Source organism: Dyella sp. 333MFSha, assembly GCF_900102405.1.
GTDB classification, from domain to species: domain Bacteria; phylum Pseudomonadota; class Gammaproteobacteria; order Xanthomonadales; family Rhodanobacteraceae; genus Luteibacter; species Luteibacter mycovicinus.
The window spans coordinates 754,527-869,869 of record NZ_FNBR01000001.1; the positions used below are offsets into that span (position 1 = coordinate 754,527).

The window sequence follows — 115,343 nt, forward strand, 5'->3', positions numbered from 1 at the left end:
CCTCAGTCCCCCAAAGAGCCGGCGGGTGCCACCCTCGCGTCCGGTAGCCGCAGGCGAGGGCGCCGACTGGAAGAGGCCCGTGAGGGGGCCGGTCAGGGATGACCGGCCGTTTTCGGGGAGGCAGGGACAGCCGACTCGAAAACCCCCAGTCGGAGCCCGACCCGGCCGAAGGCCATTGATACACGGCCGCGGTAGCGGCCTTTCATTGAGGGGTCGCCGCAGGCGTGGACGCGAGGGTGGCACCCGCCGGCTCTTCAACGCGACATCACACGCCGCGGCAAGCCAACCGCGATGGCGAAGCCGAGCCCGTCAAATAAAGCCCCCCACCTCAGCTAAACCCCTGCTGACCTCTCACAATCCGCTCCAGCTTGTCCGGGTTCCTCTGCACATGAATACTCTGGATCATCCGTCCGTCGGTGACGTAAGTCTGCGCCGATTCGAGCTTCCCTTCGATGTAACGCAGCAACGCCCACTCGCCGTTAATGCGCGTAAGCCTCACCGTCACCCGATCGCCATAACGAAGGTGGGCGGCATAAAACACCTGCGCGATCCGCTGCGCGCCCACCATGGGCTTCGGGAAACTGTTGACCTTGCCGCCGCCATCGCCGGTGAGATCCGCATCCGGCGCAAGCATCGAACGAATGGCGGGGAAGTTGCCCGCCGTGAGCGCACCGGCGAAGCGGCGCATCAGGTCGAGGTGGTCGTCGCGGGGCACCCCGGCGCGCGGGCGTGCGTCACGCAACTGATCCTTCGCCCGGTGCACGAGTTGCCGACAGCTGGCCTCGCTCTTTCCGATCGCGCGCGCGATCTCCGGGTAATCTTCGTCGAAGACCTCGCGCAGCAGGAACGCGGCGCGCGCGTCGGGAGACAAGCGTTCGAGCACCAGCAGAAAGGCGACTGAGACGTCGCTGTCCAGCTCGTGGAGATCCTCCGGCGAGGTGCCCTCGTCCGTAAGAATCGGCTCGGGAAGCCATATGCCGACGTATTCCTCGCGGCGCACCCGTGCGGCGCGCAGGCGGTCGATGGCGCGGCGGGTCGTTGCCGCCACCAGCCACGCTTCGCTGTTACCGATCGCGGCCTGGTCGGCGGCATTCCAGCTCAGCCAGATATCCTGCACGAGGTCTTCGGCCTCGGCCACGGAGCCCAGCATGCGATAGGCGATGCCATGGAGGCGAGGGCGCAGTGTCGAGAACGTAGTCGTGGCCTGGTTCATACCCATAAGACGGCGCACCCCGGGCGTTTGTGACATCGCCCGGAGTGTCGCACGCCGAGTCGCGCCGGATGCGTCAGGCGGCTACGGCCGCCGCATCGGACAGGCCGGCCTTGTCGAGTCCCCAGGCCTTGTCCATCGTGCCCGGCACGGTGCGGAAGGCCACGTTGAGGCGGTTCCACGCGTTGATCGCCGCGATCACGAAGGTCAGGTCGGAAACTTCCTTCTCGGAAAGCTGGCCGAGCACACGCTCGTAGAGGTCGTCCGGCACGCCCTGCGCGGGAATCCGGGTCAGCGCTTCGGTCCAGGCCAGGCTGGCCCGTTCGCGAGGCGTGAAGAGGTTGGACTCGCGCCAGATGGCGACGTGGTGCAGGCGCAGGTCGTGCTCGCCGTGAATGACGGCCTGCTTCACGTGCATGTCCACGCAGAAGGCGCAGCCGTTGATCTGCGAAGCGCGGATATGGACGAGGAGGCGGAGGGATTCTTCGATCGAGCCCTTGCCCTCGGCCATGCTGAGTTCGGTCAGCTTTCTGGTCAGTTCCGGGGACTGCTGCTGGTAATCGAGACGCTGGGTCATGGCGAAATCCTTGAAGTGAGTGATGGAGGCCGAACGGATCGGCTTCACATGTCAGACGAGATCGCCATGCGTTTTGTGACGGCCCTAAGACCAACGTAGGGTGGCGGCAACCCGAAACCCGCTTAAGATGCGACCCGGGGCAGTACCACTTCAACGGCAGGGGACACATATGGCAACCGGTGGCTTGCTTGCGCGTGAGCGCACGATCGCGGGACCGAGGTTCAATCGCTGGCTGGTTCCGCCCGCGGCGCTCGCCATCCATCTGTGCATCGGCATGGCCTACGGCTTCTCCGTCTTCTGGCTGCCGATGACCACGCTGGTGCCGGGTGCCGACGCGGGCGCGTGCGCGACCCAGGGCTTCCTCGATCAGCTGACCACCACGACCTGTAACTGGACGGTGCCCTCGGTCAACCACATCTTCGAAACGTTCATCGCCATGCTGGGCCTCGCCGCCGCGATCTGGGGCGGCTGGCTGGAGCACGCCGGGCCACGTAAGGCGGGTTTCATCGCCGCGTGCTGCTGGGGTGGCGGTCTGGTCATCGGCGGCATCGGCGTATCGATGCACCAGCTGTGGCTGGTCTATCTCGGTTGCGGGTTTCTGGGCGGCGTAGGGCAGGGGCTGGGGTACATCACCCCCGTGTCCACCTTGATCAAATGGTTTCCGGATCGTCGTGGTCTGGCCACCGGTTTCGCCATCATGGGCTACGGCGGCGGCGCGATGATCGGTGCGCCGATCGCCGTCAAGCTGATGAGCGTGTTCAAGGATGGCGACATCGCCGGCGTCTCGAAGACGCTGATCTGCATGGGCGTCATCTACTTCGTAGCCATGACCCTGGGTGCGTTCGGATTTCGCGTCACACCGAGTGGCTGGAAGCCTGAGGGCTACCAGCCGGTCGCCTCGAAGGCCACCCTGATCTCGCATGGCCACGTCCATCTCAGCCGCGCGTGGAAGACGCCGCAGTTCTGGCTGATCTGGGGCGTGCTGTGCATGAACGTGACGGCGGGTATCGGCGTGCTCTCCATGGCCAGCCCCATGCTGCAGGACGTGTTCGGCGGTCGGCTGCTCGGGGTCGACCCCGGCACCGAACTGAGTACGGCGCAGAAGGCGGCGATCGCCGCCGCGGCCGCCGGTCTCGTCGGTCTGATCAGCCTCTTCAACTCCGTCGGTCGCCTGGCCTGGGCCTCGGCGTCGGATTTTCTCGGCCGCAAGAACACCTACTGCGTGTTCTTCATTCTCGGCATCATCCTTTACTGCACGCTACCGGCGCTGGGACACATGGGGCTGGCCGCGCTGTTCGTCATTACCGTCTGTCTGATCCTCTCGATGTACGGCGGCGGCTTCGCCACCGTGCCCGCCTATCTGGCGGATATCTTCGGTACGCAGATGGTCGGCGCCATCCACGGACGTCTGCTCACCGCCTGGTCGGTCGCCGGGGTCATCGGTCCCGTGCTGATCGCCGGGGTCCGTGAGGCGCAGCTGAGCGCGGGCGTGGCGAAGAACCTGGTCTATGACCGCACGCTCTACATCCTGGCCGGGCTGCTTCTGATCGGCCTCATCTGCAATCTTCTCGTTCGCCCGGTGGATCCGAAGCTGCACATGACCGAGGACGAACTGCGGCACGAGCGGGCGTTGCAGCACGAAGCGCAGATCACCGACGCCAGCGTCGCGTCCGCGGCGCGCGGTTCGTTCGGCATCCTGGGTGTACTCGCGTGGCTGGCGGTCGGGATCCCGTTCCTGATCGGCGTGTGGATCGCAATGCAGAAGGCGGCGGCCCTGCTATAACGGCCGTCTGGACGCATACCGGGGGGAGCGCGCCATGACAGGAACGGAAGAGCCGCGCGGCAGTCTTGTCTGCGTCGGTGTGGGCATGACGCTTGGCTCGCACCTCACGCCGCTGGCACGCAGTGAGATCGATCGCGCCGATGTCGTCTTCGCGGGCGTGTCCGATCCTCTCGTGGAGATGTGGCTGCGCGAGATGCATGCGGACGTGCGCAGCCTGCAGCCGTATTACGCCGAGGGGCGATCCCGTCGCGACACCTATGCCGACATGGTCGAGGTCATCCTCGCCGAGGTACGACAAGGCAGGCGTGTGTGCGGGGTGTTCTACGGTCACCCGGGCGTCTTCGCCCTGGCCCCGCACCGGTCGATCGAGCGCGCACGTGGCGAGGGCTTCGACGCACGCATGGAGCCAGGAATTTCCGCGGAGGACTGTCTGTATGCCGATCTGGGTATCGATCCCGGTACGTACGGCTGCCAGCACTTCGAAGCGACGCAGTTCCTGTTGTACCGGCGGATGATCGATCCATCGGCCTGGTTGTTCCTGTGGCAGGTGGGACATGTCGGCGACCTGTCGCTTGCCCGGCGCGACACCGGGCCCGGCTATCGCCGGGTGCTGGTCGACGTGCTGTCGGAACACTTTTCCGCGGACCATGAGGTGATTTTGTACAAGGCGCCGACGCTGCCGATCGAATCTCCCTCGATCCGGCGCCTGCCGCTTTCGCGCCTGGCCGAAAGTGCTATCAGCACCTCGGAGACCCTGGCGATTCCCCCGGGACGTGCGCTCGATCCCGCACCCGGGATGCGGGCGCGTCTGCAGGCGCTCGCCGCGGACGAGGCTGCCGTTCCCGTGCCAGCGCCGCCTGCGTCACACCCCGCGTGACCCGGCCACGCGGCCTACTACAACCCGTGCTGTCATAGGGATATCATCCGGTCCAGGCGCCTCGAGGGGAGGATCGCCGGACATCGGCCAGGGGTAAGGCCTCTGCGCCCAAGGGAATCGCACATGGGCAGTGTTGTCGGCTGGTTGGCGCGCGTCGGGGGAGACGCGTCGTTGAGGCACGCGACGGCGGAAACGCTGGCGCTCGCCATGAATGAAGAAGATCTCGGTGACGACGTTCGTGAACCCCTGGGTGCGCGTGACGCCGATGCGCTGCGCGCGGTGATGGGGCAAGGCATCTACTTTTCGAGCCTGATGCCCATCCAGCCGGATCACGAGGAAGAAGAAGGCGAAGACGAAGACGGCGATGAAGACGAGGGTGATGGTAAGCCGCGTCCTTCGAAGATCCCGCTGGGCGGACCCGGGGCCTGATTCAATGAGATGGAACACCCGTCGCTGGGTCGCCGTGCTGCTGGCCGTTTTTATGGCCAGTGGCACGTTGCGTGCCGCCGACGATGCGCAGGACGCGACCACGGCCCAACTTTCCGGGATCAGCGACAAGCTCAACGAGGCCGATGCGGTCAAGATCCGGGATTTCGGCCGGTATTCCCGGTTGCTCGACGAGGTCGAGCCCTTCGAGTCGAAGCTCGATGACGAGCAGCGCGCCATGTTTCACTTCCTGCGCGGATGGCGCGCCACGTGGGTGGGCGACTACGAAAACGCCAAGGTGGAACTGGAGAAGGTCGCCGATCAGTCGGTGAATTCCGTGCTCCGCCTTCGCGCGTTGTCGACCCTCGTCAATCTGCTGGGTGTCGGTCACCGTTATGAGGACGCCTTCAAACGGCTCAACGAACTCCAGGAACTGATGCCGTCGGTCCGTGACCGGAAGGCACGCTTCCAGGCGATGGGTGAGGCTTCGCAGTTGCTTAGCTCGGCAGGGCAGTTCGAGCAGGCCGAAGCGTACGCCAAGGACATGATGGCCGAGCCGCCGCCCGGCGAAACGGTATGCAAAGGTGCGCAGCACCTGCTGCGCGCGCGGCGTGAAGCCAACCGGCTCGACACTATCGACCCGATGTTCCTCGATGCGATCGAGCAGTGCGAGGCCAGGGGCGACGATGTCTTTGCCGACAGCATGCGCGCGGACATCGCGGCGTTTTATCTTTCCCATGGTCAGCCCGAAGAGGCGGTGAAGCTTCTCACCGAGCACCGGGACAATCTGCGCACCCTCAATTATTCGCAGCTGCTCGGCGAGTTCGACTCGCATCTTGCGCAGGCGTACCTCGCGCTGGGTGACTTGTCGAACGCACGGCGCTTCGGGCTTTCAGCCGTGGCCGGGGCGATCCGTGACGAGTTCACCGATCCTCGTCGAACGGGATACCTGGTGCTTTATCAGGTCGAGCAACGCCTGGGACACGCGCAGCAGGCGTTGACGTTTCATGAGCAGTACATGGCGGCGGACAAGGCGTACCTGGATGACATCAGCGCGCGCAGCCTCGCGTTCCAGATCGTCGATCAGCAGTTGCTGGCGCGCAAGACGGAAGTCGACGCGCTCAACAAGCAGAACGAAATCCTGCGCCTCAGTGGGGTGCTCGACCGCAAGGAAGTCGAGACCGGACGCTTGTACATCTTAATCCTCGGTCTAGCCCTGTTGGCGATCGTCTGGCTGGTGCTCTGGCTGCGCCGCTCGCAGCTGCGCTTCATGAAGCTGGCGCGCCGCGACGGCCTTACGGGGATCTGTAATCGTGAGCACTTCGTCGAACAGGCGGAGCGGGTGCTCGCGTACGGTGCGCGATCCGATCGTGGCCTGTGCCTGATCCTCTTCGACCTGGATCACTTCAAGAACGTCAATGACACTTACGGCCACGCGGTGGGCGACGAAGTGCTTAAGCGAGCGGTGGACGTGTGCCGCCGCTCGCTGCATGCCTGCGATGTGTTCGGGCGTCTGGGTGGCGAGGAGTTCGCCGTGTTGTTGCCCGACTGCAGTCCGGCACAGGCACGTGCGCGCGCGGAACAACTGCGGCTGTCGATCGCGGCTACCGCCGCTACGCCTTCACGGCCGGAACTCTTGGTGACCGCCAGTTTCGGTGTGGGGTCGACGCTGCAATGCGGGTATGAGTTGCACCGGTTGCTGGTTGTGGCGGACGCGGCGCTTTACCGGGGCAAACGGGCGGGACGCAATTGCGTGTTCATGGGAGATACCGGGGATATTCCGGATTCGCCGTATCTGACGGAGGCGCGGGGGTAGGAGGCGTGCGACGATGCCGGTTCAAACCTGGCAAACGTCCATAAAAAAAGGCCGCTTTCGCGGCCTTTTTTCAACCCGTCTGCAGCTGATCAGCGCTGACGAGCCTTGAAACGGGGGTTGCTCTTGCAGATCACGAACACTTTGCCGCGACGGCGTACGACTTTGCAGTCACGGTGACGCGACTTCGCGGACTTCAAAGAGGAAAGCACCTTCACGGCCAGCTCCTGAAACTTTAAGGACAAGGAAAAACGGAATTGTAGCCATCCGGCCTGCTTAACGCAAGCGCTCGGAAAGATTCGGGTTTCAGCCGAGGCCGAGCTTACTGCGGGCCTGGCGGACGGTGCGCAGGAAACTGTCGAGCACCGGGGACGTATTGTCCACGCGTGAGGCCACCGCCAGCAAGAGGTGGGCCTCCGGGTCGTCGACGGGAACGAAGGCGATACCGTCCAGGTGGACCGCGCGCAGCGACGCCGGGACCAGTGCAAGCCCCAGACCGGCAGCGACCAGAGGCAGCAGGGAAGGGATCTGCTGCGCTTCCTGGCGAACGTTCGGTCGGAAGCGCGCCTTGTTGGCCAACAGGTTCAGGCGGTCGATGAGGGTGGCCGCGTGCGCACGTGGCGGCGCGACCCAGCGCTCGGACGCCAGTTCCTCCATGCGCACCGACTTCCGTCGGGCGAAACGATGGTCGAGGGGCAGGGCGATGACCAACGGCTCGTGGTCGATCACTTCCACATTCAGCTGGCGCGCGTTCGCCACGCCTTCGGGATGGGCGCGCAGCAGGCCGACGTCGATCTGGCCGCTGAGGATCGCGTCGTACTGGGCACCGGTGAGCATCTCGCCGAGGTGCAGGCTGACGCCGGGCGCTTCATGTGAGAACCGCAGCAAGGTTTCCGGAAGCGCGGGATGAAACGATACGGAGACCGCGTAGGCCAGCCGGAGCTGACCGGTGAACCCCGCCGCCGCCTCGCTGACCACGGTGCGCGCGCTCTCGGCGCGAGCGAGGATGGCCTTGGCCTCGACGAGAAAGAGACGACCCGGTTCGGTCAGCGCCACGCGGCGACGGTTGCGATCGAGCAGGCGCACGCCCAGATCCGCCTCGAGGGCCTGGATCTGCTGGGACAGCGGGGGCTGCGAGATATGCAGTCGCTGCGCCGCCTGGGTGAAGCTCAGGGTTTCCGCCACTTCAACGAAGTAGCGCAGTTGCCGCAGATCGAACATAGTCGAATTTCATATAAGTGATCGCTGAAAGATATATTGGCGAGAATTTCCTAGGAAATCTATGCTTCGTCTCGGCCTACCACCAACCCCTCCCCCTGGGTCGGTAGGTCCCTCGCCCCGTAGCGACGCTAATCACCGATATCTGGCCTACCTCCCCCCCCGAGGCCCATATCGAGGCGTTTGCTCCGGGGCGACTTTCTTTGTGCGGCCGGAACGTGGCAATCGCGCGCAGGGCGCGCTCCTGCATGGGGCTGAATCGCGCGCAGGGCGCGCTCCTACTTGTAGGAGCGCGCCCTGCGCGCGAAGCTCTTTTTATCCCACCCGCGACACGAAATCGCACTCCGTCGTCGCCCGGATCTTCGCCTCGTCCACACCCGGAGCCAGTTCGATCAACGCGAGCCCGTCCGGGGTGACGTCGAACACGGCCAGGTCGGTGATGATCCGGTCGACCACGCCCTTGCCGGTCAGCGGCAGCGAGCACTCGGTGAGGATCTTCGGGGTGCCGTCCTTCGCGGTGTGCTCCATCACGACGACGACGCGCTTGACGCCGGCGACCAGGTCCATCGCGCCGCCCATGCCCTTGACCATCTTGCCGGGCACCATCCAGTTGGCGATATCGCCCTCGGCAGTGACCTGCATCGCGCCGAGGATGGAGATGTCGACGTGGCCGCCGCGAATCATCGCGAAGGAGTCGGCGCTGGAGAAGTACGACGCGCCCGGCCGGGCGGTGACGGTCTGCTTGCCGGCGTTGATCAGGTCGGCGTCGACTTCGTCTTCGGTCGGAAACGGACCGATGCCGAGCAGGCCGTTTTCCGATTGCAGCCAGACGTCCACGCCATCCGGCAGGTGGTTGGCGACCAGTGTCGGCAAGCCGATACCAAGGTTGACGTAGTCGCCGTCAGAGAGTTCCAGGGCGGCGCGCTGCGCCATCTGTTCGCGGGTCCAGGCCATGGTGTTCTCCTCAGGCGCGCACGGTGCGCTGTTCGATGCGCTTGGACGGCGCGGGGTTGTGCACGATGCGATCGACGTAGATGCCCGGCGTGTGGATCTGGTCCGGGTCGAGTTCGCCGACCTCGACCATGATCTCGACCTCGGCGATGCAGACCTTGCCGGCCGTGGCGGCCATCGGATTGAAGTTGCGCGCGGTCTTGCGATAGACGAGGTTGCCCGACGGGTCCGCTTTCCACGCCTTGACCAGGGCGACGTCGGCGACGATCGAGCGCTCCATCACGTACATGTTGCCGTCGAACTCGCGGGTCTCCTTGCCCTCGGCCACCTGGGTGCCGTAGCCGGTGCGGGTGAAGAACGCGGGGATGCCGGCGCCGCCGGCGCGAAGCTTCTCGGCCAGCGTACCCTGCGGGGTGAAGTCGACTTCCAGCTCGCCGGCCAGATACTGACGCTCGAATTCCTTGTTCTCGCCCACGTAGGACGAGACCATCTTGCGGATCTGCCGGGTCTCCAGCAGCAAGCCCAGACCCACGCCGTCGATGCCGGCGTTGTTGGAAACGGCGGTCAGCCCTTTGACGCCGGAATCGCGCAGCGCCTCGATCAGCAGTTCGGGAATACCGCAGAGGCCGAAGCCACCCACGGCGATGATCTGTCCATCGGCCACGAGGCCGGCCAGCGCCTCGGCGGCGGTGGCGACGCGTTTGTCGCGGGAAGGCGACTTCACCTGGTTCATGCGTGTCGAGTCCATCCGGTCGGGCCCGCCGCCGGTTCGCCGCCCATCATAGCCGAGGGTCGTCACGTTCCGTGGTACGCGAGGGGGCCAATCTCCCAAGGGTGCCGGGGCGGACGCCACCATCGGATCGTGCAAGAACCCGCGAGGATCGGGCGCTTTGATGGCTTACGGTGCGCCCCCAGTTTTCCTGTGAACCCGAGCCTGGAGTATTCCGACGTGAGCAAACAGAAGATCGGCGTGATCGGTATGGCCGTCATGGGCCGCAACCTCGCCTGGAACATTGAGAGCCGCGGCCACGCGGTGTCCATCTTCAATCGATCCAAAGAAAAGACGGACGACGTCATGGCCGAGAGCAAGGGTAAGCAGCTCGTGCCGACGTACAGTCTCGAAGAATTCGTCGATTCGCTCGAGAAGCCTCGACGCATCCTGCTGATGGTGCAGGCTGGCAAGGGCACCGATGCGGTGATCGAGCAGCTGCGACCCTTGCTGGACAAGGGCGACATTCTCATCGACGGCGGCAACACCTTCTACAAGGACACGGTGCGCCGCGGCGAAGAGCTGGCAAAGGACGGTCTGCACTTCATCGGCACCGGCGTCTCCGGCGGTGAGGAGGGCGCACTGAAAGGCCCGTCGATCATGCCGGGCGGCCCGCGTGAGGCCTATGACCTGGTGTCCCTGATTCTCACCGAGATCGCCGCCAAGGCGCCGGACGGCGAACCCTGCGTGATCTACATCGGCCCGGGCGGTGCCGGGCACTACGTCAAGATGGTGCACAACGGCATCGAATACGGCGACATGCAGCTGATCGCCGAGAGCTACGCGGTACTCAAGCATGTGCTCGGCTTGTCCAACGACGAACTGGCCGATGTCTACCGGGAATGGAACGAGGGCGAGCTCGACAGCTTCCTGATCGAGATCACCTCGAAGATCTTCACCCGGAAAGACGACAAGACCGACAAGCGGCTGGTCGACGTGATTCTGGACCGCGCCGCGCAGAAGGGCACCGGCAAGTGGACCAGTCAGAGTGCGCTGGATCTCGGCGTGCCGCTGACGCTGATCACCGAGTCGGTATTCGCACGCGTGCTTTCCTCGATGAAGGAGGAGCGTGTCGCGGCGAGCAAGCAGCTGGCGGGCCCGGAGGCGGAAAAATTCAGTGGGGATCGCAAGGCGTTTATCGAATCCGTGCGCCGTGCACTGTACCTGAGCAAGATTATTTCGTATGCGCAGGGCTTCGCCCAGCTGCGCGCCGCGTCGGACGAGAACGAATGGAACCTCGACTACGGCGCCATCGCGAAGATTTTCCGCGCCGGTTGCATCATCCGTGCGCGCTTCCTGCAGAAGATCACCGACGCGTACAAGACCGACAAGGCACTGAAGAACCTCCTGCTCGATCCGTACTTCAAGGACATCGCGCAGCAGTATCAGGTCGCACTGCGCGAGGTCGTCGGCGAAGCGGTGCGTGTCGGCGTGCCGGTCCCGGGCTTCTCGGCCGCGGTGGCCTACTACGACAGTTACAGGGCCGAAACGCTTCCGGCGAACCTCATTCAGGCTCAGCGTGACTTCTTCGGTGCTCACACCTTCGAGCGTGTGGACGAGAAAGGGAGTTTTCACGCGGAGTGGGCCGAAGGCTGAACGACGCGTTCAAGGCGGAAGCCCCCGCGCCATGGGGGTTTCCGCGCCCCGAGCGAGGCTTTTGAGCGGACCGGCGTCACGGGTCTGTAGGGGAACGCTGGCGCTTTGTAGGATGCTCCCTTTAGAGTTGGCGGAATAAGTGCAGCACCAGGGGTCGGTGCTGCGCGCCGCGTCCAACGAGGGAGTACGTTGTTCCATGCTGAGAAAGCCCCTGATCGGCGCCACGGCGCTGGCGGTCGCACTTGCCGGATGCCAGTCGCTGCCGCAGCCGCGTGACGATGGATCGTTGCAGCGCGAGGCGCTGGCCGGCACCGAATTGCCCGCGCCGCGGCCCCGCATCGCTCCGTCGACCAATCCGGCCACGCCAGCGGTCGCCCAGCCGCAGATCAGCACAGGCACGGGCGAATTCGTCAAGCCGGTGGGTCTGGCCAGGCCGAAGCCGGTCGCCGAAGGTGCCGGCACGGTGACCTTCAATTTCGAGAACCAGCCGGTCGAGTCCGTGGTGAAAGCCATCCTGGGCGATCTGCTGCACGAGAACTACTCGATTACGCCGGGCGTGCAGGGCAATGTGTCCTTCTCGACCTCGCAGCCGGTCACGGCCGAGCAGGCCCTGCCGATCCTCGAAACGCTGCTGTCGTGGACCAACAACGCGCTGGTTCACAGCAACGGCCGTTACGTCGTGATGCCGGCCAAAGATGCCGTCGCGGGCAACCTCGTTCCCAGCCTTGGCGCGAGTGCGCCGGCCGGTGGTCTGCAGGCGCGCCTGTTTCCGCTGCACTTCATATCGGCGACCGAGATGCAGAAGCTCATCAAGCCGTTCGCGCGAGCCGATGCCACCTTGCTCGCCGATCCGACGCGCAACGTCATCGTCATGGCCGGTACGCCGACGGAACTGGATAACTACCAGCGCACCGTGTCGACCTTCGATGTCGACTGGCTGCGCGGCATGTCGGTGGGCGTCTTCAGTCTCCAGCGCGCGGAGGTCAAGGACCTCACGCCTATGCTGGACAAGCTGTTCGGCGACAAGGGCAATACGCCCATGGCCGGTCTGCTGCGTTTCATCCCCATCGAGCGGACCAATTCGCTGGTGGTGATCAGCCCGCAGCCGGCGTATCTCGACGAAGTACGCAGCTGGATCGATCGCATCGATCGCGGTGGTGGCAACGAGCCGCAGCTCTACGTCTATGACGTACGCAACGTGCAGGCGTCCGATCTGGCCGATTACCTTTCCGACATCTACGGCGGTGGTTCCGGCGGCGGCGGGTCCAGCGATCGCGGCGGCAAGGTGGGCCCGGGACTTTCGTCGGGCACGCTAGGGGGCGACAGCGATTCCGGTAACCGTAATGGTTCGGGTCTCGGCAGTACGACGGGTACCTTCGGCAACACCTCGTCGTCCGGTTCGGGTCTCAACAATGGCTCGAGCGCGCTGGGTGGCAACTCGTACGGCTCGGGCAGCGGTTCCAGCTTTGGTGGCGGCGGTTCGATGGGATCCAGCGGCAACGGCCTTGGCGATGACGAATCGTCGCGCCGCCAGCGCAACGGACCGATCACCACGGACGACGGCGTGCGGATCACCTCGGTGGATTCGAACAACCAGCTGATGGTGCGCGCGCGTCCGTCGCAGTGGACCGAGATCGAGCAGGCGATCAAGCGCCTCGACGCCGTGCCGCTGCAGGTGCAGATCGAAACCCGCATTCTCGAAGTGGCGCTGACCGGCAACTATCAGTTCGGTGTGCAGTGGTATCTCGAGGGTCTTGTCGGAGGCACCAACGGATCCGTCGGCCAGCCTGGCAACAAGCAGCAGTGGGCGCTCGGTAACGGCGGCAACACGTATGGCGGCGAGAGCTTCTTCTACTCCTTCGTCAACAACAATCTTTCCGTGGCTTTGAAAGCTATGGAAACGAGCGGAAACACGAAGACTTTGTCGGCGCCGTCGCTGGTGGTGCTGAACAACCAGAAGGCGCACATCCAGGTCGGCGACCAGATCCCCATCACGCAGACCTACGTCAACACCACGGCGAACACCGATAACACGATCGGCCAGGTGGAGTACAAGGACACCGGCGTGATCCTGAATGTGCGGCCGCGTGTGAATCCCGGTGGCCTCGTCTATCTCAACATCAATCAGGTCGTGAGCTCGCCGGGTCAGAAGGACGCCGCGACCGGCAATTTCCCGATTCAGCAGCGTGAAGTGGCCACGCAGGTCGCGGTGCAGAGCGGGCAGACCGTGTTGCTGGGCGGTCTGATCAAGCAGGACGAAGGTCTGACCGACACCGGTATTCCGGGGCTGAACCGCATCCCGGTGTTTGGCCGGCTGTTTGGTTCGACCACCCGCAGCCGTAACCGCACGGAGCTGATCGTCCTCATTACGCCACGCGTGATCACCAACGGCGACGAGGCCAAGCAGGTGACGGACGAGTACCAGCGGAAGTTCGAGTCACTGCAGCCCTATCGCGGGAAGGCGGCTACGACGACGGAGCCGGCGGGCGTGACACGGACGGGGAACGGGGAGCCGACGGTGACGGTGCCGTTGCATCCCTGAGGAGCGTGCCGGACCCGGGGGGGGCGAATCCGCTTTCCGCTGTCATCCGATGCTGCGAGACTTCAGGCATGCGTACCTATCTGCTTGTCTCGATCGTCGCCACCGTGCTTATCGCTGGCTGCTCCACGCTGCCCCAGCCCCGCGACGACGGCGCGCTGCAACGCGAAGCTCTGGCAGGCACCGAGCTCCCGGTGCCGGGTCCACGCATCCTTGCCTCGACCAACCCGACGACACCGGCGATCTCGCAGCCCCAGATCACCACCGGCACCGGCGAATTCGTCAAATCGTCAGGACTTGCGAGACCGAAGCCGGTCGACGAGGGCGTCGGCACGGTCACCTTCAATTTCGAGAATCAGCCGGTCGAGTCCGTGGTGAAAGCCATCCTCGGGGACCTGCTGCACGAGAACTATTCGATCACCCCGGGCGTGCAGGGCAACGTGTCCTTCTCGACCTCCCAGCCGGTTACCGCCGAACAGGCGCTGCCGATCCTCGAGACGCTGCTGTCGTGGACCGGTAACGCGCTGGTGCACAGTAACGGCCGTTACGTCGTGATGCCGGCGAAGGATGCCGTCGCCGGGAATCTCGTGCCGAGCATCGGCGCCAACGCACCGCCCGGCGGATTGCAGGCGCGTCTGTTCCCGCTGCACTTCATCTCCGCGACGGAGATGCAGAAGCTGATCAAACCGTTCGCACGGCCCGATGCCACGCTGCTGGCCGATCCCACCCGCAACGTCATCGTGATGGCGGGCACGCCCACCGAGCTCGACAACTATCAGCGCACCGTGGCGACGTTCGACGTCGACTGGCTGCGTGGCATGTCGGTGGGCGTGTTCAGTCTGCAGCGTGCGCAGGTGAAGGAGCTGCAGCCGCAGCTCGATGCGATCTTCGGCGAGAAAGGCAACACGCCCATGGCGGGCCTGCTTCGCTTCATCCCTATCGAGCGCACCAACTCGCTGGTGGTGATCAGTCCGCAGCCCGCATACCTCGACGAAGTGCGCAGCTGGATCGATCGCATCGATCATGGCGGCGGCAACGAACCGCAGCTCTACGTGTACGACGTGCGCAACGTGCAGGCCGCCGACATGGCGGACTATCTTTCGGACATCTACGGCGGCGGCTCGAAGGGCGGCGGCTCCGGCGACCGCGGTGGCAGGGTCGGGCCGGGCCTTTCCCCGGGCACGCTCGGCGGCGGCGACAGCGATCTGGGCAATCGCGGTGGCTCGGCTCTCGGCAGCACGACGGGTTCGTTCGGTAACGGCGGCTCATCGTCGACGGGCACGAGCGGTATCGGCCCGGGTACATCGGGTACGAACGGCCCTGGCGGTAGCAGTGGCAGCGGGATGTCCGTGAGCGGCCTCGGCGACTCCGGCTCGTCATCGCCGGACGGCGGGGCGGGAAAGAGCCATTCCGCGACCACCACCGACGACGGCGTGCGCATCACCTCGGTCGACGCCAACAACCAGATCATGGTGCGCTGCCGTCCCGCGCAATGGGCCGAGATCGAGCAGGCGATCAAGCGTCTCGACGCCGTGCCGCTGCAGGTGCAGATCGAAACCCGCATTCTCGAGGTCGAACTCAAGGGCGAGTTCCAGTTCGGCGTGCAGTGGTATCTGGAGGGTCTGGTCGGTACCACCAACGGGTCGCCCACGCAGCCTGGCAACAAGCAGCAGTGGGCACTGGGCAACGGCGGAACGTCATACAACTCGACCAATGACAGCTTCTTCTACTCATTCGTCAACAACAACGTTTCCGTCGCGCTGCATGCGATGGAGCAGAACGGCAATACCAAGGTTCTGTCCGCGCCGTCGCTGGTGGTGCTGAACAACCAGAAGGCGCACATCGAGGTCGGCGACCAGATTCCGATCACGCAGACCTACGTCAACACCACGGCCAATACGGATAACACGATCGGCCAGGTCGAGTACAAGGACACCGGCGTGATCCTCAATGTGCGACCGCGCGTCAATCCCGGTGGCCTGGTCTACCTCAACGTGAACCAGGTCGTGAGTTCGCCAGGCGTGGTCGACACCACGACGGGCAACTTCCCCATCCAGCAACGCGAGGTCGCCACCCAGGTCGCCGTGCAGAGCGGCCAGACGGTCTTGCTCGGTGGCCTCATCAAGCAGAACGATGCGACCACCGATACCGGCATCCCCGGACTCAACCGAATACCCGTTTTCGGCCGATTGTTCGGCTCAACGACCCGCAGCCGCGCCCGTACCGAGCTGATCGTGCTGATCACGCCGCGCGTCATCACCAACGGTGACGAGGCCAAACAGGTCACGGACGAGTACCAGCGCAAGTTCGAATCGCTGCGGCCGCTGACGAAGCGCCCCTGAAGGCGTCCTGAGGTTCCCGACACACCGGCATCACGGACGGCGTCTCATTTTTCGTCCACGTGCTCATCGGGAGGGGAATCGGTGCAATACGATCTGGCGGGCTGGTCGACCGTGCTTGAATTGATGCCCACGGCGATGTTCGTGCGCGATGCCGAACATCGCTGGGTACTGGTCAACCGCATGGGTTGCACCTATTTCGGTCTGAGCGTCGATGATGTCATCGGCCGGACCGACGATGAACTGTTTCCGCCGGAGCAGGCGGCGCGCATGGCCGCGGGGGACGAGTCGGTACTGCGCAGCCACGAGGTGGTCGAGTCGGAAGAATCGGTGACCGACCCGCACGGGAGAGTGCGCACGCTGATCACCCGCAAGACCTGCATCGATCTGGACGGTGAGCCGCATGTCCTCGCCTCGGTGACCGACATCAGCGATCTGCGTGAATCCGAAGCCTATGTGCGCTGGCTGGCCTGCCACGACGCGCTGACCGGTTTGTCCAATCGCACGGCGCTGTTCAGCCGCATCGAATCCGCCATCGCGAAAGCGGCTTCGGGTGGCGCGCGTTCGGTGTTGTTCTACCTCGACCTCGACGGGTTCAAGAAGGTCAACGACACCTGGGGCCACCTCGCCGGCGACGAGCTGCTGATCCAGTTCGGCAAGCGTCTGCGTGAGGTGGTCGATGCGGCGGATACGGTCGCACGCATCGGCGGCGATGAGTTTGCCGTGCTCGTGGAGGAGCGGGACGACTTCGATGCGGAGACGATGGCCGCAAGTTTCGTCAAACTGGCGGCCAGGCCCTTTGGCGTGCTGTCGACCACGGCGTTCGTCGGTACCTCGGTGGGTGTCATCACCGCCGACGCGAGCGCCGTCGCCGGCGGCGAACTGGCGCGCAAGGCGGACAGTGCGCTGTACGAAGCGAAGAAGCGGCGCAACCGGTATGTGCTTTACAACGACGAGCTCGATGCGGCACTGGCCCATCGCCGCGACGTGGAGCGGTTGCTCGACGACGCGCTGGTCACGGGCGAAGGCCTCAGCTGCCACTACCAGCCGATCGTGCGTGCGATCGACGGCAAGATCATCGGTCTGGAAGCACTGGCGCGCTGGCGGCATCCGCGTCTGGGTGTGATACCGCCGGTGCAGTTCATTCCCGTAGCCGAGGAAACCGGGTTGATCGACCGGCTGGGCGAGTGGGTGCTGCGCACGGCGTGCGCGCGCGTAGTGGGGGTGGACGACCTCTTCGTCGCGGTAAACGTCAGCGCCGTGCAGTTGCGCGACGACGGTTTTGCCGACATGGTGCTGGGTGTGCTGAAGAGGACCGGTCTGCCACCGAGCCGTCTCGAGCTGGAAATCACGGAGACGGCCATCGTCAATGCGGATGGCATGGCAGTGCGCCTTCTCAAGCAATTGCGCCACGTCGGCGTGCGTGTCTCGCTTGACGACTTCGGCACCGGCTATTCCAGCCTGACGCTGCTGAAGGACCTCGACGTCGACAAGGTCAAGATCGACCGTTCGTTCGTGCAGATGGCGCCGACCGCGGAAGACTCGGCCGCCATCGTGCGTGCGGTGTCCAACCTCGGCGCGGCGCTCGGGTTATCCGTGGTTGCCGAGGGCGTGGAAACCGAACAGCAGCGGGCCTTCCTCTGCGAGGCGGGGTGCGACGAGCTGCAGGGTTATCTGTTTTCCCCGGGCGTGCCCGAAGATCGCATCGAACGCGTGGCTCAGTTGCTGCCTTCGACCGGCACCGCCGTATCGGCGGGATAGGCGTCGGCCGGCATCGGCCACGTGCGCCGCAGGTCGGGCATGCCGGGCATGCTCGTCGGCTGCGGCAGCGGCAGCGGCATGCGCGTACCCATGGCGCCGCCCGTCGCGTCGCCGACGATGGCGATGACGCAGCCGCCGCTTTCCTGCGATGTCCCGAAGGACAGCCGTCCCCAGGGCATCTGCAGCACGGTGTACCGGTTGGGAAGCATGGATGGCGCCGTCGGCAGGTTCGTTTCCGATGCCGTGGCATGGAAACTTCCGGCCACCTCGGCATGGGCGAAGCAGGGACGCTGCTCGAGCTGAATCGACGTGAAGCGGACCATCGGCACGTCGCCGCCCTCGTTGAAACCACGTGCCTCGAAGGCGCTGACGCGGTAACCGTCGCGGGTCACGAAGGGCTGGCTGCGGACGATCTGCGGCGGCGCATCGGCGGTGGCGTGCAGGCCGCCGGGCAATTTGCGCGACAGGGCGTCGACGGCGTTCGGCAGGGTGCCCATGGTCGCGTTGACGATCTCGACGAGTGTCTTGTCACTTCGCGGCACGGCCACGGGCTCGGCACCCGCGGCGGTGGCCAGGGTGACGCTGAGCAGGCTGGCCAGGGTGCGGATCGGACGCATGACATCCAGGGCGGGGTGGTCGGGGGCGCTAGTTTGCACGAGTCGGCAAGTTATTGTGGCGACCGATGGCGGAACACCGATGGGCGCCTTGTTTCGCACCGGTCCGGCCGGATATTTCAGAGATCCCCAAACGCATGACCCCTCACCGCCGATGACAGACCTCCGCTTCGACAACGCCTTCGTCCGTGAGTTGCCGGCCGACCCCTCGTCGCTGAACGCTCCCCGGCAGGTGGAGGGCGCCGCCTATTCATGGGTGGCGCCCACACCGGTGGCGGCCCCGCGCGTGGTCGCCGTGTCGGACGAGGTGGCCGCGATGCTGGGTATCGATCCGGACGCCGCGGACGTCGCCGGGGTGTTCGGCGGCAACGCGCTACTCCCGGGCATGCAGGGCTATGCGATGGCCTATGGCGGCCATCAGTTCGGTCACTGGGCGGGCCAGCTGGGCGATGGACGCGCGATCGGGCTGGGCGAGGTCCTGACGGCCCACGACGGCCGCCAGGAGCTGCAGCTGAAGGGCGCGGGTCGTACACCGTATTCGCGTGGCGCGGATGGTCGTGCCGTGCTTCGCTCGTCCATCCGTGAGTTCCTCTGCAGCGAGGCCATGCACCACCTGGGCGTGCCGACCACCCGGGCGCTGTCGCTGGTGGTGACCGGTGACGAGGTGCTCCGGGACGTCATGTACGACGGCCATCCCGCGCTCGAGCCGGGCGCCATCGTCTGCCGGGTGGCTCCATCCTTCCTGCGTTTTGGCTCGTACGAGCTGCCGACCTCGCGCAACGACGTGGCGCTCCTGCGCCAGCTGGTCGACTTCACCATCCGCACCCATTTCCCCGCGTTCGCCGGGCTGCCCGACGCAGGGCGCTACGGCGCCTTCTTCGGCGAGGTCTGCGAGCGCACGGCGAAGCTCATGGCTCACTGGATGCGCGTGGGCTTCGTCCATGGCGTGATGAACACCGACAACCTGTCGATTCTGGGCCTGACGATCGACTACGGTCCTTACGGCTGGGTGGACAACTTCGACCCCGACTGGACACCGAACACCACCGACCGTGCCAACCGCCGCTACCGCTTCGGCCACCAGCCGCGGGTCGCGTACTGGAACCTGCAGCGTCTGGCCCAGGCCCTGGCGCCCCTGTTCGATGGGACCGAGGCCCTTCAGGGCGGGCTGGACCGCTACGTGGAGGTCTTCGAGGCCACCGACGCCGCGTTCTCGGCCGCCAAGCTCGGCCTCATCGGTACCCACGAGGGTGACGACGCGCTGGTCGCCGACCTGCGTGGCCTGCTGACCGCGGGCGAAATGGACATGACGATCTTCTTCCGCGACCTGGCGGCGCTCGACCTCGACGAGCCCGCCGTCGGCACGGTCGGTGCCGCGTTCTATACCGAGGCGGGCCGCGCGGCGGTCAGCGACGCGCTGGCAACCTGGCTGACGCGCTATGCGGCGCGGGTGAAGAACGACGAAGGCGCGCCGGGTGAGCGCCTGGCGTTGATGCACGCAAGCAATCCGCGCTACGTGCTGCGCAATTATCTCGCCCAGCAGGCCATCGACCGGGCGGAGCAGGGCGACTACGCCGGTGTCCACGAATTGCTCGACACACTGCGTCGCCCCTACGACGAACAGCCCGGTCGCGACCACCTCGCCGGCCGCCGTCCGGACTGGGCACGCGACCGCGTGGGCTGCTCGATGCTCTCGTGCAGCAGCTGAGCGGGGCCCGCTCGCGCTAGAATCGGCGGCCATCCCGTCGCACCGAGGTCCATGGCGTTGTCCGCCGGAACCGCACCCGAAGCCGCACTCGACGCCCTGTTCGTCCCGTTCATCACGGGTGAACTGGCGTGGCCGGCCGATGGGCGCGTCCTGTTCCTGCGTGCGCGCGACGGCTTCGTCCTCCGCGAGCGGCGCCGTCCCGGCTGGGTGATGCAGCAATCGTTCAAGCCTGCGGCCGATGCGCTGGCGCGCTCCGGCTTCGAGGTCGTCTCCGACCCGCCGGAGGGCGCGTTCCGCGTCGTGATGATCCTGCCGACCCGTCAGCGCGAAGAGAGCCGGGCCCTGTTCGCTCAGGCCATGTGTCGCGTAGGACGCGACGGCATCGTCGTGGCCAGTGTGCCGAACAGCGAAGGCGCCAGAACGGCCGAGGCCGATCTCGCCGCGTTGGCCGGTGGTGTCGGTCAGCTGTCGAAGCACAAATGCCGGGTGTTCTGGACGCAGGCGGGTGCCGGGCCCGACGTCGCGTTGATGGAGCAATGGCTCGCCTTCGATGCGCCACAGACGATCGAAGACGGTCGCTTCATGAGCCGCCGCGGGCTTTTCGCCTGGGATCGGATCGACACGGCGTCCGCGCTGCTCGCCGAGGTGCTGCCGGATGACCTGCACGGTCGCCTTGCCGACCTTGGCGCGGGCTTCGGCTATCTCGCCTGCGCGGCGATCGCGCGTTGCCCGGGCATCGTCGCCGCCGATCTTTACGAAGCGGAAGGCCGGGCCATCGCGCCCGCCACGGCCAATCTGGCCGACGCTGTCGCCCACGCGAATCGCCGCATAGCGACGTCGGTGCGGTGGGCCGATGTGACCCAAGGCATCGATACCGGGTACGACACCATTCTTTCCAACCCGCCGTTCCATCAGGGACGCGCGGACCAGCCGGAACTCGGCCGCGCCTTCATCGCCACCGCCGCCAGCGCGCTGGCGCCGACCGGCCGGTTCTGGATGGTCGCCAATCGCCACCTCGCTTACGAGGCGGCACTCGACGCGGCATTCGCCCGCGTCCGCACGGTCGTCGAACGCGACGGCTTCAAGGTCATCGAAGCACAGGAGCCCCGTCGATGAAGCTCGTCCGCCTGTTGGCGAATCTAGGCTATGGCAGCCGCAAGCAAGTCGCATCCATGTTCCGCGAAGGTCTGGTCACCGATCCCGCGGGTGAGGTGCTCTACGCCGACGACAAGGTTGAACACGTCGACGTGCGCTTCGACGGCGAACCGCTGGACCCGCCGCAGGGCCTGCTGTTGATGCTCAACAAACCCAGCGGCTACACCTGCTCGCGCAAGGACGTCGGCCGCCTGGTCTACGACCTGCTGCCACCCCGCTTCGCGTTGCGCAATCCGGTACTGTCGACGGTCGGCCGCCTCGATCGGGAGACGTCGGGCCTGCTGCTGTTCACCGATGACGGTCCGCTGCTGCACCGGATCATTTCCCCGAAGGCCTCGCTGGCCAAGGTGTACGAAGCGACGCTGGCCGAGGATCTGCGTGGCGACGAGGGTGATACGTTCGCCGCCGGCACGTTGATGCTGGACGGCGAAACCGAACCGCTGCTTCCGGCGACGCTGGAGGTGCTGGGGCCGCGTCATGTGCGTCTGACGCTGACGGAAGGCCGTTATCACCAGGTGCGGCGGATGTTCGCGGCGGTGGGCAATCACGTGGTGACGCTCGAGCGTACGACGCTGGGTGGGTTGTCGTTGGACGGGCTGCCTTCCGGTGAGTGGCGTGCGCTGGATGAGGCGGATAAGGCACGGATGTTTGGCAGGTAGGGACAGCTGCTTCGCGGCGTCCGCAGCGGGAAGCCGGTCGCCTGTGGGTTATGGACGTGCCGTCTACGCCGGGTGCAGTATCCCGGGGTTACCTCGATTCCACAGGAGTGCATGATGAGAAAGATCGCAATCGTGGCCGCTGGCCTGTTCGTCTGTGCCGCCGCTCAGGCTGCCGAGAAGAGTGTGGTGGTACCGCTGACCGCCGTGACCGCCGATGGCGCGGGCGCGTCCGTCGGCAAGGTGACCGTGACCGAAAGCGCCGGCGGTCTCGTGTTCACGCCGGACCTCAAGGGCCTGCCGCCGGGTACGCATGGATTCCATCTGCACGAGAAGGCCAGCTGCGACCCGGGCGAGAAGGACGGCAAGAAGGGCGCCGCGCTCGCTGCCGGTGGTCACTTCGACCCGGCAAAGACCGGCAAGCACGAAGGTCCGGATGCCATGGGCCATGAGGGCGACCTGCCGCGCATCGAGATTGCCGCCGATGGTACCGACACCACGCCGGTAACCGCGCCGCACCTCAAGACGCTGGCGACGCTGAAGGGCCATGCGCTGATGATCCACGCCGGTGGCGACAACTACGCCGACCAGCCGGAACCGCTGGGCGGCGGTGGTGCGCGCATCGCGTGCGGCGTCATCAAGTAAGGGCGACGTGACCCAGGGCTCGCTGTTCGCTGCCGGACCGCTCGTGATCGTCGACGATGAGCACGGGCGGTTCGCGTACGAGCCGGGCCTTATCGCGTCCCCGATGGCGGCGCGATGGTTCGACACGCTGATGTCGACGATCCCATGGCAGGCGCAGCGGCGTGAGATGTACGGGCGCGAAGTGGACGTACCGCGGCTGGTGCAGCATTACGTGCTGGACGATCCGTCCTTGCCGTCGCCCCTGGCCGAGGCTGCTCGCGAAGCGATCGCCGTCACCGGGGTGCGGTTCACCTCCGTGGGCCTCAACCTTTATCGCGACGGTCGCGACAGCGTGGCGCCGCATAACGACCATATCGACGAGATCGCGGAAGGCGAGCCGATCGCGCTGCTGTCGTTAGGTGCGACGCGGCGGATGACGTTGCGTGAGCGCGAAGGGGCGAAGCGCAGCTTCGACCTGGATCTGGAGGCGGGCAGTCTGCTGACGATGAGCCATGCCACGCAGTTCCATTACGACCACGGGATACCGAAGTCGCGCGGCGAGGTCGGGCCGAGGATCAGCCTGGCCTTCCGGGTGCGCCCACGCGGCGGGTCCGCGGGGCGGCGTTATCCGGGAAAGCGCGCCTAGCTGGCGGGTCGTAACGTCGTCAGAAGAGGTCGATGCTGCCGAGGGCGACCGGCGCGGCGAGCTCGCCACGCTGGGTCAGGTCTTCGTACCCATGGACGCTGTTACGACCGTTTTCCTTGGCGAAATACAGCGCCTTGTCCGCGCGATCGAGCACGATCTCGGGATAGTCGTTCTCGGTGATCCGCGCGTAGCCGATGCTGACGGTGACGTGGCCGACCTGCGGAAACGTGTGATCGGCGATGAACTGCCGGAAGCGATCGAGCGCGTGTTGCGCCACGTATTCGTTTTCCGCGGCGATCAGCATGACGAACTCTTCCCCGCCGAAGCGGAAGAGCACGTCGCTCTGGCGGAAGCTGGCGCGCATCTGCTGGGCCAGCATCAGGATGACCTCGTCGCCGTAGACGTGACCGTAGGTGTCGTTGATCCGCTTGAAGTGGTCGATGTCGAGGATGGCGAGGTAGATCTTGCTGTCGTCGTCGCGCACGCCGCCCCGGCGTTCGTCGTCACCGCCCACGGCGGCACGCGCACGCTGGCGGCTGAGCTTGAGCAGGCGGCGCAGGCGCTGTTCGAAGCTGCGGCGGTTGTACAGGCCGGTGAGCTTGTCGCGTTCGCTCTCGTTGAGCAGGGCGATGTAGTTGCCGTAGATGCGCGCGAAGCCTTCGACCATCACACGGACGGCGTCAAGCGAATCGTCGGCCTCGAGCATCAGGGCGCCGATCGCGGACCCGTCGCGCTGAATGGGAATGACAAGGCGGCAGTCGCCGTTGTCGGTGACGTCGCTGACCGCTTCCAGGGTTTCCATCGCGCAGACGATGGTGTCGACCGGGTCGCCCTCGCGCGGTGGTTCGAGCGCGTTGACGACGAAGCCGCCTTCGCGCTTGCGGCCGCAGACCACCATCGATTCGATGGGCTGTTGGAGACTCTCGCCACGCTTGCACAGGGTGACGCTGTTGACCGGCATGAGCTCGGCCAGCGAAAGGACCAGGCTGTGGTCCAGGGCGTCGATATCGCGGTGGTGGGTGAACTCGGCCACCGACGCCAGCAGTCGCGTCTCGGGAAGGCCGCCCGTCATGGCATGCCACGGCGTCTTCATGGACGACCCCACGACGCGGCGTGGCGAACGCGATAGTGACTACTGACTGGCACCGAACACTTCCTCCCCCGAGTGGAGCGCGCCGGATGGCAGCCCCGTGTCGTTTCGACCGGCTTCTACCGGGCGACCCTCAAGGGTGCTAACGGCAGTGCAGCCGCGAACTTTAGGGAAAAGACGGCCCAATGTAAAAAAATGCGACGCGCGTCAGGTTTACGGGTCTTCACGTGCGTGAACGACTGCGCTAGAGACGCCGCTCAGTCACCTTCCAGCCAGCCCCGCCATTTGAAGAACAGCACGGGCAACAGAATGCTCAGCAGAATGGCGCCGATCGCCATCGGATAGCCGAAGGTCCAGTCCAGCTCGGGCATACGCTTGAAGTTCATGCCCCAGACGCCGGCCAGGATCACCGGGGGAATGGTCGCCACGGAGGTCACGGTCAGCACCTTCATCACGTGGTTCTGGTCCGTGCTGATGAAGCCCAGGCTTGCATCCAGCAGGAACTGGAGCTTGTTGGTCAGCTGATCGTCGAACTCGTCCAGGGTGCGGAGGTCGTGATCGACCACGCGCAGACGGACCTCGACCTGATCGGACATCCACTCGGGCTGCTTGGCCCGCACGAACGAGACGATGCGCTGCACGCCCAGCATGGACGAGCGGTTGCGTGCCTGCTCGCCCTCGAGGCGGCCGACCTCGAGCATGCAGTCGCGCAGGGCGGGCGTGCCCAGACGCTCGGTGGTGAACACACGATCGGACAGCTGTTTCAGATCGGCGGACACGTCCTCCATGCGCCTGGCCGCGAGGTTGACGATCGCCTCGATCAGCGTCGCCAGCACGTCGGCGCTGGAATCCCAGTGCTGCTCATCGCAGCTCTGCGCCGCCAGGTCGAAGGCGGGCGAGGTCTGGAAGCGAAGCGTCATCAGGACATGCCCGGTGACCACGATGCCGACGGGGGAAGGGCGATGGCCGGTACCGTTGGGGGCGTCGGGATCGACATCCGCGAAATACGGGATCGACAGGTACATCGCGTCGTCGTCCGTGCGGATGCGGCTGGACAGGGCGAGGTTGTCCACGTCAGCCCGTTCCGGAATGCGCAGCCCGGAGATGTCGGCCGCGCATTTTTTCTCGTCTTCGCTGGGATCGAACATATCGACCCAGATGGGCGCTTTCGGCCTGCCCATGTCGGCCGTCCAGCGGATGGGCTGGCGCTGGCCGTGTTCGTGAATGATCAGCACGCTGGGTTCGATCCTGTCGGCCAGGGAAGCCGCCGGCCGGGGCCGGCGGCCGGAGCAGTTTACGCTTCCAGGGTGGCGTCCATGCTGATCGCGGCATTCAGCACCTTGGATACCGGGCAGCCTTCCTTCGCCTGCCTGGCGATGGCTTCAAAGCCGGCCTGGTCCGTACCGGGGATCTTCGCCTTCACGGTGAGATGCACCTTGGTGATGGAGAAACCTTCGCCGTCCTTGTCGAGGGTGACGTCGGCCTTCGTCTCGATCTTGTCGGGGGTGAGGCCGGCGTTGCCCAGCATGAGCGACAGCGCCATCGAGAAGCAGCCAGCGTGCGCGGCGCCGATCAGTTCCTCGGGGTTGGTGCCCGGGCCGTCTTCGAAGCGCGACTTGAAGCCGTAGGGGGCTTCCTTCAGTACGCCGGTCTGGGTGGAGATCGTGCCCTGGCCATCCTTGATGCCGCCTTTCCAGACCGCTGAGCCTGACTTCTGCATGGAGATTCTCCTTCGGTGGGGGGATGATCGCCTGACCTTAACGGCCCGCCCATCCAGAGAATGCGAAGGTGCGGCTGTCCTTCTGATGGAGATGACCGATGAGCGACAACGCGAAACCGCTGGAAATGACGCATGACACCGAAAACCAGGTGTTCACGACCGTGGTGGACGGTCACACCTGCGAGGTGGAGTACCGCCTCGCCGGTAACGTGATGACGATCACGCACACCGGTGTGCCATCGCCCGTGGGCGGGCGGGGTATTGCCTCCCTCCTGACGAAGTTCGCCGTACAGGTTGCCGAGGCCAGGGGCTGGAAGGTGCAGCCCGCTTGCTCCTACGCGGCGACCTGGTTCAAGCGCAATCCGGAGTTTTCTCACTTGCTGGCCTGACGGAGTCCGAGTCGGCCATGGGGTGCTCGCGAGAGTAATGACTGTCGTGATAGTTTTCACACCTCAATCACACATCAGGTCACCCCATGCGTACGAAGTGGATCGCCGCGGCCGTCGCGCTCGCCTTCACCCAGGCCAGCCTCGCCGACACCCCGACGAAATCCGCGGATGATCCGCGTATCGCGGCCATCCTGTCGTCGCTGGCCAAGGTCCGCACGATCGAGTCCGTCGCGCTTTCGCCCGATGGCAGGCAGCTGGCCTGGGCAGTGAAGACCGATGGCAAACCGGTGATCGAGGTCGCCGACGCGCAGGGCCAGCATGCCCACCGCATCACCGCGAGCAAGGGGTGCAGCGAGACCTCGGTCGCCTGGGCCGCCGACTCCCGCCACCTCGCCTTCCTGTCCGATTGCGCGGGCAGCGCCCCGGGCGTGGAGGAGGGCAAGCAGAACGACATCTACACCGTCGACACCGGTACCCGCGCCGCGCCCGTGCGGCTGACCCACCTCACCGGCTACGTCAGCGGCCTCGAATGGCGCGCTGATGGCAAGCAGCTCGGCTTCCTCTACGTCCCGAACGCGACCCGCCGCGCGAGCGCCACCGCGGCGGCCAAGCCGCAGCTGGGCGAGGTCGGCGTCGAGGGCATCGAAGTGCAGCAGGTGGCCAGCGTCGACGCGGCGGGCGGCGACGTCCACGTCCTCACGCCCGCTGGCCTGCACGTCTACGAGTTCAGCTTCTCGGCCGACGGCGCGCGCATCGCCTATGTCGCCGCCGAGCCGCCGGGGGACAACAACTGGTGGGTGGCCAAACTCTACGTCCAGCCGTCGACCGAAGGCGGCAAGGGTGACGTCGTCGTCGACACCGCGACGCTCAGCGGTCCGCTCAAGGGGCTGCAGGTGGCCGTGCCGCGCTTCTCGCCGGACGGCTCGCGCATCGCCTTCATCGGCGGCCTCATGAGCGATCAGGGCTCGACCGGTGGCGACATCTGGACCGTTCCCGCCGCCGGTGGCGCGGCACCCGTGGACGTCACCCCGGACATCCACACCACGCCGGCCTGGTTCACCTGGACGGCGAACGACGCCCTTCTGGTGGGCGAGCACACGGGCGGGTCCAGCCGCGTATCCCGTTACGCGCTGCCGGCTGAGGGCGTCGCCACGGCGACTCGTCTGTTCGATCTGCCGATGACGATCGGAGACGGTCGCCTCTCGATGTCCTTGTCGCTGGATGCGAAGGCCAGCAAGGCCGCGTTCGTGGGCAGTTCGTTCGACAAGGCCTACGAGGTACACGTCGCCACGCTCGCCGCCTCGCACGCGCCGGTGGCGGTGACCTCATTCAACGCCGCGCTCAAGCCGTCGTGGGGCAAGGCCGAATCGATCTCGTGGACCTTCGAAGGCCACGAGGTACAGGGCTGGCTGCTGTATCCGGCGCACTACAACCCGAAAAAGCACTACGGGATGATCGTCTCGGTACACGGCGGTCCTGCCGCGGCGGTCACGCCGCGCTGGCCCGGTGTCGGCTACGGCGGTGCGCCGCTTTCCGCGCTGGGCTATTTCGTGTTCATGCCCAACCCACGTGGCAGCTACGGGCAGGGCGCGGCCTTCGTCCAGGCCAACCGCAAGGACTTTGGCTACGGTGACATGCGCGACATTCTCGCGGGCGTCGATACGATCGAGAAGAATCACCCGGTCGACGACAAGCGCCTCGGCCTCACGGGCTGGAGCTACGGCGGCTTCATGACGATGTTCGGAGTGACCCAGACCAACCGTTTCCGCGCGGCGGTCGCGGGCGCGGGAATCTCCAACTGGCAGAGCTATTACGGCCAGAACCTCATCGATCAGTGGATGACGCCGTACTTCGGTGCGTCGGTGTATGACGATCCGGCTGTCTATGCGAAGAGTTCGGCCATCAATTTCATAAAACAGGTGAAGACGCCGACGCTGATCGTGGTCGGCGAGCGTGACGCCGAGACGCCCGCCCCGCAGTCGTTCGAGTTCTGGCATGCGCTGCGCGCCCAGAACGTGCCGACTTCGCTGGTGGTCTACCCGGGCGAGGGTCACGGCTTTGCGCGCGATGAGAACCGCCGTGACGTGCTGGCCCGCGCCCTGGCCTGGTTCGATCGCTATCTGCCGGCCAGTGGGAACTGAGCCGGCTTCCGGACAAGTACGCAGGTAGTGCACATTTTCGGAAAGGCAGGTCGTCAGGCGGATTGCGTTTTTTCGCCGGTCTATCATCATCCGATCGGTGATGGCGTTCTTTTTCTCACGCAGGGCTAAAGTCGGGGGCGGTGGTGGCCGTTAGACCTAGGGAGATGTCGTTTCGCGCCTGGTGTGTTTCCAGGCTCCCGGGCGCGGTCGTTCCGTTTTTAAAGCAAGACGTGCCCCGGATGCCGGGCCGGAGCGTGGTGTGTTGAACCATCGTAGCGTCGAGAGTGGCCTGCACCTGGCCGCATCGAAGTGTGCCCGCTGGACCCTGCCGGGGTCGGGCGACGGCACGCGTTGTGCCAATTTCGGCACCGTTGGCGCTGGACCGGGCTGGGTGGTCAGTCTGATCGTCGTCGTCGCGGTGGCCACTGCCGCCATCGTCTGGCTGGTGGGGCAGCGCCGCCAGTTGCGCAGCCGCCTGCGCGATCCACGCGAGCAGGCGCGCCGGGTGCTGGCCTTCCACGCGTATCACGACACGCTGACCGGGCTGCCGAACCGCGCCTTCCTGCTGCAGACGCTGGAGCAGGCCCTGGCCGACTCCTCCGACGATTCGCTCGCGGTCATGTTCATCGACCTGGACGGCTTCAAGTCAATCAACGACACGCTGGGCCACGAGGCGGGCGATGCCTTCCTTCAGGCGGTCGCCACCAGCCTGCGCAGCAGTGTGCGTGAGCGCGACACGGTGGCGCGCTTCGGTGGCGACGAATTCGTCGTGGTGGTGCAGGCCTATGGCGGGATGGAAAACCTCGTTCGCGTCTGCCGCAAGGTGCTGGATCTCGTATCGCAACCGGTCAGCGTGGCTGGCCAGTTCGTTGCGGTAAGCCCCAGTATCGGCGTCGCGGTATCGCCCAAGGACGGTACGGTGGCCGACATGCTGATCCGCAACGCCGACGCGGCGATGTACGCGGTGAAGGAAACCGGCAAGGCCGACTTCCGTTTTTACGAGGAGGGCATGCTCGAGCAGGCCCGCGAGCGTGTCGCGCTCACCGTCGAACTGCGCGAAGCCCTGCAGCAGGGCAATCTGGGCGTCGAATACCAGCCCAAGCGCCACCTGCGCGACGGCACGCTCGCCGGCGTCGAAGCGCTGGCCCGGTGGAACCATCCCACGCGCGGCCAGGTGCCTCCGGCCGTCTTCGTCGCGGTGGCCGAGCGCTCCGGTCTGATCCACGCGCTGGGCGAATACGTGCTGCGCGCGGTGCTCACCCAGGTCAAGGCCTGGGATGCCGCCGGCATCGCGGTCGACTACGTGGCGATCAACCTTTCCATGCACGAGCTGACCCGCCCGGCCTTCGTCGAGACGCTGCACCGCGTGGTGCGCTCGTATGGCGTGGACCCGATGCGTATCCGTTTCGAACTCACCGAATCCACGGCGATGCGCCAGCCGGAAGAGACCATGCGTCAGCTGGTCAAGCTGCGCTCGCACGGGTTCGACCTGCTGATCGACGATTTCGGCGCGGGTTACTGGAACCTCGGTCACCTTCGGGAACTCCCGGTGGGCACGATCAAGATCGACCAGTCGTTCGTGCGTGGCAGTTCGCTCAATCTGGCGGATCGCGAAATCACCGAAGCGATCGTCGGCCTCGCCAAGAAGCTCAACATGCAGACGATCGCCGAAGGCGTCGAAACCGAAGCGCAGGCCGACTGGTTGCGCGATCTCGGCTGCGACATCGGCCAGGGCTATTTCTTCGCCCGGCCGATGACCGCGGATGCCTTCAGTCGTTACCTCGACCCGACGATGGCCTATGCTGGCTGACCGCGCACCGCGGCCCGTTCGCTCACCGCGCCTCCGAGCACATCTGATTGCCCTCGCGGCCCTGCTGTGCTTTGTCGTCGCTTCGGTGGTCTCCGCGCAGGTCGGCCCGACGGGAAACACGTCGACGGTGGGCGTGGACCCGTGGGCGGTCTACGAGACCTCGTGGTTCGACACGCTGGGCGTGGCGGATGGCTTGCCCCATTCGACCACCACCGCCATCGTGCAGGACAAGCGCGGGCTGATATGGATCGGCACGTTCGGCGGCCTGGTCCGCTACGACGGCTACCGCACGCAGGTATTCGGGCAGGAGCCCGATTCCTACGCGGGCGCCGTGCTGCCCGACGCCTACGTGCGCGCCCTGATGCCGCTGGACGACGGCGGGCTGCTGATCGGCACCAACACGGGCGGCCTCGTCCGTTTCGATCCGAAGACGATGCGCTTCCACGTCTATCCGGTGGGTCCCGGCGGGACATCGCACGCGAAGATTTTCTCGATCGCCGCGTCCCGCGAGCCCAACGTGTACTGGATCGCGACGGAAGGCGGCATCGATCGCATCGACGTGACCAGCGGCCACATCGAGCGCGTCTCGGGGCTGCCGGGCGACGAAAAGGAGATGCTGCCGCGCACCTTCGTGGTGGCGGAGGATGCGGTCGGCAATCTGTGGGCCGGGGCGGATAACGGCCTGTTCGTGCGTCGTCGCGGCGGTCATTTCGAGCGCGTCGTCTCGTCGGACCCGGCGATCGACGAGATCCTGCACGATCAGGTCTGGGCCTTGCTGCCCGACAGCAAGCGGCAGCTATGGGTAGGCACCGGGCAGTCCGGGGCGATCTACATCGACACCGCCGGGAAAGGTCATGCGGTGCCGGGCCTGTCGGGCAAGAACAGCCTCGCCCACCGGCGCACCGTGCGCGCGTTCCACGAGACGCCGCAGGGTGTGCTCTGGGCCGCGACGGATGGGGCGGGGGTCGTTACCTTCGACATGAACACCGGTCGCCTGCGTCCGCTCAGCCATGACGCGGCGATGCCGTCGTCGCTGCCGGGCGACATCACCCGCGACATTTATCAGGACACCGCGGGCAACATCTGGGTCGCGACCGAACTCGGCGCGGCGCGCTACGACCCGAACGGTCGCAAGGTGTTTTCCGTGCTGCCGTCTCCGCTGGAGACCCACACGCTGTCCAACGCCAACGTGCACTCGGTGTTCGTCGATCCGCGCGGAAGGGTCTGGCTCGGCCTCGGCATGGGCCGCATCGATCTGCTCGACCTGGGCAAGGGCAGCATGCGTCACCTGCAACTCGGTGGCGAGCAGGCCGAGCGCGACGTGCAGGCCTTCGTCGTGGCGCCAGACGGGTCGATCTGGGCGGGCGCGCAGGGCATTTCGCGGATCGATCCTGAGACCTTCGAGCTGAAGAGCTCGGTGATCCCGAGTCTCGACGGCAAGCTGATCCTGTCGATGCAGCGCGATGGCGACGATATCCTCATCGGCTGCTATGACGGCCTGTTCCGCTACGACACGGCGACCGGCGCGCTGGTGCAGATGCGCCACGACGCGTCCGATCCGAAGAGTCTGGTCGGCGACCAGGTGCGTTACATCACGCGCATGCCCGGGGCGTGGTGGTTCTCCACCATCAGCGGCATCAGCATCGCGTATGACGGCAAGCCCGGCTTCGTGAATCTGCATCACGACCCGGCCGACCCGACCAGCCTGCCGCACGACTACACAGGCTCGCTGGCGTTCGATTCGCACCACCGCCTGTGGATCGGGACGTTCGGCGGTATCGCCTACCTCGACGACTTCAAGCCGGAAGGACCGTTCCGCTTCGGCGTGATCGGTGCGCGCGAGGGTCTGATCAACACCAAGATCAACGCGTTGCTGGTCGACCACGACGATCGCATCTGGGCCTCGATGGCCAACGGCGTGGCGATGGTCGATGCGAACAGCCGCCGCGTCTCCGACCTGGGTATCCGTGACGGCCTGCGCATTCCGAGCTACATCCATCGCTCCGCCGCCGAGGCGCCGGGCGGCGAACTGATGTTCGGCGGTCTGGGCGGCCTGACCGTGGTCCGTCCGTACTGGGTTGCCCCCCACGTGCCGCCGCCGCGTCTCGCCATCACGCATGTGTCGACCAACGACAAACCGCTGCCGCTCGCCGACCTGCCTGACGATGGCGGTCGCATCACGCTCGATGGCGATGGTCGCCGGCTACGTGTGGACTTCGCGCTGCTGGACTTCCGGGCGCCGTCGGAAACCCATTACGCCTACCGCATGGACGACGCGGATGGTGGCTGGAACGAGGTGGCCCGTGGCCTCCCGCCCAGTGCGATTTATACCAACCTCGCCAGCGGCACCTATACCCTGCGACTGCGCGCGACGATGCGCGGTCTGGATGCACGTACCGTGGAGTCGTCGGTTCGCGTGACCGTGGTGCCGCGCTGGTATGAAAGTCCCTGGACGCTGCTCGCCGGCGTCGCGCTCGGCGTCGTCGCGTTCTTCGGGCTCGTCTATCTGCGCACGCTGTACCTGCGCCGTCGTGCGGAGCTGCTGCAGGTTCAGGTCGACGCGCGCACACGGGACCTGAAGGCGGCCAACGAGCGACTGGATCACCTCGCCGGCACCGATGAACTGACCGGCTCGCTCAACCGTCGCCGCTTCCTCGAGCAGGCCGAGCGCGTACGCCAGGGGGCGTCCACCGACGGCATTCCGTTCAGCGTGGTCCTGCTGGATATCGACGACTTCAAGTCGGTCAACGATACGTTCGGCCATCTGGCCGGCGACACCGTGATCCGCGAGACCATGCGCGTGATCTCGTCGATGTGCCGCGCGGACGATCTCGCGGGCCGCTTCGGCGGTGAGGAGTTCATCCTCTGCCTGCCGGGCGCGCTGGCCGAGCATGCGCTGGATATCACCGAGCGCGTGCGTCATGCGCTCGGCGCGATGACGATCGTGCACGGGGACTACCGGATCCGCATCACGGTGAGTGCGGGCGTCGCCATGTGGCGGTCGCCCGAGTCGCTCAATTCGCTGCTGGGACGCGCGGACGAGGCGCTGTACGAGGCCAAGAACGACGGCCGCAACCGCAGCCGCATCGCGGGGCTGTAGAAGCGCGCAAGGCCTCTGTAGAAGCGCGCCCCGCGCGCGACACCCGTCACCTCAATCGCGGAAATTCTCGAACTGCAGCGGAATTTCCACGTCCGCCTTGCGCAGCAGCGCCATCGCCGTCTGCAGGTCGTCACGCTTCTTGCCAGTGACGCGGATCTTCTCGCCGTTGATCTGCGCCTCGACCTTCAGCTTTGCTTCCTTGATCTTCGCGATGATCTTCTTCGCGACCGGCTGCTCGATCCCCTGCTTGATGGTGACCTTCTGCCGGCCCTCGGCCAGGTTGGTCTCGACCTTGCCGACGTCCATCGAGCGCACGTCGATCTGCCGTGCGGAGAGGCGGGCGCGCAGGATGTCCATGATCTGGCCGACCTGGAATTCGTTGTCGGCACGCAGGGTCAGGACGTTCTCTTCCTGCTCGATCTTCGCCGAGGTGCCTTTCAGGTCGAAGCGCGTGGTGACCTCGCGGTTGGCCTGGTCGATGGCGTTGACGAGCTCGTGTTTGTCGACTTCCGAGACGATGTCGAAGGAGGGCATGGTGGGGTCCTTGTCTAAGGTGGCGATGACCAAGTTTACGCGACGGCGGTACCATGTGCGTTTGCACCACGGAAACCACGCATGGAATACGACGTACTCGTCATCGGGGCAGGCGCGGCGGGCCTGATGACGGCCATCGTCGCGGGCGGCCGTGGGCGGCGCGTGCTGGTGGTCGACCATGCGAACCGGGCAGGCAAGAAGATCCTGATGTCCGGCGGCGGCCGCTGCAATTTTACGAATACCGCCACCACGCCGGCCAACTTTCTCTCGGCCAACCCGCATTTCTGCAAGTCCGCGCTGGCGCGTTACACGCCCTGGGATTTCATCGCCATGGTCGACCGCCACAGGATCGCCTGGCACGAGAAGTCGCCGGGCCAGCTGTTCTGTGACGAATCGTCCAAGCTGATCGTGCGCATGCTGCTGGACGAATGCGCCGCGGCGGGCGTGCGTGTCGAGACGAACTGCGGCGTATCGCGGCTGCGTGCGACCGGCGGTGGCTTCGCCTGCGAGACCCCGCTGGGCCATGTGCGCGCCGCGTCGCTGGTGATCGCCACGGGCGGGCTGTCGATTCCCAGCCTCGGGGCCACCGGCTTCGGCTACGAGGTGGCGAAGCAGTTCGGTCATGCCGTGCTGCCGCTGCGCGCCGGTCTCGTGCCGCTGACGCTCAGCGGCAAGCACCAGGAACGCTTCGACGGGCTGGCTGGCGTGGCGCTTCCCGTCGAAGCGACGGTTGGCGATACCTCGTTCCGTGACGCCTTGCTCATCACCCATCGCGGCGTCAGTGGCCCGGCGATCCTGCAGATCTCCTCGTACTGGCAGCCCGGTGCCGACCTGCGGGTCAACCTGCTGCCGGACACGGATGCCGCCGAGGCCTTGCGCCAGGGCCAGGCCGAGCGTCCTGCCGCCGAGCTCAAGACGGTACTCTCGTCGCTGCTGCCGCGCCGTCTGGCCGAGCGCCTTTGCGAGATCTGGCTGCCCAATAAGCCGATGCGTCAATACCGCGCCGCCGAGCTCAACGATATCGGCGCACAATTGGCCGACTGGCCCATCGTCGCCAGCGGCACCGAGGGTTACCGGACCGCCGAAGTCACCCTTGGCGGTGTCGATACCGATGAGGTGTCTTCTTCCACCATGATGTCGAAAAGACATCCGGGCCTGTATTTCGTCGGGGAGGTTCTCGACGTGACCGGCCATCTCGGCGGCTACAACTTTCAATGGGCCTGGGCCTGCGGACATGCCGCCGGCCTGGCCGTCTGACAGGAGCACGACATGCGTATCGGTTTTCTCGGCCTCGGCGCCATGGGCGCGGCCATGGCCTCCAACCTCATCAAGGGCGGCCACGACGTCACCGTCTGGAACCGTTCGGCCGATGCCGCGAAGCCGTTGGCGGAGCAGGGCGCCAGGGTCGCCACCACCCCGGCCGAAGCCGCCGCGGGCGCCGAGGTCATTCACGGCATGCTGGCCAACGACGCTGCCGTGCGCCAGGTGCTGATCGACGGCGGCGTGCTCGACGCCCTGCCCAGGGGGGCGGTCCACGTGAATCACGCGACGATCTCCGTCGCGCTGGCGCGTGAGCTGGTCGAAGCGCACGAGACGCGCGGCCTGGGCTTCGTCGCCGCGCCCGTGTTCGGGCGTCCCGAGGTGGCTGCCGCCGGCGCGCTCAACATCGTCGTCGCCGGCAAGCCGGATGCCGTCGCCACGGTGCAACCGCTGCTGGATCTGCTTGCCGGCAAGATCTGGCCGATGGGCGACGACCCGATCCGCTCGGTCATCGTCAAGATCGGCGGCAACTTCATGATCGGTGCTGCTATCGAGAGCATGGCCGAGGCCACGGCGCTTACCCGTGCTCACGGCGTCTCGGCCGCCGACTTCCTGGACGTCATGTCGAATTCGCTGTTCGCCGCGCCGGTGTTCAAGAATTACGGTGGCCAGATCGCGAAGAACACCTATGAGCCGGCGGGTTTCAAGCTCAGTCTGGGCTTCAAGGACGTGGGTCTGGCCCGTTCGGCGGCCGACGCCGAGCGCGTGCCGATGCCGCTGGCCAGCCTCTTGCACGATACGCTGCTGGAATCGCTGGCACAGGGCGACGGCGACATCGACTGGGCAGGCATGGCCCGCGTGGCGGCGGCCCGCGCCCACCTCAAGGACTGAACCGTCAGAGCCGATTTACGCAAGTCTTCACAATCTCCAGCCCGGCGGGTCCGCAACAATGGGGTCCGCACGCTGTTGTGCTGTCTTGGGAACGAAGTCATGTCGGCAACCTGGAAGACGGTTTACGAGGGAGAACACGAAGGCCGCTCGGTCACGATCAAGGAATCCAACGACCACACCTTCAAGGTACTGACGAAGCAGAACTTCCACGACGAAGGCATCGCCTACCAGGAGGGCGACCGCTACGTTCACGTCTCGCCGGCCAGCGTCGGCGAGCAGGTCGAGAGCGAGGTGAACTCGCGCGACTCGCTCGAAGAGGCATTGAAGGAACTGCATTTCTCGTCGGAATCGGTCAAGGCGATCCTTGGCAAAATGCACTGACGGATCGGTAGCCGTTTCTGCCATGATGGGGGTTCGTTACCCCATACAGGCGTGTCCCGTCCATGGCAGAAACGATGTCCCCGACGATCGAGCGCACGGTTCCACGCGTGCTGATGTGCGCTCCGACATTCTTCGAGGTCAGCTACGTCATCAATCCGTGGATGACCGACCACGTGCATGACACCACCAGCGAGCGCTCGCGCCGCCAGTGGGACGCGCTGCGCGACACCGTGTCGCGCCATGCCGACGTGGCTCTCCAGCCGCCGGTGGAAGGGCTCCCGGATATGTGCTTCGCGGCCAACGCGGGCCTCGTGTTCGGCAATGCTTTTGTACCGAGCCGCTTCCGCTACGCCGAACGGCAGGGCGAGGAAGCGCATGCCCGGGCGTGGTTCTCACGTCATGGATTCGACATCGTCGATATCGCTCAAGACGTCTTCTTCGAAGGGGCGGGTGATGCGTTGTTCGACCGCGGCGTGTCGCGTCGTTTGTGGATGGGGCATGGCCATCGGTCCGATCCCGCGGCGGCATGCGAACTGGCGACGCGTCTGGATATCGAAGTCATTCCGCTGAAGCTTGCGGATCCGCGTTTCTATCACCTCGACACGTGTTTCTGTCCGCTGGTCGACGGCTACACGTTGTATTTTCCCGGCGCGTTCGACGCGGCCTCGCTGGCGTCGATCGAGAAGCACATCGCGCCGCATCTGCGAATTCCGGTGAGCGAGCACGATGCGCTGGATTTCGCCTGCAATGCGGTGAACCTCGGCAAGGTCGTGATCCTCAATCGTGCGGGACCGGATTTGCGGTCGCGGCTGGAGGGCGCCGGGTTCATGCTTATCGAGGTGGCGCTTGACGAGTTCATGAAGTCGGGTGGTGCGGCGAAGTGCCTGACGTTGCGGCTGGATGAGGTGACTGGGGTTTAAGGGCTCGGCGTTGGGGCAGGGAGCCGTCGGCTGCCGTTCCTGTCGCTAAGTCCTCCTACGGCCTTCGCCTTCGTGCGGAAGCGCTCCAGGAACGGCAGCCGACGACTCCCCTCCGGCGCTGCCGCAGGTTGTTTGGCGAGCTGAGCCGAGCCGAGCGTAAGTTGCACGCCGGGCATCCCCGCAACGCCACCGTATGCTGGCATGTCGGTGCTCTGCGCTGGACGCGCTCCGACCGGCGGCGTCACGGGCTGGAGGGTGCCGTTGGGTGTCGTTCCCGGAGCGCTTCCGCACGAAGGCGAAGGCCGTAGGAGGACTTAGCGACGGGAATGGCACCCAACGGCACCCTTGCCACAACACAAAGCTCCTCAGCTCTTTTTACGCCGAGCCAACCATTTATCGAGCTCATTCGCGAAGTTCTGCCGATCGCGTGGATGCATCGCAGCGGGCCCGCCGGTGTCGACGCCCGATCCGCGGAGCTCTTCCATGAAGTTACGCATCGAGAGGCGCGCCGCGATCGTGTCCTTCGTGTACATCTCGCCGCGCGGATGCAGCGCCAGTGCGCCTTTCTCGATCGCGAAAGCCGCCAGCGGAATGTCCTGCGTCACCACGAGGTCGCCCGGATGCACGCGGCGGACGATCTCGTCGTCGGCGACGTCGAAGCCGCCCGGGACCTGGATCGACTTGATGAACCGGGAGGCTGGCGTGCGGATCCACTGGTTGGCGACCAGGGTGACCTCGACCTGCTCGCGCTCGGCGGCACGGAACAGGATGTCCTTGACGACGTTGGGGCAGGCGTCGGCGTCGACCCAGATGTTCACGGTCAGACGTCCGTCCAGTCCACGTGGCCGTCGATGATGGTGTTGGTGCGGCCACCGACCCACACGGCCTCGCCGTCGATGCGGATGATGATGCGTGCGTCGTGGCCGACTTCGCGACCCTGGCTGACGATGTAGCCCTTTGCCAGCTGACCGGTCCGGTCGCGTTCGGCGACGTAGGCGGCGATCAGGCCGTTGGCGGCGCCCGATGCGGGGTCTTCGACGATGCCGACGCCGGCGGGAAACGCGCGCACGGCCAGGCCCTCGGCCGAGCGTGCGAACACGCACAGGCCGAGCGTATCGGTGGCCAGGGCGAGGCCGCGGATGGCTGCGTGGTCGGGGCGCCAGCTTCGCAGCGCGGCTTCGTCGGCGAATTCAGCGACCCACCAGCGACGGCCACCTTCGACACAGGCCGGAGGCAGTGCGCCGAGCTGCACGCCGTAGAGAACGGCGGACAGGGTCTCGCCGCCGTGCGACGCGTCACCGACGATGCGTGCCTTCGGCGACTGCACGAAGAGTTCACGGGAGGGACCTTCGCCTTCGACGCGGATCGGCAGGACGCCGGCGCCGCATTCCTGCCAGATGACGCCGGCTGCATCGGGTTTCACCAGGCCGGCATCGAGCGCGGCATGCGCGCTGCCGATCGTCGGGTGGCCGGCGAAGGGGATCTCCTTGGTCGGCGTGAAGATGCGCGCACGATAATCCGCACCGGCGGCGCGCGCGGGCATCAGAAACGTGGTTTCGACCAGGTTGGTCCAGTGGGCGAAGCGCTGCATGCGCGCGTCCGACCAGCCGTCGGCTTCGACGACGACACCGAGCGGATTGCCGCCGCCGTGACGGGCGGCGAAGACGTCGAGCTGCTTGTAACGGGTCGAAGGCATCGGTGGGACCGGATCGATGGGGGAGGGCGCCATGATAGCCGCATCATTCGACATCGGGCCCCGCAAGCGCGAAGATGCGCGCTGGTTCGACCCCTGAAGGACACTGTTCCAGGCATGATTACGCTGATCATCATCCTCGTGACCTGCGTGGTCTCGATCGTCGCATTCCGCAACCAGCGCCTGCTGGACGACCTCATCCTCTGGCCGCCGGCCCTGTCGCGAAGCCGTGAGTACTACCGGCTGGTGACCTATGGCCTGGTCCACGCGGACATGGGCCACCTGTTCTTCAACATGTTCTCGCTGTACTTCGTCGGCCGCAGCATGGAGCAGCTGTTCACGCAGGAGATGGGGCCGCTGGGCTTCGTCACCTTCTACATCGGTGCGCTGGTCTTCTCGATCCTGCCGTCATACATGGCCAACCGTCGCAACGCGGGCTATCGCAGCCTGGGGGCGTCGGGTGCGGTGTCCGCCATCCTCTTCGCGTTCATCCTGGTCCAGCCCTGGGCACGCATCATCGTGTTCATCGTGCCGATGCCGGCGATCCTCTATGCCGTTCTTTTCGTGGTCTATTCGATCTACATGGACAAGCGCGGCGGTGACAACGTCAACCACAGCGCGCACCTGTGGGGCGCGGCTTATGGCGTCATCTTTACGATCGCACTGGAGCCGCGCGTGCTGCCGTATTTCCTGCAGACGCTGATGAATCCGCGGTTCTGATCGCCCCGAACCTGAATTCTTTCCGACGGATTTGTGTGACTTCGGGCGACGGCTGATACATCATGCGGTTGTCCGCGACGAAGACCTATCACTTTTGAGTCGTCCGGCATGCACGCGGGTTTCCCCCGGTGGGGTGGTTCGCGTCGGCTACTACCGCAGGAGGAATGAACGCATGGCTACGACCCGCAAGTCCGCCGCGAAGAAGTCCGCGGCAAAGAAGACGGCTACGAAGAAGACCGCCGTCCGGAAGGCTGGTGTCTCCGCCGCCGCGAAGAAGACGGCCCGTACGAGTGCCGCACGTCCGGCAGCGAAGAAGACGGTCGCTAAGAAGACCGCCGCCAAGAAGACCGCCGCTAAGAAGACTGTGGTGAAAAAGGCGGTGGCGAAGAAGGGCACGGTCGGGAAAACCGCCGTCAAGAAGTCGCTGGCGAAGAAGGCTGCTGTGAAGAAGGCGGCCGTAAAGAAATCGCCGGCGAAGAAAGCGCCGACCCGCAAGGTCGCTGCGAAGAAAGCCGTCAGCAAAACCGCTGCGCGTAAGGTCGCAGGCAAGAAAGCCGCGGTGAAGAAGGTCGCCAGCCGGCCGTCGACGCGCAAGTCGGCGGCGAAGAAGGCGCCCGCCCGCAAGGTCGCTGCCGCGAAGAAGGTCGCGACGAAGTCGCCGTCCCGTCATGCCGCCGCCAGCAAGAGTCCGGCGAAGAAGGCGGCGGTAAAGAAGGCCGCGAGCAAGTCGGTCGTACGGAAGGCACCGGCGAAGAAAGCGTCGGTCCCGGCGACGTCGGCTACGGCGGCACCCGCGTCCAGGAAGTCCGCGCCGCGTTCGTCCGCTGCGCACCCCGTCGAGCACAAGCCCGTCCAGCGGGCACCGGAAACCAGGGCGGCACGCCAGCCGTCCCCGTCCGTGGCGAAGCCGAAGGCGACACCGGCGCCAACGCCAACGCCTAAGCCCACATCGGGCGCCAGCTCGACGCCCGTCGCGAAGGCCGCACCCAGGCCGCGTCCGAAACCCGTTCCGGCACCCGCTCCCGCGCCTTCACCCGCCGCTGAGCCTTCGGCCGACGAACCGGTTCAGCACATCAGCCAGGAAGAAGCGGTCGCGCATATCCAGGCGTTGCTCGATGCCAAGCGCGAACGCGATCGTCAGCCACCGACATGGCCCACGGGCGACAACGGCAACGGTACGCCGGCCGTGCAGCCAGGCAATGAGCCCAACCCCGCTCCGAAGTCGCCATCGGCGGAAGCGACTCACGCCAACGCGGCGCACGAGCGCGGCGATCAACAGAAAGACAAAGGCTGACATGCAGCCTGAATGAAAGGGAAGGGCCGCCACGTGCGGCCCTTCTCGTTTTAGCGGCCATTCAATCGCGCGAGCGCAGTGTCCAAAGCGCCATCTGCCGAGGTTCCCCATGCGTACCGCGCGCGTCTTGCTGTTGACCCTGGCCGTCTGCCTTCCGCTCACCGGGTGCTACTACGACCCGGGCTACGGCTATGTCCGTAATGGCTCCGGCGGCGATGCCTACTACGGTGAAGAGACCACGACGACGGTCGTCGATCCCGGCTACGGCTACTACGACAATGGCTATGGCTACGGTCCGGGTTGCTGCTATTCGGGCGTCACGGTTGGGGCGGTGTGGTACGACTATGGCGGTCGTCGGTATTACCGCGGTCGCGATGGGTATTACTTCGACCGCGACGGGCATCGCGGCCCGCCTCCGGGTCGCGGCGACCGGCGACCGCCTCCCGGCGGCTGGCACGGTGGCGACGACGATCACCGGCCGCCCGGAGGCTGGCAAGGCGGCAATCGTCCCGGCGGCTGGCAAGGTGGCCGTCCCGGTGGCGATCGCCCCGGCGGCTGGCAAGGTGGCCGTCCCGGTGGCGACCGGCCCGGCGGTTGGCAGGGCCAGCGTCCGCCGCAGAACGGGGATGCCGGAGGCGGTAACCGTCCGCCGCCGCCCGGCGGCTGGCACGGCGGTGACCGTCCTGCCGGCGGCAACCCCAATGCGCGCCCTCCCGGGCAGCGCATGCGGGACGACAACGGCCCGCGTAACGATCGCCGCGGCAATCGCGATCGGTAAGCGCTGACGCCGCAACGCGGACCACGCTGAGGTCGTCGCCACATACGCTGGCGACTCTCCGAGTCGATGACCAACGGTGTTTCGCGTCCCTGCTGTCTCCCTCATTACCGTGGCGGTCGCCGCGCTGCTCGGTTGCACGTGGGTGCAAGCGGCGCGGCCGCTTCCTCCGTGGCCGGTATGTGCGCTCATGGCGTTCGTATCGCTCTGCGCGGCACTGCGTGCGCGGCGACGCCCGGCCTTGTGCCATGTCGCCCTGGTGTCGGCCTTCGCGGCATGGGCGGCGCTGCACGGCGTGCGAGCGTTCGAGGCACGGCTGCCGCGTGAGCGCGAAGGCGACGATGTCACACTCGTCGGACATGTCATCGAGCTACCCCGCCGCATCGACGCCGACACCAGCCTCGTTTTCGTTCCTGACGATGCGACCGGCAACGACGCGGCCTTGCGGGGCAAACTCCGCCTCACGTGGTACCGGGCCGAGGCACCGCCGCGCGCCTGCGAGCGATGGCGACTCACCGTACGTCTGCGTCGTCCGCGCGGTTCGCTCAATCCCGGGGGCAACGATGCGGAGCGCGGCGCGCTGCAACGGGGTGTGGTGGCGACGGGCTACGTGCGCCCCTCGGCAGACAACGAACGACTGGCGACAGGCACGTGCGTCGACGGCTGGCGATCCGCGATCGCGGATGCGCTGGACCGGCAGCTCGGCCCGCAGGGTTCCCGTGTCGTCAAGGCACTCACCGTCGGCGACACGCGAGGTCTCGACGCGTCGGACTGGGACGTCGCGCGCGCTACGGGCGTCTCCCACCTCATCGCCATTTCCGGCTTCCATGTGGGGGTCGCCGCCGGCGGTGGTCTGCTGCTGGTCCGCCTGCTTTATGCGCTGTTGCCGTGGCTGGCGCTGCGCGTGCCACGGCCCATCGCACAGTCGGTCGCAGGCCTCGCCGTTGCGGGCGTCTACGGCCTGCTGGCGGGGATGGGGCTGCCGACCACGCGCACACTGTTGATGATCGCGGTGGTGGGTGTCGCGGCATGTCTTCGTCAGCGGACCCATGGCCTGACGATGCTTGCCCTCGCGTTGCTGGCGGTGCTGATCGTGGCGCCGCTGTCCGTCCTGTCGGCGGGCTTCTGGATGTCGTTCGCGGGCGTCGGCTTCCTGATGGTCTGTGTCGCGCCGCGCGCACAAGGCTGGTGGGGCTGGGTCGGCGAGCTGTTGCGTGCGCAAGCCGCGATGAGTCTCATCCTGCTGCCGATGTCGCTGTGGTGGTTCGGCAGCGCCTCGCTGGCCGGCTTCATCGCCAACCTGGTGGCCGCGCCGCTCGTGAGTTTCGTCGTCGTGCCGATGTGCCTTGTCGGCTGCGCGCTGCTGGCGTGGCCGGTGCTGGCAGGCCCCTTGCTCGACGGTGCGGCATGGTTGGTGGAAGCGCTGTGGCAAGGGCTGGCGTTGATGGCGCAGTTGCCTGCCGCGCGTCTGGGCGTCGCCGAAGCGGGGCTGTCGACAGTCCTGCTGGCGACGTTCGGCGCGGCGTGGCTGTTCATTCCCCGGGGTGTCCCGTTGCGCGGTTATGGTGCCTTGCTCTGCCTTCCGTTGCTGCTGCCTCCGCGAGACGAACCGGCGCACGGCGCGTTTCGCGCATGGGTGCTGGATGTGGGGCAGGGCCTGGCCGTGCTGGTGCGCACACGCTCGCATACGCTGGTCTACGACGCGGGCCCGGCATGGGCGGGAGGGCGGGACGCCGGTAGCGGCGTGGTGCTTCCCGCCGTTACGGCACTGGGTCTGTCGCCGGTGAACCGACTGGTCATCAGCCATGGCGATCGCGACCATGCCGGCGGCGCGGCATCCATCGCCGCGCGCTATCCGTCCGCGGAGCGCCTGTCCGGCGAGCGTCGCCGGCTGTCGTTCGAGGCGGAGCCCTGTACCCCCGATCGATCCTGGTCGTGGGACGGTGTGGACTTCCGCTTCCTCGTCGTGCCGCGCGAGCGCAGCGGCAAGACGCCGGGTAACGACCGTTCCTGCGTCCTGTCCATCGAAGGGGAAGGGGGCCGGTTGTTACTCACCGGGGACATCAGCGATCGTGCCGAGCGACGCATGGATCCGGCGTCGCTCGCCGTGGACGTCCCGACCGTCACCACGGTGGCTCATCACGGCAGCCGTCATGGCTCGAGCGACGCGTGGCTGGCCGCGGTGGCTCCGGTCCTCGGCGTGGCTTCGGCCGGCTATCGCAACCGCTTCCACCATCCGCATCCCGCGGTCGTGCAGCGTTACCGGGCGGCCGGTGGCGACGTGGTCGTGACCGCGGATACCGGTGCCGTTCGCGTCGATTTTCCGGTCCGGAACGGTCCCCGGCGGGTCCGCGAGTGGCGCCGCCCGAAGGATCGCTACTGGCGCGAGTGACCGGCGTTGTGTTGCAGCGCGGTTTGACATTCCAAATTTAGAACGATTTAAATGGGGATTCCGCACTCAAGGGGATAGACGCGTGATGCGATCGAAGCAGGGTTGGGGCAGGACGGCATTCGTCCTGGCGATGGCGGCTATGGTGGTACCCGTAGGGGCCCTCGCGGCCAATCAGCGCTTCGACAGCTCATTCGAGCCGGGTGATCCCGCGCTGGCGAACAAGGTGCCGGGCGGTCTCGACGTCAGCCTGGTCGGCGGCCCGCCCGCCGAAGCCGTCCTTACGGCCAAAGCCAATGTCGGTTTCACCGGTACGCACTCGCTGCGCTACGCCGGCAACTCCACGGGCGCGCCCAACACGGCGAAGCTGTTCGACACCGATATCCGCGTCGGCGAGGGCACCACGCTGTCCTGGCTGGTCTTCCCGCGATCGAATAAGGACGACCTCGCCAATCCGGCCAACTACGTCGCCGTGGATCTCGTCTTCGACGATGGCTCCCGCCTGTCGACCACGGGAGCGCGCGACCAGCACCGTATCGCCGCCACGGCGAAGGCGCAGGGCGAAGGCCGCGTGCTCTATCCCGACCAGTGGAACTACGTCAGCGTGGATCTGGGCGCGGTCGCCAAAGGCCGTCGTGTCCGCTCCATTGAGCTGGTCGCCGACGCACCGCCGGGCGAAGCCTTCGAAGGCTTCATCGACGACGTGCGCATCGGCACGGCAACGCCCGTGTCCAGCACGCATCCCACCGACTACGTGGACACGCGCCGTGGTTCCAATGCCAACGCCAACTTCTCGCGCGGCAACAACTTCCCTGCCGTGGCGACGCCGCACGGCTTCAACTTCTGGACGCCGGTGACCAACGCCGGTTCCAACTGGCTCTACCAGTACCAGGAGCGTAACGGCGACGACAATCGCCCCCGCATCGAGGCATTCGCGCTGTCGCATGAGCCTAGCCCGTGGATGGGTGAGCGGCAGACCTTTCAGGTCATGCCCGCACAGGCGGAGTCGGGCGCACCTGCGCTGAAGCGCGAAGCGCGTGCGCTGGCGTTCGGCCACGATGCCGAGGTGGCGCATCCGGACTATTACCGCGTGCGTTTCGACAACGGCGTGACCACCGAAATCACGCCGACCGACCATGCGGCGATGTTCCGCTTCACCTTTACGGGCAGGCGTTCGCAGCTCATTTTCGACAACCTCAACGACAAGGCCGAAGTCACACTGGATCCGGGTCATCGCGCGATTCAGGGCTGGTCCGACGTCAGGAGCGGCCTGTCGACCGGTGCCACGCGTCTGTTCTTCTATGCCGAGTTCGACCGCGATGTGTCGGAGAGCGGCCGTCTGACCGGCGAGAAGCGCGACGCCGCCTCGGCATGGTTCGGCTTCGACACCGCCAAGAAGGGCAATCGCACGGTCAACATGCGCATCGCCACGTCGCTGATCTCGGTCGATCAGGCCAGAGCCAATCTCGGTCAGGAAATCGCGACCGCCGATACCTTCGACAGCGTGCGCGAACGCGCCCGCAAGGCCTGGGACGACCGCCTCGACATGATCAAGGTCGAAGGGGCATCGCCCGACGAGCGCACGATCCTCTATTCGAACCTGTACCGTCTGTTCCTGTACCCGAACCAGGCCTACGAAAACACGGGTACGAAGGACAGGCCGGTGTGGCGCTACGCCAGCCCGTTCTCCGCGCCGGCCGGCCCGAACACGCCGACGCAGACCGGCGCACGCGTGGTCGAGGGCCAACCCTACGTCAATAACGGCTTCTGGGATACGTATCGCACGGCGTGGCCGGCTTATGTCCTGTTTACGCCGACCGAAGCGGGCAAGATGATCGACGGTTTCGTGCAGCAGTACCGCGACGCCGGCTGGATCGCGCGCTGGTCCTCGCCCGGTTATGCCGATCTGATGGTGGGTACCAGTTCGGACGTGGCCTTCGCCGATGCATGGCTCAAGGGCGTGCGTAACTTCGATGTGTCGGCGTTCTATCAGTCGGCGATCCGCAACGCCTCGACGGTCAGTGACGTGAAGGGCACGGGCCGCAAGGGCATCGAGCGTTCGCTGTTCAACGGCTACACCGACGACAAGGTGCACGAAGGCCTGTCGTGGTCGATGGACGGCTATATCAGCGACTTCGCGATCGGCAACCTCGCCGCCGCGCTGTCGAAGGAGCCGGCCGCGGCCGGTGACTACAAGGCCTACGCGGACGATGCCGCCTGGTACCGCTCGCGTGCGGTCGGCTACGCCAACCTGTTCGATCCGGCCGTCGGCTTCTTCGTCGCCCGCGACCCGGCTGGCAAGTGGCGCTGGACCGACAAGGACTTCAGCCCGATCCGCTGGGGCGGCGACTACACCGAGACCAACGCCTGGAACATGGCGTTCCACGCACCGCAGGATGGTGCCGGCCTGGCCGCGCTGTACGGCGGTCGCGAAGCGCTGGCCGCCAAACTCGACCAGTTCTTCAGCGCGCCGGGCAAGTTCGACGTGGGCGACTACGGCGACGTGATCCACGAAATGCTCGAGGCGCGCGATGTCCGCATGGGCCAGTACGGCCATTCCAATCAGCCGTCGCACCACATCATCTGGATGTACGACGAGGCCGGCCAGCCGTGGAAGACGCAGGACAAGCTGCGTGACGCCGTGTCGCGCCTGTATGTCGGCAGCGAGATCGGCCAGGGCTACCCGGGTGATGAGGACAACGGCGAGATGTCGGCGTGGTGGCTGTTCGGCGCCGCCGGTTTCTACCCGCTGCGCATGGGCACGCCCGAATACGTCATCGGCGCGCCGCACTTCCCGCACATGACCATCCGCCTCGAAAACGGCGCGAGCATCGACATCCGTGCGCCGGGCGTCAGCGACACCAATCGCTATGTGCAGTCGCTCAAGGTGAACGGGCAGGTGTGGGACAAGGTCACCTTGCCGCATGAGCTGCTGGCCAAGGGCGCCACGCTGGACTTCGAGATGGGTCCGGCGCCGTCGAGGTGGGGTACGGGTGAGGACGCGTTGCCTGCGTCGATCACGGCGGAGGGCGCGAAGCCCGCGCCGCTGGTTGACCTGACCGCCGACGGCGGCAAGGCGTTCGGTTCGGTTAAAGCCGACGAGCTGGCCAGGCTGTTCGACAACACCTCGGACACCACGGCTCACCTCGATGCCACGGGCGCGGCGCTCGGCTGGCACTTCGCCAAGCCGGTGACCGTGGAGATGCTGACCCTGACGTCCAGCGCGAAGCCGGCCGATCCGTCGGGCTGGGTGCTGGAGGGTTCCAGCGACGGCAAGCACTACACGCCGGTCGATGAGCGCAAGGGTGAGACCTGGCCGTGGCGTCGGCAGACGCGCGCCTTCGCCGTGGCGACACCGAAGGCGTATGCCTGGTATCGCCTGCGTCTGGTGGCGGCTGACCCGGCGGCGGGTGTGGATATCAGCGAAGTGGAGTTCCTCGGCCACCGCTGAGAGCTTCACTCTGGCGGGGCCTGTGGACATTGCCTGCCCTGGTAGGAGCCAGCCCTGCTGGCGATTCATGCTTGCCTCGGTTCTTCGTGGAGACTGAGGCAAGATCCTTTCGCCAGCAGGGCTGGCTCCTACCAGAGCCGGCCTCTGGAGCTGGCCGTTCGCCGTAGTGTTAAGAGCGCCTCAGTCCCTTTCCCGGGCCCTGCTATGATGCGCACCTGACTCAAAAGTACCTCCGGGGTTCACGTGCTCGAGATCCTTCTCGCTGGCGGCTGGGCATTGCTGCCGATCCTGATCTGCTCGCTGGTCGCCATGGCGATCGTGTTCGAACGCTTCTGGGCCCTGCGTCGGGCGGCCGTGCTGCCGCCGGGGCTGGGTGAAGAGGTGCGGCAGTGGGCCCGCTCGGCACAGCTGGACGCGGCGCACCTTGCCGCGTTGGAGAAGGGGTCGCCGCTGGGCGAGCTGTTCGCTGGCGCGCTGGCCGTGCGCGACCGTCCGCGTGAGCTCATCAAGGAGCGCATCGAGGACAGCGGCCGTCACGTGGTCCACCGCATGGAGCGCTACCTCAATACGCTCGGCACCATCGCCCTGATCGGTCCGCTGCTCGGCCTGCTGGGCACGGTCATCGGCCTGATCCGCATGTTCATGGGCGTGATGGCCGGCGGTATCGGCGACCCGACCAGGATGGCCGGCGGTATCGGCGAAGCCCTGATCTGCACGGCCTTCGGCCTGATCGTCTCGATCCCGGCCTACGTACTGCACCGTTATTTCCGCTCCAGGGTAAGCGGCTACGTCGTCCAGATGGAAAAAGAGGCGACAGCGCTGCTCGACGACCTGTCGGTCCCGCGTCCCGCCGCGCCGCGTCGTCGCACCGCCGCGGAAGCTGCCGCGCCGCAGGCTGGCTGATCCATGCGCATCGGTTCCCGCCGTGAGGACGACTTCGAGATAAACGTGATCTCGCTGATCGACGTCCTGCTCACCCTGCTGATGTTCTTTGTGCTCAGCACCACCTTCGTCCAGCATTCGCGCCTCAAGGTCAACCTGCCCAAGGCGGACAGCGAGGCGCGCGAAGGCACCGACAACGCGCTCAACGTTGTCATCGACCGCGACGGCCATTATTCCGTCGGCAGCGACGAAGTCATGGGCGAGGGCATCGAGCCGCTCAAGACCGCCATCCAGCGCGTCGCGGGCGACGATCGCAATCGCCTCGTGGTGATCCGTGCCGATGCGATGACCCCCCACCAGAACGTCGTGCGCGCCATGGATGCGCTGGGCCAGGTCGGATTTACGCGCCTGTCCATCGCCACGACCCCGTCCGAGGCGGCTTCGGCCCAGTGAGTACTCCACGCGTTTCGGTCTGGGATGTCCGCACCTGGCAGACGTACAAGCGTCTGCTCAGCTACACGAGACGGTTCCGCACCGCCGGCATCATCGCCATCATCGGCATGATCATCGACCCGGCCTGCCTCTCGTTGTTCACCAACCTGCTGCAGCCGCTGATCGACAACCTGTTCATCGCACGCGATCCGCACACGATCTTCTGGATGCCCATCTGGATCATCTGCATCTTCGCGGTGCGTGGCGTGGCCTCGTACTGCACCGACTACGGCATCGCCTTCGTCGGTCGCAACGTGGTCCAGGCGATCCGCATCGAGGTGTTTGCCGCATATCTGCGCCTGCCGTCGACGTTCTTCGCCAGGGAGCCGTCGGGTCAGCAGATCTCCCGCATCACCTACACGAGCGAGCAGGTCGCGGCGGCATCGTCGGATTCGCTCAAGGTCGCGGTGACCGAAGGCCTCACGGTCGTCGGCCTGCTTGCGGTCATGCTCTACCAGAGCGCGTATCTCGCGATGGCGTTGCTCGTACTGGTGCCTTGCGTGGTGGTCATCGTCACGGTGATCAGCCGCCGCTACCGCAAGATCAGCAAGCGCATCCAGGGCAATATGGGCACCGTGACCAGCGCCGTCGAAGAAGCGGTCGCGGCCAATCGCGAAGTGCGCATCTACGGTGGCCAGGCGCGCGAGGGCGACCGCTTCGGCGCGATCGCCGACCGCCAGCGCCGGCTCAATCTCAAGGTGTCCGCCACCAGCGCAGCCTCCAGCGCGACCATCCAGACCGTCGGCGCCATGGCGCTGGCGACACTGGTGTTCCTGGGCACGCGCCCCGGCGTCATCGAGACGATCACCCCGGGCGTGTTCACCGCCGTGCTGACCGCGATGGGCGGCATGCTGCCGTCGCTGAAGCGACTGGCCGGCATCCAGTCGAACCTGCAGAAGGGCGTGAGCGCGGCGGAAGACCTGTTCGCGATCATCGACGAGCCGCCGGAAGTCGACCAAGGCACCGAGAACCTGGTCCGTACCAGGGGTGACATCCGTTTCGAAGGCGTCAAGCTGGTCTACGAGCGCAACGACCATATCGCGCTGCGCGGCGTCGACCTGGTCTGCGCCCCCGGCACGGTCACCGCCCTGGTCGGTCGTTCCGGTAGCGGCAAGTCCAGCCTCGTCAGTCTGCTGCCGCGTTTCTACGAGCCGACCGAAGGCAACATCCTGATCGACGGCCGCGACTATGCGCAGTACACGCTGGCCTCGTTGCGCCGACAGATCGCCTGGGTCGGCCAGCACGTGGTGCTGTTCGACGACACCGTCGCCGCCAACATCGCCTACGGCGAGATGGCCGGTGCCGCCGAGGCGGACATCATCGCCGCCGCGAAGGCCGCCAACGCGATGGAGTTCATCGAGCGCCTGCCCGAAGGCCTCAATACGCAGATCGGCCAGGGCGGCAACTCGCTCTCCGGTGGTCAGCGCCAGCGCATCGCGATCGCCCGTGCCATCCTGAAGAACGCGCCGATCCTCGTCCTCGACGAAGCGACCAGCGCGCTCGACACCGAATCCGAGCGCCTGATTCAGGACGCGCTGACCCGCCTCATGCGCGACCGCACCACGCTGGTGATCGCGCACCGCCTGTCCACCATCGAACACGCCGATCAGATCGCCGTGATGGAGCAGGGCAGGATCATCGAACTCGGCACGCACCGCGAGCTGCTCGACAAGCAGGGCCAGTACGCCGCCCTGCATCGCATGCAGTTCCACGAGCAGGTCTCCGAGGGCTGACCGTGGCCCTCGGAACGTCGTTACAGAGGCGTTGGTACGGGGGCGGGAAGCCGCCCTTGTGGACGCTGCCTCTTGAAGCGTTGTACCGCGCCGTTGTCGCTCGTCGCGCGGAACGTTTTCGACGTGACGCATCAAGCGTTGTGAAGCTGTCCGTGCCGGTTGTCGTGGTGGGCAATATCACCATCGGCGGTACCGGAAAAACACCGCTTATCGTCGCGCTGGCCAGAGCGATGGCCGAGCGCGGGTTCAAGCCCGGCATCGTGAGCCGCGGGTACGGTGGGTCCGAGCGTGGCCCGTACCTGCTCACCGGCAGCGACGATTCCTCGAAGGTCGGCGACGAGCCCACCCTGATCCGCCAGAGCGGCTTTCCTGTCGCCATCGGTCGCGAGCGTCCCGAAGCCGCGCAACTCCTGATCGATGCGGGTTGCGATCTGATCCTCGCCGACGATGGCCTGCAGCATCACCGCCTCGGTCGCGACGTGGAAATCTGCGTCATCGACGGCGAGCGTCGCCTCGGCAACGGCCGCCTGCTGCCCGCCGGGCCATTGCGCGAACCGGCCAGTCGCCTCGCACAAGTCGACTTCATCGTCGTCAACGGCCACACCGGTCAGCCGAACGAAATCGTCATGACGCTGGAAGGCGGCATCGCGATCAACATGGCCGACCCCTCGCGCACGGCACCGCTCGCCGACTTCGCCGGCCGCCCCGCACATGCCGTCGCAGGCATCGGCAATCCGGCGCGCTTCTTCGCCAGCCTGACCGCGCAGGGCATCGCCGTGGACGGTCACCCATTCGCCGACCATCATGCATTCACCCGCGACGACTTGACGTTCGCCGACGGTTGCCCCGTCCTGATGACTGACAAGGATGCGGTGAAATGTCGTTCGTTCGCGCGCGAGAACTGGTGGCGCGTCCCGGTGAGTGCGTCGTTGCCGCCGTCGTTTTATGACGACGTCGCGGCGTGCGTCGCACGTAAGCGATCATAGATAAGGTTTTCTGATTGGAGTTCGCATGAAGCATGGAACAGCTTGGGTCGTCGGCGTATGCGGGCTTCTTTTTTCGCTCCAGTCAGTCGCGGGCGCCGCTTCCTCCATCGCCATCCGTCCGGGATATACGGCCTGTCTTGACGCTACCGAGGGTCCTGACCTCGATTGGATCGGCTGCTCGCGTAATGAATTCGGATTCCAGGATGTGCGCTTGAATGCGGCTTACCGGACACTCCTGAGCAAACTCCCGGTCGAACAGCGATCTGAGCTGAGGGCAAGTGAGCGGGCATGGATTTCTGCGCGCGATGGCGTTTGTGCCAATAGCAAAGAGGACGGGCAAGGCAAGCCGTTGACGGCGAATGATTGCGCCGTCGTATTCACTGCGCGCCGTGCATCCGCTCTTGAGGTCGCCCTGACGCCTGGAAACATAGATCGGCTTATCGCCACTGACGATCCGTCCTGGCGTGGCGAATATGGCGCATTCGCGCCGCCAGGCGGGTCCGTATACGCGTATCAACCGGGATTTTTATCAGACTCTTCGACGCCGGGCGCGATTTTAGTGACGACCGCAAGTTCAGATTCGAAGTTCGACCGCTCGGTTGAGTTGTTCGTTCCCGACGGCGAGGGGCGGTTGAAAAAAGCCGTGAGTAATTCACGGCTTGTTCCTTGCGCAGGATGTGGTGGGCTGCACGGTGATGACCCGCTAGCCTACGTATGGCTGGCGCAAGGTCGACTCCTGGTCGTGACGAGTGGGGGCGGCCGTGAGCGATGGTCGAATACCTATGCATTCAAGTACTCAGATCCGGCGAAGACCTGGATCTTGTCCAGCGCGCTATTTGGCGAGAAAGACACGGTGACAGGTCAGGAGAAGCGCCGCCTTCTCACGTCCAGGGACTTTGGCGTTGTGAGGTTCGAGGACGCGGATCCAGCGCAACTTTCAGAGTTCAGCAAGCTTTGATGAGTTCATCGTCGGAAGCGAGCCAATAAGGCGCAAGCACCTTCAACCGCTACAGATGCCCAGGGGGCTCGGCTAGCGGCCCAGTGATGGAGCGAACCGCCGCTCGACCCCACATCGCCTTACCGTCCGAAAGAGTCGGCGGGTGCCACTCTCGCGTCCGGTAGCCGCAGGCGAGGGCTCCGACTGGAAGAGGCCGCGAGAGCGGGGCCGGTCAGGGATGACCGGCCGTTTTCGGGGAGGCAGGGACAGCCGACTCGAAAACCCCCAGTCGGAGCCCGACCCGGCCGAAGGCCATTGATACACGGCCGCGGTAGCGGCCTTTCCTTGAGGGGTCGCCGCAGGCGTGGGCGCGAGGGTGGCACCCGCCGGCTCTTGCTCGTGCCGCACGAACGCGGAGAACCAAACGCGATGGCGAAGCCGAGCCCTCAGCTTAAAGCACACAAAAAAGGCCGGTCAAAAGACCGGCCTTCGAACAGCGAAGAAGTCGGAGCGCCTGTTACTGCACCCGCGACACGTTCCCGTTCTCGTCCACCACCACGATGTCGCCCTGGCGAATGGCGCTCGCATCCTTCACCTGGACATTGGTGTATCCACCACCGCCCATCTTCAGACGCAGCGTGTAGCTCTCGCTGCCGCCACCCTTGCCGATTGCGTTACCGGCGAAGCCGCCGCCCACCGCGCCGCCGACGGTAGCCAGCTTGCGGCCGTTGCCCCTGCCGACCTGGTTGCCGAGGACGCCGCCGGCGATGGCGCCGATGACCGCACCCGCGGTGCCGTGGTCGCGGCCCTGGACGACGTTGTGTTCGATGCTCTGGACGACGCCGCACTGGTCGCAGCGGACGTAGATGCCGTCGCTGCGGGTCAGCGTGGCGGCCGAGGCCGGCGCGACTGCCGCCGTGGCGAGCAGGGCGGCCAGGGGAAGGCCGAGGACGGTCTTGACGTTCATGGAAAACTCCTCATTCGAACGGCGGGGACGGTGCCGTAGTGGGACCAGTCTAAGCATCGCTGCTGAATGAATGGCGAGCACGATTCACACTTCACACAAAGACTGGATACTAGGGGCATGACTACCGCCATCCTGTGGTTCCGCCGCGATCTTCGTCTTGCAGATAACCCCGCTCTCGTCGAGGCGATGAAGGCGCACGACCACGTCGTGCCGCTGTACATCCACGCCCCGGAGGAGGAGGGCGAGTGGGCACCCGGCGCCGCCGGGCGCTGGTGGCTGCACCATTCACTGGCGGCCCTGGATACCTCGCTTGGGGCACATCGCGGGTCGCTGCAGATTCTGCAGGGGTCGAGCCTCGATTCGCTGCGCGCAGCCATCGAGGCCACCGGCGCCACAGCCGTGTACTTCAACCGGCTCTACGAGCCGAAGGTCATCCGTCGCGACAAGGCCGTGCGCAAGGCGCTGGAGGAGGACGGTATCGACGTCGCCTCGTTCAACGCGTCGCTGTGGTGCGAGCCCTGGGACGTCGCCACGAAACAGGATGAGCCTTACCGAGTCTTCACGCCGTTCTGGCGCAACCTCCGCACGCGGATCGACGACGTCGGGCCGGTCGACGCGCCGTCGCCCATGCACCTGGCGAGCCTGCCGACGTCGGTGGCACTGAACGAGCTGGCGCTGTTGCCGACACTCGACTGGGCCAGAGGCTTCGACGAATGGACGCCGGGCGAGCGGGGCGCCCACGAGATGCTCGAACTCTTCGCCGATGACGCGGTGGGTCAATACGTGGAAGGTCGCGACCTGCCTGCAAGGCACGGCACATCCAGGATGTCGCCGCACCTGCACTGGGGGGAGATATCGCCCCTCCAGATCGCCGCCGGACTGCGTGCCCACGCGGCCAGGACGAAGAAAAAGCCGGATATCGAGCCCTATCTGCGGCAGCTTGGCTGGCGCGAGTTCGCGCACCATCTGCTGTTCCACTTCCCGAAAACCCCGAAAGAGAACTTCAACCCGAAGTTCAACGGATTCCGCTGGGCGAAGCGCGATGCGCATGCGTTGCGCCGCTGGAAACAGGGCAAGACCGGCATCCCCATCGTCGATGCGGGCATGCGGGAGCTCTGGGCCACCGGCTGGATGCACAACCGCGTGCGCATGCTGGTCGCCAGCCTGCTGACGAAGAACATGCGTCAGCACTGGGTGCTGGGCTCGAAGTGGTTCTGGGACACGCTGGTCGACGCGGACCTGGCCAACAACTCGCTGGGCTGGCAGTGGGTGGCGGGCAGCGGCGCCGATGCCGCGCCGTACTTCCGCATCTTCAATCCGGTGACCCAGTCGGAAAAATTCGACAAGGACGGGGCGTACATCCGGCGCTGGGTGCCTGAGCTTCGCGATGCGCCCGGACGTCTGGTGCATGCGCCGTGGGAAGACGAAGCGTTCCTGAAGGCGTCGGGCTACCCGCGCCCGCTGGTCGATCTGAAGGCCACGCGCGACGACGCGCTTACCGCTTACCAGGCGTCGAAGAGCGATCGGGTGCCGTCCGCGGATCGTGCAGACGGCTGAAGATCCAGCTGGCACTGAGGGTGATCAGGCCGAGCACGATGACCGACCAGCGGAACGCCCAGACATAGCCCTGGGCGTTATGCGAACCGAGGAAGCCGGCCATCAGCAAGGATGCCAGTGCGATGCCGAAGCTCATCGACAGGTACTGCGCGGTCGAGGCCATCGAAGACGCCTGCGAGGCGTACTGCACGTCCAGGTCCACGTAGGCCAGCGTGTTCATCGAGGTGTACTGCAAGGACATCACCGCGCCGTAGACGTAGACGAAGATCACGGTGACCCAGGCCGGCGTGTCGGCCGAAAGCAGCGCGAAGGAGCAAAGTACGGCCGAGACGGCGATGGTGTTGCCGAGCAGCAGGCGGCGATAGCCGAACTGAGTGAGCAGACGGTTGATGAAAGGCTTGACCGAGATCGAGCCGATCGCCTGCGGCACCATCATCATGCCGGCCACAAGGGGCGACCAGCCGCAGCCGATCTGCAGGAACAGCACCAGCAGCAGATACATGCCGGAAACGCCCAGCCGCGTGAACAGGTTGCCGGCCAGCGAAACCCACACGCTGCGCACCTTCAGCAGCGAGAGGTCGCTCACCGGGAACTCGGTACGACGGCTATGCCGGACGTAAAGCATGCCCGTCGCGATCGCGGCAACCGCATAACCGAGCACGAGGGGCCAGTGGCCGTCGCCACCGGCGGTCTCGGCGGCCATCAGCAGCAGCGCCGATGCGCCGGCAAACAGGATAAAGCCCAGCGTATCGAAACGGTGCGCGGTATCCAGCCGGTAGTCCGGCATCTCGCGGCGATTCAGCAGCAGACCGACGATGCCGACCGGGACATTGATAAGGAAGATCAGCCGCCAGTTGGTGAACTCGACCAGCGCGCCGCCGACGAGCGGGCCGACCACCGATCCCAGCAGGCCGAAGGTGGCCACCGTCGTCATCGAACTGACGAACTCCCGGCGATCGATACTGCGCACCAGTACGTAGCGACCCACCGGCATCAGCGCCGCGCCGCCCAGGCCCTGGACGATACGCGAGGCGACCAGCTGCGGCAGGCTCTGGGCCACACCGCACAGTAATGAGCCCAGCGCGAAGACCAGGATCGCGCCGCCGAACACGCGGCGTGTGCCGAAGCGATCGCACAGCCAGGGGCTCATCGGGATGAAGATCGCCAGCGTCAGTACGTAGCTGGTGAGGGCGGTGCGCATGCTCAGCGGCGTCACCTCCAGCGCGTGGGAGATGGCGGGCACCGCGGTGTTGACGATCGTCGAATCCAGCGCCTGCATGAAGAATGCGGCCGACACCAGCCAGATCAGGCCGCGATAACGCGCCTTGCTGGACGGCTCTGCCGGAGCGAGGGCCGGTCGATCGGTAGGTAAGGCGTGGACGTCGGTCGAAATGGGGGTGTCAATGACGTCGGTCGAGGGCATGATCCGGGCGATTATAGCGGATCGAAACCTTGCTTTTGACGCGCCTTCGGCCGACAGTTCAGGGTCGCGTCTGCTTCGCTCATGCCATCACGGACCCTGCACATGCCTCAAGCCACCGCCCCCGAAGCTGAAGTCGCGCGCGCCGCCGAGCTGCGCCGCCGCATCGAGGATGCGAACTACCGCTACCACGTCCTCGACGATCCCGATATTGCCGACGCCGAGTACGACCGTCTCATGCGCGAGCTGGAGGCGCTCGAAGCCGAATACACCGATCTGGCCGCACTCGACTCGCCGACGCGTCGCGTGGGTGCGCGAGCCCATGGCGGTTTTGCCGAAGTCATACATGCCTTGCCGATGCTGTCGCTGGGCAACGCCTTCGAACAGGAGGGCGACACCGACCGCGAGAAGTACCGCGAGGTCGCCGACTTCGAGCGCCGTATCGAACAGACCCTGGGCCGCAAGCAACCCGTGTTTTCCGTCGAGCCCAAGCTCGATGGCCTCGCCATCAGTCTTCGTTATGAGGACGGCGTCTTCGTACAGGGCGCCACACGCGGCGACGGTGCGGTCGGTGAGGACGTCACCGCCAACCTGCGCACGGTGAAGGCGATTCCGCTGCGCCTGCGCGGTTCGGACTGGCCGCGCGTGCTGGAAGTGCGTGGCGAGGTGATCATGCCGCGCGCCGGCTTCGAGAAGTTCAACAAGCGTGCCCGCGAAGCCGGTGAGAAACCGCTCGCCAATCCGCGCAATGGCGCCGCGGGTTCGCTGCGTCAGCTGGATCCCGCCATCACAGCGAAGCGTCCGCTGGCGTTCTTCGCCTATGCGATCGGTCTGGTCGAGGACGGCGAGCTGCCGGATACGCATTCCGCGACGCTGGCGAAGCTGCGCGAATGGGGGTTTCCCGTATCGCCGGAAGTATCGACAGCGAAAGGCTTCGAGGGTCTCATCACCTATTTCCGCAAGATCGGCGAGAAGCGCGACAGTCTGCCGTACGACATCGACGGCGTCGTCTACAAGCTCGACGATTACGAAGGCCAGCAGGAAATGGGCTTCGTCTCGCGCGCACCGCGCTGGGCGATCGCTCACAAGTATCCGGCGCAGGAGCAGATGACCACCGTCGAGGCGATCGAGATCCAGATCGGTCGCACGGGTGCGGCAACGCCCGTGGCGCGTCTCACGCCGGTGCAGGTCGGTGGCGTCACCGTGACCAATGCGACGTTGCATAACGCCGACCAGGTCGCCCGCCTCGACGTCCGCATCGGCGATACGGTGATCGTGCGCCGCGCCGGTGACGTCATTCCCGAAGTCGCGCGCGTGGTGGAAGAGCGTCGGCCGACGGGCACAGTTGCCTGGCGGATGCCCGCGACATGTCCCGTGTGCGGATCCGAACTGCTCCGCGAAGAGGGCGCGGCGGCGTATCGCTGCTCCGGTGGCCTGATCTGCGCCGCGCAACGCAAGGAGGCGCTGATTCACTTCGCCTCGCGTCGCGCGATGGACATCGACGGCCTGGGCGATCGCTTCGTCGACGCGCTGGTCGAGTTCGACATGGTGCACACGCCAGCCGATCTGTATGCGATGACCGTCGACCGCTTCGTGCAGATGAAGACGCTGGCCGATGAGCGCGACGGTTCGACACCGGAGACGGTGAAGCAGGGCAAGGTCGCGACCCGGTGGGCCGAGAATCTCGTAGCCGCCATCGAGGCCAGCAAGCAGTCGACGCTGCCGCGCTTCCTGTTCGGTCTCGGCATCATGCATATCGGCGAGAGCACCGCGAAAACACTGGCATCGTGGCTCGGTTCGCTGGAGTTCGTGCGACATACGCCGGCACCGGTGCTGCGGGTGCTGCCCGATATCGGCGACGAAGTGGCGACGTCGATCGCCGCCTTCTTCGAGCAGGAAGGTAACCAGAAGGTCGTCGACGCGCTGCTCGATGCGGGAATCGTTTTCGCGGACGAGGGCGTGCCGTCGCCGAAGCTGCGTGAGCGGCTGGGGCTGGATGTGCTGCTCGATGCGGCGAAGGTGCCCAAGCTGGGTCCGAAGAGCACAGCGACGCTGGCGAAGAACTACGCGAATCTCGATGCGCTGATCAAGGCGGGCGAGCATCAGTGGATCGTCGCCGGGGTGCCGCAGGCGGCCGCGTCGAATCTCAGTGCTTACCTCGCCGACAGCGATCGCGCGGCGGCTCTGCGCGCCAGTGCGGAGGCGATGGCCCGGCTGGCGGAGGCCTTGCCTGCGAAGGCGGCTGCGGCCTTGCCGCTGGAAGGGCTGACCTATGTGATCACCGGCACGATGGAAGCGCTGAAGCGCGATGACGCGACGGAGCGGCTGGAAGGTCTCGGCGCCAAGGTGGCGGGGTCGGTGTCGAAGAAGACGACGGCGGTGTTCGCCGGTGAGGCGGCCGGGTCGAAGCTGGACAAGGCGAAGGAGCTGGGCGTGCCGGTTTATACGGAGGCGGATCTGGTGGCTTTGCTGGCCGAGCATGGGGCGGCGCCGTGACAGCGGACCATCGCCGAAAGGGCTGGCTCCCGCGGGGGCGCGAGGCCTTGAGACTGCGGGCGGAGACGCTGGGGCGGATTCGCGCGTTCTTCCTCGAGCGCGGCGTGATGGAGGTGGAGACGCCCATGCTTTCCGCCGCCGGAAACACGGATCCCAATATCCAGAGCTTTACGGCCAGCTTCACCGGCCATGTGGATGCCGGTGCGCGTGAGCGCTGGATGCGTACGTCGCCGGAGTTTCCGCTGAAGCGCCTGCTCGCAGCGGGCGCGGGTGACATCTATGAGCTGGGGCGCGTGTTTCGCAACGGCGAGGCGGGCGGCAGGCACAACCCCGAGTTCACCATGCTCGAGTGGTATCGCGTGGGCTGGGATGACGTGAAGCTGGCGCGCGAGGTGATCGACCTGCTGGAGCTGCTGCTGGTCCGGGCGGGCAAGACGTTCGGCGTATACGAGACGACGTATCGCGGCTTGTTTCACGACGCACTGGGCATCGATCCGCTGGTCGATCCGGTCGAGAAACTTCAGGCCGCCATGAGCGGCACGGAGATCGACGGCGAAGGCCTCGAACGCGACGACTGGCTCGACCTCGTGCTGACGCATCGCATCCAGCCGTTTTTTCCGCGCGATCGCATCACGGTGGTGTATGACTTCCCGGCGAGCCAGTGTGCACTGGCGAAGATCCGTCACGACGACCCGCCGGTGGCCGAACGTTTCGAAGCCTATGTCGGGCCGTACGAAGTCGCCAACGGGTACCACGAACTGAACGATCCCGACGAGCAGAGGGCACGCTTCGAGCGTGACAACGCGAAGCGGCGGGAGCGGGGCGACCGCGAAGTGCCGATCGACGAGCGCTTGCTGAGTGTGCTCGCGGATATGCCGGATTGCGCGGGCGTCGCGCTGGGTGTCGAGCGCCTGCTGATGGTGCTGGCCGGTACGGATGCGATTGCCGACGTGCTGGCATTCCCGTTTTCGGAGGCGTGACGATGGGGATGCTCGAGGCCATTCACCACGTCGCGATCATCTGCTCCGACTATGCGAAGTCGAAGGCGTTTTATACCGAGACGCTGGGATTTCGCGTGGTGCACGAGGCGTACCGGGAAGCGCGTGACTCGTGGAAGCTAGACCTGGAAGTGAGCCCAGGCGTGCAGATCGAGCTGTTTTCGTTTCCGTCGCCGCCGAAGCGGCCGTCACGGCCGGAGGCGCAGGGGCTGCGGCACCTGGCGTTTTCGGTAGGCGATATCGATGCAGTCGTGGCGACGTTGGCGGAGCGTGGTGTGGATTGCGAGCCGATTCGTGTGGACGAGTTTACGGGGAAGCGGTTTACCTTCTTTGCCGACCCGGATCATTTGCCGATTGAGTTGTATGAGAACTGAGGCGGGTTGAATCGCCCGCAAGGCGGGCTCCTACAGGTACGGCGGCACCCGGTGCCGATACCCTCTGTAGTAGCGCGCCCCGCGCGCGATGCCCGTCCGCGCGCGATCCCCTCAAAACTCCAGCTCCTGCGCCGCACACAGATAATCCACCATCGGTGCCAGCCGCTTAAAGCTGTCCACCACAAACGGCAGCAGCTCCGATGAGCACGCCATCTCCTCATCGAAATTCTGCCCGGCGGCGAAATTCTTCCGCTTCAGATCCTCGATCAGCTCATGGTTCGGATCGAACCCGCGCGGCGGCCGCGTCAGGCTTTCACCCCAGAACTCGAAGCGCTCGCGAAACGCCTTCCCGTGCGTCGCCCGCTTCCATGAATCCGGGTTGTCCGCGAGGAAGTCGCGCAGCTTCTTCAGGACCGGCGGTTCGGGATGCCACATGCCGCCACCGGCGAAGCACTCGCCCGGCTGGATATGCAGATAAAAGCCGGGCGCCTGGATCTCATGCCGGCGCTCATGAAAGAAGCGCGATCCCTGCCAGCCCTTGTACGGCTGCTTGTCATTGGCGAAGCGCGTATCGCGATGAATGCGATACAGCGAGCCGCCGACCTTGCGCGTATCGGCGCGGTAATGCGGGCTGATCTTCTTCAGCGGCGCGTCGAGGTCGCCGATCAGCTGCAGGAACGGCTCGCGTACGTGACGCTCGTAATCCGCCTTGTGATCCTGGAACCACTCGCGGTTGTTGTTGCGCATGAGCGACTTGAAGAAACGAAAGGTCGCGGGTGTGAAATAAGTCTGGGCCATGGGTGTCAGAGCAGTTCGTGGCCCCACGCTTCCAGCTCGTCGAGCAGGGGCAGCGGGGAGCCGGGCAGGGCGCGGAGGGCGGTGAGTTCGAGCTGGTATTCGTCGAGCGTGAGCGAGGTCAGCGGGCCCCTCCGGGTGAGGCGCGCGACGCGGAACGCCTCCCAGCGCTCGTGCTCCTGTACCGAGAGGGTCTCGGGCCAGTTGCGCGCGCGATAACGGAACAGCAGTTCCGCGTAGCGCGGGTCGCGGAATGTGAAGCCACGCGAGCCCAGCTGGTCGGGCGGCGTGGCACGCACTTCGGCGAGTAGCCGCTTGTCCGCGTCGGGCAGGAAGCCGCCGTACAGCGCGAGTTCCGGATCCTCGGCCGGCGGAAACTGGCCGGCCTGGCCGTAGATGCGCCGCACCTTTTCGGCGAGGCCTTCCGCCTGGCGCAGAAGGGCGAGATGGCGTTCGACCGCGTCCATGTCCAGACCCAGGCGGGCGTGGTCGGCACCCTTCAGCACGGACAGCGGCGCAAGCGCCGGCGCGTTGTTCGCCTTGATCGTGCGCAACGCGATGCGTTCCACCCCTTCGGGCAGGTCGGCGCGCGACGTGAACACGCGGTCGGCGACGTCGCCGTCGTCCAGCGCGAGCAGGTCGGCGGGATCGGCCGTGAGGTCGTAGACGATGATTTCTCCGGCGCGCGACGGATGCGCCGCCAGCGGCGCGATCACGGTCAGGCACTGGCGGCTGGCGGGATAGCGCGACGACACGTGCACCACCGGCGTCATCGCCGCCACGTCCAGCAGTTCGAAGACACGCTGTTTGCGGCGCAGCGCGAAGTACCAGTCCCACAGCTTCGGCTGGTGCCGGCGGATCAGGCGGGCGAGCGCGATCAGGGCTTCGACGTCGGACAGCGCGTCGTGCGCGCGGTCCTGCTTGAGCCCATTGGCGGTGGCCAGGTGCTCGAGCCGGAAGCTGGGCAGGCCGTCCTCACGGGTCGGCCAGACGATGCCGTCGGGGCGCAGCGCCTGACACAGGCGCACGAGGTCGATCAGGTCCCAGCGGGAATTGCCGTTCTCCCATTCGCGACCGTACGGCTCGTAGAAATTGCGGTACAGGAGGTGCCGGGTGAACTCGTCATCGAAGCGCAGCGAGTTGTAGCCCACGGTGCAGGTACCCGGCACGGACAGCTGCTCGTGGATCGCGGCGGCGAAGTCCGCTTCGCGCAGGCCTTCACGTGCGGTCAGCTGCGGGGCGATGCCGGTGATCAGGCAGGCCGCGGGCTGGGGCGGCATGTCGCGCGGCGGCTGGCAGTAGATCATCAGCGGCTCGCCGACGATCTCCAGGTCGGCGTCGGTGCGGATGCCGGCGAACTGGCTGGGACGGTCCCGCCGCGGGTCGGAGCCAAAGGTTTCGTAGTCGTGCCAGAAGAAGGTCGGTTCGGCCATCGGCACATCATCTCATGGGTCGACCTGCTTTCCACGCGCACTGCCGTTAGACTGGGCGACACCGTTAGGAGCCCCCATGACCGCAGCGCACGACGACAACCTCATCTGGATCGACCTGGAAATGACCGGTCTGGACACGGACAACGACTCCATCCTGGAGATCGCCACGATCGTGACCGACAAGGATCTGAACGTGCTGGCTGAGGGGCCGGTCTTCGCGATCTCGCATGCCGACGCGCGCCTGCAGCAGATGGACGCCTGGAATCGTAACCAGCACATGCGCTCGGGCCTCTGGGGTCGGGCCGTCGAGTCCGACACCGCACCGGGTGAAGCCGAAACGGCCACCATCGAATTCCTCAGGCAGTGGGTGCCCGCCGGCAAGTCGCCGATGTGCGGCAATTCCATCTGCCAGGACCGCCGCTTCCTGCATCGCGAGATGCCGAAGCTGGAGCGCTTCTTCCATTACCGCAACCTCGACGTATCCACGCTGAAAGAGCTGTCGCGTCGCTGGTCGCCGGACATCGCGCGCGGCTTCAACAAGGACTCCGCTCACACCGCGCTGTCCGACATCCGCGATTCGATCGAAGAGCTTCGCTATTACCGTCGCTTCATGGGCCCGATGGGCGGCCCGCAGCAGGGCTGAGCCATGAATCCCTTCGCCACCTCGCTGGACTGCAACGGGCGCGCACTGGTCCTCGACCGGCCGCGTGTCGTCGGCATCGTCAACGTCACGCCGGATTCGTTTTCGGACGGCGGCCGGTACGACACGCTCGACGCCGCCTACGAGCACGCCCTGCGCCTGGTCGAAGAAGGCGCCGACATGCTCGACATCGGCGGTGAGTCCACCCGCCCCGGTGCGGACGACGTCGGCGCCGCGGAAGAAATCCGTCGCGTGGTCCCGTTGATCGAGCGGCTGGCCGCGGCGACCACCGTGCCGCTCTCGATCGACACCTCCAAGGCGGAGGTGATGCGTGCCGCCGTCGGCGCAGGCGCCGGCATGATCAACGATGTCTTCGCGCTGCGTCGTGAGGGGGCGCTCGATACCGCCGCCGATCTGCGGGTGCCGGTCTGTCTGATGCACATGCAGGGCGAGCCCCGGGGCATGCAGGACGCGCCGGATTACGACGACGTGGTCGGCGAGGTCCATCGCTTCCTGACCGACCGGCTGTTCTCGTGTGAACTGGCCGGCATCGATCGCAGGCGGGTGCTGGTCGACCCGGGCTTCGGATTCGGCAAGAACCTCGAGCACAACCTGGCCCTGCTGCGCGCCACGGGGCGCTTCGCGGAACTCGGCGCCGGGGCGTACGTCGGTCTGTCGCGCAAGTCGATGATCGGCGCCATCACCGGTCGTGACGATCCGCGCGCCCGGGTGTCCGGCTCGGTCGCCGCCGCCCTGATCGCCGTGCAGCGTGGCGCCATCCTGGTCCGGGTGCACGACGTGGCCGCCACGGTGGACGCCCTGGCCGTGCAGCACGCCGTCCAGGCCGGCGACACCGCCGCCCGGGTCGACAAACCCACGATGCCGCGCTGGCCGGACGACGACTGAGCCGGGGTCGCGCGCGGGCGCCGGGGTCGCGCGCAGGGCGCGCTCCTACAGGCGGCTTTTGTAGGAGCGCGCCCTGCGCGCGAAAAGCCAACAAGGCGACGACGCGGCACCCCCCATCCGGAGGTATCCTTCCAACCCCGGAAAGGAATTAGCCATGAGCGAACGCAAATACTTCGGTACGGACGGCATCCGTGGCCACGTCGGCTCGTACCCGATCAGCGCCGACTTCATCCTGCGACTGGGCCGTGCCGCCGGTGCCGTGCTGGCGCGCCGCCGCGCCGCCGACCGCCGCGGGGCCTGTGCCGGTCCCGATCGCCGCGACCCCAACCGCAAGGTGCTGGTGGTCATCGGCAAGGACACCCGCGTGTCCGGCTACATGTTCGAAGCCGCGCTGGAAGCCGGTCTGGTCGCCTCCGGTGCCGACGTCCGCCTGCTCGGCCCGATGCCCACACCGGGCGTGGCTTACCTGACGCGTTCCCTGCGCGCCGACGCCGGTATCGTCATCAGCGCCTCGCACAATCCGCACCAGGACAACGGCATCAAGTTCTTTTCCGGGCAGGGCGAAAAACTGGACGATTCGCTCGAGGCCGAGATCGAGGCCGAGCTCGAGGCGGACTTCGCCACCGTGGCGTCCGAAGCGTTGGGCAAGGCCCGCCGCGTCGACGACGCGGTGACCAAGTACGCCGAGTTCTGCAAGTCCACCGTGGCCGACGAGTTCTCGCTGCGCGGCATGCGTCTGGTGCTGGACTGCGCCCACGGCGCCACCTACCAGGTCGCGCCCAAGGTGTTCACCGAGCTGGGGGCCGAGGTCTCGACCATCGGTGCCGAGCCGGACGGCCTCAACATCAACCGCGGCGTCGGTTCCACGGCCCCCGAGGCGCTGGCCAGGGCCGTGGTCGAGCGCGGGGCCGACCTGGGCATCGCCTTCGACGGTGACGGCGACCGCGTCCGCATCGTCGATGCCGACGGCTCGGTCACCGATGGCGACGACATGCTCTACGTCATCGCGCGCCACTGGAAGCGCAAGGCATCCCTGCCGGGTCCCGTCGTCGGCACGCTGATGAGCAACTATGGCCTGCAGCGTGCGCTGAAGGCGATGGACATCCCCTTCGTGCGCGCCAACGTGGGCGATCGCTACGTCCTGCAGCAGCTCAAGGAACACGGCGGCATCCTCGGCGGCGAGACGTCCGGGCACGTGCTGTGCCTCGACCGCTTCACCACGGGCGATGGCATCGTCGCCGCGCTGGCCCTGCTCGAATGCCTGGCCGAGACGGGCGAGACCTTCGGCGAGGCCCGTGCCGGTCTGGTCAAGCTGCCGCAGACGATGCTCAACGTGCGCGTGCAGGGCGCCAAGGCGGCGCTGGGCAGCGACACGGTGAAGCAGGCGCTTGCCGAGGTGGAAGCCGTACTGGAAGGACGCGGGCGCGTCGTACTGCGGGCTTCGGGTACCGAACCGCTGGTCCGCGTCACCATCGAGGCCGCCGACGCGGCCGAAGTGGAACGTCTGGCGGGGCAGCTGGCCGAGGCCGTAAAATCGGCGGCCCAGGCAACCGCCTGAACGAAATCCGGAAGCAGCATGAAGAAGGTTCCCACCCTCGATATCCGTCGTTACGAGACCGACCGCGACGCCTTCGTCGCCGAGCTCGGCGCGGCCTATCGCGAATTCGGTTTCTGCGGCATCAGCGGTCACGGCATCCCGAAGGAAGCCATCGACGGCGCGTACGACGCCTTCGTGCGCTTCTTCGCGCTGCCCGATGAGACCAAGCGGCAGTACCACATCCCCGGCGGTGGCGGTGCGCGCGGCTACACGCCGTTCAAGGTCGAGACCGCCAAGGACAGCAAGTTCGCCGATCTCAAGGAGTTCTGGCACATCGGTCGCGAGATCCCGCGCGACTCGAAGTTCGCCGACGTGATGCCGGCCAACGTGTGGCCGTCCGAGGTGCCGGACTTCAAGGAAAAGGGCTACGGCATCTACGACGCGCTGGACCAGCTCGGCGCGCGCGTGCTCCGCGCCCTGGCCCTGCACATCGACCTGCCGGAGCGTTTCTTCGACGACAAGATCGACTCGGGCAATTCCATCCTGCGTCCGATCCATTACCCGCCGATCGTGCAGGACGACGTGCCCAACGTGCGCGCCGGTGCGCACGAGGACATCAACTTCATCACGCTGCTGGTGGGCGCGAGCGCGGAGGGCCTCGAGGTCCTCACGCGTGAAGGTGAGTGGCTGCCGATCACCACCGAGGGCGACGCCATCGTCGTCAACATCGGCGACATGCTGCAGCGCCTCACCAACCACGTGTACCCGTCGACGACGCACCGCGTGACCAACCCGCAGAACGCCAACGCCCGCAAGCCGCGCTATTCGGTGCCGTTCTTCCTGCATCCGAACCCGGATGTCGTGCTGGACGTGCTGCCGTCCTGCATCACGCCCGAGAACCCGAAGCGCTACCCGGAGCCGATCACGGCGCACGAGTATCTTCAGGAACGTCTGCGCGAGATCAAGCTGATCTGACTCCGCCTTAGCGGCTTTTTCACCGGGAGGGTCCCACGATGGACCCTCCCGGTTTTCGTTCCGGAGTACCTCGTGAAGACATCCAGCCAGCAAACGCCGGCCAAGCCGTCGTCTACCCGAAAAAAGGCCGCCTCACCAAAGGGCAGCGTGCGCACCTCCGGTAAGCGCGTGCGCCGCCAGCGCACGATGCGCGCACGCGGCCGGGCATAAACAGCGCCATCCCCCACTCAAAGCTCCTGTAGGAGCGCGCCCCGCGCGCGACATCCCTTGCAGGAGCCCGCCCCGCAGCGATGCCCCTTGTAGGAGCGCGCCCCGCGCGCGACCCTACGGCACCACCAGATCCGACGTCTCCGCCTTATCACCCCTATGCAGATAAGGATGAGCAAACACGGCGCCCAGAATGATCGCCACCCCCACATAAAACGCCCAGCCCAGTTCCTTCTGCTCTCCCAGCAGCGGAATGGCCAGGACGATCGCATACACCGGCTCCAGATTCGTCACCATCTGCGTCGCGAAGGCGGTGAGATGCCGTAACGCCGTCAGCGCCAGGACGAAGGGCAGCAGCGTGCACCCATAGGCCAGCAAAACGATCAGTGCCCCGTCGTGCAGATCGGGCACAGGGAATGTCGTGCCCGGCATGAACGGTGCAAGCACGGTAAGGAACAGGGTGCCCGTGCCCAGCTCGATACAGGTCACGGTGAGCGAATCGGCCTTATCGATGAGCCGCTTGTTGAACGCGCTGAAGAGCGCCACGAACAACGCGGACAGCACGCCAACAGCGAGGCCGATCCGCATCTCACCCGGCACGCCGCCGGCGACCAGCGCCACGCCGGGCACGACGGCGGCACCGATCAGCAATTCGCGTGGATCGAAACGTCGTCCGGCCACCCAAGGCTCGACCATGGCCAGAAATGCGGGGCATAGCGCGATACACGTCGCGGCGACCGAGGCGTTGGCCAGTTTGATCGCGCCGTAAAACGTCAGCCAGTGCAGCGCGACGATGACGCCGATCCCCGCATAGGACAGCAGCAGCTTTGGCGGAAGCGCGCGTATCGCTCGCCATACCCGGGGCAGGCAGAGCAGGGTTCCCGAGACCAGCAACATTCGCCACCAGACCAGGGGCAGGGCGGCCAGGGTGATCAGCTTGCCGAGGATGGCGGTAAAGCCCCAGAGCAGGACGCAGAAGTGGATATGGAGATGGGCTTTACGGGAAGGCGACATGCGCGAAGCTTGCCGGGGCCGTGGCGCATCCACAAGCGCCACAGCGCACCCGTAGGAGCGCGCCTTCCGGGCAATGCTCTTGGTCAATGCCCGTCAGGGCAAAAAGCATCGCGCTCAGGGCGCGCTCCTACGGTAGGTTACCGGCCCTTGGTCTTCCCAGCCGGCGGGGCCTTAGGCGGGTTGTTCCGGATGTCGTCGAGCAACGGCTTGCACTGCGTCGCATCCGCTTTGCCGCTCTCCGGCACCGCCAGGGCACCGAGGGCAGCGACAGGAGCGGCAAACACCGCCAGCGCCGCCGCGCCGCCCGCACGCAGGATCAGCGGCCCGGCGTGTACGCCGACCGAGGGGTTCTTCATCGTCCCGTGCACATACAGCGGCGAGCGCAGCGAGAAGAGACGGAAACCCTTCGTATGCGGAACGATGTCGAGATTGAGCTTTTCGTCCCGGAAGTTGATATTGCCGTTGACGTTGATCAGGGCCTTCTCGGTATCGAGCGCGAAGAGTCGCGACTCCATGTCGCCGTTGGTCGCCACCAGATCGGCGGCCATGCAGTTGATCTTGACCACTTCATCGCCGAAGAGCTTGTTCACCGCGTAGCTGCCGACATTCAGGCCGGCGAGTTCCAGCAGCGAGCTGCTGATCGCGCCGTCGTTGATAAGCAGCTTCACCTCGCCGTTTGAGCTGCCCAACAGGGCGGCGGGCGAGTTGCCGGTGGCGGTGAGGGACGCATCGCCATTGAGCTCACCGAAGCTGGTCTGCATCGGCGCGAAGGTCGGGAACAGCTCCTTCAGCTTCAGATGGCGGGCGCCCAGATTGAAGCCACCCCTCAAGGGCGTCTTCGATCCGTCCAGCTTGATGTTGCTGCCGACCGTGCCGCCGGCCACGCCGAACTTCAGCGGGTCGAGGATCAGCACAGCGTCCTTCATGATGAGGTGGGTGTAGAGGTTGTCGATCGGCAGGCGCTCACCGTGGACGATCTTCACGCCGGTGAACTCGACATCCGCGTCCATGGCGTTCCAGCGATCGGTCTTGAACGGCTCGACGGGCAGCACCTTGTCGTCAGGTTGCTTCACCGCGTCGCCGCGCTCGGCCTTTTCTTCGTTCGAGCCACCGCCGATGAGCGGGGCCAGATCGCTGAAGAGCAGCTGGTTGGACTTCAGCGCGCCGGTCAGCTTCGGACGCGGCCCGCCCGTGTTGAACGTCAGGCTCCCGCCCAGGTCGCTGCCGCCCACCTTGCCGGTGAAGTGGTCATAGGTGAAGACGCTGGCGCCCTTTTTCAGATTGGCCTTGAGGTGGCCCTCGGTGGCGAACGGCGGCGTATCCGGCAGGGTAACGCCGGTGAGGTCATACAGATGCGACATGCTTGTGCCGGAAAACCACAGGCGAACGTCCAGCGCACCCATGTTGATCGGGTCGGTAAGGGTACCGACGAAGGCGACATGCGTGTCGCCGAAGCGCGCATCGGCCGCGACCGGGAAAGGGCGGTTCGAGTCGCGGAGCGCAAGCACGCCACCGGTCTTCGCCTTGGCCGTCACCGTCGACTTCTTGTACGTGCCCTTGGCTTCCCATGCGAACTGATAGACCTGCTTCTTCTTGGTCTCGTCGTTGCGATCCTTCTCGTCCGCGTCGCTCTTCGACATCGCTTTGGCGCTGGCACCCGTGGTCTTCTTCGCCTGGGCGCGCGAGTCGGTCTCCTGCTGCGCCATGATCTCGTCGAACGGAATGCCCTTGCTCAGCGGCGTCACGTCGATGCCCATGGCGATCTGGGTCTGTGCATCGTTGAAATCGATGTGACCCTTGTCGAACGCGATCGCGTTGAGTTCGAGCTGCCACTCGGACGGGCCCGTGCTTTCCGGCAGCTTGAAGGTCCACGTGTTGTCACCGTTCTTCACCCGCTGAAGATCGATCTTCGGCTGGCCAAGACGGATCTCCGGCACGACGATGCGGTGCGAGATCAGCGGGAAGGGCGAGAGGCGGAACTGGAGGGAGTCGAGCGTAGCGAATTGCTTCGTCTTCGCCCAGTCGGGATTGGCGACGGTGATGTCACGCGCCTCGAAGTGCGGCCACGGGATCAGGCTGACCAGCCCGCTCTCCCCAGGCTCGCGCGACCAGTGCGCGGAAAGGTCGCCATTGATCGCGAAAGGACGCCCGATGGCCTCCGAGACCTTTTCGTTGATCGTCGGCTTCAACCGGTTCCAGTCGAAGAAAGCGATAAACAGAATGATCGCAGCGATCAGCAGGACGAAGATCCCGATGACCCAGGCCAGTATTTTCCTTCCACGTCGCATCGTCACTTCTCCACTCCCATAACGGAGACAGAGGTAACGTGATCGCCGCCAACGTTATGTGTTCACGGAAGGCGGCGATTAAGCGTCGTGCAGGGGAGGTGATTGCGGGAGTATCGGAGGCCCCGCGACATCAGTCGGCCTGCCAGTACCCCGTCGCCTTCACCCAGTCCTTGTCGATCCCGCGCGTTTCGACGAGCAGCGAACGCAGGGATCGCGCACGCTTCGACTCCGTGGCCACCCACCAGAACGTGTCGCCACCCGGGATCGGCAGCGCCGCCAGCGTATCGTCCAGCGACGGCACCGAGCGATCGCGTACGAACCAGTGCACATCCCGCGCGAGTATCTGCTTCTCTTCGTTCGAGGCGATCTCGACGAGCACGGTCACGGGTGTCGAGGCAGGCAGCTCCTCGAGCCAGCGGCCGATGGCAGGCAGCGCGGTTTCGTCGCCGACCAGTACGTAATGATCGAAGTCGTGGGGCACGATCATCGATCCCCGCGGCCCGCCGACACCGAGGGTGTCACCGACCTTCACCCGCTCCGCCCAGGTCGAGGCCGGGCCTTCCCCGTGCAGAACGAAGTCGATGTCGAGCTCGTTATGCGCGGCGTTGTAGCGGCGCGGCGTGTAATCCCGGGCGGGCGACGGGGTGACGCCCTCGGCGAACACCGGGCCTTCCGGGGTCATCGTCGGCGTGTTGATCGCGCCGTCGTCGACGGGGAAGAACAGCTTGACGTGGTCGTCGGGCGAGGCGGTGACGAAGCCTTCGAGGTCCGGCCCGGTGACCGTCACCCGCACCATGTGCGGGGTCAGGTTCTGCACGCGGGACACGCTGAGCTTGCGCATCTTCAGTTCGTGGCGGACGCGGGTGATGGCGTGGCGCCCGGTGATATCGCTCATGCGTTGCGCTCCGCGATGGCCCTGGCGGTGGCTTCGAGCAGCTTTGCGACGCGATGCAGCTCGGCCTCGTCCCATGCCTTGTGGTGGTTGATCAGCTGGTGCTTCAGCGTATGCATCGCCTCGCGTACCTCGTTGGGAACGCTCATGCGGCGCATGTGGCGCGACATGACCTGCAGGCGCTCGGTCAGGGCTTCCAGCGTGTCGCGGTTTTCCTGAAGAAAGGTGCTGCCGGCCTCGGTGATCGCGTAGAGCTTCTTGCCGCCGGTCTCGGCCTCGACCCGGGCGTAGCCCAGCTCTTCGAGCATGGTCAGGGTGGGATAGATGGCGCCCGGGCTCGGGCTGTACTGGCCATCGAACATCTCCTCGATGGTGCGAATGAGCTCGTAGCCATGGCGCGGCTGCTCTTCGATCAGGGCGAGCAGAAGGAGGCGCAGGTCGCCGGTGCCGAACATGCGGCCTCCGAAACGACCGCCGCCGCGGCCGCCGCGCATGCCGTCGCCGCGGTCGTCGAAGCCGAAGGCGCCGCCGCCGAAGCGGCCGCCCGGACCGCCGCGGCCCATGGCCATGGCTGCCATCTTGTCGTGGAAGCGGTGTTTTGCATGGTGGAAAAAGTGCATGGGGGTGCTCCAGATATATCGTACGTAGTGGTCGTACGATATATCTTAAGAAACACTCTTGGCAACACCCGCGCTGGCGCCGCTCCTAGCCGAAGGTGAACGTGAACGCGTGGAACCCGCCCTTCGGAATCTTGATCGTCAGCACGTGGTCCTTGTATCCGTCGCCATCGAACAGGGTGTACAGCTGGCTCTTCTGGACGGTCACCGGCGCCATCGGCTTGCCGTCCACCGCGATCTCCAGTGTCACGGCATCGTTCGCGCTCGCCACCATATGCACCTTCTTCGCCTTGAAATGCAGGCGAATCTCACCGTTGGCGCCCACCAGCGTGGCGTTCTGGCGACCGATCTCCCACTTGCCGATCAGTGCGAACTGGTTGAGCTCCAGCCTCGACGGCGCCGTGAAATCGCGGGTACCGGCGCTGTCGCCGCCCGGGCTGGCATTGTTCTTCGCACGGTCGCTGCCGAAATACATTTCCGGCGAGCCCAGCTGGGTGAAGTCCGGCGCGTCCTTGTCGGCTTCGGCGGTGGCCTCGAGACGGGGCAGGCCGAGCAGGGTACGGATCGCGTTTTCCATCTCGGCGTAATTGCCCTCGCCGAAATGATGGGCGATGACGTTGCCGCGCTGGTCGACCAGATACTCGGCCGGCCAGTACTGGTTATCCCAGGCGTCCCAGGTCTCCAGATCGTTGTCCTGGGCCACCGGGTACTTGATGTTGTACTTCGCGATGGCGTCGCGGACATTACCGTCCTGCTTCTCGAAGGCGAACTCCGGCGAGTGAACGCCGACGATCACCAGACCCTTGTCCTTGTACTGGTCGTACCAGCGGGTGACGTGGGGCAGGGTGCGCAGGCAGTTGATGCAGGAATATGCCCAGAAGTCGATCAGCACGACCTTGCCGCGCAGGCTCTTCATGGTCAGGGGCCTGGAATTCTGCCAGTTAGCGATGCCGGCGAATTCCGGGGCGGTCTGGGCGGCCATGGCGGGCGTGGCCGCCGCGAAGGCAGTCAGCGCGACGAGCAGGGCGAAAAAGGTGTGACGTAGCTGACGCATGAAAACTCCGTGGTTCCTGGGTACCGGAAGAAGACCGGTCGATCGCCCGGCACCTTACACCGGCCGGGTGCGCTAAAATCGCTGCTTTGCCAGCCCCCGCGAGCCAGCCGAAGCGCCATGACCTCGATCAAGCAGGACGACCTCATCACCAGCGTCGCCGACGCTCTCCAGTACATCTCGTACTATCACCCGGTCGACTACATCAAAAACCTCTCCGCCGCATACGAGCGTGAAGAGTCGCCGGCCGCCAGGGACGCCATCGCCCAGATCCTCATCAACTCGCGCATGTGCGCCGAGGGCCACCGCCCGATCTGCCAGGACACCGGCATCGTTACGGTGTTTCTCAAGGTCGGCATGAACGTGCGCTGGGACGATGCGACGATGGGCGTCGAGGACATGGTCAACGAGGGTGTGCGCCGCGCGTACAACCATCCGGACAACAAGCTGCGCGCCTCGGTCCTGGCCGACCCGGCGGGCAAGCGCATGAACACCCGCGACAACACGCCGGCCGTGGTGAACGTGTCGATCGTGCCGGGCGACAAGGTCGACGTGATCGTCGCCGCCAAGGGCGGCGGTTCGGAAGCCAAGTCCAAGTTCGCGATGCTCAACCCGTCCGATTCCATCGTCGACTGGGTGCTGAAGACCGTGCCGACGATGGGCGCCGGCTGGTGCCCGCCGGGCATGCTCGGCATCGGTATCGGCGGCACCGCCGAGAAAGCGATGCTGCTGGCGAAGGAAGCGCTGATGGAGCCGATCGACATCGTCGACCTCATCGCGCGCGGTCCGTCCAACCGTGCCGAAGAACTGCGCCTCGAGCTGTACGAGAAGGTCAACGCACTGGGGATCGGCGCGCAGGGCCTCGGTGGCCTGACCACCGTGCTCGACATCAAGGTCAAGGACTACCCGACCCACGCCGCCAATCTGCCGGTCGCGCTGATTCCCAACTGCGCCGCCACGCGTCATGCGCACTTCGTGCTCGACGGCTCCGGCCCGGTGGCGCTCGATCCGCCGTCGCTGGAAGACTGGCCGAAGCTCACCTACGACTCGTCCAAGGGCCGTCGCGTCGACCTCGACACGATCACCCGTGAGGACGTGCTCGACTGGAAGCCTGGCGAAACGATCCTGCTCAACGGCAAGCTGCTCACCGGTCGCGACGCCGCGCACAAGCGCATGATCGACATGTTGAACCGCGGCGAGACGCTGCCGGTCGACTTCACCAACCGCTTCATCTACTACGTCGGCCCGGTCGATCCGGTGCGTGACGAAGTGGTGGGCCCGGCCGGTCCGACCACCGCGACGCGCATGGACAAGTTCACCCGTCAGATGCTCGAGACCACCGGTCTGCTCGGCATGGTCGGCAAGAGCGAGCGCGGTCCGGCCGCTATCGAGGCCATTCGCGACAACAAGGCCGTTTACCTGATGGCCGTGGGTGGTTCGGCGTATCTCGTGTCCAAGGCGATCAAGGCGTCGCGGGTGCTGGCGTTCGAAGACCTCGGGATGGAAGCGATCTACGAGTTCGAGGTCAAGGACATGCCGGTGACGGTAGCGGTCGACAGCGCCGGCACGTCGGTGCATGAGACCGGCCCGAAGGAATGGAAGTCGAAAATCGGCAAGATTCCCGTAGTCGTCATGTAGGAGTCAGGTGCCATGTGTGGCGGGCGATTTGCTCATCTTCTTCCGTCACCATCACCCGTGACGGGACATCGCCGATCCATTGCAGCCCCGCGAGAATCGCATCGCGGGTGACGGCATCGTTCTCGCCGATACCGCCGGTGAACACGAGCAGATCGATGCCGCCGAGCGACGCGACCATCGCCGCGATCTGCTTCCGCGCCACATGTACGAACACATCCTGCGCGAGCTTCGACGCCTCGTTATCCATCGCATGCAACTTCCGCATGTCGCTGGTACCGCCGGAAAGCCCCTTCAGGCCGGCCTCCCGATCGACCAGTTTTTCAAGCCGCTCCGCATCGTAGCCACGCTCGCGCATCAGGTAGAGCAACACGCCCGGGTCCAGATCGCCCGGTCGCGTCCCCATCACGATGCCGCCGGTGGGCGTGAGCCCCATGGTCGTATCGACCGACCGCCCGTCGCGTACCGCGCACAGGCTCGCGCCATTGCCCAGATGGGCGATGACGACCCGCGACGGAATGCCATCGCCCAGCTGTCGGACGATCGACTCGTACGAGAGCCCGTGAAAGCCATACCGCTCGATACCACCCTCACGCAGATCCGCCGGCAAGGGCAGGGTCTTCGCGACCAGCGGCATCGATGCGTGAAAGGCCGTGTCGAAACACGCCACCTGCGGCAGGTCCGGAAAGCGTTCCCTGCACCGTTTCACCATCGCCACCGCGGGCGGCACGTGCAGTGGCGCGAACGCGCGCGCCTCGTCGAGGTGCGTCATCATCGCCTCGTCGATACGCGCATGCTTCCGCACACGGGGTCCGCCGTGCACGATGCGGTGACCGATCGCATCGGGGGAGGGCAGGGACTGTTTCGACATCGCATCGACGATGCCCGCCAGCGGATCGGCATCGGCGGGGCCGTCCGTCTGCCCGGTAAGCAGCGCCTCGCACCGGTCGCCATCGACGCGGTACAGGCCGTACTTCAGCGACGACGACCCCGTGTTGAGCGCCAGGACATGGCCGGCGCCACTCACGAGGGATCTTTCCCGTGCGAGGCCGTCTCTTCCGCCTTCCATTGCCAGTCGCGCACCTCCGGCAGGTCCTGCCCGTGCTCACTGACGTACAGCTTGTGTCGCTGGATGTCCGACCAGTAACGCTGCGTCGCCTTCTCACGCTCGCCGGCCAGACGCGGAATGCGGTTGATCGCATCGAGGGCCAGCTGGAAGCGATCCATGTTGTTCAGCACCATCATGTCGAGCGCGGTGGTGGTCGTGCCTTCTTCCTTGTAGCCGCGCACATGGATGTTGTCGTGGTTGTGCCGGCGATACGTCAGCTTGTGGATGATGCCGGGATAGCCATGGAAGGCGAAGATCACCGGCTTATCTTTGGTGAACAGGTCGTCGAACACATCGTCGTCCATGCCGTGCGGATGTTCTTCCGGCTGTTCCAGCGACATCAGGTCGACCACGTTGACCACGCGGATGCGGATGTCCGGCACGTACTCGCGCAGCAGCATGACGGCGGCGAGAATCTCCACGGTCGGCGCGTCACCCGCGCAGGCCATGACCACGTCGGGGTCCTCCCCGCCACGGCCGGCCCATTCCCAGATGCCCGCCCCGGCGGCACAGTGACGGATCGCACTCTCCATATCCAGCCACTGCCAGTCCGGCTGCTTGCCCGCGATGATCACATTGACGTAGTGGCGGCTGCGCAGGCAGTGATCGGCGACGGAGAGCAGGCAGTTGGCATCGGGTGGAAGATAGATGCGCACGATCTCGGACTTCTTGTTCGCCACGTGATCGATAAAGCCGGGATCCTGATGCGAGAACCCGTTATGGTCCTGGTGCCAGACGTGCGAGCTCAGCAGGTAGTTGAGCGACGCGATCGGCGGACGCCACGACATCTTCCGGGTGACCTTCAGCCACTTCGCATGCTGGTTGAACATCGAATCGATGATGTGGATGAAGGCCTCGTAGCACGAAAAGAAACCATGGCGGCCGGTGAGCAGGTAGCCTTCGAGCCAGCCCTGGCACTGGTGCTCGCTCAGTACCTCCATGACGCGGCCGGCGGGGGAGAGGTTCTCGTCCACCTCTTCGTATTCCGCCAGCCAGGTCTTGCCGCTGGCTTCGTAGACGGCTTCGAGCCGGTTCGACGCGGTCTCGTCGGGCCCGAACAGGCGGAAGGTCTGCATGTTCTGCCGCATTACGTCGCGCAGGAACCTGCCGAGCACGCGCGTGGCTTCGGCCTTGTGGTCACCCGGTGTCTTCACGTCTTCCGCGAAACTGCGGAAGTGCGGCATATGCAGCTGCTTCAGCAACTGGCCGCCATTGGCATGGGGATTCATGCCCATGCGGCGCTGGCCCGTGGGTGCCAGCGAAGCGAATTCGTCCCGGAAACGGCCGTGTTCGTCGAAGAGTTCGTGCGCGTCGTAGCTCTTCATCCAGTCTTCGAGGATCTTCAGATGCTCATCGGTCTCGAACTTCGCGATGGGCACCTGATGAGCGCGCCACGTGCCTTCCACCGGCTTCCCATCCACCACCTTCGGGCCGGTCCAGCCCTTGGGGCTGCGCAGCACGATCATCGGCCAGCGCGGGCGCACGGCATCGGCGGCATCATCGCTGCGGGCGGCCTCCTGGATGCGTCGGATCTCGTCGAGGCAGGTGTCGAGCGCCGCCGCGAAGTCCTGATGCATCGGCTCGAACTCGTGGCCTTCGACGAAATGCGGCTCGTAGCCGTAGCCGCGCATCAGGTCGCGCAGTTCCTCCGGTTCGATGCGCGCGAGCACGGTGGGATTGGCGATCTTGAAGCCGTTGAGGTGCAGGATCGGCAGGACCGCGCCGTCGCGTGCGGGGTTGAGGAACTTGTTCGAATGCCACCCCGTGGCCAGTGCGCCGGTCTCGGCTTCACCATCGCCGACCACGCAGGCGACGATAAGGTCCGGGTTGTCGAACGCCGCGCCGAACGCGTGTGACAGCGAGTAGCCGAGTTCACCGCCTTCATGGATCGAACCCGGCGTTTCGGGCGCGACGTGGCTCGGAATGCCATACGGCCACGAGAACTGGCGGAACAGTTCGCGCATGCCCGCTTCGCTGCGGTCGATGTGCGGATAGATCTCGGTGTACGACCCTTCCAGATACGTATGCGCGACCAGGCCGGGACCGCCATGGCCGGGACCGATGACGTAGATCATGTTGAGATCGCGTTCGACGATCGCGCGATTGAGATGCGTATAGATGAAGTTGAGGCCGGTAGTCGTGCCCCAGTGTCCAAGCAGCCGGTGCTTGATATGTTCCTTGCGCAGCGGCTCCTGCAGCATCGGATTGTCGCGGAGGTAGATCTGTCCCACGGTGAGGTAGTTGGCGGCACGCCAATAGGCATGCATGCGACGGAGCAGGTCGGGCGCGAGCGTCATGAGTGCTTCCAGGCGACGGGGTCGCCAAACAGGCTAAGCGCGCGAGGATTGTCCCGGCGTGAACGAAACGGCCCTGACTTCGTTTAATCGTGCGGCGGAACGCCGCGACGCGATGACGAACCGGTCAGATGACGGATCGGTTACTCGTGCGAGCCCAGTTCGCGCGTGCTCTGTTCGAGCACCTTCATGCCGTCTTCGTGCCTGCGCGCGTTGCGTGCGTCCTCGGACTGCTGGCGCAGGCGTTCGCGCTCCGCGATTTCGCGCGCGGCGGACGGCGGATCGAGCGCACCATGCGTGCTGACGATGCCGGACGCACCACTGAGCGGAGGCGTGCCGGTCGCCGGCGCGACGGCGGACGCCGCCGGGTCGACAGGCGGGGCGGGTGCGGCCACCGGCGCGATGGCCGGCGTCTGCGCCGACACTGGCGCCGTGGAAGGGGAGGGTGTGGCGTCGTCCGACGGTGCCGTGGCGGCCGCCTCTTCCCGGCGCGACATGCTGTGCCAGACGAATAACCCGAGCAGCGCCAGAAGCGCGATCACGAGCAAGGCCGGGCCGAGACGCGAGGCGTCACCGGACGAACGGCGACGGGGCGCCGCGCCGCGTGTTTTCTCGTGCTTCGCGCCTTTGCCGCCCCGGGCGGATGGGGCCGAGGCCGCACCCGGAAGCGACATGTCGAGATAATCGGGCAGCTTCAGCATCACGCGCAGGACGTCACCGTCGACCAGCTGCAGGCGTGGCTGGCGGCGCATCAGTGCCCTGGCCTCGCTGCTGTAGCGCCCACGGGTGACGAAGACGCCCTTGCTCGCGGCCTCGTTGAGCATGTTGCCAAGCAGCTCGTTCACATCCTGCAGCTGCACTTCCTCGGTGTCCCAGTGCTTGCACTGGACGATGACGGTTTCGCTTCCGCGGCGCAGCCGGAGATCGACGCCAGCCGTCAATGTCTTGAGTGACGTGGCAGGCGTATGGTGTTCAACGAGGTAACCCTGGCTACGATAATGCTCGGCCAGCAGATGCTCGAAATCCTGCCAGGCGAGGCGCGCGAGGGCGTCACCGGCTTGGGCTGGCGTCTGTCGTGCCGCAAACATCGTTCGGAAAAAACCCTGCCAAGGTTCAAACCGGCATTGTACCCGGACGGGACGCCGGATTTCCGCAACGGCGGATTTCCGCCATGGCATGGCGCCCGCCGTGCTCTCCACCCTGCGTTGTCCGGGTTGCCGACGGTGGTTTCGCCCGGTAAATTGGGAGGTTGTATCGGGGGAATTCGGGGTTTGTCTGTGATCAAGCACGTATTGGCCGCCGCCGCGGCCCTGGCGGTGTCCGGTTGTGGCGGCAAGTCGATGATCGAGAGCGACATGAGTCGCCTGGTGTCCGCCAGCCCGGCGTCGCCGTGGCTCACCGTCGAGAACCGCGGGGAAAGCGTCGTCGTCGTGTCCGGGCTCGAGGGCAAGCCCAAGGTTCAGGTCAGCCCGGACATCGCCACGGCCGTCGAGGCCCGCTTGCGTACGACCTTGCAGCCAAAGTACATCACCGACCTGATCATCAACTGCCGTGGGCTGGAGACGGCCACGTCGGTCGCCGCCGAGGCTGAGCCGCCGGCCGCCAGTCTCACCCTCGCGGTGAACTGCCGGATCGTCAATCGCGGCGTCGTGACCGCCAAGGCCTATCGCATTCAGCAGTCGCTGCCGGTGCAGCCGGACGCGCCGCGCCTGGATACGCTGGTGCCGCGCCTGATCGACGGTGCATCGACCCAGCTGGCGGATCAGCTCTGGGCGGACGTGAAAGCGACGACCCGTTAAGCCTCGACCGTATTGGCCGCCCGCACGGCGTCCTGACACTCCACCAGCTGAGCCTGGGTGAAGCTCTGGCCGGGCACGGCCAGCAGCACGGCATCGGCCTCGGCGCCGCCCTGGTCGATGAGGACGTCGATCATCGCCACGCGACTGGCCGCGATCAGGGCGCGGCCCAGCGGCGTGCGCGCGCCCGCGTCGGCGGGATCGGCGCGCTCGGACAGGGCCTGCACCACGCGGGATGGGAAGTCCCAGTGCCGCGCCGCATGCAGCGACAGGCGCTCCATCTGCTGGGCCAGCGCGGCGATGAACGAGCGGCTGTACTGCGGTACCGCGTCGCCGTATTTCTCGAGCTCGGCCAGGATGGCCTGGGAGCCCGTATGGCTGACCAGTCCGGCCAGAAAGGCCTCGAACGGGTCGCAGGCCGGACGGCCGAGATGGGAACAGGCGCGGGCGCAGCGCTCGGCGTGCTCCCACAGGCGTTCGCCGGCATGGTGGATGCCGTTTTCGCCCGTGCGCAGGATCGGCCGCATCACCAGTTGCATGACCACCCGGCGCAGGCCGTTCTGGCCGAGCAGCGTGATCGCCTGCTGCAGGCCCGTCACGGGTTTGGTCGAACGGAAGAAAGCGCTGTTGGCCACGCGGATGATTTCGCCGACCAGTACGCTGTCGCGGGAGACCTGTTCGGCCAGCATGCGGCTGTCGGTGTCGTCGCTGCGCAGTGAGCGCATCAGCTGCGGCACGACCGAGGGCAACCGGGGCAGCAGGCCGACGTCGAAACGTTCGCCGCCGAAGACGTCCTTCAGGCGGCGCAGCAGGCTCTGCTCGGCCGGCGTCATGGCGGGTTCGAACGATGGCGCCGCCGAGAGGATCAGCCGGTAAAAACGGTCTTCCACCTCGTCGGCCGGCAGCGCGCCGGCGGGCACCTCGACGATCGCCTCCACCCCTTCGTCGGCAACCGGCACGGGCGCAGACACAAGCGGCCATGCGTTGCTGGCCGCCGCCGGGGGAGTCGCGCCGCGAGCGCCGAACCACTTCCTGAAAAACCGGCCGATCACGGGGAAGCCTCGAGGCTGGGGAGGGAGGAAGACACAGTATATGGCGGCCGTGAGGCGAACGAGTTGAGGGATACAATCTTACGATGGAACCGCTTCCGCCCAGCCGACTCGTCCTGCCCGCCGGCGCGTGGCCTTCCGTGCTGGATTTCCTGTGCGACCGCTTCCCGGCGATCGGCCGTCCGGTCTGGATCGACCGCATGGAGCGCGGCATGGTGGAGATCGACGGCGTGGCGATCGACCGGCTCGCGCCCTACCGGCCGGGAACCAGGCTGGCCTACCGCCGCGAGGTGCTGGCGGAGCCGACCATTCCTTTCGAGGAAACCATCGTCCATGCCGACGACGACCTCGTCGTGGCCGACAAGCCCCACTTCCTGCCCACGATGCCGGCCGGTCGTTTCGTCGAGGAGACCCTTTCCGTACGCCTGATGCGCCGGCTGGATAACCCGGCGCTGGTCGCGCTGCATCGGCTGGACCGGGGCACCGCCGGGCTGGTCGTGTTCTCGGCCCGGCCGGAGAGCCGGGACGCCTATACACGCCTGTTCCGCGAACGCCGGATCGACAAGGTCTATGAGGCGCTGGCCGCCCCTCTGCCGGACCTCGTTTTTCCGCACGTCCGGGAAAGCCGGATCGAGCGCGGTGAACCTTTCTTCCGCGTCCGCGAAGCCGACGGCGAGCCCAATGCGCGCACCCGCGTCGAGGTGCTGGAGCGGGGCGAACACTGCTGGCGTTATCGGCTGCAGCCGGTGACCGGACGCAAGCACCAGTTACGTCTGCACATGGCCGCGCTGGGTGCGCCGATTCTCGGCGATCACGTCTATCCCGAGCTGCGCGATGAGCCCGCGGACTTCAGCGAGCCGCTGCGGCTGCTTGCCCGCGAACTGCGCTTCGTCGACCCCGTCACCGGACAGGACCGCTCGTTTCTAAGCAAGCGTTCACTCGACCTTTGAGGCGTGCGGGCGCAAACTGTGCGCTTCCTCGCCGCTCCTTTCCGGATGACTTCCGCTCCTGGCTTCCGCACCGTTGCCCTGATCATCGCAAGCGCGATGTTCATGGAACAGTTGGACGGCACCATCCTGGCCACCGCGCTGCCGGCCATGGCGGAGTCCTTCGACGTTTCCCCGCTGCACATGAGTGTGGCGCTGACCTCGTACATGCTCAGCCTCGCCGTGTTCATCCCGGCCAGTGGCGCCATCGCCGATCGTTACGGTTCGCGCAACGTCTTCCGCGCCGCCATCGCGTTGTTCACGGTGGGATCCATTCTCTGCGGTCTGTCCGGCAACCTGCCGCTGCTGGTGCTGTCGCGCCTGCTGCAGGGTATCGGTGGCGCCATGATGGTGCCGGTGGGACGCCTGGTGCTGCTCCGCTCGGTGCCCAAGTCCGAGCTGGTCAGCGCGATGTCGTGGCTGCTGGTCCCTGCACTGATCGGGCCCGTGGTCGGGCCGCCGCTGGGTGGCTTCATCGTCACCTGGGTGTCCTGGCGCTGGATTTTCTACATCAACGTGCCGATCGGTCTGGCAGGCATGTGGCTGGCGACGAAATTCATTCCCGACATCCGCATTCCGGACAAGGTGCGCTTCGACAAGCTCGGTTTCGTGCTGTCGGGTGTCTCGCTGTCGTGCCTGGTGTTCGGGCTGGAAATGGCCAGCCGGGGCGCGACGTCGATGGCCGGTTCCACGGGGCTGATGGTGGGCGGCCTGATTGTCGGTGCGATCTACGTATGGCATTCGAAGCGGACGACCAACCCGATCCTCGACCTGTCGCTGATGCGTTTCACCACCTTCCGCCTGTCCGTTATCGCAGGCTCGCTGACGCGTATCACGGCCGGTTCGGTGCCGTTCCTGCTGCCGCTGATGATGCAGCTGGGCTTCGGTCTTTCGGCGGCGCACAGCGGCGTGATCACCTTCGTGTCCGCACTGGGCGCGATGTTGATGAAGGCGACCGCGGCGCCGGTGCTGCGCTGGTGGGGTTTCCGCGCGACGCTCGTCTGGAACGGCGTCCTGTCGATGGTCTGCGTGGCCTTGTGCGCCGCGTTCCGGCCCGAGTGGCCGCTGTGGATCATCTATGTGGTGCTGCTATTCAGCGGGTTCTTCCAGTCGCTGCAGTTCAGTGCGTACAACACGGTGGCGTACGCGGATGTGCCCAGCGAGCGTTTTTCCAGCGCGACCAGTTTTTACACGACGTTCCAGCAGCTGATGCTGTCGCTGGGCATCTGCGTGGCGGCCGCGGCCTTGCACGTGTCGGTGACCTGGCACGGCCGTGAGCATGCGCAGCTGCCAGACTTCAGTGCGGCGTTCCTGGTGGTGACCTTCGTCTCGCTGCTGGCCGCGCCCGTGTGTCTGCTGCTGCCGAAGAATGCCGGCGCGGAGATGAGCGGACACCGCCGCCGCTAACGCCGCCGCTCAAATGTAGGAGCGCGCCCTGCGCGCGACCCGCGCCCCGCGACCCCGTCAAGGCAGCGCAATCCCCTCACTGATCCAGCTCCCCACTTTCCCCGGCATCGCCGCGAGCCGCCTCGCCTGCGCGATGAACGGCCGCCTTGGAATCTCCACCGCTCCCATGCTCAGCAGATGATCGTTGGTCACCTGCGCATCGAGAAACGGAAACCCCCAGCCATGCAGCAGTCCGCATAGGCCCGCCAGCGCCACCTTCGATCCACCCGTGCGCGCACTGAACATCGACTCGCCGCAAAACAGGCGCCCCACGGCCACACCGTAAATGCCGCCGACCAGCGACCCGCGATCCCACACTTCGACGCTGTGCGCATGCCCGCGCCGGTGCAGTTCTTCGTAAGCGGCGATCATGTCCGGTCCGATCCACGTGCCCGGCTGGCCGTTACGCGGTGCCGCGCACGCACGCATCACCCGCGCGAACGAGGTGTCCGCGGTGATCCGCCAGTTCGACTTGTTGAGCTGCTTGCGCAGACTGCGGCTGATGTGGACTTCGTCCGTGCGGAACACGCAGCGCGGATCGGGTGACCACCACAGGATCGGCTCGTCTTCGTTGAACCAGGGAAAGACGCCCTGTGAATATGCCGCCAGCAAGCGATCGGCGGACAGATCGCCACCCCACGCCAGCAAGCCGTTGGGCTCGGCCAGCGCCGACTCGGGGTCGGGGAACAGGCCAGTGCGCTGGGGATGCAGTTGCGGTAGCTGGATCATCGGTCAGCGTAAGGCGAGTGAGTCATCAGTTCGTCTTTGTAGGCTTCACGGTGAGCCGCTTCGTGGACCAGGGCATCGGCCACGGCCTGGCGGAAACCTTCATGCGCAATGTAATGCCGCGAGTGGGTCAGCGTCGGCAGGAAGCCACGAGCCAGTTTGTGTTCGCCCTGCGCGCCGGGTTCGAAACGCGCCAGACCCTCGCGGATCGCGTAGTCGATACCGCGGTAGTAGCAGAGCTCGAAATGCAGGCCGGACAACTCCACGCTGGCGCCCCAGTAACGTCCATACAACGCGTCGGCGCTGCGGAGGAAGAGCGCCATCGCTACGATGTCACGGTCGTCGCGTGCAAGCGCGACCTGCACATTCGAACCGAGCGTACGTCCCAGGTATTGGAAGAACCGCGCCGTGAGTGCGGCATGGTTGCCCTTCATGTCGAAGGTGAGCTCGTAGAGGCCATGGATCTGCCTCCACTCGGCATCGGACAGCGTGTCGCCGCCGCGCATTTCCAGGGTCAGGCCGGAGGCCGCCGCATGCGCGCGCTCCTGTCGTATGTTCTTGCGCTTCTTGCGCGCCAGCGCATCGAGGAAGCCGTCGAAATCGGCATAACCGCGGTTATGCCAGTGAAACTGATAGTCCGCCCGGATCAGCCAGCGGTCGTCGAAGGCGTGAAGATCGGCCTCCGCGAGGAAGTTGGCGTGGATGGATGAAAGGCCCAGGCGATCGGCTTCGTCCACCAGCGCGGCGGTCAGTCGATTGCGATGAATGTCGGCCCCGGGGCCCTCACGCACCAGCAGGCGCGGGCCGGGCACGGGAGAGTAGGGCGAGGCGACCAGCAGCTTGGGGTAATAGTCCCCGCCGGCACGTTCCCAGGCCGAGGCCCAGCTCCAGTCGAAGACGAACTCGCCGTGCGAGTTGCCTTTGAGATACGTCGGTGCGGCGGCGACCAGCCGGCCACCGTCGAAAATGGCCAGATGGTGCGGCTTCCAGCCGTAATCCTCACGCAGGCAGCCCTTCGCCTCCATGCCGCTGAGAAACGCGTGCGACACGAACGGGTTGCCGTCGGGCACGAGCGCATCCCAGTCGGCGGCAGCGATCTCGCCAAGTCCGTCGAGGAAGCGGATCTCGCTCATGCGACGCGGTGCCCCGCGCGTTGGGAGGCGCGGGGCGGTGCCATCACGTCAGCAGGTGCTGCTGGTCGAGCCAGCGCTCGGCATCCAGCGCGGCCATGCAGCCGAAGCCGGCCGAGGTGATCGCCTGGCGGTAGACGTGGTCGGCCACGTCGCCCGCCGCGAACACGCCCGGGACCGAGGTCGCCGTGGCCATGCCGTGGGTGCCCGACTGGATCTGGATGTAGCCGTCCTTCATGTCGAGCTGACCTTCGAAGATGCCGGTGGCCGGAGTGTGGCCGATGGCGACGAAGAAGCCCTGGACGTCGAGGTCGCGCTTGGCGCCGGTGTTGACGTCCTTGACGCGGACGCCGTTGACGCCGGAGTCGTCACCCAGCACTTCGTCGATCTGGTGGTTCCAGAGCAGCTCGATCTTGCCGGCCGCGACCTTCTCGAAGACCTTGTCCTGCATGATCTTTTCCGCGCGGAACTTGTCGCGGCGGTGGACGAGGTACACCTTGCGGGCGATGTTGGCGAGGTACAGGGCTTCTTCGACCGCGGTGTTGCCCCCGCCGACCACCACCACGTCCTGCTCGCGGAAGAAGAACCCGTCGCAGGTGGCGCAGGCGGAGACGCCGCGGCCCTTGAACTTCTCTTCCGAGGCGATGCCCAGGTATTTGGCGGTGGCGCCGGTGGTGATGATCAGCGCGTCGGCGGTGTACTCGCCGCTGTCACCCTTCAGGCGGAACGGGCGGTTGCCCAGGTCCACGCTGTGGATGTGGTCGAAGACCATCTCGGTCTCGAAGCGCTCGGCGTGCTCGGCCATGCGGCGCATCAGCTCCGGTCCCTGCACGCCCTTCTCGTCACCGGGCCAGTTGTCGACCTCGGTGGTGGTCATCAGCTGGCCGCCCTGCTGCAGGCCGGTGATCATCGTCGGCTTGAGGTTGGCGCGCGCCGCGTAGACCGCGGCCGTGTAGCCGGCGGGACCGGAGCCGAGGATCAGCAGGCGGCTGTGCTTGGGGGTGCTCATGTATAATCCTTGAGGTTTGCTGCGACGTGTTTCGAGGTTGCGCAAGATCGTTGTCGACCCGGAAGAATGGGGAAGACGAGGGTGCGATTCAAGACATTCGCTTCATGATGGTGCCTCCCATGTCCCCGCATGGTGGCTTTTGTTCGTCCGACTTCTCTCGGTTCATTCAGGATCCTCCTCAAGATGCGCATCGGTATCCCCTCCGAAACCAAGACCCTCGAAGGCCGCGTGGCCCTCATTCCGGCCGCCGCGGCCGATCTGGTCCGCCGTGGCCATGAGGTCTTCATCCAGTCCGGCGCCGGCACCAAGTCCGGTTATACGGACGCCGACTACGCCGTGCTGGGCGTCACCGTGGTGCCCGACGCCGCCGCCCTTTATGAAAAGGGCGAGCTGATCGTCAAGGTCAAGGAGCCGATCGAAGGCGATCTGAAGCTGCTCAAGAAGCACCACCTGCTGTTCTGCTACCTGCACCTGGCCGCCGAGCCGGCGCTGACCAAGAGCCTGCTGGATATCGGCCTGACCGGTATTGCGTTCGAGTCCGTCGACGAAAACGGCGTGCTGCCGCTGCTGCTGCCGATGTCCGTCATCGCCGGCCGCATCGCCACCCAGATCGGCACCACGCTCCTGCACCAGCCCAACGGCGGCAAGGGCAAGCTGCTGGGCGGCATGGCCTCCACGCCGCGCGGCAAGGTCGTCGTGCTGGGTGCGGGCGCCGCAGGTGGCAACGCCGCCGCGCTCGCCGCCTCGGCCGGTGCCAACGTCGTCGTCTTCGACAAGCGCCAGGACCGTCTGGCCGAGATGATGGCCATGGGTCCCAACGTCACCGCGCTCTACGCCTATGAGTCCTCGGTGGCCGAAGAAGTCCGCAACGCCGACATCGTCGTCGGCGCCGTGCTGATCCCCAGCGCCAAGGCGCCGCGCGTGGTCACGGAAGAGATGGTCAAGACGATGGAGAAGGGCTCGGTGCTCGTCGACATCTCGATCGACCAGGGCGGCTGCTTCGAGACCTCGCGTCCGACCACCTGGAAGGAGCCGACCTACGACGTCCACGGCGTGACGCATTTCTGCGTGACCAACATGCCGGGCGCCGTGCCGCAGACCTCGTCCACCGCCATTTCGGCCGCCATCCTGCCGTACGTGCAGCGCCTGGCCGCCGGCGACGCGTGGCGCGATCACGCCCCGCTGGCCGCCGGTATCAATATCGAGGGCGGCAAGCTCGTCCACCCGGCGCTTCAGGGCGTGGCATGATGCCGAAAACCCGATCCGAGGTCGTTTGCTAAGTGGCGCGCAGCGCGAAAGTCGTCAAGAAACAGGCCAGGACGCAGATCAAGGCCCAACGCGAAGGCTTGAGTGACGAACTCAAGCGTCGCCTGCGCGAAGCGGGAGCCCTTCTGGTGCTCCCGCTCGCCCTGTACCTGCTCGTCTGCCTGATCAGCTACAACGATCAGGACCCGAGCTGGGGGCACATGGGGGTCGCCGAGCACGCCACCAATTTCGGTGGTGCGGTCGGCGCCAACATCGCCAATCTGCTCCGTTACATCTTCGGCCTGGTCTCGTACTTCTTTCCGCTGCTGCTGCTGGCCCTCGGCGTGCAGGTGATCCGCCAGCGGGGCGAGCGCAACGTCGCCCCGTGGGAGCCGTCCCTGCGCCTGATCGGGTTCGTGTTCTTCTTCATCACCGGCCCCGCGCTGGTGTATCTGAACGTCGATTCGCCCGTGTTGCCGGAAGGTCCGGGCGGCATCGTCGGCAAGTGGGTCGGGCGCGGCGTGCATGCCGCGTTCGGCGACAAGGGCGCGCCGCTGTTGCTGCTGGCCCTGTTCCTCATCGCCGTCACCCTCGCCACCGGCCTGTCGTGGTTCCGCCTCATGGATCTGACGGGGCAGGGCGTGGTGCGACTGGGCGGCTGGTTCGGCGGCAAGATGCGCCGCGCGCCGGACGTCATGGCGGCCCGCACCGCACGCGCCGAGCGCGAAGTGGTGAAGAAGGCCGAGGCCGTCAAGCAGGCCAGACGCGAGCCCGTACGTATCGAGACGCCCACCCCCATGGTGGTCAAGAGCGAGCGTGCGTCCCGCGAGAACCAGATTCCGCTGTTCACCGGCGCGTCCATCGAGGGTGAGATCCCGCCGCTGTCGCTGCTGGACGAAGCGCCGCCGCAGGGGCCCGGCTACTCCGAGGAAACCCTCGAGGTGCTGTCGCGCCAGGTGGAGCTGAAGCTCAAGGACTTCCGTGTCGAGGCGCGTGTGGTCGGCGTCTATCCCGGCCCGGTCATCACCCGCTTCGAGCTCGAACCCGCCGCGGGCGTGCGCGGCAGCCAGGTCTCCAGCCTGGACAAGGACATCGCGCGCGGGCTGTCCGTGGTCAGCGTGCGCGTGGTCGACGTCATTCCGGGCAAGAACGTCATCGGCCTGGAAATCCCGAACACCAAGAAGCAGATCGTCTACCTCTCGGAAATCCTTCGTTCCGAGCGCTACGACCAGGTGAAGTCGCCGCTGGCGCTCGCCCTCGGCAAGGACATCGGCGGCAAGGCCGTGGTCACCGACCTCGCCAAGATGCCCCACCTGCTCGTCGCCGGTACCACCGGTTCCGGTAAGTCCGTGGCGGTCAACGCCATGGTGCTCAGCTTGCTGTACAAGTCGAGCGCCAAGGACGTGCGGATGATCATGATCGATCCGAAGATGCTGGAGCTCTCGGTCTACGAGGGCATCCCGCATCTGCTGGCGCCGGTCGTCACCGACATGAAGGAAGCCGCCAACGCGCTGCGCTGGTGCGTCGCCGAGATGGAGCGCCGTTACAAGCTCATGGCCGCGGTGGGCGTGCGCAACCTCGGTGGCTTCAACAAGAAGGTGAAGGACGCGGAGAACAGCGGGCAGCCGCTGCTCGACCCGCTGTTCCGCGCCAACCCCGACATGCCGTCCATGACGGCCGATCCGCTCGAGCCGCTGCCGCACATCGTCATCATCATCGACGAGTTCGCCGACATGATGATGATCGTCGGCAAGAAGGTCGAAGAGCTGATCGCGCGTCTGGCGCAGAAGGCGCGTGCGGCGGGTGTGCATCTGATCCTCGCCACGCAGCGTCCGTCGGTCGACGTCATCACGGGTCTGATCAAGGCGAACATCCCGACGCGTATCGCGTTCCAGGTGTCGTCCAAGATCGACTCGCGCACCATCCTCGACCAGTCCGGCGCGGAAGCGCTGCTCGGTCACGGTGACATGCTCTACCTCCCGCCGGGTACGGCCACGCCGGAGCGCGTGCACGGTGCCTTCGTGGACGACCACGAGGTGCACAACGTCGTCGAGTGGCTGCGTGCGCAGGGTGCGCCCAACTACATCGAAGGCGTGCTGGAAGAAGTCCAGTCCACCGCCGATGGCAAGATCATCAACGACGCCGGTCTTCCGCAGGATGCCGACGGTGACGGCGACAGCGACAACGCTCTCTACGACCGCGCCGTGCGCGTGGTGACGGAGACGCGTCGCGCGTCCATCTCCGGCGTGCAGCGTCATCTGCGTATCGGCTACAACCGCGCCGCCCGCCTCGTCGAACAGATGGAGCAGGAAGGCATCGTCAGCGCCCCGCAGCACAACGGTAACCGTGAAGTGCTGGCGCCGCCGCCCCCCAAGGATTAATCGCCCCATGAACACCATGAAGCCGGGCGCGCTACGTCAGCGCCCCTGGAGCCTGCTCGTCACCGGCGACCTCGTGCCCACGGCCGAGGTGCTCGACGAAGTCACGAGCGTGTTCGAACTCAATCCGTCCATCCCTGGTCTGGAGCTGCGCGCCGACGACGGCCGCGCGTGCTTCGTCACTCGCGAGTACCCGAGCGGACACACCGCCGAGGTCGACGACGCGCTGGAAGTGATCTTCGCCGAACAGACCGAGATCGCCGAGATCGTCGTGCTGGGTCAGGAAGCGCGCCCCGCACACACGGCCACCCGCGATGCGCCTTTCTGGCACCGCGACGGTAAGGCCATCGCCGACATCAGCGAGAAGATGGAGGCCGGCGAGATCTCGCCGGGAGAAGCCATCGACATGCTTAAGTCGCTGTTCGAAACCGATCGCTGACAATCGCGCCGAACCCTACGGAAGACATCCCATGAAACGCCTCCTGCTCGCCGCGACGCTGTCCCTCCTCAGCCTGCCGACTTTCGCCGCCACCGGCGCGGCCCGCGAGCGCCTGGATGCCTTCTCGAAGGGCCTGCACTCGCTGACCGGCCGTTTCAGCCAGACCCTGGCCAACGCCAACGGCGACCAGGGCAAGGTCAGCTCCGGCACGCTGGCGCTGCAGGCGCCGCGCCAGTTCCGCTGGGAGACCACGGCGCCGTACAAGCAGACGATCGTCGCCGACGGCAGCCGCGTATGGCTCTACGACCCCGACCTGGAGCAGGTGACGGTGCGCAAGCAGAGCAGCGAGGAAGCCCAGAGCCCGCTCACGGTGCTGACCGACCTGTCGCAGATGGACAAGGACTTCAAGGTCACCGAGCAGGGCGAGCACGACGGCCTGGTCTGGCTACGCCTGCAGTCCACGTCGAAGGACCCTCAGTTCGACTTTGCCGACCTGGGGTTCGACGCCAGCGGCCTCGCGCGCATGGCCTTCAAGGATCAGCTCGGCAACACGACGCAGATTTCGTTCGCCGGATGGCAGAAGAATCCCGCCGTCCCGGCCAGCACGTTCGAGTTCGTCCCCCCGCAGGGCACCGATGTGATCGGAGACGCCCCGGTGCTCCAGACCCAGCCGGTGAAATAACGCGCATCACCCCCTCCGGGACGCGACCCGCGCTGTAGGAGCGCGCCCTGCGCGCGAAAAGCCAACAGCGCGAGGAAGCAGGAAGGGTGCGGCTTCACCGCTCCGTGGGCTTTTCGCGCGCGGGGCGCGCTCCTACACGCGCGGGGCGCGCTCCTACATGCGCGGGGCGCGCTCCTACACGCGCGGGGCGCGCTCCTACACGCGCGGGGCGCGCTCCTACACGTCTGGCATTCATGCCAGACTCCGCCCGTCACACAGGATGTTACGGAGAGACCAACGGTATGTACGTCATCTGGGCCATTGTCTGCGCGGTGATCGGCGCCCTTGTCGATCAGGGGTGGACCGGCGCCGTCGCGGGGGCTGTCATCGGCTGGTTACTGGGGCGGCAGTCGCAATTTCGCGATGAGCTGGATGCACTGCGGACACGGCTGGATGCGGTGAGTGCGGCCGCGGCGGAGTCAACGTCCGCGACGCCAGTGCCTGCGACGCCGAAGCCACTGACGCCGGCGGACTGGCCTGACGCCCATCCGGTGCGGGTGCCGCGACCTCCGGTGCCTGTCGCGGGACCGGAGGGGCAGCCGGGGGTGTTTTCTTCACGGCCGCCGCCGGTGCCTTTGTCGGTGCCTGGGGCGATTTCGCAGGCCCCGATAGCTAACAGGGTTGGCGCCACGCAGGAGCCGGGGACATCGGGTGAACCGGCAGTGCCCCGCGAGCCCTCCGTGCCCGTCGAGCCAGCCGGGCCTTCACTGGTCGATCGGTGGATCGAGGCGGGTAAGCGCTGGTTTACCGAGGGTAACGTGCCGGTGAAGGTCGGCATGCTGGTGTTGATCGCCGGCGTGGGCGCGTTCCTGAAATACGCCTCGGATAACGGCTTGCTCCGGGTACCGGTATCGGTACGGCTGAGCATCGTGGCGCTGGTGGCGATCGCTGGCGTAGCGTTCGGCTGGGTTCAGCGCGAGAAGCGGCGTTCGTTCGGGCTGGCCTTGCAGGGTGGCGGCCTGGGCGTGCTGGTGATGATCGTGTTCGCCGCGTACCGACTTTATGGTCTGCTCGATGCGGGTCCAACCTTCGCACTGCTGCTGATCTTCGTCGCGGGTATGGGTGTGCTGGCGGTGCTGCAGGATGCGCTGGCGCTGGCGGTGCTCGGCCTGATCGCCGGTTTCGCCGCGCCGATCATGGCGTCGTCGGGGCAGGGCAATCACGTCGCGCTTTTCAGCTATTACGCGGTGCTCAACCTGGGCATTCTCGGCATCGCATGGAAAAAGGCGTGGCGCGTGCTCAACGTGCTCGGCTTCGTCGCCACCTTCGGGGTCGGCACGGCCTGGGGGGTGCTGAAGTACAGCCCGTCTCTGTTCGAAAGCACCGAGCCGTTCCTCATCTTCCACTTCCTGCTCTTTCTCGTGGTGCCGTGGCTGCACGTGCTGCGCTCGCCGAAGGGTCGCCGCGTCATCCTCGACGGCTGCCTGATGTTCGGCAATCCGATCGCCAGCCTGCTCTTGCAGGGCGCGTTGCTCGACTGGGAACCGATGCCGCTGGCCATCTCCGCGCTGATCGCCGCGGGCCTTTATATCGCCGTCGCGTTCGCCATCCGCAAGCGCGAGGATATGGACCTGCTGCGTGAAACCTGGGCTGTGCTGGCCGTGGCCTTCGCGACGATCGCGGTGCCGTTGGCGCTGAGTGCCGCTGTGACCGCCAGTGTCTTCGCGCTCGAAGGCGCGGGCCTGATCTGGCTCGGCTTCCGGCAGGGACGTCGGCTGCCGCGCTGGTCGGGTGTGTTCCTGCAACTTGTCGCTGGCGTGGCCTGGTGCCTGGCTCTCGCGTTCCGCACACGCTACGGGGACACCGCCTTCCTCAATCCCGAGTTCATCGGCAGCTTGCTGCTCGTCGTCGGCGCGGCTGTGGGCGTATGGCAGTTCGATCGGCATGGCACGTCCCGGGGCGTTTCCAGTCTCGCGCGCGTCGGTCTCCTGCTCTGGGCGGGCCTATGGTGGTTCGTGGGTTTCGGCAATGAAATCGGGCGATTCGTGCGCGATACCGGTGACACAGGCATCCCGACGAACGTGGATGCCGCGTGGCTCGCGCTGGTCGGCGTGACCGGCTGGTTGCTCGCGGAAGCCTGCCCGCGGGCACGCAAGCTGGATCTCGGCGCGGTGCTGGCGTTCTCGGTGCCGCTTTCCTTCCTGTTCTCGCTGCTGATCGTGCTGCAAGGCGCCAACGAGCGAGTGCAATGGCTCGCCGGCTGGCCCCTGGGTGCGGTCATCGTCATGGCGGTGACCGGCTGGCTCGCGATGCGCGGCGAAGGTACGCACCGTGTCGCCGCCGTGGCGACCAGCACCGTCTGGTGGCTTCGCTGGCTGGCCCTGTTCACCTTGTCCATCGGGCTTGCGCTGGATCATGTGGCGGGCGTGGGGCAGGGCTGGCAGATCGTCGCCTGTTCGGTGCCGACCCTGTTAATCGTGGCAATCACGATGTGGTGGCCTCGTCTGCTTGCGTCGCCACTGGCGATTTACCTGCGCGAAATCCGCGTCAGTGTCGGGGGCGCGATGGTGCTGGCGATGGCCGTCGTCGGTCTGATCGCACTCACCGCCGCGGGCAGCCCGCAGCCGTTGCCCTTCGTTCCCGTCCTCAATCCGCTGGATCTTCTGCTCATCGCGGTGCTTCTGTTTACCGCACGTGCGATTTCCGACGAGGCCGTTCCGCCGGCGATCAGGCGCACGCGGCCCGCTGCGCTCGCGGTCGCCTTCTTCATCGTCGCGACCAGCATGACGCTGCGCGCCGTGCATCACCTTGGCGGCGTGCCGTGGGATTCGTCGATGCCTTCGTCCAGTCTTGCCGAACTCTCGCTCACCGTGGTCTGGAGCGTGATCGGCGTCGTCGCCTGGGTGCTCGGTTCGCGTCGCGGCCAGCGCCTGCTGTGGATGGCCGGTGCGGGCACGATGGCGGTGGTGCTGCTGAAGCTGCTGCTGGTGGATCGCGGACATCTGGGCAACCTGTTCGGCATCGCGTCCTTCATCGCCTATGGCCTGCTGTGCACGGTTATCGGCTATCTCGCTCCCGCGCCGCCCAAAGAGGGCGCGGTCATCGCTCCGGAGTCACCGCATGCGTCGTGATGTGGGTTGTCTACTTGTTCTTGGTCTGTTCGCCACGGGCGCCCGTGCCGAGGCGCCCGAGGCATTCGCCTATGCGTGGCCGATCGTCGCGCCGCAGGGTGGCAAGGCCTACCTCGTCGAACTGCCTCAGGACGCGTACGCCTGGGCATCGCGCGATGCCGGGCTCGCCAATGTCGTCGTGGTCGATGCGGAGGGGCGGCAGGTCGCCGCCGGCCCGTATACCGCCGCTGCGCCGACCTCGCATCCCGTGACGCTCGATGCGCCGTTGCGCGCGGTGCCCGCCGCCGTGGATGGCGTGCCTGGTGCGCGCATCCAGCGCAGCACCAACGGCGATATCGTAATCGAGCCGGGTCCGGTGGCGCCGACCGCCACGCCGCGCGTCTGGCTGTTCGACGCGCGCTCGGCGATCGCGCCGGAGCGCCTGGAGTTTGCGGCGATCGACCACGACGTCAACCTCGGCGTCGACGTCGATACCAGTAACGACTTGCAGGACTGGAACACGCGCGTGCGCGGCGCGTCGATCGTGACGCTCGGCAAGGGCGATGGCGCGGTGGATGCGCGCGTGATCAAGCTGTCCGGTTCGCCGGCGCGTTACTACCGCGTGCGTGTGATGAGTGGCGAAGCACCGTGGGCGGTCGACGGCACGTCGTCCGTCACCTTGTCGGGAAGTGTCGAAGACGCGGCGGCGAAGGACGAAGCGAAGCTGCTCTGGCTGGATGTTCCCGTCGGCGACACGAAGAGCAGCGGGCAGGGCGTCGATTACGACTATCGCTTGCCGGCCGCGTTGCCGGTGAACTCCGTGCGCGTCACGCTGGGGAAGAGCGACAGCGTGGCCCGTCTTGATGCATCGGCGGTCGAGGGCACGATGAGCAGCGAGGCGCTGGGCACGCTCGTCGTCACCCCGGATGGTACGGAAGGTCGTCGGCCGCTCGAGGTGAATGCACGTCGTCGCGATCTGCTGCGTCTGCATTCGGCGACGCCGCTGCGCGAAGCGCCGCATCTGTCGGTGGGCTGGCGGCCGGATCGCTTCGTCTTCCTGCCCGAAGGCAAGGGGCCGTATCGGTTGCTGGTGGGCAGTGCGCGCGAGCGGCGTCCGGCGTGGCCCGTGGGCGATGCGGTGACGGCCTTGCGTAAGAGCGAAGGCGCGGCGTGGCGCCCTGACGAAACGACACTGGGTCCCGGACAGGAGCTGGGCGGACGCGAGGCGCTGAGTTCGCCGGCCGCGCCATTCGACTGGACCCGGCCTTTGCTCTGGGTGGTGTTGTTGCTGGGGGCGGGTTTAATTGTAGGGATGGCGGGCAGTTTGCTGCGGAAGCCGAAGGCGGGTGGCGAGGACGAGGGCAAGGGCAAGGACGAGCGTTGAGGGCGGCTCCGAGGCCTTGAGCGCATCTGCACGCCCGACGCGCGATAATGGGATTTCACCCCCTCCCGCGAGTCCCATGTCTTTTCAGTCCCCCGGCCTTTTTGCCGAACCCGAAGCGCTGAAGCCCCTGGCCGAGCGTATGCGTCCGCGTGCCCTCGACGAGATAGTGGGGCAGCAGCGGGTGGCGGGCGAGGGTAAGCCGCTGCGCCGTGCGCTGGAGGCAGGCAAGGTCCATTCGATGATCCTGTGGGGGCCGCCGGGGTGTGGCAAGACCACGCTGGCCCTTCTGGTCGCCCGGTACGCCGACGCCGACTTCCGCGCCATTTCCGCTGTCATGAGCGGCCTGCCGGACGTGCGAAAGGCGCTCGCGGAGGCGGAAGGCAACTTCGCGCAGGGGCGCCGCACCGTCCTGTTCGTCGACGAGGTGCATCGCTTCAACAAAGCCCAGCAGGACGCCTTCCTGCCGCATATCGAGCGGGGCGTGATCATCTTCGTCGGCGCGACCACCGAGAACCCGTCGTTCGAGCTCAACTCCGCGTTGCTCTCACGGTGCCGTGTGCACGTGCTGGACGCGGTGAGCCCGGACGATATCGTGGCCGCATTGCATCGCGCGCTGGCCGACAAGGAACGCGGTCTGGGCGATCTCGAACTCGATGTCGACGAAGCGTCGCTGAAACTCATCGCCAGTGCCGCCGATGGCGATGTACGTCGTGCGCTTACCTTGCTGGAAATCGCCGCCGAGCTCGCCGAAAACGGCCGGATCGACGATGCGACGCTGGAGCAGGTGCTGGCGGATCGCACGCGTCGTTTCGACAAGAGCGGCGAGCAGTTCTACGACCAGATCTCGGCCCTGCATAAATCCGTGCGCTCGTCCGATCCGGATGCCGCCGTTTACTGGCTGACGCGCATGCTCGACGGGGGCTGCGATCCGCTGTATCTGGCCCGGCGCATGACGCGGATGGCGGTGGAAGATGTGGGTCTGGCCGAGCCGCGCGCGTGGCGCATGGCGCTGGATGCGTGGGATACCTACGAGCGCCTCGGCAGTCCTGAGGGCGAGCTGGGCCTGGCACAGCTGGCGATCTGGCTGGCCATTTCGCCGAAGAGCAACGCAGCTTACATGGCGTACAACAAGGCCAGGGCCACCGTGAAGCAGATGGGCACGCTCGACGTGCCGATGCATCTGCGCAACGCGCCGACCAAGCTGATGAAGGGGCTGGGTTACGGCACCGGTTATCAGTACGACCATGACGTCGAAGGCGGTATCGCGCTTGATCAGCAGTGCCTGCCCGATGAACTAGTGGGGACGACCTTTTATGAGCCGGTCGATCGCGGACTGGAAACGAAACTGCGCGAAAAGCTGGAGGCGTTACGCGCCGCGCGTGCTGACGCCCGGACGCGGAAGTAGTTCTGCCGCTGTCACGGGAGTCCTGGCGACGCTACGGACGGTATTTGCTGCATTGCGGTACGATACGGTGCATCCCCGCTGAGACTTTCCCCGATGATCGATCTGATTGCCATCGACATGGATGGCACGCTGTTGAACGCCGCGCACGAAATCACGCCGCGGGTAAAGCAGGCCATCACGGCGGCCCGGGCCCGGGGTATCCGCATCGTGCTGGCTACCGGCCGGCCTTTCTCGGGTGTCGAGGAATACCTCGCGGAGCTCGGCATGAACGGGGAGGGCGACTACTGCGTCACCTTCAACGGTGCGGTCGTGCAGAACGCCGCGGGCACGAAAATCATCGCCGAGACTACCCTGGGCTATGACGATTTCATCTATTGCGAAGAAGTCTCGCGCGACCTGGGCGTGCACTTTCACGCACTGTACGAGCGCAGCATGATGACGCCGAACGCGGACATCAGCTCGCATACCGTGCGCGACGCGTACATCTCACGCACGCCGTTGCTTTACCGATCCATCGAACAGCTGGACCCGGCGTGGCGCTTCCGGAAGTTTATGATGGTGGATGACGGTCCCGTGCTCGATCGCGCCATCGCCAATATGCCGCCGGAACTGACGGAGCGTTACACGGTGGTCAAGAGCGCCTACGACTTCCTCGAGATCCTGCATCCGGACGCGGGCAAGGGCAGGGCGCTGGCCACGCTGGCCGCGCACCTGGGTGTCCCCAGCGATCGCATCATGGCGATCGGCGATCAGGAAAACGATCTGGTCATGCTGGAGTTCGCGGGCGTCGGCGTGGCGATGGGCAACGCGATCGACACCGTGAAGGCCGTGGCGAACCACGTCACGACCAGTAACAACGAGGACGGCGTGGCCGTCGCCATCGAGCGATACGTGCTCGACAGGCACTGAAGAACCCCTGCCGAAAGCCACTACCATCGTGCGTTGACGAGTCGTACGCTCGGACCAACAGCCCGGGTGGAGACGGCTCATGCGTATCGCGATGGCAACGCTGATCGGTGGTCTCGTGATGTTTCTCTGGGGTGCGTTCGCGCACATGGTGTTACCGCTGGGCGAGATGTCCATGCGGGCGCCACTGGACGAAGACAGGGTGATTGCTTCCCTGAAGCAAGGCCTGCCGGCCGAGGCTGGTATCTATGTGCTGCCGCACTTCGACAGGGGTGCCGCGGACGATGAAAAGGCCCGCGCCGCGTTCTCCGCGAAGGCGGTGGCCAGCCCGTTCGCTTTCATCGTTTACGAGCCGCATGGGCGCGACTCCATGCAGATGGGCGGCAACCTGTTTCATCAATGGCTGACGAACACGCTCGGGGCATGGATTCTCGCCCTGGTGATGCTCCGCGCCGGGGTGGGCGTGACGCGCGGATTGGTGCTTGGCCTGGCGATGGGCGTCTTCAGCTGGTTGTCGATCAGCGTGCCCTACTGGAACTGGTACCGGTTTCCCGATGCGTTCACGGTGGGTTCGCTGCTGGAGACCGCGTTCGGGTGGTTGCTGGCGGGTGCCTCTATCGGATGGTGGTTGAGGCGGGGGGTATCGCCAGCACGCCCGGATCCCACCGGCCCGTTGTAGGAGCGCGCCCCGCGCGCGACCCAAGTCGCACGAAGAACAGCTGACCAAGGCACCCGCTACCGCCAGCAAGTCCGACTCCTACCCAAGAGCGTTATTGCCCGGTAGCCTGCGCGGACCGACTTGGGGAAGTCTCGCCCGTGACGTTATTCGAAAGCCTTCTTCTGCTGCTGCTGGCGGCCATCGTGTTGCTGCAGGTGGCGCGGCATCTGTCGTTGCCGTATCCGTCGATGCTGGCACTGGCGGGCGTGGGCGTGGCGTTGCTGCCAGGGGCGCCGGACTTTCCGATCGATCCGCGGACGGCCTTGCCCTTATTCATCGCGCCGGCGCTGATGGATGCGGCGTTCGACTTCCCCGTGACCACCGCCAGGCGCTTCTGGATCCCGCTGGTCATCTTCGCGCTCGGCGGGGTGCTTATCACGGCCCTGCTGGTCGCGTGGGTGGGCTGGGTGTTCGCGGGCCTGCCAATCGCCGCGGCGCTGGTGCTCGGTGCGATCGTGGCGCCGCCGGACGCGGCGGCGGCCACGGCGATACTTTCCGGCATGGCGATTCCACGCGCCACCGACGCGATCCTGCGCGGCGAGAGTCTGTTCAACGACGCGGCCGCGCTGTTGCTGTTCAGCGCCGCGCTGACCGCGCAGATGTCCGGCGGACTCACGGCGGCCCAGGTCGGCGGATTCGCACTGGCGGCGCCCGGCGGTGTGTTGTTCGGCATGGTCGCCGCCTGGCTGATGCCGTACATGAGCCGGCTCGTCACGGGCGCGCTGGACAGTAACCTGCTGCAGTTCGTCAACACCTTCCTGGTCTGGATCATCGCCGAGCACCTTCACGTATCGCCCGTGCTCGCCGTGGTGGCGCTGGCGATGACGCTCGCGTCGCGTACGGCGCGACCGACCTCGCCGCGCATGCGCGTGCAGTCGTACGCGGTGTGGAACGTCGTGGTGTTCGTGCTCAATGTGCTCGCCTTCCTGCTGATGGGCCTGCAGGCGCGGCGGATCATCGGCGACATGAGCGGCGAGCACCTGCGCCACGCGCTCGCCTTCACCGGGCTGGTGATCGCCATCGTCGTGTTCGTCCGGCTGGTCGTCGCGCTGGGCTTCAATCGCGCGGTGGCGTGGTACCGCCGTCGTTCGGGACGGGAGGAGCCCGCCACCTGGCGGCAGGCCACGCTGGCCGGGTGGTGCGGTATGCGCGGGCTGGTGACGCTGGCGACGGCGTTCATCCTGCCGGCGGACTTCCCGCAGCGGGACACGGTGGTTCTCGCCGCCTTCGGCGTGGTGCTGGCCACGCTGGTGGTGCAGGGGCTTACCCTCGCGCCGATGATTCGGCTGCTGGGGCTGGATCATCGCGCGGTGACCGAGCGCGAGCTCGTCGCGGTCCGTCGCGGTCTGGCCCGGGCAGCCCTGCATCGGCTGGAGGACGAAGCCAGTGAAGAGGGCGCGCGGCTGGCGGCGCTGTTCCGCATCGAGGTCGACGCGCTGGACGAGCCGCCACGCGGCGATGCGCATCAGCGGCACTGTGCCTTGTCGCTCGCCGCCATCGCCGCGCAGCGGGCGGAGCTCGAACGCTGCCGTCTGGAATTTCAGCTCAGCGACGACGATTACAACTTCCTGCTCGAGCAACTCGACTGGCGGGAACTGACCGTGCTTCCGCCGGAAGCGACGCGCATCGGTACGGCTTAGCCGCCGCAGCGGCTTCGGCTCGAAAAATCAGCATTTGGCCGATACGGCTGGTGGGGCGTCACGACATACCGTGACCACTCCTTCCACCGACCGGATCGTGTCATGCCTGGCGATTACCTGCGTCCCAAACCCGACCCCGTGTACGCGACGGCACGCTGCGGCCGTGCCGTCGTGGCGCGGCCACCGGGAGCACCCGTGGCCGCCAGCCGGCAGCGAAGCGTCCGCCGGTAAGGGTAGTCAATCGGGGGACCGACGATGGATTCGCAGCATCATTTCACCGCCATCGATGGCGGCTTTTGCCGTGGGCGGCTCGCATGATGCCCGTGCCGGTCCTGCTTGCGGACGAGCAGGCGCTGTTGCGCGACGGCGTGGCGGCGCTGCTGAGTCACTCCACGCGCTACCAGGTCATCGGCAGTACCGCGGACGGTCGCGACTGCGTGCGTCTGGCGTTGCGACAGCAGCCAGGACTGATCGTCTTCGACTGTGCCATGCGCGGACTCAGTGGTCTGGAAGCGATCCGGCGGATCGCACCGCGCTGTCCACAAACCCGGCTTCTCTGCCTTTCCGGCTACGAGGACTCCCGATGGGTACGCGCCGCCTTCGACGCGGGCGCCCACGGTTACGTGCTGAAGCGCGACGGCTTCGACGTGCTACGTGAGGCGATCGATACGGTGATGCGCCAGCGTTACTTCATCAGTCCGGACATAGGGCATCTGCTGGTGGATGGTCTGCGTCGCCAGGATGGACCGTCGTTTGCGACGACCGGAGCGCTGAGTGCGCGCGAGCGCGAAATCACCCAGCTGTTCGCCGAAGGGCTCAGTGCACGCGACATTTCCGAGCGATTGCACGTCAGCATCAAGACCGTCGGCACGCACCGGGAACACATCATGGCGAAACTGGGCATCAACGGCATCGCGCAGCTCACGCGATACGCCTTGCGCGAAGGACTCACCACGCTCGATCCGTGAGTCCCGCAGGTCAGCAACGGCGGCCGCGCGATTCAGTGTTTTGCCGATGCCGCCATTGCCACCACCCACGGATAGTGACTCCACGGACGCCACCGCGTCTTTTCAGGAGCTCACACCATGGCCGACTTCAACAGCTTCTTCCCCACGTTACTCAGACATGAGGGAGGTTTCGTCAACGACCCTGCGGATCCGGGCGGCGCGACCAACAAAGGCATCACGTTGGGCACGTTTCAGCAGTGCGCCAAACGTCTTCTCGGTGTCGAGCCCACGCTCGATAACTTGCGTGCGCTGAGCGACGCGGACGCGGGCAGGATCTACAAGGCGTTGTACTGGGACAAGGTGCGCGGCGACGAGATCGCGCTGCAGGATCTGGCGAACATCGTCTTCGACTTTCAGGTCAACGCCGGTGGCAACGCATCCAGGCTGCTCCAGCGCGTGCTCAATGCGCAGGGTGTGACCCCACAAATCGCGGTCGATGGCGCCATCGGTGCCGGTACGCTCGCCGCGCTGGGCAAGGTCGACAACGTCGCGGTTTACACCGCGTACAAGCAGGGGCGCAAGGACTACTACAAGAACCTCGTCGCCCAGCGGCCGGGGCTGGGCAAGTTCCTGAAAGGCTGGCTCAACCGCGTCGACTCGTTTCCCGATCTGCCGCAAGCCGCCACGGGAGGTCCCTGAGCCATGGCCGCGCAGACCTCGCTCAATACCCTGATCGAAGCCATCGCGGGCGCGGTGGTCGATGCGCAGGACCGCATCGAGCAACACCAGATCTCCCACCTCAGCGATTTTTTCGATGAGGACAACCGGCCCAAGAGCGTCGTCATCCGCATGCCGTCCCTGCATCCGCAGGCCGGCGAGGACGATGAAGACCTGTATCGCGCGCCGATCCTTCCCCTGGTCTCGACCAACGTGCTGCGCATCAAGGATGTCGAGATCACCTTCGACGCGGACCTCGGTCCGCTGATCGAGGGCGACCCACCGGGTGACGACGCGCCCCATGAGCCCGGCTGGAAGGGGGCGAGCGCCGCGTCGCGCCCCCACCTGCGGGTCGATCCCTCGGTCGGTGGCAGCGATCGTCGCGGCGGGTCCGTGCACGTGGTGCTGCGCGTGGAAGGCAGCGAGCCGACCGACGGCGCGTCGCGGCTGATGAATCACCTCGCGCAGACCCAGGGGGTCTTCAAGACGTTCAAGCCGGGCGACTGAACACGTCGGTCGCGCTGAACCGCGACGCGCATTCCGCGTGTCGCGTCACATCTCACCAGGAGTCACATCATGGCTGACGAACTCGTCAACATGTCGAGTCAGTTCAAGGGTCTGCCCATGGGCGACCTGATCGGTTCGCCGCTCAGCGCCGCCTGCGAAGCGCAGGTCAAGCTGGCCCAGGCCACCGCGGATTTCATCAAGGTCATCGGCTTTCTGCCGCCGGCCGCGAACGATCCCAATGGCGTGGGCGATACCCGTACCGCCACGTTCCGCTTCAAGCGTCCCGTCGACGATCCCAATGTCCAGGGCGGCACCGCCGAGGAAGACGTCGAGATCGTGGTGCCGCTGCTGGCCATCGTCAAGGTGCCCAGCCTCAGCATCACCAAGGTCGACATCACCTTCGACATGGAAGTGAAGTCGTCTTTCAGCAGCACCGAAAGCGAAGACAAGAAGGGCGAGTTCAGCGCCGAGATGTCGATCGGCTGGGGCATCTTCAAGGCCTCCGCCAAGGTGTCCGGTTCGGTCGCCACCCACAAGGAAAACACCCGCAAGTCCGACAACTCGGCGCGTTATCACGTCGAAGTACACGCGGAAGACGGTGGCATGCCGGAAGGCCTGTCGCGCGTGCTGGACATCCTGCAGACCGCCTGCGCGCCGCGCAAGGTCGGCGCGCCGGTGGCCGTGCCGGGTAACGCCTTGCCGAAGAAGACCAAGATCGCACCCGCGGCCATTCCGGCGCCGGCTCCGGCTCCGGCAACGGGTCCGGGCCCGGGTCCGTAAGCGGTTTGTTCCACACCTCGAGTCGCGGCGTCCGCAAGGCCGTCGCGATTCTCTCCAGGAGACCCAGGGATGTTCGATCTGACTGACGTCAAGTTCGTCAAGCGTGTGGTTGTCGGCAGCGACAACCCCAACCAGATGAGTACCGAGGCGCAGGTGGAAGAAGCGCGCGCCTTGCTCAATCGCTGCCTCACCGATTCGCCGAAGGGCTCGATCATCGGGACGGAAAAGAGTTTCACCATTCTGCAGGTCGGCGAGCATCAGGTCGTGCTGCAGTGGCTTTGCTACCACGTGGGCTTTCCGCGGAAGCCGTCGTGGATGACCGAGGGGTAGGGTGCCATGGCCGAGTGCAGCTTCGATCAGTTGTTGTTCGCGTTGCGTGTTTCCGTGGAGGCGGCCAATGACGGTCTGCGCCGTCGCCGAGGCTTACATTACGAACACGACCTTGCCGGAAACGAGGCATTGCACGTGGATATTCCGCGCGGTCCCCGCGACGATGCGACGCTGGATCCCGTGGTGATACCGATGAGCTGGTTCCGCGATCCGCGCCTGCCGCAGGTCACCGAACTGTCGGTCGCGTTCGACTGTCGCCTGCGCTACGAGCGGGTGCGCGGTGCGGCCGATGCACTGATCATCGACATGAATCCACCCCCGCCTCGCTGGTTCCGGCGATGCCCCCTGCACCGCATGGTGATCCGCTTTCGTGCCGCCGACGCCTGGCGGGCCGACGTGTCGCTCGATGGACGTCCGGTCGTCGTGTCGCATGCCGGGGCGTCGTGATGGACAGACTCTCCGGCCTGCGCGTGTCGACTGCCTGGCAAAGCGCCCTGATCGCCAGTACCGAGGTTGCTCCACGGTCGCGTCGCGGCCGCAGCGCCGTACGGGTCACGGCATACGTTCTGTTTCTTGCCGGCTTAGCCGGCTTCGCGGTGTGGCTTGCTCGGTAGCGTGAGCCCACCACCCAACATGTAAGGAGATCACGATGCATCTGAACACCATGAAGTGCCTGAGCCTTGCCGCTCTCATCGCGGCGCTGCCGACCCTGGCCGTCGCCGCCGAGCCCCAGGGGGTATGGCAAGGCCTTATCCAGCAGGCAAACTCCGATGTCGCATTGCGGCTTACGTTTGCACCGCAGCTGGTCAGGCTGCATTTCAACGAGCCGCTGTCGTGCGACGTGCCGGCCCGATTTCTGAAGGCCGACGGCGACACGTTTATCTATCGCTTCGCCCCATCGGTCAACGGCGGCAGGTTCTGCGACGGCGTGTTGAATCACGATCTTCGAATCAAGGTAGCCGCCGAGCCGAAACGTGAGCTGGATCTGGTCTTCGACGGTCCGCGCTCGACATGGCACGGCCGTCTGGCTCCGGTCACGTCCCCCTGACCACAGCGAGGTCGCCATCATGGATTCCGTGGTTCTCTTCACCCGTTTCTGGCTGCTGCTGGCGGCCGTGGGCGGCGCCATCCTGCCTGTGGCGCTTGGCAACGAGGCATCGCGCAAGCGGGCCGTCGTCCAGGTGGTATGCGGGGCGATGATGGCGATCTTCCTGGGGCCCGCGCTGGAGCGGCGTTTTCTTCCCGACTCGCCGGCGGAGGTACACGCCGGCGTCTCTTTTCTCATCGGTTGTTTCGGTTTACGCCTGACGATGATCGTGCAGCGACTGATCGACTCGCGCGGTGAAACACTGGCCAACCGCGTCATCGACCGTATCGCCGGAGGCGATAACCCGTGAACGCACTTTTCTTTCTTTACACCGACCTTGCCTGCAGTGCGGTCATCATGGTCTCGGCCTGCTGGCTGCTGACCGATCTCAGCCTGCGGCGCATCAACCGCACGTGTCACGCCTGTATCGCCGCCGGTGCCTTTGCCAACATCCTTGGCATCGTGGCGGACCGGATCGGTTTTCAGGACATCAGCTACGGCAACGTCTGGCCGGGCGAGGTCGTGGTCAACATCGGCCTCGCCGTAATGCTCGGCGCGACGTTCTGGCGCTCGGTCGGTCGTCGTCTACAATGGACTCCTCTGCAGCGCGAGGGCGTCGCACGCAAGGAGTGATCCATGAACACCGACACATCCAGACCGCACGTCCAGGGGTTCTGGGAGCCGCGGACGGGCACGGTGCAATACATCGTCGCCGATCCGGTCACGAAGCATTGCGCCATCATCGATCCGGTGCTCGACTTCGACGAGAAGTCGGGCTCCGTCGCGACGACGTCCGCCGACGCCTTGCTCGATGCGGTGGCGTCGCAGGGGCTCACGGTCGAGTGGATTCTCGACACGCATCCGCATGCGGACCATTTCTCGGCCACGGCCTATCTGTCGTCGAAGACCGGTGCGCCGATGGCGATGGGATCCGGCGTACTGGATGTGCAGCGCATCTGGGGCGAGATCTACGGGTTGCCCCTGGATCAGCTGGACGGGCGTTACTGGGACCGGTTGTTCGACGAGGGCGATACGTTTTCCATCGGCTCGCTGGAGGCCCGCGTGATCTCGTCGCCGGGTCACACCGCGCCATCGGTGACGTACGTGATCGGCGACGCGGCGATCGTCGCGGATACGCTGTTCATGCCGGACAGCGGCAGTGCGCGGGCGGATTTTCCCGGCGGCGATGCGAGCGTGCTGTGGCATTCGATCCAGCGGATCCTGTCGCTGCCGCCGGAGACGCGGTTGTTCACCGGACATGACTACCAGCCGGGAGGCCGCGACCCACGCTGGGAAAGTACAGTGGCCGAGCAACTGGCCACCAACACGCATGTGGCCGGCCTGGATGAGGCTGGGTTCATCGCGTTGCGCCACGGGCGGGACAGGGTGCTGCCCATGCCGAAGCTGCTGTTGCCTGCGTTGCAGGTAAATCTGCGCGGTGGGCGGTTGCCGGAGCCTGAGGCTAACGGTCGGCGTTACCTGCGGATTCCGCTGGATGCGTTTCCTGGGTCGGCCTGGTAAGCATTGCGGGCAACGGGTGGAGATACCTAAGTAGCTTTCGGGAGCGGCGTTCACTCAGGTGTTCGCTCTCTTCACCCGCGTTGCGGTGCGCGCAAACATCCATCGCGCTAGTTTCGGAAGTCTTATCCGGGAGACAGCGCCATGACTATCAAAACCATCGAAGATCTCTTCATCCACGAGCTGTCCGATATCTACAGCGCCGAGAAGCAACTCACCAAGTCGCTGCCGCGACTGGCACGTGCATCGACGGCTCCGGAGCTCAAAGAAGCATTCACGTCTCACCTTGAGGAAACGCAGGGCCAGGTCGAGCGCATCGATCAGGTCGTCGAGCTTCTGGGTATCCGTCTGAAGCGCATCAAGTGCGCCGCGATGGAAGGGCTGGTGGAAGAGGGCAAGGAAGTGATCGACGGCGTCGAAGAAGGTCCGCTGCGCGATGCCGCCCTGATCGGCGGCGGAAACAAGGTAGAGCATTATGAGATCGCCTCTTACGGCACCCTCATCGCGCTCGCCAAGCAGCTCGGCTACACCGATGCCGTGCCGCTGCTCGTCGCGACGCTGGCTGAGGAGAAGGCGGCCGATGAGAAGCTGACGCTGCTGTCCGAGCAGTTGTCGAAGCAGATGCGGGCTGAAAAGGCCGCCTGATAACCTGACACGGGACGGATATCCCGTGTCATCGACGGGCTGATGGCGCCTTCCCTGAGGCGCCAGTGGTGGGGTTCGACGAGGATCTGGCATCGGGCGGGCATGAGCCCCCCCGAATTTGCGATAATCCTCCGTTCGAACACCCACGGAACCCGACCCATGCTGGATCCTGCTCTCCTGCGCGGCAAACTCGCCGAAACGGCGGAACGGCTGCGCGCCGCCCGGAACTTCGACCTCGACGTCGCCACGATCGAGCGCCTCGAATCCGAGCGCAAGGCCCTCGCCACCGAGACCCAGGAGCTTCAGAACCTGCGCAACACGCGTTCCAAGGCGATCGGCCAGGCCAAGGGCAAGGGCGAAGACGTCGCCCCGCTGATGGCCGAGGTCGCCGGCATCGGCGACAAGCTCAAGGCCAACGAACAGGCCCTGGCCGACGTCCAGGCCAGGCTGGCCGACATCTCGCTGGGCCTGCCCAACCTGCCGGACGAGTCCGTGCCCATCGGCAAGGACGAGAACGACAACCTTGAGATCCTCCGCTGGGGCCACGCCCGCGCGTTCGACTTCGAGGTCAAGGATCATGTCGACCTGGGCGTCCGCCACGGCTGGCTCGACGGCGACGCAGGCTCGAAGCTCAGCGGCGCGCGCTTCACCGTCCTGCGCGGCCAGCTCGCGCACCTGCACCGCGCGCTCGCCCAGTTCATGCTCGACCTGCACACCACGCAGCACGGATACCTCGAGCACAACGTGCCGCTGATCGTGAACCCCGCCGCGATGGAAGGCACCAGCCAGCTGCCGAAGTTCGAGGAGGACCTGTTCGCCACCCAGATCGGCGACGCGAAGCGCTACCTCATCCCGACCTCGGAAGTGACGCTGACCAATCTGGTCCGCGAGAGCATCGTCGAAGCCGACGAGTTGCCCATGCGCCTGACCGCCCATTCCATGTGCTTCCGCGCCGAAGCCGGCAGCTACGGTCGCGACACCCGCGGCATGATCCGCCAGCACCAGTTCGAAAAGGTCGAAATGGTGCAGATCGCCACCGCCGAGACCAGCATGGCTCAGCTGGAGGAGATGGTGGGGCACGCCGAGACGGTCCTGCAGAAGCTGGGCCTGCCGTACCGGAAGGTGCAGCTGTGCACGGGGGATATGGGCTTCGCGGCGGCGAAGACGTACGACCTGGAGGTCTGGTTGCCTTCGCAGAACACGTATCGGGAGATCAGCAGCTGCTCGAATTGCACGGACTTCCAGGCGCGGCGGATGCAGGCCCGGTGGCGGAATCCGGCGACCGGGAAGCCGGAGTTGGTGCATACGCTGAATGGGTCGGGGTTGGCTGTGGGGCGGACGCTGGTCGCCGTGATGGAGAATTTTCAGCGGAAGGATGGGTCGATTGAGGTGCCTGAGGTGCTTAGGCCCTATATGGCGGGTTTGGAAGCGATTGCGTGACCTGACCGGGGGTTGGTCGGTTACAATGGCGCGCCGCTGGGGTGCAAGGCCTTGGTGGCGTGCGGTAAAAATACGGAGAGATGGCCGAGTGGTTTAAGGCAGCAGTCTTGAAAACTGCCGTAGGTGTGAGCCTACCGTGGGTTCGACAAGGCGGCGAAGCCGCCGCAGGACGCCCGAAGGGCGGTCCCGACCAACGGGAGGGATTCGTCGCGAAGCGGCGAACAATCCCACTCGGCGTCCGAGCCACCTCGACGGTGATCGGAGCTAGCGTAGAATTCGAGACGCGCAAAGCGACTCATACAATACGGAGAGATGGCCGAGTGGTTTAAGGCAGCAGTCTTGAAAACTGCCGTAGGTGAAAGCCTACCGTGGGTTCGACAAGGCGGCGAAGCCGCCGCAGGACGCCCGAAGGGCGGTCCCGACCAACGGGAGGGATTCGTCGCGAAGCGGCGAACAATCCCACTCCGCGTCCGAGCCACCTCGACGGTGATCGGAGCTAGCGTAGAATCCGAGACGCGCAAAGCGCCTCATACAATACGGAGAGATGGCCGAGTGGTTTAAGGCAGCAGTCTTGAAAACTGCCGTAGGTGAAAGCCTACCGTGGGTTCGAATCCCACTCTCTCCGCCAGCATAAGCCAAGCGACTGATACGAAAGGACTTTCCTTGCGATGAACAGTTTTGGCGTGTGGACACCCGCTTGGACTTCAATGCGGTTACCTCATCACTTGGTTCGGTCGTCGACCGGCATGCTTCAGTTTCGGCAAAGGTGCTGTTAGACCTTCAAGTAACGCTCCGTCAGCGCTTGATCAAGCGCAGTCTTGGGACAAGGAGTTCGCGGGTATCGCAGAACCAGCCCTCACCGACCCAGTCTTTTAGAATCTTGACGACCCTAGGCATCCACTGCACATTGCGCCGTGGAAGTTAGAGCAGCCGCCGCTTAGCTTAACCCTGTCGACCGACGGCGACTCTGACAAAGAGAACGCAAAGCCCGTCGAGGTCCTGCGTGTGCTGGTGGATACACTCAAGTTACTGATGTCCGCGTAGAAGTTGACGCGTCCGCTCATCCGATGGGCCGAGTGTTGCGGGCGGCGGCAGGTCTCACCATGCGCGAGGCCGCGCGAAAGTATCTGTTGACCCTCGAAAGTGCCTTGCTGTGCGATAAAACGCGTGACCCTGCTAAAGCTGCGGCGAACTCACCTATTACATGTAACAAGTGCGCTATATCGACCACATCGAGCGTCATCCGCCACGCATAACGCGTCGAATGCCATTGCCCTGTGTGAGCAAGCGTTGTGCATCAATCCGAAGGTTGGGCTCAAACTCGAGTGGGCAACCTTATAGATGAGGCAGCAACAGCCAGAGGACAAAATCTGCCGAAATTGCGCCAATTGCAAGACGGTGAAGTAGGCGTTTGTAGGCATTCCCCTACATAAATTGCGTAAGCCGTTGAGCAGAATGGCCTACCGGCGTATCGTTCTCTCGAACGAGCAGCGGCCATGGCCTGAGGGGGCAGCATGACGACGTTCACCATTTATTTGATGCGCGATACGGTAAAAAAAGCCGGCGATGCTGTCGTCGGGGGCGCGGCAGTTCACGAGATTGCTGACGGGCCCTCGGAATACGGAACGCTGTTCGTTAAAGCCACGACACCCGATTCGCCGAAATGGGCCAAGTTGTTTGAGGCTTACGTTGACCGCAAAAAGCTGGGCAGTGTCCAGTCGTCGTCTGCCGCCTTTCTCGTGCCTGTGGACGGCCGTTGGTTTGCGCTGACATTCGGTCAGGGACGTTTTTTGCTTCACCCCGACGCCTACGAAGAGCGATTTGGCCTCATTGTCACGCTCAATTCTATTGAGCCTGACGCGCTACGCAGCGTCGACAAGCGGCGATTTGTGGACGACCAAAACAGTCGCGTGCAGACCAACCAGGCAGCATCGGCACTCAGTTTTGGCGTCGACATCGAGCGCGACCTCATCCGTGGTTTGGTCGGAAAACCGGTCGACGAGGATTTAGGTCGACGGATGGCGGGCGCTGATGCGCTAACGGTAACCACCGACGCGGCAGTGCCGGACCTTAAGCGATTTCTCCGGCGATACCTCAAAAAGTTTAATTCTAATGCCTACCAAGCAAACTTCCCGTGGGTCGACCAAGTGCGCCAGCTCGACCCACGGGGGCACCGTGCCCAGGAGCTGGACACCAAGCTGGTAGAGAAGCTCACAGAGGCATGGAAGCACAATGGTCTCGCCGACGAGTGCTGGATGGCACTGCCCGACATTATCGACTGGGCGTTGGTGGACGGGTTTAAGTTCACAACCTCACCTAAAGAGGGCGTCTCCACGGACCTGCATCTGCCGGGCGTCGTTCAAGCCTATCCAGACGAGCTTCCTACGGTCGACTTTCTGAAGAAGCACTACGCGATGTCCGTTGATGAAGATGAAAAGGTGTTGGAGCGCTGGCCGCTCTATCGATGTATGCATTGTGAGATGACAACGCCGGACGGTTCTTTTGTGCTGTCAGCGGGGCGGTGGTTCGAAGTGGATACAGACTTTGTCCAAGCCGTGGACCTTGCGTTTCAAGGCATGCCTGCCTATCCCAAGCCGCTGCCAATTTACGCCCATAAGGATGAAGACGACTACAACAAGGATGCTGTGGACAAAGGCAACGGCGCGTGGTCCTTGATGGACAAGAAGATGCTGAAGGTCGGTGGGGTCTATGACAAAATCGAATTCTGCGACCTTTATGGTGGCCATGAACTCATTCACGTCAAGCACTATGGGAGTTCCAGCGTGCTCGGCCATCTTTTCAGCCAGGGCATGGTCTCAGGCGAACTGCTGAAGTCCCACGCCGGGTATCTCGACTTAGCGAACGGGCAGCTAGGGACGGCCCACCAACTCGTGACCACCGGGGCGACGACAGATGTTCCGCGGGACGTAAGCGACTACACGATTGTGTTTGCCATCATCAGTCAGTCGCAAAAGCCGGGCCTCCATCTACCATTCTTCGCCAAAGTGGTTTTGAAGAGCGTTTGCGCGCGTTTGCGCGAGTGGGGCTATGGAAATGTCATGCTGGCGAAAATCGAGTGTGACCCGATGGTTGCGTTGACCAAAAAGGTCAAACCGAAGAAGGCACGCAAAAAACGCCTCGTTAAGAAGGCGGCTTAAGCCGCCTTGAAAGAGCCTGCTGGAGCAAGGCTGACAACGTTGCATACCATTTTCTTCGCCCTCTCGGGAGTTGTGCGGTGCGCCCAATGCGGTTTCTGGATGCCGGTCGAAGAGCGCGGTGAACATCGGTCGGTCTTGTCCGAAGGTCAATACGGTTCCGCGCTCGATATTTCCCATTTCCAAGGTGGCGATACGTCCATTTCAAGACATCTGAACGCTCCAGAATAAAGACCTCGCCGCTCGTGTCGTAAACCCAGACCCGGCCGGCGTTGTCGACGGCAAGGATGTCATGGCCATACGTGGTCTCGAACGAGAGAGTTGGTCGCCGCTTGTCGCTACGGGCCCAAGAAAGCGCGGTGCAAGTACCGCACCTACGGCTGCCGCATTGAGCAGTCCTCCAACGCCCCATCCTGATGCGACATCGAGAAACGCGGCAAGCAGCCAAATGCTTAGACCAAGCGTGGCGCCCACAACCAACTGCCAGCGCGGCCTACGGGTCACAACTAAGGCGCCAAGGGCGACCAACAATACGAGGAAACCCATGATAGGTGCGCTCCTTGCACGGGATTCATCGGTTGAGTTCGGTGGGGGTGTTGCTCGCCGGGCGACCACTGCGGTCCAACGTTAGTCGGAGCGAATGGCTCTTCGGATGCGCGCCCGAAGTTCGTCAAGTTTCCGCAGTCGTTGAAGCTCGGGCATGCCCAATCACCGTATTTCTTCTTCCAGTTCAAATAAGTGGTCTCTCCGATGCCCGTCTTTCGGTAGACCTCGGTGATGCCCGTCCCAGTCTTCACTTGGCGGGGGGGCGAAGGCGATCTGCTCTTTACTGCACTTGTTTTTTTTCATGACAAAACGGTCTCCCTGGTAGGACGGCTTCACTGTTCAGTCCACTTCGAAACGCTACTGATGACTGAGAAGGGGTCACTGCCCAACTCCTGCACCGGACCGGACTGACTATCGAGGAACAAAAATGCGCCGGGCATGGTGTGGATCATTTTTGCCGTGTACGACATGCTTCTCTCCATGCGGAACTGCAAGGCAAAGAATGGCCGCGATGTTATTCCTGGTATTCACGGATACAAGCACTGATTTCCCGCTTGCTGTGCGGCGTCAAAATCCAATCGGTCGCCAGAATTTTATGTGGGAATATCGCTACACAAATGCTTGCAACATCCGACCCTGCAAATAACCTGCGGTTCTTCCGGTTTTATGCCTTGTCGCCGGCCGCCCAATCGGTATGATGAACGTCATTGCGGTCTCACGCTTCCGGGCTGGGCCTTGCGGCTCGGATTTTTTGCGACCTGTGTCAAGACGCCAAGACAGCTTCGTATTCATGAAAAGGACGAAACAATGAGCAAGCCGGATGTGTTTTACAGCTTTCACTTTGCCAACGATGTCATGCGTGTGCAGCTGATTCGCAACATGGGCGTCATCAGCGGCGATGTGCCGGTCGAGCCCAACACCTGGGAGGAACTCAAGCGCAAAGACAAGGGCGTGGAGAAATGGATCGATGACCAGATGAAGGACGTCGACGCCGTTGTCGTACTCATCGGGTCCGAAACTTCTATGCGACCATGGGTCAAATACGAAATCCAGCGTGCGCTCGAACTCGAAAAACCGCTGCTTGGCATTTATATCCACAATCTCAAGTCTGGAAACGAAGGTGTTAGCACGAAGGGTGCAAATCCCCTTGGCACCGTCACGTTCAAGACGCCAGCCGGTGCAACGGTTAAGCCGCCCGTGTTTGAGCCGAAGGCCTCGGATGCCTATAACGACATTGAGGCCAACATCGAAAAGTGGATAAAGGCCGCCATGGCCCAGCGTTAATGTGAGCTACACGACGCCGCTTCTACGTGGCCCACAGCGTCAGGCCTTTGACTGGGATCATTGTCTGGCGAGGGCTGGCCGGTCCTTGGCTCTGCGACCGGATCAGGCGAGTTGAGCAGGGCTGGTTAGGCCCCTTGTTCAGCGAGTGGGCGGAGAGGTGCCGACCTTTTGGCAAATGAGTTTTCTCGCAGATGGAAGGGCAGAATGGCTAGTTATTTCACGTTTGACGAAGTCCGTAACGCGGCAAGACAGCGCTACGGAGCGCGGGCGAGCATGGAATCCCTGATTGAATCGGCAGCCGTCGGGAACGGCGACAGGTTCGACGTATTCCTCTCCCATTCGAGCAAGGACGCGGAAGTCATCCTTGGCATTAAGTCCCTGCTGGAAGGTCAGGGCATGAGCGTATACGTCGACTGGATTGTGGACACCCAGCTCGACCGCGCCAAGGTCAATGCGGAAACGGCCGAGACACTGCGAAAGCGCATGGGGCAGTGCAAGGGCCTCATCTACGTCGCTTCCGCCAATGCCGCGGCTTCTAAGTGGATGCCGTGGGAACTGGGCTACTTCGACGGAAAGAAGGGCGACGCCGCAGTTGCCATACTGCCGGTGGTTGAGCGGCAGACGGACGGCTTTCCGGGCCAAGAATACCTCGGTCTTTACGCCGTCGTCCGAAACGACTTCTATTCAGACACCGGAGACAGTGATGTGTTCGTCGAGAGGATCGGCAAGCACTGGAAGCCACTGCGCGAGTTTGCAAATACAGGCGCATGGTATCAGTACACTTCAAAGTCGTAACGCCGAAGGCTCGTAAGGGATTCGGACAAAGAAGACTCTGCTGTCTATAGGGGTGTTTCCGGCGCAAGTGTTAACGAATTCTTTCACGGGGTCATTGCCACCGCGCACAATGGCCACTTCGTGGCGGCGCAAATGGGCGCGACACTTGTGGCGGCTTGCGGGTTTTCGTCGCGACAGAAAGGACGGAGCAGACGGGACGCGTCAGTCCTTCGGGGTAGGCGCTCCGGTCACTTGACCAAAGGGCCGTTCGTTCTCTCTTCGGTTACATCAACGCCAAGCTGCCGATGAAACAGCGCAATGTAGTCCAGATCGGTCGACAGGTCTTCAGGCCACCGGCCCTCGGGGCTTTCCAGGGTCGCCGTCGCGCCGCCGGCTGACACGATCGGGATGACTTTGGCATGCGGTTGGAGTTCGCGAAACAGCCGGAACTCATCGATGATGCCATCCATCCCGCCAATGAAAACCGCCGCGTCAAAGCTGTTTTCGCTGAGCATCTGTCGGCGCATCGCAAGCAGGCTTGCGTCTTTGTTGCCGTCGACTGCCGCAGTATAGGTGACGTTCTGGTAGCGCTTGTTGTCGTCCGGGAAATCGTCCTGGAAAAAACGCGACTGGTACAGGTGCACCCAGCGCCCGTATTCCATGCCCATGGCCTCGGCGACCACCCAAACCATGGGGGTGATGGCCGGTTGGCCGCCCCACACGATGACCCGGCGCCCAAGGGCGACGTGAATCAGGCCGGCAACGGCTGAACTAATGGCCACAGGCCGCGCGGTCCGTGCAAACTCCGCGCTGCGACGGGGGTCGGGCACGCCGGCCGAGAGAAATATCGAACCCGTCATTTGCTCACCCCTCCAGGCCAATGATTGAAAAAGCCGCACCGTTGACCTTGATGGCGTGCACGGATTTGATGTTGTCGTCGAGCCACGCGAGGTGCGCGGCCCATTCACTGCCGATGCCGATGTCATCGTAGACCAGAATCGGTTTATTCTTCGCGCCCGCCTTTGCGGCCCGGCTGGCGACGTCGTTGAGCGTTTGTGCCGTGGGCACCCCCACCATCGGGTAGGCCCAGATGACGCGGTCGTCTTCGAGCCGCAAGCCAACGGCCCGGTGTGCGGTCACACCGATGACGTCTCCGCCAATCTTCTTGACCTCAGCTCTGAGCATGCCCGTCATGGCCATATACCGTGATGCGATGCTCTGGCTGCGAATCCGCTCGACCATCACGGCGATCTTGGCCGTGATGTCGTCCGTCAACGGCCCGGTCGCGTCATGGAGGTCGCCGGGCTCGAGATACAGTGTCTGGGCAAGATCAGTGTGGCGGTCCGGCGTGTGGCCCGGCCAGATGACGCGGAGCACATGGATGGCTTTCGCGCGCGCACGCCCAATCTCCTCCCTAGTCCAGCGGCTCTCGAAATAGGTCGGCGTATCGAGCATCACCATGACGTCCGAATCGCACAACTGGTGCCAGAGCGATTCCTGGAACGTCTCCCCCGGACGGATGCTGTGGGTG

98 protein-coding genes, 2 tRNA genes and 1 pseudogene (1 of these 101 only partly in view) are annotated in these 115,343 nt (G+C 65.4%); 70 read left to right on the plus strand and 31 right to left on the minus strand.

The genetic code is table 11. From position 1 onward, the window contains the following. Window positions 1–328: 328 nt before the first annotated feature. Complete coding sequence (locus BLT40_RS03465; RefSeq protein WP_343123889.1) at window positions 329–1,219, minus strand: RNA polymerase sigma-70 factor; 891 nt, start codon at window positions 1,217–1,219, stop codon at window positions 329–331. 67 nt (window positions 1,220–1,286) lie between these two features. Then, window positions 1,287–1,787, minus strand: coding sequence for a carboxymuconolactone decarboxylase family protein (locus tag BLT40_RS03470; protein WP_036112530.1), 501 nt, complete (start codon window positions 1,785–1,787; stop codon window positions 1,287–1,289). 169 nt (window positions 1,788–1,956) lie between these two features. Between BLT40_RS03470 and BLT40_RS03475 the strand changes: the two genes are divergently transcribed. From BLT40_RS03475 to BLT40_RS03490, 4 genes are all read left to right on the plus strand, one after another. Further along, the gene (locus BLT40_RS03475; protein ID WP_218124511.1) at window positions 1,957–3,570 is read left to right on the plus strand and encodes an OFA family MFS transporter; all 1,614 of its coding nucleotides are present in this window, start codon (window positions 1,957–1,959) and stop codon (window positions 3,568–3,570) included. A 34-nt stretch (window positions 3,571–3,604) separates the two neighbouring features. Further along, window positions 3,605–4,447, plus strand: a complete 843-nt coding sequence (locus BLT40_RS03480; RefSeq protein ID WP_090351396.1) for an SAM-dependent methyltransferase — start codon at window positions 3,605–3,607, stop codon at window positions 4,445–4,447. A 123-nt stretch (window positions 4,448–4,570) separates the two neighbouring features. Continuing rightward, window positions 4,571–4,876: a hypothetical protein gene (locus tag BLT40_RS03485; protein ID WP_036112537.1), complete on the plus strand. Its 306-nt coding sequence runs from the start codon at window positions 4,571–4,573 to the stop codon at window positions 4,874–4,876. Window positions 4,877–4,880: 4 nt separating this feature from the next. Beyond that, window positions 4,881–6,689, plus strand: a complete 1,809-nt coding sequence (locus BLT40_RS03490) for a tetratricopeptide repeat-containing diguanylate cyclase (RefSeq protein ID WP_176809085.1) — start codon at window positions 4,881–4,883, stop codon at window positions 6,687–6,689. An 89-nt stretch (window positions 6,690–6,778) separates the two neighbouring features. Here the strand turns inward: BLT40_RS03490 and ykgO are convergent, their stop codons facing one another. The 4 genes from ykgO to BLT40_RS03510 form a co-directional block, all read right to left on the minus strand. Next, the gene (ykgO, locus tag BLT40_RS03495) at window positions 6,779–6,904 is read right to left on the minus strand and encodes a type B 50S ribosomal protein L36 (RefSeq protein WP_029213509.1); all 126 of its coding nucleotides are present in this window, start codon (window positions 6,902–6,904) and stop codon (window positions 6,779–6,781) included. 88 nt (window positions 6,905–6,992) lie between these two features. Beyond that, entirely contained in the window at window positions 6,993–7,907 is a 915-nt protein-coding gene (locus tag BLT40_RS03500; protein ID WP_079523073.1) for a LysR substrate-binding domain-containing protein, read from the minus strand. Between the two features lie 312 nt (window positions 7,908–8,219). Further along, a complete protein-coding gene (locus BLT40_RS03505) occupies window positions 8,220–8,858 on the minus strand; it encodes a CoA transferase subunit B (protein ID WP_036112544.1) in 639 nt (212 codons plus the stop codon). Window positions 8,859–8,868: 10 nt separating this feature from the next. Further along, window positions 8,869–9,588: a CoA transferase subunit A gene (locus BLT40_RS03510; protein WP_036112547.1), complete on the minus strand. Its 720-nt coding sequence runs from the start codon at window positions 9,586–9,588 to the stop codon at window positions 8,869–8,871. 216 nt (window positions 9,589–9,804) lie between these two features. On the opposite strand from BLT40_RS03510, the gene gndA reads away from it, so the two are divergent. From gndA to BLT40_RS03530, 4 genes are all read left to right on the plus strand, one after another. After that, complete coding sequence (gene gndA / locus BLT40_RS03515; protein WP_090351401.1) at window positions 9,805–11,220, plus strand: NADP-dependent phosphogluconate dehydrogenase; 1,416 nt, start codon at window positions 9,805–9,807, stop codon at window positions 11,218–11,220. A 196-nt stretch (window positions 11,221–11,416) separates the two neighbouring features. Continuing rightward, window positions 11,417–13,762, plus strand: coding sequence for a type II secretion system secretin GspD (gene gspD, locus BLT40_RS03520; protein WP_090351403.1), 2,346 nt, complete (start codon window positions 11,417–11,419; stop codon window positions 13,760–13,762). A gap of 68 nt (window positions 13,763–13,830) precedes the next feature. Beyond that, on the plus strand, window positions 13,831–16,101 hold the full coding sequence (gene gspD, locus BLT40_RS03525) for a type II secretion system secretin GspD (protein WP_090351406.1): 2,271 nt from the start codon (window positions 13,831–13,833) through the stop codon (window positions 16,099–16,101). Between the two features lie 81 nt (window positions 16,102–16,182). Further along, window positions 16,183–17,859, plus strand: a complete 1,677-nt coding sequence (locus BLT40_RS03530) for a putative bifunctional diguanylate cyclase/phosphodiesterase (RefSeq protein ID WP_090351408.1) — start codon at window positions 16,183–16,185, stop codon at window positions 17,857–17,859. Here the strand turns inward: BLT40_RS03530 and BLT40_RS03535 are convergent. Then, window positions 17,817–18,476, minus strand: coding sequence for a hypothetical protein (locus BLT40_RS03535; protein WP_090351410.1), 660 nt, complete (start codon window positions 18,474–18,476; stop codon window positions 17,817–17,819). The genes BLT40_RS03530 and BLT40_RS03535 overlap by 43 nt on opposite strands. A 151-nt stretch (window positions 18,477–18,627) precedes the next feature. On the opposite strand from BLT40_RS03535, the gene BLT40_RS03540 reads away from it, so the two are divergent. From BLT40_RS03540 to BLT40_RS03560, 5 genes are all read left to right on the plus strand, one after another. Continuing rightward, on the plus strand, window positions 18,628–20,181 hold the full coding sequence (locus BLT40_RS03540; RefSeq protein ID WP_090351412.1) for a protein adenylyltransferase SelO: 1,554 nt from the start codon (window positions 18,628–18,630) through the stop codon (window positions 20,179–20,181). A gap of 51 nt (window positions 20,182–20,232) precedes the next feature. Further along, a complete protein-coding gene (locus BLT40_RS03545; RefSeq protein ID WP_090351415.1) occupies window positions 20,233–21,297 on the plus strand; it encodes a class I SAM-dependent methyltransferase in 1,065 nt (354 codons plus the stop codon). Continuing rightward, window positions 21,294–21,995, plus strand: a complete 702-nt coding sequence (locus BLT40_RS03550; RefSeq protein ID WP_090351417.1) for a pseudouridine synthase — start codon at window positions 21,294–21,296, stop codon at window positions 21,993–21,995. Before BLT40_RS03545 ends, BLT40_RS03550 begins: the two co-directional genes overlap by 4 nt. Before the next feature lie 114 nt (window positions 21,996–22,109). Then, entirely contained in the window at window positions 22,110–22,637 is a 528-nt protein-coding gene (sodC, locus tag BLT40_RS03555) for a superoxide dismutase family protein (RefSeq protein ID WP_036112562.1), read from the plus strand. A 7-nt stretch (window positions 22,638–22,644) separates the two neighbouring features. Further along, window positions 22,645–23,262 (plus strand): alpha-ketoglutarate-dependent dioxygenase AlkB family protein, encoded by a 618-nt coding sequence (locus BLT40_RS03560; protein WP_255363923.1) that lies wholly within the window; start codon window positions 22,645–22,647, stop codon window positions 23,260–23,262. Window positions 23,263–23,281: 19 nt separating this feature from the next. On the opposite strand, the gene BLT40_RS03565 is transcribed toward BLT40_RS03560, so the two are convergent. From BLT40_RS03565 to BLT40_RS03575, 3 genes are all read right to left on the minus strand, one after another. Then, on the minus strand, window positions 23,282–24,355 hold the full coding sequence (locus tag BLT40_RS03565; protein ID WP_079522976.1) for a GGDEF domain-containing protein: 1,074 nt from the start codon (window positions 24,353–24,355) through the stop codon (window positions 23,282–23,284). Between the two features lie 254 nt (window positions 24,356–24,609). Beyond that, window positions 24,610–25,587: a CorA family divalent cation transporter gene (locus tag BLT40_RS03570; RefSeq protein ID WP_090351419.1), complete on the minus strand. Its 978-nt coding sequence runs from the start codon at window positions 25,585–25,587 to the stop codon at window positions 24,610–24,612. A gap of 59 nt (window positions 25,588–25,646) precedes the next feature. Next, window positions 25,647–26,072 carry an OsmC family protein gene (locus BLT40_RS03575; RefSeq protein ID WP_036112565.1) on the minus strand — a complete coding sequence of 142 codons (426 nt, stop codon included), beginning with the start codon at window positions 26,070–26,072 and terminating at the stop codon, window positions 25,647–25,649. A gap of 98 nt (window positions 26,073–26,170) precedes the next feature. Between BLT40_RS03575 and BLT40_RS03580 the strand changes: the two genes are divergently transcribed. The 4 genes from BLT40_RS03580 to BLT40_RS03595 all read left to right on the plus strand — a co-directional run bounded on the left by BLT40_RS03580 (window position 26,171) and on the right by BLT40_RS03595 (window position 33,512). Then, complete coding sequence (locus BLT40_RS03580) at window positions 26,171–26,461, plus strand: GNAT family N-acetyltransferase (protein ID WP_255363924.1); 291 nt, start codon at window positions 26,171–26,173, stop codon at window positions 26,459–26,461. An 86-nt stretch (window positions 26,462–26,547) separates the two neighbouring features. After that, a complete protein-coding gene (locus BLT40_RS03585) occupies window positions 26,548–28,602 on the plus strand; it encodes a S9 family peptidase (protein ID WP_090351422.1) in 2,055 nt (684 codons plus the stop codon). Window positions 28,603–28,864: 262 nt separating this feature from the next. Beyond that, entirely contained in the window at window positions 28,865–30,412 is a 1,548-nt protein-coding gene (locus BLT40_RS03590) for a putative bifunctional diguanylate cyclase/phosphodiesterase (protein WP_143025821.1), read from the plus strand. Further along, window positions 30,402–33,512: a ligand-binding sensor domain-containing protein gene (locus BLT40_RS03595; protein WP_090351428.1), complete on the plus strand. Its 3,111-nt coding sequence runs from the start codon at window positions 30,402–30,404 to the stop codon at window positions 33,510–33,512. Before BLT40_RS03590 ends, BLT40_RS03595 begins: the two co-directional genes overlap by 11 nt. A gap of 51 nt (window positions 33,513–33,563) precedes the next feature. On the opposite strand, the gene BLT40_RS03600 is transcribed toward BLT40_RS03595, so the two are convergent. Further along, complete coding sequence (locus BLT40_RS03600) at window positions 33,564–34,046, minus strand: YajQ family cyclic di-GMP-binding protein (RefSeq protein WP_043694515.1); 483 nt, start codon at window positions 34,044–34,046, stop codon at window positions 33,564–33,566. Window positions 34,047–34,127: 81 nt separating this feature from the next. On the opposite strand from BLT40_RS03600, the gene BLT40_RS03605 reads away from it, so the two are divergent. From BLT40_RS03605 to BLT40_RS03620, 4 genes are all read left to right on the plus strand, one after another. Beyond that, entirely contained in the window at window positions 34,128–35,303 is a 1,176-nt protein-coding gene (locus BLT40_RS03605; RefSeq protein ID WP_090351430.1) for a BaiN/RdsA family NAD(P)/FAD-dependent oxidoreductase, read from the plus strand. 12 nt (window positions 35,304–35,315) lie between these two features. After that, window positions 35,316–36,197, plus strand: coding sequence for an NAD(P)-dependent oxidoreductase (locus BLT40_RS03610; RefSeq protein WP_079522983.1), 882 nt, complete (start codon window positions 35,316–35,318; stop codon window positions 36,195–36,197). 99 nt (window positions 36,198–36,296) lie between these two features. Beyond that, entirely contained in the window at window positions 36,297–36,578 is a 282-nt protein-coding gene (locus tag BLT40_RS03615; RefSeq protein WP_036112584.1) for a hypothetical protein, read from the plus strand. A 74-nt stretch (window positions 36,579–36,652) separates the two neighbouring features. After that, window positions 36,653–37,498 carry a dimethylarginine dimethylaminohydrolase family protein gene (locus tag BLT40_RS03620; protein WP_255363925.1) on the plus strand — a complete coding sequence of 282 codons (846 nt, stop codon included), beginning with the start codon at window positions 36,653–36,655 and terminating at the stop codon, window positions 37,496–37,498. 365 nt (window positions 37,499–37,863) lie between these two features. On the opposite strand, the gene BLT40_RS03625 is transcribed toward BLT40_RS03620, so the two are convergent. Both BLT40_RS03625 and BLT40_RS03630 read right to left on the minus strand, forming a co-directional pair. Beyond that, window positions 37,864–38,316, minus strand: coding sequence for a YaiI/YqxD family protein (locus tag BLT40_RS03625; protein ID WP_090351434.1), 453 nt, complete (start codon window positions 38,314–38,316; stop codon window positions 37,864–37,866). Between the two features lie 2 nt (window positions 38,317–38,318). After that, window positions 38,319–39,194 carry a PhzF family phenazine biosynthesis protein gene (locus tag BLT40_RS03630; RefSeq protein WP_079522994.1) on the minus strand — a complete coding sequence of 292 codons (876 nt, stop codon included), beginning with the start codon at window positions 39,192–39,194 and terminating at the stop codon, window positions 38,319–38,321. 114 nt (window positions 39,195–39,308) lie between these two features. On the opposite strand from BLT40_RS03630, the gene BLT40_RS03635 reads away from it, so the two are divergent. The 10 genes from BLT40_RS03635 to BLT40_RS03680 all read left to right on the plus strand — a co-directional run bounded on the left by BLT40_RS03635 (window position 39,309) and on the right by BLT40_RS03680 (window position 52,871). Further along, on the plus strand, window positions 39,309–39,911 hold the full coding sequence (locus BLT40_RS03635) for a rhomboid family intramembrane serine protease (protein WP_043694507.1): 603 nt from the start codon (window positions 39,309–39,311) through the stop codon (window positions 39,909–39,911). A gap of 172 nt (window positions 39,912–40,083) precedes the next feature. Next, complete coding sequence (locus tag BLT40_RS03640) at window positions 40,084–41,205, plus strand: histone H1-like repetitive region-containing protein (protein WP_090351436.1); 1,122 nt, start codon at window positions 40,084–40,086, stop codon at window positions 41,203–41,205. Window positions 41,206–41,314: 109 nt separating this feature from the next. Next, the gene (locus BLT40_RS03645; RefSeq protein WP_090351438.1) at window positions 41,315–41,983 is read left to right on the plus strand and encodes a hypothetical protein; all 669 of its coding nucleotides are present in this window, start codon (window positions 41,315–41,317) and stop codon (window positions 41,981–41,983) included. 142 nt (window positions 41,984–42,125) lie between these two features. Beyond that, window positions 42,126–44,372 (plus strand): DNA internalization-related competence protein ComEC/Rec2, encoded by a 2,247-nt coding sequence (locus BLT40_RS03650; RefSeq protein ID WP_255363971.1) that lies wholly within the window; start codon window positions 42,126–42,128, stop codon window positions 44,370–44,372. An 85-nt stretch (window positions 44,373–44,457) separates the two neighbouring features. After that, window positions 44,458–47,820, plus strand: coding sequence for a GH92 family glycosyl hydrolase (locus BLT40_RS03655; protein WP_255363926.1), 3,363 nt, complete (start codon window positions 44,458–44,460; stop codon window positions 47,818–47,820). Window positions 47,821–48,063: 243 nt separating this feature from the next. Further along, window positions 48,064–48,723, plus strand: coding sequence for a MotA/TolQ/ExbB proton channel family protein (locus tag BLT40_RS03660; RefSeq protein WP_090351444.1), 660 nt, complete (start codon window positions 48,064–48,066; stop codon window positions 48,721–48,723). Between the two features lie 3 nt (window positions 48,724–48,726). Then, window positions 48,727–49,155, plus strand: a complete 429-nt coding sequence (locus BLT40_RS03665) for an ExbD/TolR family protein (RefSeq protein ID WP_036112599.1) — start codon at window positions 48,727–48,729, stop codon at window positions 49,153–49,155. Continuing rightward, window positions 49,152–50,927, plus strand: a complete 1,776-nt coding sequence (msbA, locus tag BLT40_RS03670; protein ID WP_090351447.1) for a lipid A export permease/ATP-binding protein MsbA — start codon at window positions 49,152–49,154, stop codon at window positions 50,925–50,927. Before BLT40_RS03665 ends, msbA begins: the two co-directional genes overlap by 4 nt. Before the next feature lie 2 nt (window positions 50,928–50,929). Then, window positions 50,930–51,913: a tetraacyldisaccharide 4'-kinase gene (lpxK, locus tag BLT40_RS03675; RefSeq protein ID WP_090351449.1), complete on the plus strand. Its 984-nt coding sequence runs from the start codon at window positions 50,930–50,932 to the stop codon at window positions 51,911–51,913. A gap of 25 nt (window positions 51,914–51,938) precedes the next feature. Then, the gene (locus BLT40_RS03680) at window positions 51,939–52,871 is read left to right on the plus strand and encodes a lysozyme inhibitor LprI family protein (protein WP_090351451.1); all 933 of its coding nucleotides are present in this window, start codon (window positions 51,939–51,941) and stop codon (window positions 52,869–52,871) included. Between the two features lie 496 nt (window positions 52,872–53,367). Here BLT40_RS03680 and BLT40_RS03685 read toward each other — a convergent pair whose 3' ends face one another. Continuing rightward, window positions 53,368–53,817: a glycine zipper 2TM domain-containing protein gene (locus BLT40_RS03685; protein WP_036112607.1), complete on the minus strand. Its 450-nt coding sequence runs from the start codon at window positions 53,815–53,817 to the stop codon at window positions 53,368–53,370. 117 nt (window positions 53,818–53,934) lie between these two features. Between BLT40_RS03685 and BLT40_RS03690 the strand changes: the two genes are divergently transcribed. Next, a complete protein-coding gene (locus BLT40_RS03690) occupies window positions 53,935–55,374 on the plus strand; it encodes a cryptochrome/photolyase family protein (RefSeq protein WP_090351454.1) in 1,440 nt (479 codons plus the stop codon). On the opposite strand, the gene BLT40_RS03695 is transcribed toward BLT40_RS03690, so the two are convergent. Then, complete coding sequence (locus BLT40_RS03695; protein ID WP_090351456.1) at window positions 55,313–56,797, minus strand: MFS transporter; 1,485 nt, start codon at window positions 56,795–56,797, stop codon at window positions 55,313–55,315. The genes BLT40_RS03690 and BLT40_RS03695 overlap by 62 nt on opposite strands. Before the next feature lie 102 nt (window positions 56,798–56,899). Between BLT40_RS03695 and ligA the strand changes: the two genes are divergently transcribed. The 3 genes from ligA to BLT40_RS03710 are packed head-to-tail and all read left to right on the plus strand — an operon-like array spanning window position 56,900 to window position 60,662. After that, window positions 56,900–59,290, plus strand: a complete 2,391-nt coding sequence (gene ligA / locus BLT40_RS03700) for an NAD-dependent DNA ligase LigA (RefSeq protein WP_090351459.1) — start codon at window positions 56,900–56,902, stop codon at window positions 59,288–59,290. 47 nt (window positions 59,291–59,337) lie between these two features. Further along, on the plus strand, window positions 59,338–60,270 hold the full coding sequence (gene epmA / locus BLT40_RS03705; protein ID WP_255363927.1) for an EF-P lysine aminoacylase EpmA: 933 nt from the start codon (window positions 59,338–59,340) through the stop codon (window positions 60,268–60,270). Window positions 60,271–60,278: 8 nt separating this feature from the next. Continuing rightward, entirely contained in the window at window positions 60,279–60,662 is a 384-nt protein-coding gene (locus BLT40_RS03710) for an SMU1112c/YaeR family gloxylase I-like metalloprotein (protein WP_043697909.1), read from the plus strand. Window positions 60,663–60,773: 111 nt separating this feature from the next. Here the strand turns inward: BLT40_RS03710 and BLT40_RS03715 are convergent, their stop codons facing one another. Further along, window positions 60,774–61,460 carry a DUF2461 domain-containing protein gene (locus BLT40_RS03715; RefSeq protein ID WP_043694491.1) on the minus strand — a complete coding sequence of 229 codons (687 nt, stop codon included), beginning with the start codon at window positions 61,458–61,460 and terminating at the stop codon, window positions 60,774–60,776. A gap of 5 nt (window positions 61,461–61,465) precedes the next feature. Continuing rightward, a complete protein-coding gene (sbcB, locus tag BLT40_RS03720) occupies window positions 61,466–62,890 on the minus strand; it encodes an exodeoxyribonuclease I (protein WP_090351463.1) in 1,425 nt (474 codons plus the stop codon). Between the two features lie 76 nt (window positions 62,891–62,966). Here sbcB and orn point away from each other — a divergent pair, with 76 nt between their 5' ends. The 4 genes from orn (at window position 62,967) to BLT40_RS03740 (ending at window position 66,948) form a co-directional block, all read left to right on the plus strand. Continuing rightward, the gene (gene orn, locus BLT40_RS03725) at window positions 62,967–63,533 is read left to right on the plus strand and encodes an oligoribonuclease (RefSeq protein WP_036112618.1); all 567 of its coding nucleotides are present in this window, start codon (window positions 62,967–62,969) and stop codon (window positions 63,531–63,533) included. Window positions 63,534–63,536: 3 nt separating this feature from the next. Then, window positions 63,537–64,436, plus strand: a complete 900-nt coding sequence (gene folP, locus BLT40_RS03730; RefSeq protein ID WP_079520316.1) for a dihydropteroate synthase — start codon at window positions 63,537–63,539, stop codon at window positions 64,434–64,436. A 154-nt stretch (window positions 64,437–64,590) separates the two neighbouring features. Continuing rightward, window positions 64,591–65,994 (plus strand): phosphoglucosamine mutase, encoded by a 1,404-nt coding sequence (gene glmM, locus BLT40_RS03735; protein WP_090351466.1) that lies wholly within the window; start codon window positions 64,591–64,593, stop codon window positions 65,992–65,994. An 18-nt stretch (window positions 65,995–66,012) separates the two neighbouring features. Then, a complete protein-coding gene (locus BLT40_RS03740) occupies window positions 66,013–66,948 on the plus strand; it encodes an isopenicillin N synthase family dioxygenase (RefSeq protein WP_036112623.1) in 936 nt (311 codons plus the stop codon). Between the two features lie 324 nt (window positions 66,949–67,272). Here BLT40_RS03740 and BLT40_RS03745 read toward each other — a convergent pair whose 3' ends face one another. The 5 genes from BLT40_RS03745 to BLT40_RS03765 form a co-directional block, all read right to left on the minus strand. After that, a complete protein-coding gene (locus tag BLT40_RS03745; RefSeq protein ID WP_090351469.1) occupies window positions 67,273–68,169 on the minus strand; it encodes a DMT family transporter in 897 nt (298 codons plus the stop codon). Between the two features lie 137 nt (window positions 68,170–68,306). Further along, window positions 68,307–70,457, minus strand: a complete 2,151-nt coding sequence (locus tag BLT40_RS03750; protein WP_090351471.1) for an AsmA family protein — start codon at window positions 70,455–70,457, stop codon at window positions 68,307–68,309. Between the two features lie 130 nt (window positions 70,458–70,587). Next, entirely contained in the window at window positions 70,588–71,352 is a 765-nt protein-coding gene (locus BLT40_RS03755; protein WP_090351474.1) for a siderophore-interacting protein, read from the minus strand. Beyond that, complete coding sequence (locus tag BLT40_RS03760; RefSeq protein WP_090351476.1) at window positions 71,349–71,969, minus strand: PadR family transcriptional regulator; 621 nt, start codon at window positions 71,967–71,969, stop codon at window positions 71,349–71,351. The genes BLT40_RS03755 and BLT40_RS03760 overlap by 4 nt, the downstream gene beginning before the upstream one ends. Before the next feature lie 85 nt (window positions 71,970–72,054). Continuing rightward, complete coding sequence (locus tag BLT40_RS03765; protein ID WP_079520309.1) at window positions 72,055–73,020, minus strand: thioredoxin family protein; 966 nt, start codon at window positions 73,018–73,020, stop codon at window positions 72,055–72,057. Between the two features lie 117 nt (window positions 73,021–73,137). On the opposite strand from BLT40_RS03765, the gene BLT40_RS03770 reads away from it, so the two are divergent. Beyond that, on the plus strand, window positions 73,138–74,655 hold the full coding sequence (locus BLT40_RS03770) for a fumarate hydratase (RefSeq protein ID WP_079520308.1): 1,518 nt from the start codon (window positions 73,138–73,140) through the stop codon (window positions 74,653–74,655). Here BLT40_RS03770 and BLT40_RS03775 read toward each other — a convergent pair. From BLT40_RS03775 to BLT40_RS03785, 3 genes are all read right to left on the minus strand, one after another. Then, a complete protein-coding gene (locus tag BLT40_RS03775) occupies window positions 74,648–75,679 on the minus strand; it encodes an acetate/propionate family kinase (RefSeq protein WP_218124512.1) in 1,032 nt (343 codons plus the stop codon). The genes BLT40_RS03770 and BLT40_RS03775 overlap by 8 nt on opposite strands. Beyond that, window positions 75,676–78,057, minus strand: coding sequence for a phosphoketolase family protein (locus BLT40_RS03780; protein ID WP_090351482.1), 2,382 nt, complete (start codon window positions 78,055–78,057; stop codon window positions 75,676–75,678). Before BLT40_RS03780 ends, BLT40_RS03775 begins: the two co-directional genes overlap by 4 nt. Before the next feature lie 140 nt (window positions 78,058–78,197). Next, window positions 78,198–79,142, minus strand: coding sequence for a restriction endonuclease (locus BLT40_RS03785; protein WP_176809088.1), 945 nt, complete (start codon window positions 79,140–79,142; stop codon window positions 78,198–78,200). A 183-nt stretch (window positions 79,143–79,325) separates the two neighbouring features. Between BLT40_RS03785 and BLT40_RS03790 the strand changes: the two genes are divergently transcribed. After that, window positions 79,326–79,853 (plus strand): hypothetical protein, encoded by a 528-nt coding sequence (locus tag BLT40_RS03790; RefSeq protein ID WP_143025823.1) that lies wholly within the window; start codon window positions 79,326–79,328, stop codon window positions 79,851–79,853. Here the strand turns inward: BLT40_RS03790 and BLT40_RS03795 are convergent. Then, window positions 79,850–80,902 (minus strand): HDOD domain-containing protein, encoded by a 1,053-nt coding sequence (locus tag BLT40_RS03795; RefSeq protein ID WP_090351491.1) that lies wholly within the window; start codon window positions 80,900–80,902, stop codon window positions 79,850–79,852. The two genes, BLT40_RS03790 and BLT40_RS03795, sit on opposite strands and share 4 nt — an antisense overlap. Window positions 80,903–80,985: 83 nt before the next feature. On the opposite strand from BLT40_RS03795, the gene BLT40_RS03800 reads away from it, so the two are divergent. Continuing rightward, window positions 80,986–81,849, plus strand: a complete 864-nt coding sequence (locus BLT40_RS03800; protein ID WP_090351494.1) for a pseudouridine synthase — start codon at window positions 80,986–80,988, stop codon at window positions 81,847–81,849. A 45-nt stretch (window positions 81,850–81,894) separates the two neighbouring features. Further along, on the plus strand, window positions 81,895–83,292 hold the full coding sequence (locus tag BLT40_RS03805) for an MFS transporter (protein WP_090351498.1): 1,398 nt from the start codon (window positions 81,895–81,897) through the stop codon (window positions 83,290–83,292). Window positions 83,293–83,349: 57 nt separating this feature from the next. On the opposite strand, the gene aat is transcribed toward BLT40_RS03805, so the two are convergent. Genes aat through trxB form a run of 3 tightly spaced genes read right to left on the minus strand, consistent with a single transcriptional unit; the run spans window position 83,350 to window position 86,196 of the window. After that, a complete protein-coding gene (gene aat / locus BLT40_RS03810; protein ID WP_090351501.1) occupies window positions 83,350–84,060 on the minus strand; it encodes a leucyl/phenylalanyl-tRNA--protein transferase in 711 nt (236 codons plus the stop codon). After that, complete coding sequence (locus BLT40_RS03815) at window positions 84,057–85,190, minus strand: GNAT family N-acetyltransferase (protein ID WP_090351504.1); 1,134 nt, start codon at window positions 85,188–85,190, stop codon at window positions 84,057–84,059. Before BLT40_RS03815 ends, aat begins: the two co-directional genes overlap by 4 nt. A gap of 43 nt (window positions 85,191–85,233) precedes the next feature. Then, window positions 85,234–86,196 carry a thioredoxin-disulfide reductase gene (trxB, locus tag BLT40_RS03820; protein WP_036112649.1) on the minus strand — a complete coding sequence of 321 codons (963 nt, stop codon included), beginning with the start codon at window positions 86,194–86,196 and terminating at the stop codon, window positions 85,234–85,236. A 183-nt stretch (window positions 86,197–86,379) separates the two neighbouring features. Here trxB and ald point away from each other — a divergent pair, with 183 nt between their 5' ends. The 27 genes and pseudogenes from ald (at window position 86,380) to BLT40_RS03950 (ending at window position 113,833) form a co-directional block, all read left to right on the plus strand. After that, window positions 86,380–87,444 (plus strand): alanine dehydrogenase, encoded by a 1,065-nt coding sequence (gene ald, locus BLT40_RS03825; RefSeq protein WP_090351506.1) that lies wholly within the window; start codon window positions 86,380–86,382, stop codon window positions 87,442–87,444. 98 nt (window positions 87,445–87,542) lie between these two features. Continuing rightward, window positions 87,543–89,822, plus strand: a complete 2,280-nt coding sequence (locus tag BLT40_RS03830; RefSeq protein ID WP_197062404.1) for a DNA translocase FtsK — start codon at window positions 87,543–87,545, stop codon at window positions 89,820–89,822. Between the two features lie 7 nt (window positions 89,823–89,829). Next, window positions 89,830–90,258 carry a hypothetical protein gene (locus BLT40_RS03835; protein ID WP_036112654.1) on the plus strand — a complete coding sequence of 143 codons (429 nt, stop codon included), beginning with the start codon at window positions 89,830–89,832 and terminating at the stop codon, window positions 90,256–90,258. A 31-nt stretch (window positions 90,259–90,289) separates the two neighbouring features. Next, a complete protein-coding gene (lolA, locus tag BLT40_RS03840) occupies window positions 90,290–90,940 on the plus strand; it encodes an outer membrane lipoprotein periplasmic chaperone LolA (protein ID WP_036112657.1) in 651 nt (216 codons plus the stop codon). A 281-nt stretch (window positions 90,941–91,221) separates the two neighbouring features. Further along, window positions 91,222–94,050, plus strand: a complete 2,829-nt coding sequence (locus tag BLT40_RS03845) for a DUF2339 domain-containing protein (protein ID WP_090351509.1) — start codon at window positions 91,222–91,224, stop codon at window positions 94,048–94,050. After that, window positions 94,040–95,413, plus strand: a complete 1,374-nt coding sequence (locus BLT40_RS03850) for a DUF3999 family protein (RefSeq protein WP_176809089.1) — start codon at window positions 94,040–94,042, stop codon at window positions 95,411–95,413. Before BLT40_RS03845 ends, BLT40_RS03850 begins: the two co-directional genes overlap by 11 nt. 76 nt (window positions 95,414–95,489) lie before the next feature. Further along, the gene (locus BLT40_RS03855; protein WP_090351515.1) at window positions 95,490–96,818 is read left to right on the plus strand and encodes a replication-associated recombination protein A; all 1,329 of its coding nucleotides are present in this window, start codon (window positions 95,490–95,492) and stop codon (window positions 96,816–96,818) included. Window positions 96,819–96,911: 93 nt separating this feature from the next. Continuing rightward, window positions 96,912–97,727 (plus strand): sugar-phosphatase, encoded by an 816-nt coding sequence (yidA, locus tag BLT40_RS03860; RefSeq protein ID WP_079520295.1) that lies wholly within the window; start codon window positions 96,912–96,914, stop codon window positions 97,725–97,727. Window positions 97,728–97,806: 79 nt separating this feature from the next. After that, window positions 97,807–98,403, plus strand: coding sequence for a hypothetical protein (locus tag BLT40_RS03865; protein ID WP_090351520.1), 597 nt, complete (start codon window positions 97,807–97,809; stop codon window positions 98,401–98,403). Window positions 98,404–98,540: 137 nt separating this feature from the next. Then, window positions 98,541–100,082 (plus strand): cation:proton antiporter, encoded by a 1,542-nt coding sequence (locus BLT40_RS03870; protein ID WP_090351522.1) that lies wholly within the window; start codon window positions 98,541–98,543, stop codon window positions 100,080–100,082. A 314-nt stretch (window positions 100,083–100,396) separates the two neighbouring features. Then, complete coding sequence (locus BLT40_RS03875; protein WP_051943560.1) at window positions 100,397–101,050, plus strand: response regulator; 654 nt, start codon at window positions 100,397–100,399, stop codon at window positions 101,048–101,050. 117 nt (window positions 101,051–101,167) lie between these two features. Then, window positions 101,168–101,728 (plus strand): glycoside hydrolase family 108 protein, encoded by a 561-nt coding sequence (locus BLT40_RS03880; protein ID WP_090351526.1) that lies wholly within the window; start codon window positions 101,168–101,170, stop codon window positions 101,726–101,728. 3 nt (window positions 101,729–101,731) lie between these two features. Next, a complete protein-coding gene (locus BLT40_RS03885) occupies window positions 101,732–102,253 on the plus strand; it encodes a DUF2589 domain-containing protein (protein WP_090351528.1) in 522 nt (173 codons plus the stop codon). A 69-nt stretch (window positions 102,254–102,322) separates the two neighbouring features. Continuing rightward, window positions 102,323–102,940: pseudogene (locus BLT40_RS03890) on the plus strand (DUF2589 domain-containing protein); the annotation flags it as partial. 162 nt (window positions 102,941–103,102) lie between these two features. Then, the gene (locus tag BLT40_RS03895) at window positions 103,103–103,363 is read left to right on the plus strand and encodes a hypothetical protein (RefSeq protein ID WP_036112678.1); all 261 of its coding nucleotides are present in this window, start codon (window positions 103,103–103,105) and stop codon (window positions 103,361–103,363) included. A gap of 6 nt (window positions 103,364–103,369) precedes the next feature. Next, window positions 103,370–103,810, plus strand: a complete 441-nt coding sequence (locus tag BLT40_RS03900; RefSeq protein WP_090351531.1) for a hypothetical protein — start codon at window positions 103,370–103,372, stop codon at window positions 103,808–103,810. 202 nt (window positions 103,811–104,012) lie between these two features. Then, entirely contained in the window at window positions 104,013–104,411 is a 399-nt protein-coding gene (locus tag BLT40_RS03905; protein WP_090351533.1) for a hypothetical protein, read from the plus strand. 19 nt (window positions 104,412–104,430) lie between these two features. Next, window positions 104,431–104,760 carry a hypothetical protein gene (locus BLT40_RS03910; RefSeq protein ID WP_036112683.1) on the plus strand — a complete coding sequence of 110 codons (330 nt, stop codon included), beginning with the start codon at window positions 104,431–104,433 and terminating at the stop codon, window positions 104,758–104,760. Beyond that, window positions 104,757–105,083, plus strand: a complete 327-nt coding sequence (locus tag BLT40_RS03915; protein ID WP_036112685.1) for a hypothetical protein — start codon at window positions 104,757–104,759, stop codon at window positions 105,081–105,083. Before BLT40_RS03910 ends, BLT40_RS03915 begins: the two co-directional genes overlap by 4 nt. 3 nt (window positions 105,084–105,086) lie before the next feature. Continuing rightward, on the plus strand, window positions 105,087–105,971 hold the full coding sequence (locus tag BLT40_RS03920; protein WP_090351535.1) for an MBL fold metallo-hydrolase: 885 nt from the start codon (window positions 105,087–105,089) through the stop codon (window positions 105,969–105,971). Window positions 105,972–106,112: 141 nt separating this feature from the next. Continuing rightward, on the plus strand, window positions 106,113–106,613 hold the full coding sequence (locus tag BLT40_RS03925; RefSeq protein ID WP_036112688.1) for a YciE/YciF ferroxidase family protein: 501 nt from the start codon (window positions 106,113–106,115) through the stop codon (window positions 106,611–106,613). 159 nt (window positions 106,614–106,772) lie between these two features. Then, window positions 106,773–108,053, plus strand: a complete 1,281-nt coding sequence (serS, locus tag BLT40_RS03930; RefSeq protein WP_090351538.1) for a serine--tRNA ligase — start codon at window positions 106,773–106,775, stop codon at window positions 108,051–108,053. 306 nt (window positions 108,054–108,359) lie between these two features. Further along, window positions 108,360–108,520: transfer RNA gene (locus tag BLT40_RS20195), tRNA-Ser, on the plus strand. A gap of 71 nt (window positions 108,521–108,591) precedes the next feature. Beyond that, window positions 108,592–108,681 (plus strand) — tRNA-Ser (locus BLT40_RS03935). An 886-nt stretch (window positions 108,682–109,567) separates the two neighbouring features. Beyond that, the gene (locus tag BLT40_RS03940) at window positions 109,568–111,211 is read left to right on the plus strand and encodes a DUF6119 family protein (RefSeq protein WP_090351541.1); all 1,644 of its coding nucleotides are present in this window, start codon (window positions 109,568–109,570) and stop codon (window positions 111,209–111,211) included. Between the two features lie 1,350 nt (window positions 111,212–112,561). Further along, window positions 112,562–113,038, plus strand: a complete 477-nt coding sequence (locus BLT40_RS03945) for a TIR domain-containing protein (protein ID WP_090351544.1) — start codon at window positions 112,562–112,564, stop codon at window positions 113,036–113,038. A 273-nt stretch (window positions 113,039–113,311) separates the two neighbouring features. Next, window positions 113,312–113,833, plus strand: coding sequence for a toll/interleukin-1 receptor domain-containing protein (locus tag BLT40_RS03950; protein WP_090352519.1), 522 nt, complete (start codon window positions 113,312–113,314; stop codon window positions 113,831–113,833). 227 nt (window positions 113,834–114,060) lie between these two features. Here BLT40_RS03950 and BLT40_RS03955 read toward each other — a convergent pair whose 3' ends face one another. Together BLT40_RS03955 and BLT40_RS03960 are read right to left on the minus strand one after the other, a co-directional pair. Next, entirely contained in the window at window positions 114,061–114,672 is a 612-nt protein-coding gene (locus tag BLT40_RS03955) for an SLOG domain-containing protein (protein ID WP_090351547.1), read from the minus strand. Window positions 114,673–114,676: 4 nt separating this feature from the next. Beyond that, a protein-coding gene (locus BLT40_RS03960; protein WP_090351550.1) for a toll/interleukin-1 receptor domain-containing protein crosses the window boundary here: on the minus strand, window positions 114,677–115,343 show its 3' portion. It continues 494 nt past the right edge of the window; 667 of the gene's 1,161 nt are visible here — the last part of the coding sequence; its start codon lies off the right edge, out of view; the stop codon is at window positions 114,677–114,679.

What these genes read in the sequence shown, in the direction of transcription:
- BLT40_RS03805 (WP_090351498.1), top strand. Translation starts at nt 81,895, where the DNA reads ATGACTTCCGCTCCTGGCTTCCGCACCGTTGCCCTGATCATCGCAAGC.
- BLT40_RS03865 (WP_090351520.1), top strand. Translation starts at nt 97,807, where the DNA reads ATGCGTATCGCGATGGCAACGCTGATCGGTGGTCTCGTGATGTTTCTC.
- BLT40_RS03845 (WP_090351509.1), top strand. Translation starts at nt 91,222, where the DNA reads ATGTACGTCATCTGGGCCATTGTCTGCGCGGTGATCGGCGCCCTTGTC.
- BLT40_RS03715 (WP_043694491.1), bottom strand. Translation starts at nt 61,460, where the DNA reads ATGGCCCAGACTTATTTCACACCCGCGACCTTTCGTTTCTTCAAGTCG.
- BLT40_RS03565 (WP_079522976.1), bottom strand. Translation starts at nt 24,355, where the DNA reads ATGAAGACGCCGTGGCATGCCATGACGGGCGGCCTTCCCGAGACGCGA.
- ligA (WP_090351459.1), top strand. Translation starts at nt 56,900, where the DNA reads ATGCCTCAAGCCACCGCCCCCGAAGCTGAAGTCGCGCGCGCCGCCGAG.
- lolA (WP_036112657.1), top strand. Translation starts at nt 90,290, where the DNA reads ATGAAACGCCTCCTGCTCGCCGCGACGCTGTCCCTCCTCAGCCTGCCG.
- BLT40_RS03585 (WP_090351422.1), top strand. Translation starts at nt 26,548, where the DNA reads ATGCGTACGAAGTGGATCGCCGCGGCCGTCGCGCTCGCCTTCACCCAG.
- BLT40_RS03900 (WP_090351531.1), top strand. Translation starts at nt 103,370, where the DNA reads ATGGCCGAGTGCAGCTTCGATCAGTTGTTGTTCGCGTTGCGTGTTTCC.
- BLT40_RS03920 (WP_090351535.1), top strand. Translation starts at nt 105,087, where the DNA reads ATGAACACCGACACATCCAGACCGCACGTCCAGGGGTTCTGGGAGCCG.
- BLT40_RS03500 (WP_079523073.1), bottom strand. Translation starts at nt 7,907, where the DNA reads ATGTTCGATCTGCGGCAACTGCGCTACTTCGTTGAAGTGGCGGAAACC.
- BLT40_RS03540 (WP_090351412.1), top strand. Translation starts at nt 18,628, where the DNA reads ATGACAGACCTCCGCTTCGACAACGCCTTCGTCCGTGAGTTGCCGGCC.
- BLT40_RS03635 (WP_043694507.1), top strand. Translation starts at nt 39,309, where the DNA reads ATGATTACGCTGATCATCATCCTCGTGACCTGCGTGGTCTCGATCGTC.
- BLT40_RS03470 (WP_036112530.1), bottom strand. Translation starts at nt 1,787, where the DNA reads ATGACCCAGCGTCTCGATTACCAGCAGCAGTCCCCGGAACTGACCAGA.
- BLT40_RS03885 (WP_090351528.1), top strand. Translation starts at nt 101,732, where the DNA reads ATGGCCGCGCAGACCTCGCTCAATACCCTGATCGAAGCCATCGCGGGC.
- BLT40_RS03765 (WP_079520309.1), bottom strand. Translation starts at nt 73,020, where the DNA reads ATGCGTCAGCTACGTCACACCTTTTTCGCCCTGCTCGTCGCGCTGACT.
- BLT40_RS03615 (WP_036112584.1), top strand. Translation starts at nt 36,297, where the DNA reads ATGTCGGCAACCTGGAAGACGGTTTACGAGGGAGAACACGAAGGCCGC.
- BLT40_RS03695 (WP_090351456.1), bottom strand. Translation starts at nt 56,797, where the DNA reads ATGCCCTCGACCGACGTCATTGACACCCCCATTTCGACCGACGTCCAC.
- BLT40_RS03690 (WP_090351454.1), top strand. Translation starts at nt 53,935, where the DNA reads ATGACTACCGCCATCCTGTGGTTCCGCCGCGATCTTCGTCTTGCAGAT.
- BLT40_RS03925 (WP_036112688.1), top strand. Translation starts at nt 106,113, where the DNA reads ATGACTATCAAAACCATCGAAGATCTCTTCATCCACGAGCTGTCCGAT.
- BLT40_RS03740 (WP_036112623.1), top strand. Translation starts at nt 66,013, where the DNA reads ATGAAGAAGGTTCCCACCCTCGATATCCGTCGTTACGAGACCGACCGC.
- BLT40_RS03755 (WP_090351474.1), bottom strand. Translation starts at nt 71,352, where the DNA reads ATGAGCGATATCACCGGGCGCCACGCCATCACCCGCGTCCGCCACGAA.
- folP (WP_079520316.1), top strand. Translation starts at nt 63,537, where the DNA reads ATGAATCCCTTCGCCACCTCGCTGGACTGCAACGGGCGCGCACTGGTC.
- sbcB (WP_090351463.1), bottom strand. Translation starts at nt 62,890, where the DNA reads ATGGCCGAACCGACCTTCTTCTGGCACGACTACGAAACCTTTGGCTCC.
- BLT40_RS03505 (WP_036112544.1), bottom strand. Translation starts at nt 8,858, where the DNA reads ATGGCCTGGACCCGCGAACAGATGGCGCAGCGCGCCGCCCTGGAACTC.
- BLT40_RS03770 (WP_079520308.1), top strand. Translation starts at nt 73,138, where the DNA reads ATGACCTCGATCAAGCAGGACGACCTCATCACCAGCGTCGCCGACGCT.
- BLT40_RS03815 (WP_090351504.1), bottom strand. Translation starts at nt 85,190, where the DNA reads ATGAGCGAGATCCGCTTCCTCGACGGACTTGGCGAGATCGCTGCCGCC.
- BLT40_RS03535 (WP_090351410.1), bottom strand. Translation starts at nt 18,476, where the DNA reads ATGCGTCCGATCCGCACCCTGGCCAGCCTGCTCAGCGTCACCCTGGCC.
- trxB (WP_036112649.1), bottom strand. Translation starts at nt 86,196, where the DNA reads ATGAGCACCCCCAAGCACAGCCGCCTGCTGATCCTCGGCTCCGGTCCC.
- glmM (WP_090351466.1), top strand. Translation starts at nt 64,591, where the DNA reads ATGAGCGAACGCAAATACTTCGGTACGGACGGCATCCGTGGCCACGTC.
- BLT40_RS03510 (WP_036112547.1), bottom strand. Translation starts at nt 9,588, where the DNA reads ATGAACCAGGTGAAGTCGCCTTCCCGCGACAAACGCGTCGCCACCGCC.
- BLT40_RS03875 (WP_051943560.1), top strand. Translation starts at nt 100,397, where the DNA reads ATGATGCCCGTGCCGGTCCTGCTTGCGGACGAGCAGGCGCTGTTGCGC.
- BLT40_RS03680 (WP_090351451.1), top strand. Translation starts at nt 51,939, where the DNA reads ATGAAGCATGGAACAGCTTGGGTCGTCGGCGTATGCGGGCTTCTTTTT.
- BLT40_RS03610 (WP_079522983.1), top strand. Translation starts at nt 35,316, where the DNA reads ATGCGTATCGGTTTTCTCGGCCTCGGCGCCATGGGCGCGGCCATGGCC.
- BLT40_RS03785 (WP_176809088.1), bottom strand. Translation starts at nt 79,142, where the DNA reads ATGTTTGCGGCACGACAGACGCCAGCCCAAGCCGGTGACGCCCTCGCG.
- BLT40_RS03780 (WP_090351482.1), bottom strand. Translation starts at nt 78,057, where the DNA reads ATGACGCTCGCGCCCGACCTGCTCCGTCGCATGCATGCCTATTGGCGT.
- BLT40_RS03940 (WP_090351541.1), top strand. Translation starts at nt 109,568, where the DNA reads ATGACGACGTTCACCATTTATTTGATGCGCGATACGGTAAAAAAAGCC.
- BLT40_RS03595 (WP_090351428.1), top strand. Translation starts at nt 30,402, where the DNA reads ATGCTGGCTGACCGCGCACCGCGGCCCGTTCGCTCACCGCGCCTCCGA.
- BLT40_RS03605 (WP_090351430.1), top strand. Translation starts at nt 34,128, where the DNA reads ATGGAATACGACGTACTCGTCATCGGGGCAGGCGCGGCGGGCCTGATG.
- BLT40_RS03645 (WP_090351438.1), top strand. Translation starts at nt 41,315, where the DNA reads ATGCGTACCGCGCGCGTCTTGCTGTTGACCCTGGCCGTCTGCCTTCCG.
- ald (WP_090351506.1), top strand. Translation starts at nt 86,380, where the DNA reads ATGCGCATCGGTATCCCCTCCGAAACCAAGACCCTCGAAGGCCGCGTG.
- BLT40_RS03945 (WP_090351544.1), top strand. Translation starts at nt 112,562, where the DNA reads ATGAGCAAGCCGGATGTGTTTTACAGCTTTCACTTTGCCAACGATGTC.
- BLT40_RS03600 (WP_043694515.1), bottom strand. Translation starts at nt 34,046, where the DNA reads ATGCCCTCCTTCGACATCGTCTCGGAAGTCGACAAACACGAGCTCGTC.
- BLT40_RS03490 (WP_176809085.1), top strand. Translation starts at nt 4,881, where the DNA reads ATGAGATGGAACACCCGTCGCTGGGTCGCCGTGCTGCTGGCCGTTTTT.
- serS (WP_090351538.1), top strand. Translation starts at nt 106,773, where the DNA reads ATGCTGGATCCTGCTCTCCTGCGCGGCAAACTCGCCGAAACGGCGGAA.
- BLT40_RS03850 (WP_176809089.1), top strand. Translation starts at nt 94,040, where the DNA reads ATGCGTCGTGATGTGGGTTGTCTACTTGTTCTTGGTCTGTTCGCCACG.
- BLT40_RS03630 (WP_079522994.1), bottom strand. Translation starts at nt 39,194, where the DNA reads ATGCCTTCGACCCGTTACAAGCAGCTCGACGTCTTCGCCGCCCGTCAC.
- BLT40_RS03655 (WP_255363926.1), top strand. Translation starts at nt 44,458, where the DNA reads ATGCGATCGAAGCAGGGTTGGGGCAGGACGGCATTCGTCCTGGCGATG.
- sodC (WP_036112562.1), top strand. Translation starts at nt 22,110, where the DNA reads ATGAGAAAGATCGCAATCGTGGCCGCTGGCCTGTTCGTCTGTGCCGCC.
- BLT40_RS03880 (WP_090351526.1), top strand. Translation starts at nt 101,168, where the DNA reads ATGGCCGACTTCAACAGCTTCTTCCCCACGTTACTCAGACATGAGGGA.
- BLT40_RS03640 (WP_090351436.1), top strand. Translation starts at nt 40,084, where the DNA reads ATGGCTACGACCCGCAAGTCCGCCGCGAAGAAGTCCGCGGCAAAGAAG.
- BLT40_RS03955 (WP_090351547.1), bottom strand. Translation starts at nt 114,672, where the DNA reads ATGACGGGTTCGATATTTCTCTCGGCCGGCGTGCCCGACCCCCGTCGC.
- BLT40_RS03895 (WP_036112678.1), top strand. Translation starts at nt 103,103, where the DNA reads ATGTTCGATCTGACTGACGTCAAGTTCGTCAAGCGTGTGGTTGTCGGC.
- BLT40_RS03835 (WP_036112654.1), top strand. Translation starts at nt 89,830, where the DNA reads ATGAACACCATGAAGCCGGGCGCGCTACGTCAGCGCCCCTGGAGCCTG.
- aat (WP_090351501.1), bottom strand. Translation starts at nt 84,060, where the DNA reads ATGATCCAGCTACCGCAACTGCATCCCCAGCGCACTGGCCTGTTCCCC.
- BLT40_RS03550 (WP_090351417.1), top strand. Translation starts at nt 21,294, where the DNA reads ATGAAGCTCGTCCGCCTGTTGGCGAATCTAGGCTATGGCAGCCGCAAG.
- BLT40_RS03620 (WP_255363925.1), top strand. Translation starts at nt 36,653, where the DNA reads ATGTCCCCGACGATCGAGCGCACGGTTCCACGCGTGCTGATGTGCGCT.
- BLT40_RS03750 (WP_090351471.1), bottom strand. Translation starts at nt 70,457, where the DNA reads ATGCGACGTGGAAGGAAAATACTGGCCTGGGTCATCGGGATCTTCGTC.
- BLT40_RS03665 (WP_036112599.1), top strand. Translation starts at nt 48,727, where the DNA reads ATGCGCATCGGTTCCCGCCGTGAGGACGACTTCGAGATAAACGTGATC.
- BLT40_RS03575 (WP_036112565.1), bottom strand. Translation starts at nt 26,072, where the DNA reads ATGCAGAAGTCAGGCTCAGCGGTCTGGAAAGGCGGCATCAAGGATGGC.
- BLT40_RS03485 (WP_036112537.1), top strand. Translation starts at nt 4,571, where the DNA reads ATGGGCAGTGTTGTCGGCTGGTTGGCGCGCGTCGGGGGAGACGCGTCG.
- BLT40_RS03950 (WP_090352519.1), top strand. Translation starts at nt 113,312, where the DNA reads ATGGAATCCCTGATTGAATCGGCAGCCGTCGGGAACGGCGACAGGTTC.
- BLT40_RS03685 (WP_036112607.1), bottom strand. Translation starts at nt 53,817, where the DNA reads ATGAACGTCAAGACCGTCCTCGGCCTTCCCCTGGCCGCCCTGCTCGCC.
- BLT40_RS03545 (WP_090351415.1), top strand. Translation starts at nt 20,233, where the DNA reads ATGGCGTTGTCCGCCGGAACCGCACCCGAAGCCGCACTCGACGCCCTG.
- BLT40_RS03905 (WP_090351533.1), top strand. Translation starts at nt 104,013, where the DNA reads ATGCATCTGAACACCATGAAGTGCCTGAGCCTTGCCGCTCTCATCGCG.
- BLT40_RS03710 (WP_043697909.1), top strand. Translation starts at nt 60,279, where the DNA reads ATGCTCGAGGCCATTCACCACGTCGCGATCATCTGCTCCGACTATGCG.
- BLT40_RS03800 (WP_090351494.1), top strand. Translation starts at nt 80,986, where the DNA reads ATGGAACCGCTTCCGCCCAGCCGACTCGTCCTGCCCGCCGGCGCGTGG.
- BLT40_RS03855 (WP_090351515.1), top strand. Translation starts at nt 95,490, where the DNA reads ATGTCTTTTCAGTCCCCCGGCCTTTTTGCCGAACCCGAAGCGCTGAAG.
- BLT40_RS03465 (WP_343123889.1), bottom strand. Translation starts at nt 1,219, where the DNA reads ATGGGTATGAACCAGGCCACGACTACGTTCTCGACACTGCGCCCTCGC.
- BLT40_RS03760 (WP_090351476.1), bottom strand. Translation starts at nt 71,969, where the DNA reads ATGCACTTTTTCCACCATGCAAAACACCGCTTCCACGACAAGATGGCA.
- BLT40_RS03745 (WP_090351469.1), bottom strand. Translation starts at nt 68,169, where the DNA reads ATGTCGCCTTCCCGTAAAGCCCATCTCCATATCCACTTCTGCGTCCTG.
- gspD (WP_090351406.1), top strand. Translation starts at nt 13,831, where the DNA reads ATGCGTACCTATCTGCTTGTCTCGATCGTCGCCACCGTGCTTATCGCT.
- BLT40_RS03580 (WP_255363924.1), top strand. Translation starts at nt 26,171, where the DNA reads ATGAGCGACAACGCGAAACCGCTGGAAATGACGCATGACACCGAAAAC.
- yidA (WP_079520295.1), top strand. Translation starts at nt 96,912, where the DNA reads ATGATCGATCTGATTGCCATCGACATGGATGGCACGCTGTTGAACGCC.
- BLT40_RS03480 (WP_090351396.1), top strand. Translation starts at nt 3,605, where the DNA reads ATGACAGGAACGGAAGAGCCGCGCGGCAGTCTTGTCTGCGTCGGTGTG.
- BLT40_RS03475 (WP_218124511.1), top strand. Translation starts at nt 1,957, where the DNA reads ATGGCAACCGGTGGCTTGCTTGCGCGTGAGCGCACGATCGCGGGACCG.
- gspD (WP_090351403.1), top strand. Translation starts at nt 11,417, where the DNA reads ATGCTGAGAAAGCCCCTGATCGGCGCCACGGCGCTGGCGGTCGCACTT.
- BLT40_RS03910 (WP_036112683.1), top strand. Translation starts at nt 104,431, where the DNA reads ATGGATTCCGTGGTTCTCTTCACCCGTTTCTGGCTGCTGCTGGCGGCC.
- orn (WP_036112618.1), top strand. Translation starts at nt 62,967, where the DNA reads ATGACCGCAGCGCACGACGACAACCTCATCTGGATCGACCTGGAAATG.